This window comes from Oceanicaulis sp. (genome assembly GCA_040112665.1).
Lineage (GTDB): Bacteria > Pseudomonadota > Alphaproteobacteria > Caulobacterales > Maricaulaceae > Oceanicaulis.
Map to the genome: position 1 here is coordinate 2,720,065 of CP157796.1, position 111,452 is coordinate 2,831,516.

The window sequence follows — 111,452 nt, forward strand, 5'->3', positions numbered from 1 at the left end:
GCGAGGTCGAAACGCCCGACGACGCCGCGCTCGAAGCTTTCATCTCCGAGAACGCGCAGGTGTTCCAGCGGCCCGAGCTGCGGCGCTTCACGCTCGTCCGCGCGCGCCCCGACCTGTTCGAGCGCGATGTCGAGGTGTCCGAAGAGGACCTTCAGGCGCTTTACGACTTCCGGCGGGAGAACGGCGAGCTGAGCGATCCGCCGACCCGCACCTTCACGCAATGGCCCGCCCCTGACGCGGCCTCCGCCGAAGCCGCCGCCGCGCGGATCGCCGGTGGCGAGGACGCCGGCGCGGTCGCAGACGATCTCGGCCTTGGCGAACCTGCGCCCTTCACCGAGGTTCAGGCCTTCGAAGTGCCTGACAGTGCGATCGCAGACATGGTCTTCGACATGCAGCGCGGCGACGTCCGCGCGGTCGAAGGCCGGCTGGGCTGGCGCGTGGTGCGCATCGACGACGCGCTCGACCCCGTCGTGCCCTCATTTGAAGAAGTGCGAAGCGATCTGATCGAGGAACTCGCCGCAGGCGAAGCCGACGCCATGATGCTCGACGCGCTCGCCGAATTCGAAGAAGCGCGCGGCGCGGGAGCGACGCTCGAAGAAGCCGCTCGCGCCGCGAACCTGCCCGCCGAGCGCTTCGACTTCCTGAGCCGTTCAGGCCAGAGCGTGGAGGGGGCGACGGCGGTCACCCTCGTGGACGCGCCGGAAATCCTCGGCCAGGTCTTCGAGCTGCCGATCGGCTTCGCAGGCGACCTTAATCAGTACGGCGAGAACGGCTATTTCGTCGTGCGGGTCGATGAGGTCGAGGAGTCCCGCCTTCCGGCCGTGGACGAGGTGCGCGCGCAGGCCACCGCCTTCTACCGCGCGCGCACGGTCGACGACGCGCTCGGCGAGATCCTGCAAGGCGCGCTCGACCGCGTCGAGGCCGGTGAAAGCCTCGAGCAGGTCGCCGCATCGATCCCCGGCGCCAGGCTCGAGACAAGCACGCTCACCCGCGGCGAAACCGCCGGGCCGTTCAACCGCCAGCTCGTGCAGACCGCCTTCGCTGCGGCGCCCGGCGAGCCTTTCGAGGCGCGCGCCGGCGATCAGCGTACGCGCGCTGTGGCGATCGTCACGGACGTGACCGCGCCGACCGGCGATCCGATCCAGCCCGAGCGCATGCAGGCGCTGTCCGGCGAGCTCTCTGACGATCTCGCCCTGGCGCTTCAGAACGCGCTTCTGGCCACCTACGAGGTTCAGGCCGACCAGCGTCTGATCGACCTCGCGCTGGGCCGCACCGACCCGAACGCGCCGTAACATGCGCGACTTCGCGCCCGATCCGGAAGCGGCGGCCGAAACCCTCGCGAAGGGCCGGCCCGTGCTGTTGACCGCGCGCCGGGTCGACGATCTGGAAACCCCTGTTTCGGCCTATCTCAAGCTTGCGGCGGGCCAGACGAACACCTTCCTGCTGGAAAGCGTGGAGGGCGGCGCCTATCGGGGCCGGTATTCCGCGATCGGTCTCGATCCCGATCTCATCTGGCGGTGCCGCGGAGAGACCGCAGAGATCGCTCGCGCCCCAGGGCCGGGGATGGCGCCGGGCGCGTTCGAGCCCGCCGGGACCGATCCCCTAACCTCGCTTCGCGCGCTGCAGGCGGAAACCCGGCTCGACCTGCCCGCCGGGCTGGCGCCGCTGGCCGCCGGCCTGTTCGGCTATCTCGGCTACGACACGGTGCGCCTGTCCGAACGCCTGCCCGAGCAGGCTGCGCCCGACCCGCTGGGCACGCCTGACGGACTGCTCATCCGTCCGCGCGTGATGGTGATCTTCGACGCCTTGCGCCAGGAGATCGTCGCCGCAGCGCCGGTCCGCCCGGTTCCCGGCGCGGACCCCGCAGCGCTGGTCGACAACGCCCGGCGGCGCATCGAAGCGGTGTTCGCCCGGCTCGATTCCCCTGCTCCGATCCATGGGGTCGCAGAACCGCGCCCGCCGGAATCGCCGCAGTCGAACATGAGCGACGCGGATTACCGCGCGAAGGTCGAGGCTGCGCGCGCCTATATCCGCGCCGGCGACATCTTCCAGGTCGTCCCCTCGCAGCGCTTCTCCGCACCGTTTGCAGAGCCGCCGTTCGCGCTCTATCGCTCCTTGAGGCGGACCAACCCCTCGCCCTTCCTGTTCTTCTTCAACTTTCCCGGCTTCTCCATCTGCGGGTCGAGCCCGGAGATCCTGGTGCGCCTGCGCGGAAACACCGTCACGGTCCGTCCGATCGCCGGGACCCGGCCGCGCGGCCAGACGCCCGAGGCCGACGCCGCGTTCGAGGCCGATCTCATGGCCGACCCGAAGGAGCGTTCGGAGCATCTGATGCTGCTCGATCTGGGGCGCAACGACGTGGGCCGGGTGGCCAGGGCCGGAACCGTGCGCGTCACCGAGCGCGAGGTCATCGAGCGCTACAGCCACGTCATGCACATCGTCTCCAATGTCGAAGGCGAGCTGGCCGACGGCGAAGACGCGGTCAGCGCGCTCCTCGCCGGATTCCCGGCAGGCACGGTGTCCGGCGCGCCGAAGGTCCGGGCCATGGAGATCATCGACGAACTCGAACCCCATCGCCGCGGCATCTATGGCGGCGCGGTGGGCTATTTCGGCGCGCAGGGCGACATGGACGTGTGCATCGCGCTCAGGACCGCCGTGATCAAGGACGGGCGCATGCATGTGCAGGCCGGCGCCGGCGTGGTGCTCGATTCCGATCCCGAATCCGAGCGCATGGAGACGGTGAACAAGGCCCGCGCCCTCTTCCGCGCCGCCGCAGAGGCCTGGCGCTTCGCCTGAGCCTCAGCCGCAGCATCCCCTTCGCGCGCCGCTCGGAACGGGATAAGAACAAGCCTTCAGCGACTCATCAGGCGGCGCGGCATGACCCGACTCGGCGTTGATCTCGGCGGCACCAAGATCGAAGCGGCGATCCTCTCCGCAGACGGCGAGATCCTGACCCGGCGCCGCGCGCCGACCCCGCCCGACTATACAGGCAAGGTCCGCGCGGTGGCGGACCTCGCCGCCGCGGTCGAGGCCGAGACCGGGCTCTCCGCGCCCCATGTCGGGGTCGGCCATCCCGGCTCGATCAATCCGCGCACAGGCCTTGTGCGCAACGCGAACTCCACAGCCCTGAACGGCAAGCCGCTCGACCGCGATCTCGCCGAAGCCTGCGGAAGGCCGGTCGCGTGCGCGAACGACGCCAACTGCTTCGCCTTGTCCGAAGCGGTCGACGGCGCGGGCGCAGGCGCGGCGAGCGTGTTCGGCGTGATCACCGGAACAGGCGTCGGCGGCGGGTTCGTCCTGAACGGAGAGCTGGTCGAAGGCGCTGACGGGATTGCGGCGGAATGGGGACACACCGCCCTGCCCCGCCCCTCGCCTGAAGAAGTCCCCGGCCCGTTCTGCAAGTGCGGACGGGAAAGCTGCGTGGAGGCCTGGTGTTCAGGCCCCGCCGTCGCGGCGGACCATCAACGCAGGACGGGCGTGGCGATGACGGCGGCCGAGATCGCCGCCGGTGCGGCCGAGGGCGATCCCGAGTGCGTCCAGACCATCGCGCTCTGGGTCGACCGGCTGGCCCGGTCGATGGGCACGCTCGTCAACATCGTCGACCCCGAGGTGATCGTGCTCGGCGGCGGGCTTTCGAACATCGAGGGCGCGGCCGAACGCCTCGAAGCCGCGCTCGCCCCGCACTGCTTCACCGACGAGCCGCGCACGAAAGTGCGCCGCAACGTGCACGGCGACAGCTCCGGCGTCCGCGGCGCGGCCTGGCTCGAACCCAAGGCCCCCAGGTGAGCGCGCCGGGCTATTGCCGCAAATGCCTCGCGCCGGCCGGCGCAAACGATCCGGCCTGCCCGTCCTGCCGCAGCCGTCACGTCCTGCGCCACGCCGAGATCGGCGCGCTCGCCATCGCCCATATCGACTGCGACGCCTTCTTCGCCGCGATCGAGAAGCGCGACGATCCGAGCCTCGAGGACAAGCCGGTGATCATCGGCGGCGGGCGGCGCGGCGTGGTGGCCACCGCCTGCTATGTCGCCCGGCTCTACGGCGTGCGCTCGGCCATGCCGATGTTCAAGGCGCTCAAGGCCTGCCCTGACGCGGTCGTCGTCCGCCCGCGCATGGGCGTGTATTCCGCCGAAGGCCGCCGCATCCGGGCGATGATGGAGGACGTCACCCCGCTCGTCGAACCCCTCAGCGTGGACGAGGCGTTCCTCGATCTTTCCGGCACCGAACGCCTGCACGGCGCGCCGCCCGCGCTCACCCTGCTGAGGCTGCAGCGCCGGATCCGCGAGGAGGTCGGCGTGACGGTTTCGGTCGGGCTGAGCTTCAACAAGTTCCTCGCCAAGACCGCGTCCGATCTCGACAAGCCCAACGGCTTCGCCGTCATCGGCCGGGCCGACGCGCCGGGCTTTCTCGCCGCCATGAAGGTGGGGCAGGTCTACGGCGTGGGTCCGGTCTTCGCCAGGAAGCTTCAGGGCGACGGGCTGGCCACGCTCGCCGACGTGCTCAAGCGCAGCGAGAGCGATCTGGCGCGCCGTTACGGCGAATCCGGGCTGCGGCTGGCGCGCATCGCGCGCGGGATCGACACCCGCCCGGTGAACCCCGAACGCGAACGCAAATCGGTCTCCGCCGAGACCACGTTCGAGGACGACGTGTCAGACAAGAACGCGCTGAAAGACCGGCTCTGGCCGCTCTGCGTGAAGGTCGCCGACCGGATGAAGGCCGGTGCGGTGGCGGGCCGGGTCGTGACGCTGAAAATCAAGACCGACCGCTTCAAGACCGTCACGCGGCGGCGCACCCTCTCCCAGCCAGCCCAGCTCGCCGACACGCTGTTCCGCACCGCCGCGGAGCTTCTGGACCGGGAACCCGAGGGTGTGCGCTACCGGCTGATCGGCGCTGGCTATTCCGTGCTCGAACCGGCCGCCGGCGATGCGGGCGACCTGCTCGATCCGGTTGCGGAAAAGCGCGCGAAGGCCGAACGCGCCGCCGACGCCATGCGCGCGAAATTCGGCGACGCCGCCGTGATCAAGGGCCGGCAGCTCAGGCGGGACTGAGCCTACTCCGCCGCCATCCGGCGCTCGTCGAGCGCCAGCCAGCGGAAGACCTGCGGCCAGAACACGTCGGAGACCTTGCGCCGGAACAGTCCGTCATGGCCGATCGCGCCGCGGCCGAGCTGGTCGTGACGGACGATCTTCATCTCGCTGGGGGCGTTCTCATAGCGCTCGAGAAGCCACCGCACGCCGGCGGGGTTGGCGATCGGATCGTCGTCAGGGGTCCAGGCCTTGATCGGCGCTGTGAAGCGGGCGTAGCGGCCGGCGAGTCCGAGCTCTGCGAAGCGGTCCCGGAACCCGGCCGGATTGACCCCGAAATCGCGCCAGTCGCGCCAGACCCCGGCGGGCAGGTCCTCGCCCTTCCAGAAGGCGCCGCGCGGGATATAGCCGCGCGTGGCCAGCTGGAGCGGGCCGATCACGCGCCAGAACGCCCAGGCGAAGAACTTCAGCGGCGCGCTCTGCCGGCCCCAGTATCCCGACGAGGAGGACAGAAGCGCCAGCCGCCTCAGCGGCAGGTCGGAGGGCGTAAAGGCGGCGAACTGTCCGCCCACGGAATGACCGACCACGTCGAGAGGCAGGCCGGGATGCTCGGCGCAGGCGTGGCGCGCCGCAGCCGGGATGTCCTCAAGCGCCCAGTCCAGCATGGTCGCCGGATCACGGCGCGGATGGCGGTCGGAGGATTCTCCCTGCCCTCTGTAATCGTAAGTCAGAACCGCCCAGCCCTGCGTGGCGGCGGCCCCGGCGAAGCCCTGGTAGAAGCGGGCTGGATAGCCGGTGGCGGGGTTGATCACCATCACCGCGATCGGGGCGGGCGGGGCGATGATGCGGCCGCACAGCACGCGGCCGTCGCGGGTCGTGAACCGCGTGGACCGGCTTTGGATCGCCGCACCGAAATCGTCCTGCGCCATGTGCGCTTCCGTCGCCCGCGTGTTTCGCCCCCCGGCGTGGTGAACATGACTCTCCGGGGGCCAGGCTTCAACCCGCCGCCGGTCGCCAAAGCCGCCGCTATCGGATACTCAACGCCTGCCCGTCCAATCTGGAGACCGACAATGTCAGACGCCGAGACCCGCCTTCGCGAGCTTGGGATCACCCTGCCCGAGCCCGTCGCGCCCGTGGCCAATTACGTCCCCTTCCGCCAGGCGGGATCGCAAGTGCATGTTTCCGGACAGATTTCCCTGGGCCCGGACGGCCTGGTCGCGGGCCGGCTGGGCGCGGGGCTCGATCTCGACGCCGGTCAGGCGGCCGCGCGGCTTTGCGCGATCAATCTCATCGCCCAGTTCAAGGCGGCGTGCGGCGGCGATCTGTCGCGCGTGAAAAACGTGATCAAGCTGGGCGGGTTCGTAAACGCCGATCCGGGGTTCACCGACATCCCCAAGGTGATCAACGGCGCCTCCGACCTGATGGTGGCGGTGTTCGGCGATTCGGGCCGTCATGCGCGCTCGGCGGTCGGCGTGGCGGTGCTGCCGCTGGGCGCCGCGGTCGAGGTCGACGCGGTGATCGAGATCGGCTGACCCCTCGCCGCACCGATCGCGCGCGCCCATATCGCGGTCGAGCCCCGAGCGAGGCGGACCCATGAGCGAGATCACCATCAAGATGACAGGCGGCCTCGCTGAGACCGGGCGCGAGGCCTGGGACGCGGTCGCCAATCCCGACGGCGAGCCCTGGGATCCGTTCGTGAGCTGGGACTTCCTCGAAGCGCTCGAACGGTCAGGCTCGGCGGCGCCGGAAACCGGCTGGGGACCGCGCCATCTGATCGCCGAGGACGCCGGCGGCGGGATCGTCGGCGCGCTTCCGCTCTATCTCAAGGGCCATTCCTACGGGGAGTACGTGTTCGACCACGCCTGGGCGAACGCGCTCGAACGCGGCGGCGGACGGTACTATCCCAAGCTGCTCACCGCTGCGCCCTTCACCCCGGCGACCGGACGGCGCGTTCTGTCGCCCGACCCGGCGGTCAGGCGCGCCCTGATCGCCGGCGCCCGGCATGCGGCCCGCGAGATGGAGGTGTCGAGCTGGCACGTCCTTTTCCCCGACGCCGGTCAGGCGGGCGAGCTTGAAGACGAAGGCCTCCTGCCCCGCCACGACGTGCAGTTCGTGTTCGAAAACCGGGGCTATCGCGACTACGCCGATTTCCTCGACGCGCTGAGCTCGAGAAAGCGCAAGGCGCTGAAGAAGGAGCGCGCGGCGGCGCAGGCGGGGCTGGAGATCGAGCCGCTGACCGGCGATGCGATCACCGAAGCGCACTGGGACGTGTTCTTCGCGTGCTATCAGGACACCGGCGCGCGCAAATGGGGCACGCCCTATCTGACCCGCGAATTCTTCTCCCTCACCGGCGCGCGCATGGCCGACCGGATCCTTCTGGTCATGGCCAAACGCGAGGGCCGCTACATCGCGAGCGCGCTCAATTTCATCGGCTCGGACGCCCTGTTCGGGCGGTACTGGGGGTGCCTGGAGGACCAGGACAGCCTTCATTTCGAGCTGTGCTATCACCAGGCCGTCGACTTCGCTCTCGCGCACGGGCTGAAACGCGTCGAGGCGGGCGCTCAGGGCGCGCACAAGCTCGCGCGCGGCTACAGGCCGGTCATCGTGCGCTCGGCCCACGACATCGTGCACCCCGGCCTCAGGGCGGCGGTGGCGGAGTATCTCGATCGCGAACGCCCCGCCGTGGAAGCCGAACGCCTCGCGCTTGCAGCGGAAACCCCTTACAAATCAGAAGACGGCAGCAAAGACGGAGCGTCCGCCTCATGAGCCTTCACGGGACCTACGACCAGAGCAACATCTTCGCGAAGATCATCGCGGGCGAGGCGCCCTGCGTGAAGATCTTCGAGGACGAGCACGCCATTGCCTTCATGGACCTTTTCCCGCAGTCCGAGGGCCATTGCCTTGTGGTCCCCAAGGAGCCGGCCCGCAACCTGCTCGAACTGAGCGAAGACGCCTCGAAAGAAGCGATCCTGCGTGTGAAGAAACTCGCCCAGGCCGTTGAAAAGGCTTTGTCACCTGACGGCGTGATGGTCGCACAGTTCAACGGCGCGCCCGCCGGTCAGACCGTGTTTCACATCCATTTTCACGTGATCCCGCGCTATGAGGGCAGCGACATCGCGGGGCACGGCGCTGCGGGCAAGGCGGAGACCGATCAGCTCGAACGGCTCGCCGCCAGGATCCGCGACGCGCTCTAGATCTCGTCCTCGATCCGGGTCCAGACCTGGGTGCGGCAGATGAAGGCGACGCAGCCGCGCACTTCCAGCCGATCGGGGCCGGCCAGGCGCACATGGCCGTTGGTGATGCGGCGGCCCTCCTCGGGGTCGTAGAGCACGCCAGGCTCCCAGTCGCCGTCCTCGGACCGCTCGAACCCGTCTATGACGAGCACGCCGCGCAAGGGGCGCGACCGCTGTTCGGGGTCGGGATTGTTCGCGTCGGCGAGATCGGGATCGGCCCTGAGCGCGGCGGCGTCCACGAGTTCACCGCACAGCTCTTCAGGCGCATCCCCGCACGGTCCGATCCGGACCCGGCCGCCCTCCTCGCTCGTCGCCCATAGCCCGTGTACGGGCGCGGGCTGCGCCTCCGGCGGTGACGGCGCGTCCTGAGCGCCGCCGGAAGCCAGAAGAAAGATCAGTACGAACAGGCTGGTCATCATCGCTCTCCGCTCAGCATCGCGCCCCTCGACACCGGTGAAACGCACGAACGCCCCGATCCGGACCTCTCTGCGCTGCATCGCGTTATAAGGCGCATGCCTCTTTCATTTCCTGAAACTGCTCCGATCTGGCTGATCGCCGCCGTGCTCGGCGTCAGCGCCGTGGTCATCCTGTTCGCCGGCTCCAAGCTCGCGGGCAAAGGCGACGAGCTCGCCGACGCGACCGGTTGGGGCGAGGCGATCGTGGGCGCGGTTTTTCTGGGCGCCGCGACTTCGCTGCCCGGCATCGTGACGTCGGTGGCGACAGCCTGGGAGGGGTATTCCGAGCTTGCGATTTCGAACGCGGTGGGCGGCATCGCCGTGCAGACGCTGTTCTTGGCGGTCGCGGACATGACCTATCGCCGGGCCAATCTCGAACACGCCGCCGCATCTCTGGGCGGGCTGGCGCAGGCCTCGCTCTTGTGCGCCATGCTCAGCGTGCCGCTGATCGCCATGGCCGGGCCGGACATTACGGTGTTTCACATCCACCCGGCCACGCCGATCCTGCTGATCGGCTATGTCTACGGCCTCCACATCATCGGGAAAATGCGCCACGACCCGATGTGGAGCCCTCAGATCAACGAAGAGACCCAGACCGACGAGGTCGAGGACGGCGGCGAGGAAGGCCATTTCTCCGGCGCCGGCAAAGGGCTCTGGACCATTTTCATCCTGCTCGCCGTGCTCACAGGCGTCGCCGGCTATGCGGTCAGCCAGTCCGCCATCGCGCTCGCCGAACGCACGGGCCTCGCCCAGGCTGCGATCGGCGCGCTGATTACGGCGGTCATCACCTCCCTGCCCGAGCTCGTCACCACGATCGCGGCGGTCCGGCGCAAGGCGCTGACCCTGGCGGTCGGCGGGATCATCGGCGGCAACGTGTTCGACACGCTGTTCCTGGCCATCTCGGACACCGCCTACACCGAAGGCTCGCTCTATCACGCCATGACCGACAAGACGGTGATGGCGCTGTCCTCGACGCTTCTGATGACCGCCGTGCTGATCCTCGGCCTCTTACGCCGTCAGAAGAAAGGCATCGGGTTTGAAGGGATCACGATCGTGGGCGTCTACGCGCTCTACGCGGCGGTGGTGGTGTTTTAAACGGCCCCTACGCTTAGAGAAGCGAAACGAAAACGCCCCGGGCCTTTCAGCCCGGGGCGCTTCGTTTCGAACCTTGAGAACCGGCCCTAACGCACCGGTTCCTCTTTCTTTTTCGGCTGCCGCCTGGGCGGTTTCTTCAGCCGGTCGGCGGGGATGATCTCGAAGTCGAGGCGGGTTTCGTCCGCCGCGTCGACATCGACCTTCACCACGCCGCCCTTCTTGAGCTGGCCGAACAGGATCTCCTCGGCGAGCGGCTTCTTGACGTGCTCCTGGATCACGCGGCCCAGCGGACGCGCGCCGAAGTTTTCGTCATAGCCTTTCTCGGCGAGCCATTTGGTGGCCGCTTCGGTGAGCTCGAAGGTCACGCCGCGATCGGCGAGCTGGGCTTCGAGCTGCAGGACGAATTTCTCGACCACGCGGCCGACCACGTCGGACTTCAGGCCCGCAAAGCCGATGACGGCGTCCAGGCGGTTCCTGAACTCCGGCGTGAACAGCTTCTCGATCGCGGCCTGATCCTCGCCCTCGCGCTTGCCGCGGCCGAAGCCGATGGCTTCCTTGGCCGCATCGGCGGCGCCGGCGTTGGTGGTCATGATCAGGATCACGTTGCGGCAGTCGATCTTCTTGCCGTTCGCATCGGTGATCTGACCGTTGTCCATCACCTGCAGCAGGATGTTGAAGATGTCCGGATGGGCCTTCTCGATCTCGTCGAGCAGCAGGACCGCGTGCGGGTGCTGGTCGATCGCATCGGTCAGCTGACCGCCCTGATCGTAGCCGACATAGCCCGGTGGCGCGCCCAGAAGGCGGCTCACCGTGTGGCGCTCCATGTATTCGGACATATCGAAGCGCAGCAGCTCGACGCCCAGCGTGGAGGCGAGCTGGCGGGCGACCTCGGTCTTGCCGACGCCCGTGGGGCCGGAGAACAGGTACGAGCCGATCGGCTTGTTGGGTTCGCGCAGGCCCGCCCGCGCCAGCTTGATGGCGCTGGAGAGCTTGGCGATGGCGTCGTCCTGGCCGAACACCACGCGCTTGAGCGTGCCTTCGAGATCCTTGAGCACCGCCTCGTCGGACTTGGAGACCGATTTCGGCGGGATGCGGGCCATTTTCGCCAGCACCACCTCGACCTCTTTGACGCCGATCGTCTTCTTGCGCTTGGACTGCGGCAGGAGACGCATGGAGGCGCCCGCCTCGTCGATCACGTCGATCGCCTTGTCGGGCAGCTTGCGGTCGCCGAGATAGCGGTCGGACAGCTCCACGGCCGCTTTCAGAGCCTCGGCGGTGAAGCGGATGTCGTGGAAGTCCTCGAAATACGGTTTCAGGCCCTGCAGGATCTTTATGGAGTCCTCGACGGTGGGTTCGACCACGTCGATCTTCTGGAACCGGCGGGCGAGCGCGCGGTCCTTCTCGAAGTGCTGGCGGTATTCCTTGTAGGTCGTCGAGCCCATGCAGCGCAGCCCACCGCCCTGAAGCGCGGGCTTGAGCAGGTTCGACGCATCCATCGCGCCGCCGGAGGTGGCCCCCGCGCCGATCACGGTGTGGATCTCGTCGATGAACAGGATGGCGTGCGGCCGGGCTTCGAGCGCCTTGACCACCTGCTTGACCCGCTCCTCGAAGTCGCCGCGATACCGCGTACCGGCGAGCAGCGCGCCCATGTCGAGCGAGTAGATCACCGCGTTCTCGAGGATTTCGGGCACGTCGCCCTCGACGATCTTGCGCGCGAGGCCCTCGGCGATGGCGGTCTTGCCCACGCCGGGATCGCCCACCAGAAGCGGGTTGTTCTTGCGCCGGCGGCACAGCACCTGGATGCAGCGCTCCACCTCGTGGGCGCGGCCGATCAGCGGATCGACGCCGCCCTGGCGGGACTTGGCGTTCAGATCGACGCAATAGGCGTCGAGCACGTCGTCCTTGTCCTTCTCCTCGCCCGAGGCGATCGCCTCTTCGGCCTCGTCCTCGTCATCAGAGCCGCGCGGCGTGCGCGATTCCGAAGCGCCGGGCTTTTTCGCGATGCCGTGGGAGATGAAGTTCACCGCGTCGTAGCGCGTCATGTCGCGCTCGGCGAGGAAGTAGCAGGCGTGGCTTTCGCGCTCGGCGAAGAGCGCGACGAGCACGTTCGCGCCGGTCACTTCGTCACGGCCGGAATTCTGCACGTGAATGACCGCGCGCTGGATGACGCGCTGGAAACCGGCGGTCGGCTTGGCGTCCTCGCCGTCGTCGACGATCAGGCTCGCAAGCTCGTCGTCGACATATTCGAGCATCGTCTCCTTGAGCTCGTCTACGTCGACGTCGCAGGCGCGCATCACCGCGCTGGCGTCCTCGTCTTCGCAGAGCGCGAAGAGCAGGTGCTCCAGCGTGGCGTATTCGTGCTTGCGTTCGGTCGCCGCCGTCAGGGCGCGGTGCAAGCTTTTTTCGAGGGCGGGAGAGAAAGAGGGCAAGCGCCTAATCCTTTTCCATCGTGCACTGCAGAGGGTGCTGGGCTCGGCGCGCCGCGTCCATCACCTGGGCGACCTTGGTTTCGGCCACCTCGTATGTGAATACGCCGCACACTCCGACTCCATGTTGGTGCACATGGAGCATGATGCGAGTCGCGTCTTCCTGGCTCTTGTGGAAGATCCGGACCAGGACCTCGACGACGAACTCCATCGGCGTGTAGTCGTCGTTGAGCAGCAAGACCTTGTACATTGACGGGCGTTTAGTCCGCGTGCGCGGCTTCACCGCCACGCCTGTTCCGCGTCCAGGAAACTGTGGATTTTTCCGTTCGGTCATCCGCCGTCTCGCCGGAAGCCCGCCATAAGCGGGCCCGTCCGTCTGCCTCGCCTTAGATTAAATATGCATCCGCAGGCCCGGGGGAAGCCCCCGTCTCGCGCCGGACGCAGCCGAACCTGCCGGCGTGTCTTCAACGCACGGGGGCCCGCCCTGTTCTCCCCCGCCTGCCGCAGCGCCAAAAAAAAGGTCCGGCGCGAGGGCCGGACCAGTCAGGGAGGACACGGGGCCCGGCGCATCCGTTGCTGGCGCGCCGGGCGATCTTGTCGCGCTTAGCGCTGGGACTGCATCGCCTCGACGGCGGCGGCCATGCGGTCGTTGAGCGGCTTGAAGCCGTCCTTGACCAGGGCGCTCATGAGGTCGGTGTGCTTGTTCACTTCCGACAGGTAGGCGTCGAGGGACGACTTGGCGTAGTCGGCCTGGATCTCGATGAGTTCCTGGACCGATTTCGCGCCGGCCATCGTCTTGGCCGCGGCGACGCCGTCTTCCATCGACTTCTTAGCGTAAGCCATGGTCGCGGAGTTCATCTCCTCGATCGACTTCGAGGTCGCCGTCGCAGAGGCGATCACCGCATCGACGGTGTCTTTCTGGAAGGCGGAAAATTCGTTGATGGCGTTGAGCGACTTCTCGAAGCCTTCCTTGACCGCTTCGTTCGAAGCGGCGGTCATGGTTTCGAAGGTCTCTTTCGCGGCGTCTTTCTTGGCGGCGGCCATGGCGGAGTCTCCTGTGTATCTGCGCGGGGCGGAAGGCTTGCGGGGGCTCGACGGCTTTTTCGCCCGGGCTTTCGCCGATTTCGCCTTCGGCTCGGGTTTCGGTTCGGTCTTCGGCTTCTGGGCGGCCTTGCGAGCCGTCTGAAGTTTCGCTTGCTGAGCGTGGGCTTTCTCGCCGGCGGGTTTCGCGGTCGCGGCCGACTCGGCGGCCGGAGGGGTGACCGTTTCAGCGCCGTCAGGCGTGTTCTCGCTCGCCATCACATCGCTCCTTCGCACGCTGCGTTTCGCAGCTGCAGCAAATATCGCCATTTCGGGTCCGGGTTTCAAGTGATTTTTGTGCGGCGCACCATTTTTCACGCAAACCCTTGAGTTAACGTGGCGGAAAGGCAGTCCGGGCATGCTCACACCATGCTCCGTCTTCTGTTGACCGCGATCGCCTGTCTCTGGTTCGCCGCGCCGCACGCCGCCGCGCAGGACCGCTACGCCGCGTTCGTCGCCGACATGGACTCAGGCCAGGTGCTGCACGCGCGCCGCGCAGACGCGCAGCGCTATCCCGCCTCGCTGACCAAGATGATGACCCTGTACATGGTCTTCGAGGCGATCGAGGCGGGCGAACTCACCCTCGACACCGAGATGAGCGTATCCGCCGAAGCCGCCTCCCGCCCCGCCTCGAAGCTCGGCCTTCGCTCAGGCGGCGCGATAAGGGTCGAGGACGCCGTCCGCGCGCTCATCGTGCAAAGCGCGAACGACGTCGCCGTGGTCGTCGCCGAGCATCTGGGTGGGACAGAAAGCGCCTTCGCTACGACCATGACCGAGCGCGCGGCGCGGCTCGGGCTCACCGACACCGTGTTCCGCAACGCCTCGGGCCTGCCCGACCGCGCCCAGCACACCACCGCGCGCGACATGGCCCGCCTGGCCTATGCCCTTCAGCGCGATTTTCCGCAGTTCTTCCATTATTTCGGCGAGACGACCTTCCGCTGGAACGGCGTCACGCACCGCACGCACAACACGCTGGTGGGCCGCACGCCGGGCGTGAACGGGCTGAAGACCGGCTATATCCGCGCTTCGGGCTTCAATATCGCTGTGACCGCCGAGCGCGACGGCCGCCGGCTCGTCGCGGTCGTGATGGGCGGCGCCAGCCAGGGCGCGCGCGACGCCCACGCCCGCGAGCTTGTCGAGGCGAGCTACGTCACCCTCGCCGCCCGAGACGAGGCGCGCAGCTTCGCCTCGCTGGACATTCCGCGCATCAACCCGATCCGGGAGATGGAGATCCTCACCGCCGAGCTCGGCGGCGCCCCTGGGCCCACCGCGATGGGCTCGGCCGGCGGCGCAGCCCCGCCTGCGCGCGTGACCTTCGACGACGAACCCGCCGCGCCGGCGCGAGTGGCGATGAGCGGCGCGGCGTCGGTCCAGGTCGGCGCATACGGCAGCCGCGCAGCGGCCGCAGCGCGGCTCGAAACCGTGGCCGGGCTGGCATCGGCGCAGCTCGGAAACGCCCAGCCCGTCGCCGAACCGCTGGAGGCGGGCGGCCGCACGCTCTGGCGGGCCCGTTTCGCCGGGCTCAGCGCCGACGCCGCACGCAGCGCCTGCGCCACGCTGAGCGCGCGCGGAGAAGCCTGCTTCGTCGTCGCTTCGGGCGGCTAACGGCCCAGCAGCACGTCGCGCGCTTCCTGGACCCTGGCCGCCAGTGCGTCGGAACCGCCCGCGTCAGGGTGCACCTTCTTCATCATCTCGCGATAGGCGCGGCGCACTTCGGCCTCGTCGGCGGTTTCCGATACGCCCAGGACGGCGGCGGCTTCCTTGCGGCTCATCCTTGCGCTGCGCGACCGCCCGCCTCCGCCGGTCCGGTCATGCTCTGCGCCCGAGCGCGTCCCGGCGCCGGCGGCCTTGCGCGCGGCGACGCCCAGAAAACCGAGCGCGGCGGCGATCATCGGCCCGCCGATCACGGCGAACCCGCGGACGGTGAGCAGAACCCCGAGGATCAGCCCACCCAGCCCCAGCACCATGCGCACGCCCTGCGCGGCCGTCTCGGTCTTCGCCTGCGAGAACGCCCAGCCGATCGCGGCGAGCGCGCCGAGGACGGCGATGACGGCGAACAGCAGGCTCATCAGAACGGGATCCGGGCTCCTTCAAGACCGGGCAGTTTGAGAACGATCAGCAATTCGCGCAATTCCTGACGCGCCGCGACATGGCTCATCGTGAAGCCTGCGGTCGATCCTGATTCGGTGAGGTCGATGAGCGTCAGCCCTTTCGGGAACAGCTCGCGATAGATCACGCGCTCGGAAAAGCCCGGCGCCAGCCGGAACCCGATGCGCTCGGACAGCGCCTTCAGACCCTTGCCGACCCGGCGCTTGTTCTTGGCGTCCAGGGTGGAGACCCGGTTGCGCATCACCACCCAGTCCATCGACCGGCGGTCGGTCATCGCTTTGCGCTTGCGGCACTCCCAGACCATCTCGGCGTAGATGCTCGGACGGCCCACCTCGTAGGTGTCCGGATCGACGTCGGCGAGCAGGGCGAAATCGACGAAGCTGTCGTTGATCGGCGTGATCAGCGTGTCGGCGGCGGCGTGGGCGAGCCTGGCGTAGTGGGTGTCACCGCCCGGCGCGTCGATCACGATATAGTCGCAGCTCTCCTTGAGGCTCGCGAGCGCGGCCTCCCAGGCGGCCTTCTCCTCGGCCTCGCGCGCGTCCAGGCTCCGCTCTTCGGAGATCGGAAGGCGCGCCTCGGCAGGCGTGGGCAGCTTCAGCCCGCGCTTCTCAGACCAGGTCCGGCGATTGTCGAGATGCCTGGACAGGCTCGCCTGGCGGACGTCCAGATCGATCACGCCCACCGCCTTGCCCATACGCATCAGCGCGATGGCGAGATGGATGGCGACGGTGGACTTGCCCGCCCCGCCCTTTTCGTTGCCGACCACGATGACGTGCGCCGCCCCCGGCCCAGCCGGGGCCTGGCCTGCAGGTTTGACGATGTCGGCGCTGGCGAGCGGGCTCATGAATTCCGAATCCCCCGAATTGTGGCGGAAAGTCGGCATACACCAGTCATATGGGGTGGGCGAAGGGCCAGCGGTAGGGATGCTGCACGCCGGTCAGGGGTGTGGCTTTCCCGTCAGGGGTCAGAGCGGCTCGCCGGTGAAGTCGAGCACCTGGCACCATTCCCCGCTCGCCTCGATCGCTGCGCAGGCGCTGCGGGCCGACTCCGCGTCAGTAAACGGTCCGGCCTTGAGCCGCAGGAAAACGCCGCGATCGCCGAGATCGACGCGCTGCAGCCTGGGCCGGGTCTCTTGAAGCGCCGGGTGACGCGCGGTCAGCTCGGCCCAGCCGGAAACCGCGTGGCGGTGTTCGCGATAGCTCGCGACGTGAACCGCATGCATGAGGCTCTGCGCGCCCGCGAGCGCAGGCGGCGGCGCGAGCGGCGTCGGTTCGGCCTCGGCGACCGGTTCAGGCTCGGGCGCGGCGCGCAGCGCGCGTTCGAGCGCGGATAGTTCAGGTTCGGCCGAGGCCAGGCGCATCGGATCGGTGCGCTCGGTCTCCACCAGCAACGCAGCCAGCGCCTGCGCCCGGCTCTGCGGCGCAGGCTCGGGCGTGGTCGCGCAGGCGGCGAGCGCAAGGCAGCTGGCGGAGGCGAGCGTGCGGATCATGCAGCTTTCCTAGCGCGAGTCGCGCTCTTGCACCCCCTGTAGCCCGGCGATAGCGTCCGCGCGCCTTTTTGCGGAGCCGTCCATGCCTTCCTCCCTGCCCCTGCCCGCCGTTCACGACCCCGCAGCCCTGCGTGAGGAGATCGCGCGCTGGCGGGCGCAGGGCCTGCGGATCGGCTTCGTGCCGACCATGGGCGCGCTGCACGGCGGTCATATCGCGCTGGTCGAGCAGGCGCTCGAACTTGCCGACCGGGTCGTGGTCAGCATTTTCGTCAATCCCGCCCAGTTCGCGCCGGGCGAGGATTACGACGCCTATCCGCGCACGCTGGAAAGCGACGCCGAAAAGCTCACGAAGGCCGGCTGCCATCTTCTTTACGCGCCGAACGCTCCGGCCATGTATCCGGACGGCTTCGCGACGACCGTCAGCCTGAAAGGACCCGCGGAGGACCTTGAGAGCGCCGCCCGACCGCACTTCTTCGCCGGCGTCGCCACGGTGGTCACCAAGCTCCTCAACCAGGTTCGCCCCGACCTCGCCGTGTTTGGAGAGAAGGACTACCAGCAGCTTCTGGTGATCCGGCGCCTCGCCGCCGATCTCGATCTCGGCGTGGAGATCGTCGCAGGCGAAACCCGCCGCGATCCGGACGGGCTCGCCCTGTCCTCGCGCAACGCGTACCTGTCGGACGTAGACCGCAAGCGCGCCGCCGAACTCAACGTCATCCTCGCCGAATGCGCCGCCCGGCTCGAAGCCGGCGCGGACGTCGGTTCAGTCGAGGCCGCCGCGCTCGAACGCGCCGAAGCCGCCTTTGATTCCGTGGATTATCTGACGGTGCGCGACGCGCACACCCTCGCCCCGCTCGATCAGGACGCGCCGATCGAAGGCGAAGCCCGCGTGCTCGCCGCGGTGCGGTTGGGTCCCGTCAGGCTGATCGACAACATGGCGGCCGGGCCCGCGGGCTGAGCGGCGCTAGCGATCCCGGTTCAGGGGCCTTCGGCCGCACAAAGTCGGGTCGCGATTTTGTTCCGGAAATTGCGTATCCAGCCCTCGACGTCCGCAGGGTCGGACCTGCAAATATTACTCAGCTCGACCGCTGAATACCCGCACTTGTCCGCGACGACGAGTGCGAGCTGATGGTCCGTAACGACATCGTTCGGCAGGTCATTTTCGCTTCGAAGATCACCGATCGAGACGTCCGATTTCAAAGTCTCCTCGATAAAATCAAAGCCAGGCCGTTCGGCATGCGTGGCGCGGGACAATACGATCTCCATCGCCCGCGCGACGAAATGCTCTACGTCGGCCTTTGGCCCAAAATCGAGAGAAAACGCGTCTACGGTCCCGGGCGAGTTCACATACTCACGCGACGGTTGGTACTTCGGTATGCGATAGGACATTGAGCTACCCGTTCAGACAGATTTCGAGGTGTTTGCGGGCTACTGCGTTATCAAGAGGCCAAACTGCGTCCCAAGCGAGGGCGGCGCCTAGGCGCGTTTCCGCAAACCATTCGAGACCCAGTTCCCGCCCCCCAAAATTCCGATAAGACGACGCAGCACGCATCAGCAAAAGATCATTTGTCGATTTAACTAATGCCTGCGCCTCATCTCGCTCCTCAGAACTCCAGGCGCCCATGGCTTCGAGCCTTTCCGCCCTCCGCAACAACTCCGACCTCACGAGGCTGGGTGCTTTCGGAACGCCGCCACACCGCGCCCATGCAAACCCGCCGTACAACTCGTTAGCATAGGCTACTACAGTCTGGAGATTGATATCATATGAAATTGCGTAAAGGTCCCTCAGGAATTGTCTGGCGCGACCCTGGCGTTGCTTTTCTTCCGGCATGCGCAAGCACTTTGCGTCCACCAGCAAATAGTCGCTTTCGACAAAGACGAAATCGAGCGCGATGGCGGCCCGTATGGGATTCTTGTAGGCCTGCTCAAACGTCAACGTCTTCTTGCGCGGTGAGAGTATCCATTCGGGAGCGGAGTCGCACAGATCCCCGACAGCTCGCTCAAGGATACTGTGCAGCTGTCCGAAAGTGCGGTGGTCGAGCTGAAGAAAACGCCTCGCCTGCTCGAACGATCCGTCCTCGACTTTCACCACAACGCTTTAACGCCCCGCCGCCCCGATGCCTGAGGCCAGTGAATAGCCGCAACCAGGCATTATCGCAATACGCTCAGCTCGCCTGATTGGCGGAAATCACCAGGCGCCGATCTCGATCAGCTGCTGACGCAGATCGTCGGGCAGGTCCTCGCCGCCGGTGTGCACGGTGAGATCGGCGGGCGCGTCCTCGGCCTTGAGATAGCGCCAGCCCTGGAAGGGACGCTTGGGGCTGGGAGCGGTGCGGACGATCTCGGGGTCGAGCCAGATCGTGCAGCGCTTGACGCCGGCCTCGTCTGTAAATTCCTCAAGCTCGATCACCCGCTGGCGGCACTGGATGACGCGCTTGATCACCCAGTAGAGCGAACCGCCGTCGAGCAGCTCCTTCGCCCGCTTGGGCGTCATGCGGGTGGTGTGCGGCATGGGCCGGCCGCCGGGCGCGACCTTGTCGCGCCAGGCTTCGAGATCCTCGATCCCGTCCGCGCCGACGCAGAGTTTGACCAGATGAAGCGGCATGCCCCCTAGCTAGGGCGACTCAGCCCCTGCGCCAAGATCGGCGGACTGCGCCTCGCCGATCGGAGCCCAGTCGATGTGCAGCGTCTCCATCTTCATCGACTGCTCGAAGCGCTGAAACGCCGCCGAACCGCTGAGCGACATGGTCATGACGGAAGGGCGCGGGCCGCCCAGTTCAGGATCGTGAATGAAGCTCTGGCGAATCTCGAAATCGTCGATCCGCGCGGCGATGTTGGGCTTGAAGCTGTCTTCTGCAAAGAACCGGAAGAACGCCAGCGCGCCGGTCTCGGGATCGACCGCGACCTCGCCCGACAGCGCTTCGAGCATGGCTCTCGGCGTCTCGTCCGAACCGGGCAGACCGGCAGGCGTAAAGCCGAACACGTGCAGCCCGTCCTGAAGACCGAGCTCGCTCACCTGCGTTCCGATCACCCCGCGCAGGGCGGCCAATCCAGTGAGGCTGAGCGAGGCGCTTTCCTCCTCGGCGCCTTCCTCGGCCGCCTCATCCTCGTCAGGCGCGCGGGCGTCCTCCCAGATTTCGCGTTGCGCCTCGTTCAGCGCATCCTCGGCGGGTTCGAGCAAAGTATAGGTCGTGCCGCTGTCAGGCGCCGGGCGCGTCTCGAAGCGCACGGAGTCCTCGCCCTTGGTGATGCGCATCTCGATCCGCTCGACCTTCCGGGGCTCGGTCTCGATCGAAAGCGCGGCGTCGAGCATGGGCGGCAGCTGCGCCATGACAGCGGGCGTGAAGCCGATGACGATCGCGACGGCGAGGCAGAGACGGCGCATCGGGAGCGCTCCTTTCTGAAGACCTGTAAGAGCCTACAGCCCGGAGCGCCCCCGGCGAACTGAAATTCCCGAAAGGCTCAGGCCGGCGCGCGGTCGCGGTATCCGGTTTCGCTGGCCAGATCGACGTCGAAGGTGGATTCCGACTTCGGCAGCGGCCGGGCCGCGGCGCCGGTGACCTTCTCGGCGAATTTCCAGGTCTTCGACAGAGCCAGCTTGGCGTAGGCCGGCAGGCCGGTCGGCGCGGAGGATTTCGGCGTGAAGCCCATCTTCCGCAGCGCACCGTTGGCGTGCAGGACCGCGTTCTTCATCACGGACTGACGGGTCACCACCTCGCAGGTGATCGACACGTTCAGGCCTTCGAGGTTTTCCACCCGGTGCGGCGCGTGCAGCGGCCAGCTGACGAAATCGCCCGGCTCGAGATCGACCAGCGCCGCGTCCCTGTCCCAGGCCGGATCGAACGGGATGTCCTCGGTCTGGGTCTTGTGCAGCACCTGTTCCATGCTCTCGTCGGCGATCCAGGGTGCGCGCGGCGGATAGATGCGGAACCGCTTCCTGCCCTTCACGTGCAGCAGCAGCGTCTCGGACACGTCGGCGTGGTAGAAGACCTGGGCCTTGGGCGAGCTGATCAGGATGCCGCCATAGGCGCGGATCGGCGCATAGCCGGGGTTGAGGCGGCGCATCTGCGCAAACAGGCTTTCGAACAGCGGCTTGTAGACCGGGTCGGTGTTCATCGCCTCGCGCAGATTGATCCAGAGCTTGCCCTGGCGCACCGCCTCCAGAAGCGTGCGTCCATCGGCCTGGCCCGGATCGCCGGCGCGCCAGCTCTCTCGGTCGGCCGGGTCGTCGCCCATCGTGCAATAGTCGATCAGTTCGCGCGGATGGCGGTTCAAAAGCGCGGCGAGCGCGAGATCGGTGAACTCCGGCGCAAGGTGCAGCCTATGGCGGGCGCGGACCACGCCGTTGCGGAATTCGTCGCGTTTCTCGTCGTTCCAGTCGATCAGAACAGGCTCGGTCATGAGGGGCCTCCGTCGCGTTTCGGGACGAAAGGGGCGTCCCGCGACGAGCAGCAGCAAGCTGCGTGCCGGAACCCCTACTCGCCCAGCACCACCAGGACCGCGCCGTCGGCGACCTGGGCGCCTTCCCTGACCGGGACGTCCTCGACCACGCCGTCCGCGCCGGCGGTCAGGGCGTGCTCCATCTTCATCGCTTCGAGCACGACGAGGGTCTGGCCCTTCTTCACGCTGTCGCCGGGCTTCACCTTCAGCGCAAGAACCTTGCCGGGCATGGGGGCCTTGATCTGCCCGCCCGCGTCGAGCGCTTCGGCGAGCGCGGCCGGGTTATAGCGCTCGATCAGGTGGGTCTCCCCGAAGGCGTTGACCAGAACCGCCCTGCCCTGAGGCTCGTACCGTGCGCTGACCGCACGGCGGTCGATCCTCGCTTCAAAGAAGCCCTCTTCGAACGCCGGCGTGTCGAGAACCAGCACCGTGTCGCCCACCGCAGCCTCGAGCCGGTTCTTCGTGAACGTCAGCCGGACCGGGCGGCGTTCCCCGCCAGCATCCAGACCAACTTCAATGAACGGATCCGAATTCACCCGGAAGCCGTCGCGCAGGGCCCACGGGTCCTGCGCAGCGCCCGACAGCGGCCCGCCCTCGGCCATGACGAGCGCGGCGACCGCATAGCTGAGCGCCGGGGCGTCCTTCGGCGCCAGCTCGTCCAGCCGCGCGTCGATGAAGCGCGTATCGACGTTCCCCGCGCGGAAATCGGGATGGTCGAGCGCGCGGCGCAGGAAGCCGGCGTTCGTCTTCACCGGCCAGACGCTCAGGGCGCCGTCGACGAATTCGAGAAGGTTCTCGATCACCTGATCGCGGTCCGGGCCAGTTCCGATGATCTTCGCGATCATGGGGTCGTAATGGAGCGTCACCTCGCCGCCCTGCTGGACGCCGGAGTCCACCCGGACGCCGTAGTCGGGGATTCGCAGCCGCTCCAGCCTGCCGATGGAGGGCAGAAAGCCGCTGGCCGGATCCTCCGCGTACAGACGCAGCTCCATGGCCGCGCCGTGCAGTGAAATATTCTCCTGGGCCGGCAGCTCGCCGCCGGCGGCGACCTGAAGCTGAAGGTCCACCAGGTCGTAGCCGGTGACTTCTTCGGTTACGGGATGCTCGACCTGCAGACGGGTGTTCATTTCCATGAAATAGAACCCGTCCTTGCGAAGCGGGCCCGAGCCGTCGACGATGAACTCGACCGTGCCGGCCCCGACATAGTCGACCGCCTTGGCCGCGCGCACAGCCGCTTCGCACATCGCCGCGCGCACGTCTTCGGTCATGCCTGGCGCTGGGGCCTCCTCGATGACCTTCTGATGGCGGCGCTGCAGCGAGCAGTCGCGCTCGAAGAAATGCACGACGTTGCCGTGGGTGTCGCCGAACACCTGCACCTCGATATGGCGCGGGCTGGAAATGAACTTCTCGATCAGAACCCGGTCGTCGCCGAAGCTCGATGACGCCTCGCGCTTGCAGCTGTCCAGCGCTTCAAGGAAGCGGTCCGCCTCCTCGACCTTGCGCATGCCCTTGCCGCCGCCGCCGGCGACCGCCTTGATCAGGACCGGATAGCCGATCTTGTCGGCCTGCTCTTTAAGGTGGGCGGGGTCCTGCTCTTCGCCGTGATAGCCCGGCGTGACCGGCACGCCGGCGTCTTCCATCAGCTTCTTGGCGCGGTCCTTGAGACCCATCGCCTCGATGCTTTCAGGGCTCGGCCCCACGAACACGATCCCCGCCTTCGCGCAGGCCCGGGCGAAGCCCGCGTTCTCCGACAGAAAGCCGTAGCCGGGGTGGATGGCGTCCGCGCCGGTCTGCTTCGCCGCCTCGATGATCTTGTCGCCGAGCAGATAGCTCTCACGCGCCGGCGCGGGCCCCAGCCGCACCGCCTCGCCCGCCTCGCGCACATGGGGCGCCTCTGCGTCAGCGTCGGAATAGACCGCGACGGTCGCGATCCCTTCGCGATGGGCGGTGCGCATGATGCGGCGGGCGATCTCGCCGCGATTGGCGATGAGGAGCTTCTTGATCATCGGCGATCCGTAGGTCTGAAATCGGGCCGCGTTGTGCGTCATGCGCGGCTCATAGGCAAGCGCAGCGCCCCTCGCGCTCTCTGACGGCGGCGGCGAGCACGAAGCTGATCAGCATCAGCAGATACCAGCTGCCGAGCTTGGCGATGTGCACGGGGCGCCAGCTCAGCTCCTGTCCGGGATAGCTCCAGGCGCGTGCGAACGTGCCGATGTTTTCAGCAAACCAGATGAACAGCGCGACCAGCACCAGCCCCAGAAGAAGCGGCATCGGCCGATGTTTCTCGTCCGGCCGGAACCAGACCACGCAGGGCCCGTAGATCGCTGCGGAGGCCGCGAACAGAGCCCAGCGAACATCGACCGTGTAATGGTGGGTGAAGAAGTTCACATACGCCGCCACGGCCAGCAGCGCCTGCAGCCAGAGCGGCGGAAACCGGTCGAAGCGGAACTCGAAGATTCGCCAGACACGCGCCAGATAGCTGCCCACCGCGGCGTACATGAAGCCTGAAAACAGCGGCACGCCCATGATTTGCAGGACCGCCGCGTCGACCTCGGGATAGATCCAGCTGCCGGCATGGACCTTGAAGATCTCCATCACGGTGCCGACGAGGTGAAAGACCGCGATGACCCGCGCCTCGGCCAGGGTCTCCAGCCTGAGCGCCAGCATGCCGATCTGGATCGCCACTGCGCCGAGCGTGATCGCGTCGTAGCGCGCCAGCGGCGCGTTTTCGGGCCAGAACAGGAAGCTCGCCAGCAAGAGCGCCAGCATCAGCCCGCCGAACAGGCACGCCCAGGCCTGCTTGATCCCGAAGGCGACGAACTCGAACAGCACCCCTGTGACCGGCCCGCGCACGAAACGGTCGTGCAGCGCCGATCGGAAGGCGTGAAGCGCGCGCTCGGTGCGCGGCGAGAAGGCCAAGCGCCTCTACTCCGCCCAGCCCGGCTTGCGCTTTTCAAGGAAGGCGGCGAGGCCCTCGCGGCCCTCGGCGCTGACGCGCCGGTCCGCGATCTGGCGGGCGGTCTTGCGCATCAGGCCCTCGTCGATCTCCTCGCCGGCGACCATGTCGACGAGCTGTTTGGCGTCCGACACAGCGCCTGGCGCGGCGCTGAAGGCGAGCTTTGCGAGATGCTCCATCATCTCATCAAGGTCGTCGGCGCGGTCGACGACATACTGAGCGAGGCCGATCTGGTGGGCGAAGGCGCCGTCGAAGCCCTCGCCGGTGGCGAACAGCGCGCGGGCGTAGCGCGGACCGATCGCGCGGACCACGAAGGGCGAAATCGTCGCCGGGGTCAGGCCCAGGCGCACTTCGGAGAACCGGATCTTCGCGTCCTTGACCGCCACAGCCACGTCGCAGGCCGCCATCAGCCCCGCGCCGCCGCCCATGGCCGCGCCCTGAACGAGCGCCACGGTCAGCTGCGGCAGGTCGTAGAGCCGGTGCAGCATGCGCGCGAGACCCAGCGCGTCTTCGGTGTTGTCTTCATGGGTCCAGTCCGCAGCCGCCTTCATCCATTCAAGGTCGGCGCCGGCGGAGAAGCTCTTTCCCGCGCCGCGCAGAAAGACCACGCGCGCCTCGTCGGTGTTGGCGCGGAGCGTCTCGAAGATGTCGCTGAGCCGGGCGATGATGTCGGCGTTGAAGGCGTTGTGCTTGTCGGGGCGATTGAGCGTTACGATCGCCGCGCCGCCCGGCGTCACCTCCAGCAGAACCTCGTCCTCGATCGCCATGGCCGGTCTCCCTTCAATCGCTGTGTTTTGCGATGCATAGGCCGTCCGGCCCGGGCGGCCAAGTCCCTGAAACGCCGAAAGCCCGCCGCCCCGTTATGGAGCGGCGGGCGAACCCGGCGATACGTCCGTCACGCTTAGCGCGGAAGGACGATCGACTTGATGATGTAGAGCACCGTCAGGCCGACCAGATAGGCCAGCGCGCCGAAGGCCAGATATTGCCAATAGGCCATGTCGGTCACCGGCGGCATGGCGAAGCTCGCACCGTCACGCACCATCGGCAGAACCTGATCGACGACGACGTGCACGATCAGGCTCGCCACGGTGAAGATCAGGATCGCGCCGTAGGACGGCATGAGCAGCGCCATGACGAGCGCGATCACGCCCATCTGAACGCCCAGAAACAGCCAGTTGATCGTGCCGTCGGCAGATTGCGGCGCGAACGCGGCCACCCCTTCGACCAGCCAGGCCCAGACCGGGGCGAGATACGCCCAGATTTGATCGACGAATTCCATACCACTATCCCCTCGTTCGGCGGCTCTCGGCCGCTCACGATGCCGAAGCGTGCCCGAAAGTTAACAAAATGCAAGGAAAACAGCGTTCCGGACACAATTTTTCGCCTGCTCCGGCGCGAACCGTCGCAGAAATCACACGCTCGGGCCGCGTTAAGGTTAACGCTTAAAAATCAGCTTCCTGACGATCATCAGCAGCGCGATCACCACCAGATAGCCCGCGAGCAGGCTGGCGACGTAGCGCCAGAACCATCCTTCGAGCACGTCAGGAAGCTGAAGCGCCGCGCCGCTGGCCACCACCGGCAACAGCGTGTCGACCAGCACGTGGACCACCGTGGCGCCCAGCGTGAACGCGAAAAGCCGCTTCCAGTCGGGCATCAGGAACGCCGCGACCAGCGCGATGATCAGCCCCTGCACGGCGTTCACGCGATCAAAGCCGGCCTGGAAGAAGTCCAGCACCTGGTAAAGGAAATCCATATCGTCCCCCCTTCTCGGACAAGCCCGCCCGAGCGGCAGGGTGACCGTTAACCCTGCTCGCGGCAAGCCCTCACCGGCCCGCCGCGCCGAGCTTGCGGGCTTCGTCGAGCAGGGCCGCGCGGCGTTCCGGCCCCGCCTCGACCAGTCCGAACACGCTGTCTTTCACCGGCGAAAAGCCGGAGAGCTTGAGGATCCCGGCCTCCAGCCCCTTCACCGAGTGCGATCCGAAGAACAGCCGGTAGGCGAAGCCGGGCATGCCCATGGTGACGATGACCCGCGCGGACTTGCCGTTCATCTTCTGCGCCGGCCATTTCGAGCTGTCGTTTTGCGTGTCGAGAAAGAAATGCGCCCGGCCGAGATGTTCGAGGAAGGCCTTGGACTTCGCCGGAAGCGTCCCCAGCCACAGCGGATAGATGAAAACGAAATGGTCCGCCGCGCTCAGCGCCTCGCGGACGGCTTTGAACGCGTCAGGCGGAGCCGCGTCGAACGCCGCTGCGCTCTCTAGAAACCCGTAGTCCAGCGCGCCGGCGTCGAACCTGTCCACGGTGTGGCCGGCCTCTTCGGCGCCGGACTGGTAGGCGGCCGCCAGCGCGTGGCAGAAGCGCTCCGGCGCTGGATCGGGATGGGCGTTGACCAGGCAGATGCGCATGACGGGCTCCCTGTCTTGTGACGCCCGTTGAAAATCGATCGAAGCTGCCCGGCCCGTCGAGCCGACTGAAGGTCGCAGGGTCTTTCAACCCGGCAATTGCAGCGGCCGAGCCGAGCGGCGGGCATGGCGCACCGCCCTGCCCGCAGACCGCGCCTGAGCCCTGAAAATCAAGCGCGCCGCAGCGCGGCGGACGGCAAGCGCAGCCCAGCCCCCGGCGCCGCGTCTTCGAGGTGTCAGCGAACAGCAACCCTGTCCGGGGCTCGGCCTTTTCCGCCTTGGAACATCGGGCGATCGAGCCCGCCGCAGTCAACCCCGCAGACGCAGTGCAAGGAGTTCTTCATGACCCGCACATCCACCATCCTCGGCACGCTCCTCATGGGCGCCTCGGCCGCCGCCATCGGCGCCGGAGCCGCGACCGCGCAGACCGCCGGCTACATGGATTGCGACCGCCAGGCCCGCGAACTCGCCGTCTATCTCGAGAACGGCGATCTGAGCGTCCGCGACGCCGCGGCTTTCGCCGAAGCCATCGAAAACGCGCAAGGCTGGTCCGACGCCGGCGACGACGCCAATTGCGCGCTCTGGCTGGACGAAGCCCGCGCGCAGATCGACGGCGACGTCGATGTCGAGACTGCCGCGGCCATCGGCTATGAAGTCGAAGGCGCGATCGTCTCCGCCGAGCGCGACACAGACGTCGATTACGACGCCGACGCCGCGCTGTTCGCCGACGCCGACGCGACCGAGGTCGCCGTGCAGACCAATCCCGCCCAGGTCGAGGTGACCCCGCAGGAAGCCCAGGTCGACGTACGCACCGAAGCCACCGACGTGGCGGTCACCCAGCGTCCCGCCGACGTCATCGTCGAGCAGCCCCGCGCCAGCGTCGCGGTCGAGCAGGCCGAGACCGACGTGGCCGTGACCCAGCCCGAACCGCGGGTGAACGTGCAGGCCGCCGCCCCGCAGGTCGTGGTCGAACAGCCCGAGCCCGAAGTCACCGTTCAGCAGGCCCAGCCCGACATCCAGGTTCGCCAGAGCCAGCCTGAAGTGATGATCGAGCAGCCCCAGCCCGAAGTGACCATCCGGCAGCACCAGCCGATCGTGGAGATCGAGCAGCACCAGCCGCAGATCACGGTCAGCCAGCCCGAGCCGGAAGTGGAAGTCTACCAGCCCGAGCCTGAAGTCACCGTCGAGACCGCCGAACCGCAGGTCCGCGTGAGCCAGGCCGAGCCCGACGTGCGCGTCGAGACCCGCCGTCCGGACGTCAACGTGATCCAGCAGGAGCCGGACGTCACGGTGTCCACCGAACAGCCGAACGTCACGGTCACCGAGGCGCGGCCGGAAGTCTCGGTCAGCCAGGGCACGCCTGACGTGACCGTCAGCCAGGCCCGTCCGGACGTGTCGGTCAGCCAGGCCGCCCCTGAAGTCGCCGTGAGCCAGGAACGCGCCCGCGTCGACGTCACCACCGGCGAGCCCACCGTGGCCATCGAGGCCGAGGAAGGCGCGCTCGTGGACGCCCGGATGCAGACCCAGGCCGAGATCGACATTCGCCGCGAGACTGAAGCCTCCGTCGACGTCGATTACGCCGCCGGGACCGACTACGAGGTCGAAGCCCTGATCGTCGAGCCGGTCTATTACGATGTCCGCGCGATCGAACTCGACCCGGATTACGTCGCGGTGATCGACGAGACCGCAACCGCGCTTAACGGCGACGACGATCTCATCGTCACCCTGTCGGGCTATGGCGACCGCGCGATCTTCGACCAGCGCACCGCCTATATCGCCGACGAGCTCGCCGGCTACGGCGTAGGTTCGGACCAGATCGAAGTGGTCTACGACCCGGCCTATGACTACGGCGCGAACGCGCTCGAGCTTCAGGTGGTCCCTGCCGAGGCGTGGACGTACTAGTCCCCCTCCTGGAACGTCCAGCACATCGCAGGACCATCCCCGCGGCGGGGCCGGAAGGCCCCGCCGCTTGCTTATGCGCCTGTCTTGGAACCGATCGCCGATTGCAGGCATGCCCGAACGGAGCCGGAACGGCGGCGCACACAGGGCTTTATCAAGTCAACACCCCGATTGCAGCGCGCACCCGCGTCGATCCCTCGACGCCCGGAGGCGCCGCGCAGAGGAGGAGACGAACATGGCCCGGAACCGCACTTTACACGCCGCCGCACTTGTAAGCGCCGCCACCGGCGCGATCGCGCTGGCGAGCGCGCCTGCGTCCGCCCAGGCGTGCATGGAGCGCGTGGAGGCCCTGCGCATCACGGCCGAAAGGACCCCTGAGGCGATCACTGACCGCTCGGCCTTCCGCACCGCACTCGACCACGCTGCGGGCTGGAGCGAGCGCGGCGACGTGCAGAGCTGCATGGGCTGGGTCGACGAGGCCGAAAGCCTGATCCGGCCGCCCCAGGAAGAACCCGAGCCCGAGCCCGAGCCAGAACCCGAGCCAGAACCCGAGCCGCAGCCTGAACCCGAGGCCGATAATGAGGCTGAGGCGGCTCGCGAACGCGCCGAGGCGGAGCGAGAAGCCGCACGTGAGCGCGCTGAAGAAGAACGCGAGGCCGCCGGAGAGCGCGCCGAAGAGGAGCGTGAAGCTGCGCGCGAACGGGCGGAGGAAGCCCGCCGTCAGGCCGAAGCCACGCGCGAGGCCATGCAGGAACGTGCCGAGCGGCGTCAGGAAGAGGCTGAACGCCGCCGCGAGGAGGCCGCCGAGCGCGCTGAAGCGCGCCGCGAGGCCCGTCTGGAAGCCGAACGCGAGCGCCTGGACGCCGAGCAGGCTGAAGACGCCGAGCCCGATTTCGAAGCGCTTGAAGAACGCGCGCGAGACCGAGACGGCCGGATCAGCGAAGCGCGCCGCCGCGCGCTCGAAGCGCTCGGCCTGGGCGCCGAACGCAGCGAGAACGCTGACACCGATACGGAAAGCGACCGCGTCGAACCCGAGCCTGTCGAAGGCGCCGAAGACGAGCTCCAGCTCGCCGAACCTGTCGAGGGCTTCGACGCCGGCGGCAGCGACGAAGCGGTGACCCAGCAGCTCGCCGAGCGCTACGCCGATGCGAGCGCGCTTGAAAAGGCCGCCCGCCGCCGCCTGCTCGGCGCGCCGACCATGACGCTCGCCGAGCTTGAGCCCGAGCCTGAACGCAGCTGGTTCCGCAGCGCCTTTTCCGAGAGCGCGGAAACCGATTACGCCGACCGCTACGACCGGTATTTCGACCGCGACTGGCGCGCCGACGAAGACCGCGCCCGCGCCTTGAGGCCGGTGCGGTTCGCCGGGTCGCGCGTGGCGCTCGACTCAGACGCCGCAGCCGCCGTGCGCGAAGTGGCCGCCGAGTTCGCCGGTACGCCCGGTGAAGTCATCGCCGTGCGCGGCGACAGCTTCGACGCCCGCTTCGCCGACCGCGCGGGCGAGCTGGTCAGGGCGCTGGCCGAAGCCGGCGTCAGCCGCGGCGATATCGAGGTGATCTGGGGCCGCACCTACGGCGACAATCCCGACGCGCTTCAGCTCGCGGTGATCCCGCGCAGCACGATGGACTTCTAGTCGTCGTCGACCTCGCCCTGGCGCTTGAGCCAGTGGCGCACCAGGCGCACGCCGGCCAGGACGGTCAAGAACACCACCGGCGTCGCGATCCCTGCGACCAGATACGGATTGACGCCCCAGCCCGCCTCATCGAGCCCCTGCGCCACGTAATAGATCAGGCCGACCGCGTAATACGTGATCGCCACGGTGGAGAGCGCCTCCACCGTCTCCTGCAGCTTCAGCTGGGCGGCGGCGCGGCGGTTCATCGCGTCCAGAAGCTCGGCGTTCTGCTCTTCGACATCGACCTGCACGCGGGTGGCCAGAAGCTGCACGCCCCGGTCGACGCGCTCGGCCACGGCCTGCTGGCGCGTGGCGATCGCCTCACACGTTTTCAGGGCCGGCGCCAGACGGCGCTCGATGAACACTCCGACCCGTTCATGGCCTTCGATCCGCGCCTCGCGCAGACGCAGATTACGGTCCTGGACGATGTTGCCGTAGGCCTTCGCCGCCCCGAAGCGGAAGTCGCCGCGCGCGCGCAGCCGCTCGGCCTCGCCGGCGAGCCGGGTCAGCCTTTGCAGGATGTCGCGGTCCTTGGCCGCGTGCGGCCCCGCCGCAATGCGGTCGGACATGGTGTCCATCTCCGCTTCGAGCTTTTCCAGCAAGGGTCCCGCCTCGCGCGCCACCGGCAAAGCCAGCATCGCCGCCATCCGGTAGGCTTCGAGCTCGAAGATCCGCTGCACCATGCGTCCGCGCACCACGTCGCTGGGCGTTGAATCAAACACCAGAAACCGGATGAAGCCGTCCGCGTCGGGCCTGAAGTCCGACGCCAGCGCCGCGTCGCCGCCCCTTATATGGCTAGCGGCAAAGTCGGCGTGACCGAACACGCGCTCGGCCAGCTTCTCGTCCAGCGCGCCGTCGGTGCTTTTCTCAATATGGATGCGGATGGCCGACACCCGGCCGCCGGGCAGCCCCTCGAACGCGTCCGCCGGCGCCTTGGCGAGAATATCGGTCTCGAAGGCCGCGCCGGGCGAATCGTCGAACACGGTGTAGGAGACGAACTCGGTGTGCCGCTCGAACACGACCCGCAGTTCGCCTTCAGTGTAGACGTGATGGCGCGACCCGGTCTCGGGCAGCGGCTCACCCCTGCCCTGTAGCCGGTCGCGTAGCCGGCCGACATGACGGGCCGCCTCGCCGGGGGTGGTCTGAAGGTCGATCCGGGCCGCAGCCCCGGGCGCAGGCACCGCCGGCCGCGGCCGGGCGTGCAACTCGCCCAGCAGCCCCGCTCGCGCCTCGTGGTCGCGCCATTCTGTCATGCGCCCCGCCCTTCTTTCTGCATGAACGGTAGACGAGCCCGGCCCGTCTGCCCAGCGTTCCGGCGATCGACCGCCCTAGCCCGGCGCGATCTCGATCCAGATTTCGTTGCGCCTGAACGGTCCGGGGATCCAGGGAGGGTCATAGGCCGCATAGGTCGGCGCGGCGCGGGCCTCATGGCCGTGCTCGGCCAGAAAGGCCTGAAGTTCTTCGAGCTTGTCTTCGATCCGCCGCTCGCCCATCAGGCCGTTGAAGCGGATCACGGCCACGCGGCGCGCCGGGATTTCGCGCAGGCTCACGCGCGCGTCGTCGGGCACGGGCAGCGTGTCCATGCTCCACTCCGCCGGCATGATGAAGGCGACTGTCCAGCGCCCCTCGCCCGCCGGCGCGCTCGTCACAGGGGCGGTCATCGCGATCTCTTCGCCGCGCTCGCCGGAAGCCCGCGTGGAGGTCACCGGCGCGGTCATGGCGATCTCCTCGCGCGGCGCGTTGCCGCCGAAAATGTAGCCGGCCAGCGGCCGGAAGCCTCGATTTGTCGCCTCGCGCCGGTCGCCGGTCATCTCGACCTCGGCCAGGATCAGCGCGGGATAATCGCGGATCTCAACATCGCCGTGCGCGTCGACGCGCGTATAGGCCGGCTCCTCAGTCGCCATCGCGGAAGCGCCGAAGAGCGCGATCAGCGCGGTGAGAACAGCGAAAAGGCGCATGAGCGAGCTCCACGGTCATGGAGCGGTATACGAAGCCGGAGGCGGAGGAGTTCACCGTTCGTCAGGGAGCGGCTCGGCGAGCGCGGCTTCGAGGGCGGTGATCAGGGGCGGCAGGTCGTTGCGCACAGTGTGCACGATGACGATCGGATCCACCGTCGCGTAGCCATGAATGATACGGTGCCGCATCCCTATCGCTTCACGAAACGGAATATCCGGCAGCGCAGCCTGCACGCTGGGAGGCACGTTCGCCGCGGCTTCGCCGACGACTTCGAGCGCCCGCTGGACGGCGAGATATCGCATTTCATCGGCGACAAGTTCTTCCAGTTCATACCCGCCGCCATGTCTAAGTGCAGCCTGAGCATAATGCAGCATGTCCTTCAGAAAGGGTCTGCCTCGCTTCATAGCGCGACGGCCTCTTTCAGGATGTCCTCCTTGAGGCCCGGATGTATCGATCCTCGCGTCAACGTGTCGACCCTCACTCCGAGACGCTCGACCAGGAAATCATCGAGATCGCTCAGACCGAACAAGGTCGGCGTCCTTGCAAAGTCCAAAATGATGTCCAGATCGCTGTCCGGCCGCGCTTCGCCGCGCACCCGCGATCCAAACACCGCAAGCCCGGTCACGCCGAAGCGCTCGCGCAGTTCGGGCTTGAGGGCTCTGAGCTTTTCGATTGCCGGGTCCATGGGCGGCAGTATAGCGCCGCCGCGGGCGGGCGGTCATCCCTACATCCGGAACACGCCGAACTTCGTGTCCTCGATCGGCGCGTTCAGCGTCGCGCTCAGCGCCAGGCTGACCACGCGGCGGGTGTCTTCGGGCGCGATGACGCCGTCGTCCCAGAGCCGGGCGGTGGAGTAGTAGGGCGAGCCCTCCGCCTCGTATTTCTCCCGGATCGGGGCCTTGAACGCCTCTTCGTCTTCGGCCGGCCAGTCCTCGCCGCGGGCTTCCATGCCGTCGCGCTTGACGGTGGCGAGGACGCTCGCGGCCTGCTCGCCGCCCATCACCGAAATGCGCGCGTTCGGCCACATGAACAGGAAGCGCGGGCCGAAGGCGCGGCCGCACATGCCGTAATTTCCCGCCCCGTACGAGCCGCCGATGACGACCGTGATCTTCGGCACCTTCGCGGTGGAGACCGCCGTGACCAGCTTGGCGCCGTCCTTGGCGATGCCGCCGGCCTCATATTTCGAGCCCACCATGAAGCCGGTGATGTTCTGAAGGAAAAGAAGCGGGATCTTCCGCTGGCAGCACAGCTCGATGAAGTGCGCGCCCTTGAGCGCGCTTTCCGAGAACAGCACGCCGTTATTTGCGATGATCCCCACCGGCATGCCGTGAAGCCGCGCGAAGCCGGTGACCAGCGTCTCGCCGTAGAGCTTCTTGAACTCGTCGAACTCCGAGCCGTCGACCAAGCGCGCGATCACCTCGCGCACGTCATAGGGCTGGCGCACGTCGCTGGGGATCACCCCGCCCAGGGTGGCCGGGTCGATCGCCGGCTCGCGCGGGTCTTCCAGGAAGACCTGCTTCGGCTTGACGGTGTTCAGCCCCGCCACGATGTGGCGCGCGCGCTGCAGCGCGTGATCGTCGTCGGCGGCGTAGTGGTCCACCACGCCGGAGGTGCGCGCATGCACGTCCGCCCCGCCGAGGTCTTCGGCCGAGATCACCTCGCCGGTCGCCGCCTTCACCAGAGGCGGGCCGCCCAGGAAGATCGTGCCCTGGTTCCGGACGATGATGCTTTCATCGCTCATCGCCGGGACATAGGCGCCGCCCGCGGTGCAGCTGCCCATCACGACGGCGATTTGCGGAACGCCCTGAGCGGAGAGATTGGCCTGGTTGAAGAAGATGCGGCCGAAATGATCGCGATCGGGGAAGACCTCGGCCTGGTGAGGCAGGTTCGCGCCGCCGGAATCGACCAGATAGATGCACGGCAGCCGGTTTTCCTGCGCGATCTCCTGGGCGCGGAGATGCTTTTTCACCGTCATCGGATAATAGGTGCCGCCCTTCACCGTGGCGTCGTTGCACACGATGACGCATTCGCGGCCCGACACCCGGCCGATGCCGGTGATCATGCCCGCCCCGTGAACGTCGCCCTCGTACATGCCGTGCGCTGCCAGCGCGGACAGCTCCAGAAACGGCGAGCCGGGATCGAGCAGGCGCTGCACCCGGTCACGGGAGAGCAGCTTGCCGCGCTTGAGGTGTTTTTCCCGCGCCCGTTCGTTTCCGCCCAAAGCGGCCTCGGCGGTCTTCCCGCGCAGCTCGGCGACCAGCGCCTCCATGGCTTCGGCGTTGGCCTTGAAGCTGTCGGAGGCCGGATCAAGCTGGGTGGCGAGGCGGGTCATGGGCGGGCCTTTGCGAAAATCTTGTATGGCGCGGGGATTAGCCCGCTCCGCGGATTTTCTCAACGCCCGGTGCGGAACACTGCGTCCGGGCGCCGGGTTCGCATCGAAAGCACGCCGCCGACCGGAGCCGTCATGCCCCCTTCCCGCCTCGCCCGCCCGGCCTTCGTCCCGCTCGCCTGCGCCGCCGTCCTGACCGCCGCCTGCACTGACGCGAACGGCGGAACCCGGCCTGCACAGGAGGACGCACGAGCGACCCGATCGGAAGCGACGGCGTCTGATACGCAAGGAGGCTGCACCGCCTCCGTCTCCCGCGCGATAGAGTTTTCCGGCGCTGAAACGCCGGACACCATCCGCGCTTCCGTGGACTACGAGACCTGCCCTGAAGCGGCGGTCACGGTGACTGTCCGCGATCCCCGGGGCGGCCTTCTTTTCACCGACGCTTTCAAACTCGAGGCGCTCAAGCTGGCGCAGGACTGGGACGGCGCGCAGCCGCTGCTCGACCAGTTCATCGAGAACGTGTCACTGCGCGACGCCGATGCGCTGGAGCCCTTCGCCGAGGCGACGGCCGGGGCGCCGGAAAACCCGATCCCCATCCGCCCGGTCGCCACCGAAGCGATCTACGAACGCGCGCGATCGGCGGGCGGGACCGTGCTCTGCTTTCCGGTCCACTACGAGACCCGGTCGTGCATCTGGCATGACCGCGAGCGCGGCGGCACGTTCCATCTGTACTATTCCGGACCCTAGGCCGCAGCCTGGACCCCTTGAAGCGCAGCGCGCCCGCGTGGATGCTCGGCGAAAGCCGCCGCAGCGAGTCTCCCATGCCCGACCATCAAAGCTTCGCGCTCGACGCCTCAGGCCCGATCGCGCGCCTGACCCTCAACCGCCCCGACAAGCGCAACACCATGACCCCGGCCTTCTGGCGCGAGCTGCCCGAGGCGGTCATGGCGCTGTCGGACGCGGGGCAGACCCGGGTGCTGATTCTCGATGCGGAAGGCCCGGTCTTCTCCGCCGGCATGGACATCTCGGTGTTCACCGACCCGGCCGCACTGAAGACCGACAGCGCCAGCGCGCGCGAGGCCTTCATGACGGCGGCGACCGCCCTTCAGGACGCCTTCACCGCGTTCGAGCGCGCCCGCTTTCCGGTGATCGCGGCGGTGCAGGGTCCGTGCGTGGGCGGGGCGGTGGACATGATCACCGCCTGCGACATGCGCTTCGGGACGAAAGACGCCTGGCTGAGGATCGAGGAGACCAATATCGGCATGTTCGCCGACGTGGGCACACTGCAGCGCCTGCCCGGGCTGATCCCCGAGGGCGTCGCGCGCGAACTGGCCTACACCGGCGAGACGCTCGGCGCCGATCGCGCCGAAAAGCTCGGGCTTTACAACGCGGTGCTCGATGATGCCGAGGCGCTGCGCGAGCATGTCGACGCGGTCGCCGAGAAGATCGCGAGCAAGGCGCCGCTGACGATCTCGGGCACCAAGCGCTCTTTCCTCTACGCCCGCGACCACTCGCTCGCCGACAGTCTCGAACACGCCATGACGCTTCAGGCTTCGTTATGGAGTCCCGACGACATCATGGAGGCGATGGCCGCCCGGAGCGAAAAGCGGCAAGGCGCGTTCAAACCGCTCTCGCCGGTCAATCGCATGGGTCGGGAATGATCGACGGCGCCTGTCATTGCGGAGCCTTGCGTTGGCGCACGCCGGCGCCTCCAGCCTGGCTGACCGCCTGCACTTGCAGCTATTGCCGCAAGGCCGGCGCTCTGTGGGGTGAAGCGGACCCGTCGGAGACCCGATTGGAATGGGACGCCGAACCGCATCGCTACGTGCACGGCGACCGCACGCTGGAGTTCGTCTCCTGCCCGCGGTGCGCGATGCTGGGATGGTGGCGCAGCCTTCCAGGGGGCCCTGATCGAATGAAACTGAACTACCGTCTCGCCGATCCTGCACTCGTTGCGACCTTGCGGGTACGGACCTTCGACGGGGCGGACAGCTGGGACTTCCTCGACTGAGATGATCGACCTCAATCTCGGCTTCCTTCCCTTCCTCAACCGCGTTGAAAAAGCGGCGCTGAAGGCCGTCGAGAGCGAGGTGGAATGGTTCTGCCTGCCCGCCGGCGCGACCCTGTTCAGCGAGGGCGAGCCCGCCGACGCCTTCTATCTCGTCCGCTCCGGCGCGCTGGCCGCGTTCAGGACCGGCGCCGACGGCAGGCCTGAACTCGTCGGCCATATCCGCACCGGCGAACCGATCGGCGAGATGGCTCTGGTCGAGGAGCGCGCCCATTCCGCCAGCGTCTATGCGCTACGCGACTGCGAGCTCGTCCGGCTGCCCAAGCACGCCTTCCAGCGGCTAACACGCAAGCACGCATCCTTGATGCAAGAGCTTGCACGCATGATGCTTTTCCGGTTGCGGGGCGGCTCCCTGAACGCGCGCGCCGAGCCGAAGGTCTTCGCACTCGTCTCCACCTCGCCGACCATCGATCTCGATTTCCGCGCGGTGGAGCTGAAAGCCGCGCTCAAGGCGCTCGGGGTGAGCGCCGCGGTGCTGGGCTACGAGGTGCAGGACGAGACCAGCCGCAAGCTCGACGCCATCGAAGCCGAGCACGACATCGTCATCCTCACAGCGCGCCTCGCCGATGCGGACTGGGCGCGCCGGGCGATGGGCCGGGCGGACCGGATCTGGCTGATGGCGCGCGCCGACGCGCGTCCCTCCGTGCCGCTCATGCCCGACGATCCCTCCCCGGCGGCGCGGCTGAAGCTGATCGACGTGGTGATGGTTCATCATGGCGGCGACCGGCGCGCGGCCGGCCCGCAGGACTGGGTCGACGCCGCAGACGCCGCGCGCTGCTTTCACTGGCGGCAAGGCCGGCCCGAGGACGTGCGCCATCTCGCCCGCGCGATGAGCGGCCGGTCGGTCGGGCTGGTGCTGTCAGGCGGCGGCTCTCGCGCCTACGCCCATATCGGCGCGGTCCGCGCCTTCCGCGAGGCCGGCGTCGAGTTCGACTTCTTCTGCGGTGTCTCCATGGGCGGCATCATCGCCGCAGGCGCGGCGCTGGGCTGGAGCGACGACGAGCTCGAGACCCGCGTGCGTGAAGCCTTCGTGGACAGCAATCCGCTTTCGGACTGGTCGCTGCCCGTGGTCAGCCTGATGCGCGGCAAGCGCGTCGACAAGCGCCTGAAGGAACATTTCGGAGAGGTCGAGATCAACGCTCTGGCCCGGCCCTTTTTCTGCGTTTCCTCGAACCTGTCTGAAGGCAGCGTCCGGGTTCATCGCTCGGGCCTGCTGCGCGAAGCGCTGCGCGCCTCGATCGCCATTCCGGGCCTGTTGCCGCCGGTCGTCGACGGCGGCGATCTGCTGGTCGACGGGGCGGTGTTCAACAACTTCCCCGTCAAGGAACTCAAGGCCTTCCACCGCGGCGTCAATCTGGGCTGCGACGTCACCCGGACCAACGCGATCAACGCGGAAGATTTCGTCGATCCGCCGGGGTTTTTCGGCTGGGCCTTCAAGCACGGTCTCAGCGATCCCCCGCCCATCGCCTCGCTTCTGATGCGCGCGGCGACCGTCGGCGCGATGGAGCATCATGCGAGCTTCCGCGAGGCGGCCGACCTTCTCGTCCTGCCCGATCTCGACCTCGACCTGAGGGAATGGCGGCGCTTCGACGACGCGGTCACAGCCGGCTACGAAGCCGCCGTGCGCATGCTGCAGGACCCGCCCTCAGGCGTCGCCGAGCGGCTGGCCGCAGCGAAGGTGCAGGGCTGAGCCAGAAAAGGTCCGACACCAGAAGCTTCTGAAGCGCTTGCGCCGCCCCCATCTTAATCTAAGGTTAATTTCGCGACGTTCGAAGGGGAGGGCGACGTGGCGAAGAATGAGGGACGGGTCGATCCATCAAACAAGATCAACTTCGAGGTCTTGTGGGTGTTTCTCATTTCAGTACTCATCCTGTCGGCGGCCGGCTTTGCAAGTCCTTTGCTCGCAATGATAGGCTTGGCCGACGGCGAAGTAATACAAATATTTGAAACTATTACCTTTTTCACAGGGTTTTTTCTGACAGCCATTTGGGCTTGGGTGCGCCACCTTGAGCGCAGCGCAATGGAAGAAGAAGAGGAGGAGACACCGAAAGGCGAGTCAAGAAACAGGTCAATGCATGACCTGAAGAATCTCAACGCCGCTTTGACATTCAGTGTCTATTTCATAGGCCTTGTTTTCTTTGCATCCTCTGGCATTCATTTCTTCGATATATATCAGGTTGACTTTTTCGCCAGCGGCTCTTCGCAAGATTGCGACCCCACATTCGGTCAGGTCGACCGTTTGATGTTAATGCTCACAGGCGTTCTGACAGCGCGCGCAGGTACACCGATCGTCAGCATCGCCAGTAATTACGCAATTACACAAGCCGACGGCGCAACAAAAGTAGCAGGCAAAATCAACGACTTGAAAGGCGCGGTCGAACAACTTTCGGACCCACGTGTACAGCGGCTGCGCCGGGAAGCTTGGTCAGTCATCGACGCATCCGAACTGAGGTCGATGTTGCGTCCATTGGACGAAGTTTACGATCTTATCGACTGCACGACATCGCAGCCTACCAGCCCGAGCCCAGGCGGCGACGCGGCCAGACCTACATGTCCAAAACTCGTGATCTTGTCGCGACCGGAGCACCTTTCGGACTTTGCGCGTCAGATAGCAGACTGCGAGCCCCTTCGTACCGCCGACGAAGCCATTGTGATCGATTCCAAGGAAACTGCACGCCAGCGAGCACCTCTATGGTTCGACGCGCGCAACCATGACGTCCGGACTCCCGAAAAAGCGAAAGAACTGGCTAACCTGTTGTTCGAGGGCCCTCGGTCTGACGCCCAATCGGGGTTCTGGAACCTCGCCGAGCCGCATCATGAGGTCATGAGCGCTCTGGCTCGCATTCGAGGAGCCTCGAATAGGTCGCCGTACGCCCTGGTAGTCGTTCGCCACACATCTGAGCGACCGGAGTTCACCGCGATAAGCGCCGCAGACGCCCTTTTTCATTTGGCGAGCAACCATGGCGACCGCAGTCAGGGCACATGCTAGGCGACGACTTATTCGCCTCTATGCGCCGCACCTCTCGTGCCTGACCCTCACCAGTCCGGGTGCGGATGGTAGGTCTGCTGGCCTTTCAGCGTCTCCTCGTCGACGTTTCCGAAGCCGGGAAGCCCGCCAGCGTCCTTCAGCATGCGCGCGGTGTGCAGCAGGTTCCAGCTCATATAGATCGCGTTTTTCTGGGTGAAGGCGTGCTCGGGCCCGCCGCTGCCCTCGTCGGCGTAGCTGGGGCCGGGACCGATATCGCCCAGCCAGCCGGTCTCGCACTGGGGCGGGACCATGAAGCCCATATGGCTCAGCGCGTGCAGCACGGTCATGCACACATGCTTCACGCCGTCCTCGTTGCCGGTGACGACACAGCCGCCGGTCTTGCCGTAAAAGCCGTACTGGCCCTTCTCGTTGGTCTCGCCGAAATGAGCATAGAGCCGTTCGAGGAGCTTGCGGCACTCGCTGCTCTCCTCGCCGATCCAGATCGGGGTGCCGATGACCACGATGTCGGCGGCTTTCACCCGCTCGTAAATTTTCGGCCAGTCGTCGCGGTCCCAGCCCGCCTCTGTCATGTCGGGCTGCACGCCCGGCGCCACCTCATGATCGACCAGGCGCACCGTCTCCACCCCGGCGCCGGCCGCGCGCATGATCTGGCGGCACACCTCCATCAGGGCGTCGGTGTTGGACTGGGCCGGGCTGCGCTTGAGCGTGCAGTTGAAGAAGATCGCGTTGAGATCGTCATAGCGGGCGGGCGGGGACTGCTTGTCGGCCATGGAGCGCTCCTTTTCGGGTTCGCCCGGCCTAACGCAGCCCGCCGCCGCCCGTTTCCTGTCTCTCAGGCCGCCACGTCCCAGGCGGGCGCCCATTCGGGATCGACCAGGCGGTGATTTTCCTTCTTGAGCGCGGAGATGCGGCGCGTCTCCTCGTCGGAGAGCTCGAAATCGAAAATCTCGATATTGCTCTGAAGGTGCTCGTTCGAGCTCGAACGCGGGATGGCGCAGACGCCGTCCTGCTCGATCAGCCATCTCAGCGCGATCTGGGCGGCGGACTTGCCGTGCGCCTCGCCGATCTCCTTCAGAACGTCGTGCTCGAACACCTCGCCCTGGGCGATCGGGGAGTACGCCGTCAGCGCCATGCCGTAGCCGCGCACCGCGTCCAGAACCGGCTGCTGGTCGAGGAAGGGGTGATATTCGACCTGATTGCACACGATCGGCGCGGTGGAGGTCGCGACCGCCTCGCCCAGCCAGGTCGTGGTGAAGTTCGACACGCCGATATGCCTGGTCAGCCCGCCTTCGCGCGCGGCGTTCATCGCCCCGATCGTCTCGGCCAGCGGCACGTCCTCGTTGGGCCAGTGAAGGAGCACCAGATCGACCGCGTCCACGCGCAGCTTTGACAGGCTCTCCTTCAGGCTCGTCTCCAGATCGCCCGGCGCGAACCGCTCGCGCCAGATCTTGGTGGTCAGGAAGATCTCCTCGCGCGAGACCCCGCTCTCCTCGATGGCCCGGCCGACTTCGTCCTCGTTTTCATAGGCCTGGGCGGTGTCGATATGCCGGTAACCGGCCTCGAGCGCGGCTTTGACGCCGTCATAGGCGTCCCCGTCCTTCAGCTTCCAGGTGCCGAAGCCGATCTTCGGGATGGCCGCGCCGTGCGCGTCGACGGTGGTGGTGGGCGACAGGGTCATGGAAATGCTCGCGTGCTGCGTCTCTGAAACGTTTCAGAGGCAACGCACGCGGTGCGGCGGCGGGTTCCGGCCCCGACCGCCGGTCGCGGAAAACCGCTCGTCGCCCAAGGTTGCTTATCCGGGGCCTGGGCCGGCTTCAGGCGCTCGATCCTGAGAGAGGTCCCGGCCCTCCCCCCGGATCAGGTCCGGGGTTCGGCCGGGAGTTCAGTCACCGGCTCGCGTTGAACAGCTCGCGGCCGATCAGCATGCGGCGGATTTCGCTGGTGCCTGCGCCGATCTCGTAGAGCTTGGCGTCACGCAGCAGGCGGCCCGTGGGGTATTCGTTGATATACCCGTTGCCGCCCAGGATCTGGATGGCGTCGAGGGCGCACTGGGTGGCGGCTTCGGCGGCGAACAGGATCGCGCCGGCCGCGTCGTGGCGGGTCGTCTTGCCGGTGTCGCAGGCCTGGGCCACCGCGTAGACATAGGCGCGGCTGGCGTTCATGCGCGTGTACATGTCCGCGATCTTGGCCTGGATCAGCTGGAACTCGCCGATCGACTGGCCGAACTGCTTGCGCTCGTGAACATAGGGCATGACCACGTCCATGCAGGCCTGCATGATCCCGATGGGACCGGCGGCCAGCACGGCGCGCTCATAGTCGAGCCCGCTCATCAGCACGCGCACGCCGCCGCCGACCGCGCCCAGGATATTCTCCTCGGGAACTTCGCAGTCTTCAAACACCAGCTCGCCGGTTTCAGAACCGCGCATGCCGAGCTTGTCGAGCTTCTGGGCGACGGAGAAGCCGGCCATGCCCTTCTCGATGAGGAAGGCGGTGATGCCCTTGGAGCCGGCGCTCGGATCGGTCTTGGCGTAAACCACCAGCGTATCCGCGCTCGGCCCGTTGGTGATCCACATCTTCGAACCGTTCAGGACGTAACGGTCGCCCTTCTTCTCGGCCTTGAGCTTCATGGACACGACGTCCGAGCCCGCGCCGGGCTCGGACATGGCCAGCGCGCCGATATGCTCGCCGCTGATCAGCTTGGGCAGGTATTTCTCGCGCTGGGCGTCAGTGCCGTTGATGCGGATCTGATTGACGCACAGGTTGGAGTGCGCGCCGTAGCTCAGGCCCACCGAGGCGCTCGCCCGGGAGATCTCCTCCATGGCGATGCAGTGCTCGAGATAACCCAGGCCCGTGCCGCCGAGTTCTTCCTCGACGGTGATGCCCAGAAGGCCGAGCTCGCCGAGTTGCGGCCAGAGATCGGCCGGGAACTCGTCTTTCTGGTCGATGTCGGCCGCGCGCGGCGCGATTTTGTCGGAGGCGAAGGAGCGCACGGTGTCGCGCAGCATCTCCGCCGTATCGCCGAGGGGAAACTCGAGCGTGGGGTACTGGTTCGAGATCATGGCGCGCGAGATACCACGCCCGCCGGACCGGTCAAGCCGGACGGGGCGGCTTACTTCTTGCCGCGGGTGAGATGGCCGACCACGAACCAGCCCGAGGCGACCGACAGAAGCACGCCGGAGCCGAAGGCGACCGGGCCGAGCCAGGAATAGTCGAAGCCGGCGGCCATGTAGGCGTCCAGATTGGAGACGATCTCCCAGGCGCCGAAGCCGATCAGGCCGACCCCGACCAGAAGGTTGGCGGTGTAGACCCAGTCCCCGCGGCCTTCCACGGCGGCGGGCGGCGCCTCGTCGGCGACATAGGTGGCCTCCGCCCCCGCCACGATGGCGGGTTCGAGTTCGGCCTCTTCCTCATAGGTCTCCGCGGCGTGCTCGTCGTGCTCGCCGTGGTCGGGCCCTTCGCTTTCGCCCGACAGGCCGTCGGCCGGCGCGGGCGCCTCGGCGGGGTGCGGCGGGGCGGTTTCGGTCTTGCCGATCGGGCCGACCGCCACGGACGCATAGACCGGACCAGGCGCAGGCGCAGGCTTCGCCGGAGAGCCCGGCGCGCCGGGGCCTTCAGCCTCGGCGGGGATTTCGGTTTCGGCGGCCGGTTCGGTCTCGGCGCTCTCGGCAGGCGCTTCGGCTTCGGGCTCCGGTTCCGGATCAGCTTCAGGCTCGGCGCTCTCGACCGGCTCAGAGGCCGAAGCGGTGACGGGGGCGGTGACGGGGGCGGGAGCGGGCTCGACCTCGGCGTCATAGTCCCAGCCGATCACCTCGACGTCCAGGAAGCTGTAGCCCAGCTGCACGCCGGACAGATCGGCGCGGGGTCCGGCTTCCGGGGCGGCGGCGGGTTCGGGCTGGGGGCCTTCGGCGTCGGGCGCGCGCTGAGGCGCGTTCACCCCGGCGACGGAAACCGACCGGGCGATCTCGCCGGCCATCCGGCTCATCACCGACGCGATCGCGGCGTCCTGGGCAGCCTTGACCGCGCCGGCGTCGGCGACGGGTTCGGGCTGGACGTCAGATTCCTGCGCAGGCTCGGGCTGCACGTCCGCTTCGGCCGTTTCAGCCTCGGTTTCGGCTTCGGGCGCAGGCTCGGGATCGACCGCCTCGGCGGCGTCGTCGGCCACCGGCTCGGCGGGCGCTTCGGGATCGGCGTCGGCGGCGACCGGCTCGGCGTCAGACTCGGGCGCAGTCGCGATTTCAGGCTCGGCCTCGGGCTCCTCGAAAGACAGGTCGACGTCGATCAGCGGGCCCAGCGCGGGCTCTTCGGCCTGCGTGTCTTCAGTCTGCGCTTCTTCGAGCGGCGTCTCTTCAGGCTCGGGCGCCTGCGGCGCAGGTTCGGGCTGAGGCGCGGGCGCGGCTTCGGCGGGCGCGGCCCCCAGCGCCTGCAGATAAAGCGCCTTCTCGGCGGCACGGCGCTTTTGGAGGCGCTCGGAGGTGACCGAGCGGCCGTCCTTCTGAACGCGCACCCAGGTTTCCAGCGCGGCGGCGGCGGCCTCGTGCCGGCCGGATCTGGCCAGGCGCGCCACGTCTGAAACCTTGAAGGCGTTCACTCCGACCGAGGCGGCGAAGCTCACCAGCGCGTCGCGCATCGCGCCGGGCATGTCCTCGCCCAGCGCCGCGTGCACGGCCGTCTCAGCCTGGAGCACGTCGTAGATAAGAAGGAGCTCGGCGTCCTCGGGCTTGACCGTCACGCCGGGCTTGGCCGCGGCGGTATGGCCGTAGCCGACCACCCAGCGCTTGCCGCGGCGCACGGCCTCGCCATGGAAGGGCTCGTAGGCCTTGATCAGTTCGCGCGCGGCGCGCGTGGATTTCAAACGCGGTTTCATCGCTGTCCCGTTCCGAAACGGCCGGCCTCTAGGTCAGGCCCGGCGATGCAAGCGCGAGGCCGTCACTCCGCGGCGGGGCGAACCACGTCCACGGAGTTCACCGCCGTGAAGGGCGCGAAGAAGCCCGCCCCCGCGCCGCCGCCGATCAGCCAGATCTCGCCTTCGAGCGCGGCGGCCGCCGCTTCGGTGCGCGGATTGACCATGGCGGGCTTATCCGTCCAGGCGCCGTCGACCAGGGCCAGATGATCGGCCAGCGTGCGGCGCAGATCCGCGCTGCGCCCGCCGAAAATGTGGATCGCGCCGTCGATCACAGCGGCGGCGTGCCCGGCGCGCGGCGCGGGCAGATCGGGGCCGCGACGCCAGGCACCGGCTTCAGGATCGTAAACGTCGACCCGGGCGCTGGCCGCGCCCTCGGACGCGCCGCCGATCAGCCAGAACTCGCCGTCATGGGCCACCGCCGCAGCGCCGCGGCGCGCGGTCTCCGCCGGTGCGGGCAAGGCGCTCCAGCTCTGACCTTCGGGGTCGAACACGAACATGCCCGCCGCGCCGTCCTCGCCGCCCAGCGCGTAGAGCCGGTCGTCATGGCTTAGAAGCGCGAAACTCGCCTTGGGGCCGGGCAGCGCCGGCTCGCTCTGCCAGGCGCCCGCGTTCGGATCGAACGACCAGACCTGATCGGACGGCGCAGACCCGCCGCCTGCGGCGTAGCCGCCCGCGACCCAGATCCGGCCGCCCGCCGCAGTCATGCCGAAGCGTTCCAGGCCCACCGGCAGAGGTTCGCCAAGCCGCCAGATGCGGGCTTCGGGATCATAGACCTCGACCTCGGCGCGCGGATCGACCAGGCCCGACCCGCCTGCGGCGTAGATCCGGCCGTCGAGGACGGCTGCGGAGAGGCCGGAACGCGCCTGGGCCAGTTCCGGCCCGGTCCGCCAGGGTCCGCTGATCGTGTAGCCGGACGCGGCGGGGAGAACCTCGTCCTGCGCAGACGCCGCGCCCGCGCCGAAAACCGTCGCGGTCAGCGCGCCAGCGATGATCGTGGTGATGACCCGCATGCTCGATCCTCTTTGCTCAGGCCCCTCGCCTGTCAGAAAGCATCCCGATTAAAGCAGAACAAGGGCGCCGAGTCCGAGAAAGACGAAGAATCCCACCACGTCGGTGACAGTCGTCACGAAGACCGAGCTGGCCACCGCCGGGTCCGCGCCCATGCGCCGAAGGCCCAGCGGCACGAGGATTCCAGCCAGCCCCGCGCAGGCCAGCGTGATCACCATCGACACCGCGATGACCCAGCCCAGATTCCAGTCCTGGAACCACAGCGCGGCCACCACGCCCATCACGATCGCGAAGATGACGCCGTTCAGCGTGCCCGCTGCAAGCTCGCGGATCACCACCCGCATGGAGTTCGACATGGTTAGGTCCCGCGAGGCGATCGCGCGCACCGCGACAGCCAGCGACTGGGTGCCGGCGTTGCCGCCCATCGAGGCGACGATCGGCATCAGCACGGCGAGCGCGACGAGCTGGGCGATGGCCTCGTCGAAAAGCGCGATCACCGCCGAGGCGACGACCGCCGTGCCCAGATTGACCAGGAGCCAGGGCGCGCGCGCCTTCACAGACGTCCAGACCGTGTCGGCCTGACCGGCCTCGTTCACGCCGGCGAGCGCGAGCATGTCTTCCTTGTTCTCTTCCTGGATGACGTCGACCATGTCGTCGACGGTCAGCATCCCGGCGAGCCTGCCGGCGTCGTCGACCACAGGCGCGCTGATCAGGTGGTATTTTTCGAAGACGTAGGCGGCGTCCTCCTGATCGTCCTCGGGGCGGATGATGATCTTGGTGGGGACCATGATCTCGGCGAGCGGCGTTTCGCGCTGCGAGCGCATCAGCCGGCTGACCGGCACCGCGCCGATCGGCCGGAACTGCTCGTCGACGATGAACACCTCGAAGAACAGGTCTGGCAGCTCCTCGCCGGTGTTGCGCATATGGTCGATCGTGTGACCCACCGTCCAGAACAGCGGCGCGGCGACGAACTCGCGCTGCATCAGGCGGCCGGCGGTCTCCTCCTCGAAGGCGAGCGAGGATTCCAGGTATTGCCGGTCCTCGTCGGAGACCGCGGCGAGCACCGCGGCGCGCTTTTCCTCGTCGAGCTCCTCGACGACCAGCGTCTTGTCGTCTGAATCAAGCTCGGTCAGCGCCTCGGCGATATGGCCGGGCTCGAGCGCGTCGACGACGTCGCTGCGCGTGTCGAACGCCAGTTCGGACAGCACTTCGCCCGAGAACACGTCCGGCGCCATTTCCGCCAGCGCCTGCTGCTGCTCCCGGGTCAGCTGCTCGATCGCGTCGGCGATGTCGGCTGGGTGCATGTCCTCGAACAGCCCGCGCACGCCGGCGGGATCTTCGGCTCGAATCGCCTCGCCTACGGCGACGACGAGCTCGTACTCGGCGTCCGGATCGGCGGCTTTTTCCGCAGGGTCTTCGTAAAGGCCGGGCTCAGCCATGGGTCACCGTCCGAAACGCTCGAAAAACAACGCGGCCACGAGCATAGCGCGGCGCGGGGCGAAAGCGAGGCGGAGCGCGCAGACGCGCCCCCGGATTTCCGTCAGGGTCCATAAACGCGAAAAGCCCGCCCCGCGTTTCGGCGGGACGGGCTTTGGCGTACCTATGGTGCGGCCGAGAAGATTTGAACTTCCACGGGTTTTACCCCACAGCGACCTCAACGCTGCGCGTCTACCAATTCCGCCACGGCCGCGAAAGAGGAGGCAGGCTGGTACCAAGTCCCATGGGCTTTGTGAAGCCCTGATCTGCCGCCCATGCGCAGCGGACCGTCAGGCCGCCCAGTAATCGTGCACGTCGCAGGCTTCGGTGATCGACACCGCGACCCGATCGCCCTGGATCACGATCTCGCCGCGCGCGATCGGATGGTTGTTGGCCAGGATCCAGACCTCGTCATGCTCGGCGGCGTCGAGCGGAATCACCGCGCCGCGTCCCATGCGCAGGAACTGGTGGATCGGCAGTTGGGAGCGGCCGAGAAGCACGCTGATTTCGACCTGTACGGCGCCGAGCTGGCTCATGGACCCGATTAAACCCTCGAAGGCTGACACGCGGCGCTTGCCAGGCCGCGTTTCCGTCACGATGTTCCGCTCCGATTTCCAACCCGTTAAGGACCTGTTTTCCATGTCCGAGCATGCACAGCAGCTTCCGCCCGCCGGATGGGCCGTTTCGGCCGCCCGCGTTCCCTACCCCGAGGCGGTCGCTTTCATGGAAGCGCGCGCCGAACAGATCGCCCGCGGCGAAGCGGGCGAACTCGTCTGGCTGCTCGAACACGACCCGCTCTACACCGCAGGCACGAGCGCGCAGGAGACCGACCTGCGCGATCCGGGGCGGTTTCCCGTGTTCAAGACCGGCCGCGGCGGGGAGTACACCTATCACGGGCCGGGACAGCGGGTGGCCTATGTGATGCTCGATCTGACCAGACGCGGCCGCGACGCGCGCAAATTCGTCCGCGATCTGGAAGACTGGATCATCGGCGCGCTCGGCCGCTTCAATGTCGAGGGCGAGCGGCGCTGCGGCCGGGTCGGGGTGTGGGTGGACCGCACGCAGCCTGGAGGGATGGAGCGCGAGGACAAGATCGCCGCGATCGGGATCAGGCTGCGCCGATGGGTCAGCTTTCACGGGATCGCGCTCAACGTCGAACCCGATCTTTCCCATTTCGGCGGCATCACGCCCTGCGGCATCACCGATCCGCGCTACGGGGTGACCAGCCTGGTCGACCTGGGGCTTCCCGTGACCATGGAGGACGCCGACGACGCGCTGAAACAGAGCTTTCAGGCCGTGTTCGGCCCGGTGAAGGACGTCGCCGCGCCGTATTGACCACCGGGCGCAGGCTTAAGCATGCGCACAATTGCGACGTGGCCAGCTGGTTCTCCCTCCCTCCCCTCGAGGGGAGGGTCGGGGTGGGGTGGAGCCGCGCGCAACACGGATTGAAAGGACGCGCCCCCACCCCGGCCCTCCTCCGAGGGGGAGGGAGGGCTGAGATTAGACATCTCCGCTAAACAGAAGCGGAATCGACAAGCTGGAAAGGACTCAGATCAGCGCACCGCTTGCGGCCGGCTCGGCAGGCGGCGGAGCCGCCAGGCGAAGAGCGCGATGACGATCCAGAACGCCCACATCGAGGGCCAGGCGCCGGCGGAATATATCTCGCCCATCAGCTCGGGACTCGTCTGCAGGCGCTCCTGATAGGCCTGCTGCAGCGCCATGTCGGACGCGGCCGCCTGCACGGCGACCGGATCGCTCACGTCCACGCCGCGCTGCTCCATGAACCTCAGAAAATCCGGATAGAGCGCGGCCGTGATCGCGATGAAGGAGGCGACCGCCTTCGCCATTGCAGCCGAGCCTGCGGCCAGCACCGCCGCGCCGCCGCCCCGGCCTGCGTCGCGCGCGCGATTGATGAAGGCGCTGACGACGAAGAACATCACCAGAAGCCAGGTCAGAAGCCCGCCCACGGGCAATAGCGTCAGACGCACCGCGTCGATCGCCGCGATGATCCCCAGCGCGAGCAGAAAGGTGTCGGCGTCCGCCCGGCGGTTGGGCCAGAAGGCCGCGCCGGGATCGAATCCGGCCATGAGCTCGGTCTCCGTGGCTTCGAAAGAAAACGCGCGCGCCGGTATGATACGGCGCGCGCGTCGCGGCAAGCGTAACCGGGCCGGTTATTGCGGCGCCGGGCCGTACTTGTTCTCGCCGGCTTCGCTCTTCAGGAACGCGTTCAGGCCGAAGGCGAAGATCGCCGAGACGACCGCGTTCGCGATCGCGGTCGGCAGTGCGGTCTCGCGCGCGATCTCCTGGCTCATGGCCATGATCTCGGAGAAGTTGGTCGAGCCCTGCATGGCCGACATGTCGATCCCCGACATCAGGATCACCGCCTGGCCGACCGCGTAGTTCGCGATCATCCAGACGATCACGACCAGCACGGTCCACCAGCCCGACATGCCGCCCTGATGGAAGCGTTTGATCCAGAGCGCGACCCAGCAATAGGCCACGACGATCCCTAGGAGCGTCGTGATCCCGGTCGCCGCCGCCATGCTCATGAAGAGCGGGATGATCCCGCTGACGAAGCCGATCACGATCAGGATGATCGCGCCGGTGGCGAAGCCGCCCTTGGAGATGCGTCCGTTCGGGACGAAAAGCGCGTGTGCGATGCTCATGGGTGTTTCCCCTAGCCCTTGGTGGTGTCTTCAGCCGCCGGTGCGGCGGGTGCGGCGGCGCCTTCGATGACCGGCGCCGGTCCGTACTGGTTGGCGCCCGGATCGCCCTTCAGCACGCCGACCCAGATCGTGTAGGCGACCCAGACCAGAAAGCCGAGCGTCAGGACGAGGAACCCGCCGCCGCTGGCCGAGACCATGGCGATGATGTCCTGGTCGGACGGCTCGGCGCCGCCGGCGCTGTTCAGGATCAGGTTGAACAGGGCGCCGCCGATCATCACCAGCGCGATGATGAACAGAAGGATGTTGAGCGCCCACGGGACCGCGTGCAGCCAGGCGGTCTTGCCCGCGTCGTGCAGCCGCTTGCCGTAGACCGCGATACCGACCCAGATCAGGCCCAGAGAAATGATGAAACCCAGAAAGGGAATGAAGCCGGCGACGATGTTGCCGACCACGATGATCAGCACGCCGATCCAGAATTCCCGCTGACCGATCCGTCCGTTCGGATCGAAGAGCACCTTCGTCCAGTCCATGCGCGTCTCCTCCCAGCGCGACTCATAACGTTCGAGAGGGTCGGGGCGCCTGACGGCAGTGTCAAATGAAGGCTTGGAAAATTTGACCCTCGTCAGGGTGCGGGATCAGCCGCCGCTCCGCGCGGATCGGGGCCGAACCGGTTCGCGCCCGCCTCGCCCTCGAGTGCGAAGAAGATGAGAAGGATAAGCCCGCCGATGACGGGAATGAGCATGATCAGGAGCAGCCAGGCGGTCATGCCCCGGTCGTGCAGGCGCCGCGCGCCCACGGCCAGGTTGGGCAGCAGGTTGGCCAGCGCGAACAGACCCGTCAGCAGATCTTCCGCGCCGATCGCCTGACCGACGAGCGCGCAGGCCGCGAGGCCCAGAATGTAATAGAGGAACCACCACCAGTATTCGGCCCGGCCGGCCCGGCCGTTGAAATCGGCGTACTTGCCGTAGACCGTCTTGATCGCCTCGCCGAAGCCCATGGCGCGTCTCCCGTCCCGATTCCCTTGTCCTGAGCGTGACCGCCATGCGGCGCCTCAGTCAATCGCCTCTATTCGAACTCGATCAGCAGTTCGTCGGCGGCCACGCTCGCGCCGGGTTCGCAGGCGATGGTCTTGATCACCCCGTCCTTCTCCGCGCGCAGCACGTTCTCCATTTTCATCGCCTCGACGGTGACGAGCGGCTCTCCGGTCTTCACCTCCTGGCCGACCTCGACAGCGACGGAGACGACAAGGCCCGGCATCGGGCTGACCACCAGCTTGGCGGTGTCCACCGGCTCCTTTTCGGGCAGGCGGGCGTGCAGCTCGGCGGCGCGCGGCGTGCAGACCAGCACCGTCGCAGCGAACCCGCGATGGCGCAGCACATAGCCCTCGCGCCGGTCGGAAAGCTCGAGCGCGAAGTCCTCCTCGCCGAGCCGACCCTCGAACAGGTGCGCGCCGGGCTTCCATTCGGTGAGCAGTCGCTGCTTTTCGGCGTAGAGCGCCGGCGCCCAGATCTCAGCCCCGCCCTCGCCGTCCTGCACGAGGCGGATTTCGACGGGGAAGATCTGCCCGTCCAGGATCACCACGAACTCGTGGGTGGCGCCCGGCGCAGGCGCGGCGTCCAGCCGGCCCGTCACGCGAGCGGCGCGCTCGGTGAAGACGGTGTGCACATAAGCCGCCGCAGCCGTCATCCAGCGCAGCTGGTGCTCGGTCGGCGTGGTCCCGGTGAAGCCTTCGGGGAAATGCTCGTCGATATAGCCGGTATGGATGCGCCCGGCGCGGAAGTCCGGCTCGTCGAGCACGGCTGACAGGAAGGGCTTGTTGGACTGCAGCCCCTCGACATGCAGCCGGTCGAGGCTCATCGCCAGCGCCTCGATCGCCGCCTCGCGGTCCTTTCCGTAGCCGATCACCTTGGCGATCATCGGATCGTAGAACAACGAGATCTCGTCGCCCTCGCGGACGCCGGAATCGATGCGCAGGCTTCCCGGCCCGATCGGGCCCTCGGCGGGCTCGGTGTAGCGGCGCAGCCGGCCGATCGAGGGCAGGAAGCCGCGATACGGGTCCTCGGCGTAGAGCCGCGCTTCCACCGCCCAGCCCTTGATGCGCATGTCGGACTGCCGGTAGGCGAGCTTCTCGCCCGCCGCGACGCGGATCATCTGCTCCACCAGATCGATGTCGTGGGTGAGCTCGGTGACCGGGTGCTCGACCTGCAGCCGGGTGTTCATCTCGAGAAAATAGAAATTCCGTTCGGGGTCGACGATGAATTCCACCGTGCCGGCGCTGTCGTAATCGACCGCCTTGGCGAGCGCGACGGCCTGCTCGCCCATCTTCTTGCGGGTCTTCTCGTCAAGGAAGGGCGACGGCGCCTCTTCGAGCACCTTCTGGTTCCGGCGCTGCACCGAGCATTCGCGCTCGTTGAGATGGACGACGTTTCCGTGCTTGTCGCCGAGCACCTGGATCTCGATATGGCGCGGCCGCTCGACGAATTTCTCGATCAGGATGCGGTCGTCGCCGAAGCTCGATTTGGCTTCGTTGCGCGCCGCCTTGAACCCGTCGCGGACCTCCGCCTCGGAGCGGGCGATGCGCATGCCCTTGCCGCCCCCGCCGGCGGACGCCTTGATCATCACCGGATAGCCGATATCGGAGGCGACCTCGACGGCCTGCTGGTCGTCCTCGATCTCGCCCTTGAAGCCGGGGACCGTGTTCACGCCGGCTTCGGCGGCGAGCTTTTTCGATTCAAGCTTGTCGCCCATCGCTGCGATGGCGTGCGGGTTCGGCCCGATCCAGGCGATCTTCTTTTTCGCCAGCGCCTCGGGGAATTTCGCGTTCTCGCTGAGAAAGCCGAAGCCGGGATGCACCGCGTCCGCGCCGGTGTCCACGCAGGCCTGAATGATGCGGTCCATCTGCAGATAGGACTGCCCCGGCGCGGGCGGGCCGATGAACACCGCCTCGTCGGCCATCTCGACCGCCGGCGTGTCCGCGTCCGCTTCGGAGTAGACCGCCACGGTGGGGATGCCCATGCGCTTGCAGGTCTTGATGACCCGGACGGCGATCTCGCCGCGGTTGGCGATCAGGATTTTCTTGAACATCGGCGCGGCGAGCCCCCGGGTAATCGTGAGCGGAAAACACGTGTACTGAACTGGGCGACGGGTTTAGCCCGCGCCTCGCACCGGCTGCAAGCGGGCGGACTGGTTCAGCGTTTACGTCTGTCGAACAGCTCGGGCTCGGTGCGGCCTTCCAGCCAGTCCATCTCCACGCTGCGCATGCGCGAGAGCACCGAGATCAGGAACACCGTCGACCAGCCCAGCAGGAGAAAGCCGTTCGCGCTCTCGATCGCCGCGACGATGCGCCAGCGGCTTTCGATGACCACCTCCCCGTATCCCACCGTGGTGAAGGTCGAGGTGGAGAAATAGAGCGCCTCCTCGAAGGTCTGGAACTCCCCCAGCCAGAGATAGACCACCGCATAGAGCCAGATCTGGATCATGTGGGTGAAGAACAGTCCCAGCGCGACGAACAGAATCACCCCGCCCTGCTGGAGTACGTAGGCGAGCGAGACGATACGTTTCGCCCGCGCCTTCATGATCCAGATGAGCACCGCCGTGCCGACGATCTGAACGACGACGGTCAGGGCGACCAGCGCGGTGGCGAGCAAAAGCGGTGCGGCGAGCATCTGGAAATCCCGAAACGGCGTGATGCGGCGCGATGCTAGCCTCGGCGAGGCTCCGGCGCCATGCTCGCCGAGACCGGACGGGCCGCAGAGCCCGCAAGGCGAGGAGGAAAGCCATGCCAGGGATCACCGTCAGGCCTGCAGGCGCCGCACTGGGCGCCGAAGTCACGGGCGTCGATCTGACCGCGCCGCTGGATACCGAAACCGTCGCCCGTCTCAGGGGCGCCTGGCTGGATCATCTGGTGCTGGCCTTTCCCGACCAGAAAATGAGCCTCGATGATCTCGAACGCTTCACGCGGTGCTTCGGCGAGTTCGGCGAGGATCCCTTCATCACGCCCATGCCCGATCGCCCGCACGTCATCGAGGTGCGGCGCGAGGCCGATGAGAAGGCCAGCGTCTTCGCTGCGGCCTGGCATTCTGACTGGAGCTTTCAGGAAACCCCGCCCGCGGGCACGGTGCTTTTCGGAAAGGTGATCCCGCCGGTCGGCGGCGACACGCTGTTCTGCAACATGTACGCGGCCTATGACGCCCTGCCCGACGCCACGAAGGCCCGGATCGAGGGGCTGAAGGCGGTCCATTCCGCCGGGCTCGCCTATGCGCCCGACGGGGTTTACGGCGAGAACGACGGGCCGGACCGGTCGATGACCATCCGCCCCGATCCGCGTGCGCACGAAACCCGCGCCCACCCGATCGTGAAGACCCACCCCGAAACGGGCCGCAAGGCGCTGTTCGTCAATCCCGGCTATGTTCGGACGGTCGAGGGGCTCTCAGACGAGGAGGCCTTCTTCCTGCTGGTGGAGCTCTACGAGGCCTGCCATGCGGAGACGAACGTCTACCGCCATAAGTGGCGCTCCGACATGCTGGTGATGTGGGACAATCGCTGCACCCAGCACATGGCCACGGGCGGCTATGACGGCCACGCCCGGCTTCTGCACAGAACGACCATCGCGGGCCCCTAGGCGCCTGTGGGTAGCGTCGCAGAACTTTGTTTACCCTGACTGCGGGGAGCGCCGGATCGCGCCGCCTCCTCGCGTATACTTTTCGAACCCCCGGTCGAAGGGCGCGGATTCGAAAAGGGCGTGATCATGAAACGTGCGATGAGGCTCGGCGCGCTCGCGCTCGCCGGCGCGATGATCCTTGCTGGCTGCGACGGCGGATCACCCGACGCAGCGCCTCCCCCGCCCGCGGGTACGGCCTCGCCGACAGGTCCGTTCGCCACCGCCCAGGGCACGGCGCAGTTTCTGACCCAGGCGAGCTTCGGACCAACACCGTCCGACATCGACCGGTACGAGGGCCGGTCGGCGTCCGAATGGTTCGAAAACCAGCTCGTGCTTCAACCGACCTATCTCAGCGCGCAATTCGACCGGCACATGGATCTCGTCATCGACGGCGGGTATTCGGGCTTCAGGGTCGCCTCGCCGACCATCCTGTTCTGGAAGAACGCGGTGGGCGCGCCTGATCAGCTGCGCCAGCGCATGGCCTTCGCCCTGTCGCAGATCCTGGTGGTCTCGGCGAGCAGCGGGCAGCTGCGCAATAATCCCGAAGGGATGGTCTACTACCAGGACCTTCTGATCGAGCACGCTTTCGGCAATTACCGCGAGCTTCTCGAAGACGTCACCTACTCCCCCGCCATGGGGTATTACCTGACCTATATCGGCTCGAAGAAGGCCGATCCGGACACCGGCCGCATGCCGGACGAGAACTACGCCCGCGAGCTTCTCCAGCTCTTCACGATCGGGGTGGTCGACACCGACATGCAGGGCCGGGTGCTGACCGACGGGGCGGGCCGTCCGCGCGAGCTTTACGGCAACGAGGATATCGAGGGCCTCGCCAGGGTCTTCACAGGCTTCGAATTCTCCGGAGACCGCTCGACCCCGGAAGGCCGCCGCGCCGCCTGGCGCCGCCCGCTGGAGATCGACCCCCGCGACCATTCAGAGGTCGCCAAGACCTTCTTGGGCTACACGATCCCCGCAGGCACGAGCGGCGAGGCCAGCGTGGACATGGCGCTCGACCACATCATGGCTCAGCCCACCCTGCCGCCCTTCATCGCGCGCCAGCTGATCCAGCGCTTCGTCACCAGCGCCCCCTCGCCCGACTATGTCGGACGCGTCGCGCGCGCCTTCGACGAAGGCCGCTACCAGTTGCCCAACATGGTCACGGTCGGCGACGGCCGGCGGGGCGACCTCGCCGCCACCATCGCGGCGGTGCTGTTCGACGAGGAAGCCACCGACGTCGAAGCCTCCCGCGCCGATCCGCGCTTTGGAAAGATCCGCGAGCCGATCCTGCGGCTCGTGCACTGGGCGCGCGCCTTCGGCGTGGACGCGAACGACACCGAATGGGTGTTCGACATCTACGACACCCGATCGAGCGACAATCTCGCGCAGAACCCCTATCAGTCGCCGTCGGTCTTCAACTTCTACCGCCCCGGCTATATCGCGCCGGGCACCGAGACCGGCGCGGCCGACATGACCGTGCCGGAGCTGCAGCTGTTCACCACCGCGACCGCGCCGGGCTACGTCAACTTCCTCGACAACTTCGTGCTCGCCGATCCCAACGAGCGCGACGCGTCGCGGATCGCCGACAAGCTCTCGAACCTGCGCGTGAACCTGTCCGCGGGTCCCGGCGTGAACGCCTGGGTCGCCGATTACGCTCAGGAGATCGCGCTGGCCGGCGAGCCCGAGGCGCTGCTCGACCGGCTCGATCTGATCCTCACCGGCGGAACGCTCAGCGCCGAAACCCGCGCCATCGTGCGCGAACATCTCGAAGCGGACGCCGCCTCCGGCGACACCAGCGCCGAAGCCGTGCGCGACCGGGTGCAGTTCGCGGTTCTGATGATCATGACCTCCCCCGACTTCCTGGTGCAGCGATGAGGCGCGCGATGACCGATCCCACCCGACGGACCCTGCTCGCCGGGCTCGGCGCCGGCGCGGCGCTGCTGCCGAGCTTTGCGGGCGTCCGCGCCGAGGCCGCCCAGGTCGGCGGCTACAAGGCGCTGGTCTGCGTGTTCCTGTTCGGCGGGATGGACGGGCACGACGTGCTCATCCCCTACGACCAGCCGAGCTATGACAGCTTCGCGAACCTGCGCTCGGCCATCGCGCCGGAGGCGACACGAGGCCGGTCGGTGCTGCTGCCGCTCGCGCCGCGCAACGGCGCACAGTTCGGCGCCCGGCAGTTCGCGCTGCCCCCGGAACTGGGCGGGATCAAGCAGATGTTCGACACCGGCCGGGCCAGCGTGGTCGCAAACGTCGGCCCGCTCGTCAGGCCCACCGACCGCCGCCAGTATCAGGACCGGGCGGTCGATCTGCCCCCGCGCCTGTTCTCGCACAACGACCAGCAATCGGTCTGGCAGGCGAACGCGCCCGAGGGCGCGCGCTTCGGCTGGGGCGGGCTGTTCGCCGACGCCGCCCTCGCCTCGGGCGCCAATCCGGGCGCGAACGCCTTCACCACGGTCAGCACGAGCGGGGATTCGCTATTTCTGACAGGCGAACGCACCGCGCCGTTCAATCTGGGCAGCCGCGGGCCCACCCAGATCCGCGAACTGCGCGACGCCGAGCGCCGCCGCGACCGCAGCGATGCGAACGAACAGGCCTATCAGCGCCTGCGCCGGCATTTCTCTGCGGCGGACTATCGGGGGAACAATCTGATCGCGCGCGACGTGGCGGCGATCATGGGCACATCGCTTGAAAGCAACGAAGCCTTCCTCGAAGCGGTCGCCCAGCCGCCCGTTCTGGGGACCGACTTCCCGGCCTCGCGCCTGGGCGGCCAGCTGCGCGTGATCGCCGAGACGATCGCGATCCGTGCGCGCCTCGGCGTGGGCCGCCAGGTCTTCTTCGCGGCCACGGGCGGCTACGACACCCATTCAAACCAGGTCCAGTCCATGCCGGCGCTTCTGGCCGAGCTCGACGCCGCGATCACCGCCTTCCAGTCCTCGATGGAGTATCTGGGCGCGGACCGGGACGTGACGCTGTTCACCGGATCGGACTTCGGGCGCACCTTCGCGATCAACGGCGACGGCACCGACCACGGCTGGGGCGGCCATCACTTCGTCGTCGGCGGCGCGGTGAACGGCGGGAACATCTTCGGCGATCCGCCCCCGCCGGGCTTCGACCACGCCTGGGACGCAGGCCGCGGCCGGCTCATCCCCGGGCTCAGCGTGGATCAGTACGCCGCTTCGCTGGGAAGCTGGTTCGGCCTGTCCGGCCCGGAACTCGAAGCGGCCCTGCCGAACCTTCGAAACTTCGACGCTCCGCCGCCGATCATGGTCTGAACGAAAAAGCGCGCCGGCCCGGGGGCCGGCGCGCCTGGTTCATCGTCAGCCGTGAGCCTTACTCGGCCGGCTTGACGAATTTCAGCGTCATGCGGTCGCTTTCGCCGATCGACTGGGGCGGATCGACGTCTTCGCCTTCGCTGTCGCCGGCGTTGGACGGCGCCATGGCCCACACGCCGCTCTCGTGATCGGCGGTGTCGGCGGGATTGGCGTTGATCTCCGAGCTGGCTTCAAGAGTGAAGCCGGCGGCCTCGAACGCCGCGACGATGTCGGACTGTTTGACGTAACCGCGGGAGCCGGTGGTCATTTCCGCGTCCATGTCTTCGGGCGCGCGATGTTGGACCACGCCGACCACGCCTCCCGGCTTGAGGAAGTCGTAGACGTCCGCGAGCGCGGTCTGCAGATAGTCGGTCTCGAACTTCGTCATATGGTGCAGCGCGCGTACAAACAGCACCGCGTCGGCCTGACCGTTCTGGCTGTCGGGGATCGAACCGAGCATGTAGGCGTCGATGTCCTCTGCCGAGATCGGGCCGAACTCGGCGAGCGCGGCCGGCGCGGTTTCAGGCCATGTTCCGTATTCGGACGCCCGCTCCTCGGTCCATCGTTCGCCAAACATCTCTTCCCACTGGTCGAGCGAATAGTTCAGCGCGATATAGCGGCCTTCCTCGGCGACGTAGGGGATAAGAACCCGAGCGTACCAGCCGCCGCCGGGCAGCGCTTCAGCCACGGTGTCGCCGGGCTCGATACCGAAGAATTCGAGCGTCTCGGCGGGGTTGCGGAACTGATCGCGCGCGCGGTCGCTGTCGCGGCGGGTGTCGGCGAGCACGGCGGCGAGCGGGTCTTCGCCCTCGCCGGCCATGGCGGTCTCCCCGCCCATGTCCGACGCCCCGTCTTCCATCGCTTCGTCTTCCATGCCGCCGGCGTCCATGCCGCCGGCGTCTTCGCCCGCGTCCATGGTTTCGGTTTCGGCAGAGGTGGTCTCGTCGACGGCGTCCTCGCCCTCAGGCGCGCCGCAGGCGGCGAGCAGCAGGGCTGCGAGCGCAGTGGTGCTGAGCAGGTGTTTCATGGGGTCCTCCCGGATGAATGGCGTCCGGGACCATGTTCTAGCCCAAGCGAAGCGGTTTCGCCCGCCTTTTCGGCAAAAAATTTCGTGATCAGACCACGCGCGGCGCGAGATCGAGCACGCCGGCGAGCTGTTCGAACCGGTGCCGCGCACGCTCGACCACCAGCGCCTCGGCGCCCGACGTCACCCGCAGGACGAGCTCGTCCTTCGTGCGCTCGAGCCTGAACGCGTCGAGCACCTTCGCCGAGCGCCCCGACAGCGCCGCGCCGAGCCGCAGCGCGAGCCCCAGACGCAGGGCTGCGTCTTCCTGGGACTCGTCGAGCAGGCGGCGCGAGGGACAGTCCTCGCCGCGCTGTTTCTTGCCGGCGTAGCGGTGGTGGATCGCCAGCGCCAGAAAGGCCCGCTCGCGATGCGTCGCGCCGCCGAACGGGGCGAACAGCGTCTGAGTGCAGCTGAGATCGGCGCGGTGATCGGGATGCATGCGCGCGCCCATGTCCGCGAGCCGGGCGGCGGCCTGGCGCAGGGTGCGGTCGCGCGCATCCGAAAACACCGCCGGCGCGGTCTCGAAGGCCGGCGCGATCCAGTCGCCCAGAAGCCGCCCGAAGGCGGGCTCGGGCGCAGCGTTGCGCGCCAGCGCTTCGGCGCCGGACAACAACGGATCGCCCTCGGTCACGAGGCTGAGATCCTTTGCGCAAACAACGCCCTCCCGAAGCCCGTTCGCGCTGAACACGACCTTGGTGAACCCGCCTCGCCGAATGATCCGGCGCAAAAGCAGCGCAGCGTAGGGAAGCATCGCGGCGCGCTTGGAGGACACGCCGGGCACGCTCGCGAGCGAGGTCTCGCTCTGGCTGACGGCGAACTCGCTGGTGCGGGTGACCTGCTCGGCGCTCAGCTCGAACTGGTGCAAGAGGCGCAGAGGGTAATCGTTCAGCGCCATGGCGAGCTGGGCGAAGGCGCGCCAGGCGCCGCCCACGGCGTAGAACGTACTGCCGCTGGTCTCAAGCAGAGGCCCGGCGCGTTCGAGCGCGTTGTCCACCTCGGTCTTGAACACCCGCGCGTCGCCCGGCTCGCTCATCACCGCGAGCGGACCCAGCGGCAGGGTGATCGCCTCGCCCGCCTTTCGGCCGTCGAGCCGGGCGAGCTCCAGGCTCGATCCGCCCAGATCGCCCGCCAGCCCGTCCGCGTCGCCGACGCCGGCGAGCACGCCCAGCGCGGAACGCCGGCCTTCCTCTTCGCCGCTCAGCACCTCGATCTCGAGGCCGGTCTCCTCCTTCACCCGGGCGACGAATTCCGGCCCGTCCTCGCAATCGCGCACCGCGGCGGTGGCGACGGCGTAGCGGTCCTCGATGTTCTTGGCGTCCAAAAGGATGGCGAAGCGCCGAAGCGTTCTCAGCGCCGCCTCGACCCCGTCGGGATTGAGCCGTCCGGTCTCGCGCGCGCCGCGGCCGAGGCCGGCCATGGTCTTTTCATTGAACACCGGCCAGAGCGCCCGGTCCTCGATGCGGAAGAGCACGAGGCGGACCGAGTTCGAGCCGACGTCGATCACCGCCGCGTCGCGGCGCTCGACGGCGGAAGTCGTCCCGTCCCTCACGCGCGCGGGCCGGGATAGGGGAAGGCCGGCGGCTGGTCGTTCTTCAGCGCCTGACCGCGGCCCGAGAGCGAGGGGTTGGTCATGAAGTAGTCGTGCGCGCAGAACGGATCGTCCACGCCCTTCACCGGCACCCGCGTGTAGGAGCCGTCAGGGTTCATGTACCAGGACTGGGTCTCGTCGTTCAGATTCGCCACCATGATCTGGTCTAGAACCTGTCTGTGCACCGTCGGGTTCTCGATCGGACACAGCGTCTCGATCCGCCGGTCGAGATTGCGCGGCATCCAGTCGGCGCTGGAGATGTAAAGCTCCGCGCTCGGGCTGGGCATGGGCGCGCCGTTCGCAAAGCAGGCGATGCGCGAGTGCTCGAGGAAGCGTCCGACGATCGATTTGACCCGGATGTTCTCAGACAGTCCCGGCACGCCCGGCCTCAGGCAGCATATGCCGCGGATGATCAGCTCGATGCGCACCCCCGCCGCGCTCGCCTCGTAAAGCTTGTCGATGACGCGCGGATGGACCAGCGAGTTCATTTTCGCCCAGACCGCGGCGGGCTTGCCGGCGCGGGCGTTCTCGATCTCCCGGTCGATCTTTCCCAGGATGAATTCGAGCATGCCGATCGGGCTGATCACCAGCTTTTCGAGCCCCTGGGGCCGCGCATAGCCGGTGACGTAGTTGAAGATCCGGCCTGCGTCCCGGCCGAAGGCGGGATCAGCGGTGAACAGCGACAGGTCGGTGTAAATCTTCGCGGTGATCGGGTGGTAGTTGCCGGTCCCGAAATGGGCGTAGGTGCGCAGCTCCCCGCCCTCGCGGCGCACGGCCAGCGAGATCTTCGCGTGGGTCTTGTACTCGATGAAGCCGTAGACGACCTGCACCCCGGCGCGTTCGAGATCGCGCGCCCATTTCAGGTTCGCCTCCTCGTCGAAGCGGGCTTTCAGCTCCACCAGAGCGGTGACGTTCTTGCCGTTCTCGGCCGCCTCGATCAGCGCGGCGATGATCGGGCTGTCCTTACTGGTCCGGTAGAGCGTCTGCTTGATCGCGACGACGTCGGGATCGGCGGCGGCCTGACGGACGAACTCCACCACCACGTCGAAGCTTTCATAGGGGTGGTGGACGATCAGGTCCTTGGCGCGGATCGCGGCGAACACGTCCCCGCCATGGTCCTTGATGCGCTCGGGAAAGCGCGGCTCGTAGGGGGTGAATTTCAGCTCCGGCCGCTCGTCGGGGATCATCTGGGAGAGCTGGGCGAGGCCCAGTATCCCGTCGACCAGCATCACGTCCTGCTTTTCCGCGTGCAGCTGCTGGACGATGAAGCGGCGCAGCTCCTCGGGCATGCTCGCCTCGACCTTGAGCCGGACCAGCACGCCGCGCCGGCGCTGTTTCAGAAGCTGTTCGAACTCGCGGACGAGGTCTTCGGCCTCTTCCTCGATCTCGATATCGCTGTCGCGGATGATCCGGAACGCGCCCTTGCCCACCAGCTGATAGCCGGGAAACAGCGCGTCCACGAACAGGATCAGGATCGTTTCAAGCGCGATGAAGCGCTTGACCGGCCGGCCCTGCCGGTCCTTGCGCTTGGTCGGGATCTCCACGAAGCGCTTCACGCCTGCAGGAAGCGGCAGAAGCGCGTTCATGATCTTGGAATCGCTTTCGCGCTTGAGCTTGAGCACCAGCGCGAATCCCAGATTGGGGATGAACGGGAAGGGATGCGCGGGATCGATCGCCAGCGGCGTGATCACCGGCAGGGTGTGGGCCAGGAAGTCGTCGCGCAGCCAGGCCTTCTCCTCGCGCGACAGATCGTCCGCGCCGACCAGGTGCACGCCTTCCTTCTTCAGCGCGTCGCGCACCTGCCGCCAGCTTTCCTGCTGGGCGTCCATCAGCCGGGCGGCCTCGTCGTTGATACGGTCGAGCTGCTCGGCCGGCGAAAGCCCGTCCATGCCCGGCCGGTCCACGCCGTTCCTGAGCTGCGCCCTCAGGCCGGCCACGCGCACCATGTAGAACTCGTCGAGATTGCTCGCCGAGATCGACAGGAAGCGCAGCCGTTCGAGCGCCGGGTGAGACGTGTTCGCCGCCTCTTCGAGCACCCGCCAGTTGAACTGAAGCCAGCTCAGCTCGCGATTGAGGAAGCGCCCCGGCGAGGCGGTGAGATCGCCGGAAGGCTCGCCCTGCGGGGCGGAGGATGCGCCTGGCGCGAGATCGGTCAAGGCGGGCTCCTTCCGGTCATAAAGCTCACTCGGTGGATAGTGCGGCCAGACCCTCGCGCGCAAGGGCGCGCGTGACCGGACCCTTGCGCGCCAGCGCCTCTCGGTCGAGCCAGGCCACGAAGGTGCGCGCGAAATCGACCGAGCGCTCCATGCGCGGCAGCACGTATTCCAGAACCCCCGCGCCGATCGGCGTGCGCCGGTCGCGAAGAAGCTTCTCCATCACCTGACGCAACAACTCGTCGTCGGGCTCATGCAGCACCGCGCGCTCCGAGGCATTCAGGCGCGAGAGCAGGTCGGGCAGGCCGATCCCCCAGTCCTCCGGCGCGCCCGACCCGGTCATCAGAAGCGTCACCCCGCTGTCGCCGGCGGCGCGGTTGATCAGATGAAACAGCCCCGTCTCGTCCACGCCGCGATCGACGTCCTCGACCAGCACCGACGCGCCGCGTCCCACCGAAGCGAGCGCTGCGCCGATCTCCCCAGCCGGCAGCGTGGTCGCCCGGGCGCGCGTGGTCCAGATCTTCGCCAGATGCGTCTTGCCCGCCCCGCGCGGCCCGGTCAGCAGCAGATGGCCCTGACGCCAGCGCGGCCAGCGGGCGACGAGGGCGCGCGCGGACGCGTTCGCCGGGCTCACGGCGAAGCTCTCGGCGCGATAGTCCGGCGGAAGGGCGAGATCGAGGGCGAGCTGGCTCGCGGCCATCAGCGGCGGCGCACCGTCCAGCCGAGTTCGGGATCCTCGGCGAAGTCCGCTCCGCGGGCCGCCAGCTCGGCGCGCACCTGCTCGCGCGCGCCGCGATGGCTCAGCGTCATCACCGCGCCGGTCTTCGACAGCGCGTCGAGCCGGGCGTTCTGGATAAGCGAGGCGCCGGCGACGGCCGACTGCAGCGAGCGCCATTCGCGCAAGCTGTCGAACAGCACGGTGACCTGAAGCTCGGCGAGATCGCCGCCGCGCACGATGGCGTTGCGCTTCCACTGCTCTTCCTGGCGCTGGACGATCCGCTCGGCGGCGGCCTCGAAGCCCGGCGCGGCGACGGTGGCGATCGATTCGATCTGCTCACCGTCTTCGGCGAAGCGCACGATGTCGCCGGCGGCGCGCACGCCGCCCTCACCGCCGCGCGCGCGGATCACCGCGACCGCTTCCGCGCCGTAGGCGTCGGCCAGCGCCTGCAATGCGAACGGATCGAGCGAGAGCGCTTCGTCCGCGCTGATCGAGCGATCGTCGGCGCGCAGCGGGATCATCGGCGTCAGCGCGTGTTCGAACCCGCCTTCGGCCCAGGCTTCGTACCAGGGACCCCGGCGCACCGCGGGCCCCGCCTCGCCGTCGAGCACCGGCACCACGAGGATCGGCGCAGCGACGCTTTGCACGTAAGGCACGCCAAGCGTGGAGAAATAATTGCGCACCTCGCGGGGGTCGAACTGCACCGTGATGCGGGCGCGGTAACGGGTGGAGGAGCGCTGCTCGTCGGCGATCTGCAGACCTGCGATCAGCCCCGCCGCGGTCTCCGCGGTCATCGGGGCGAGCTGGGCCTCCATCCGGTCTTCGGGCAGCGTCAGCCGGTTCACCAGGATGTTCGCCGCCCGGGTCTGGCCCTCGGCGAGCGCGCGGCGCTGGGCCTCGAAGGCGGTGTTCGCTTCGGCGTCGATCGCGATGCCTGAAACGGTGAACTGCGCGGCGGCCATGGACGCGGCGGCGATGACGCCTGCGACAGCGGCGGCGGCGGTCCTGACGATACCCAGCAAAGCCATGACGTCCCTCGGTGTTGTACGCTTCAGTGCGGACTATACGGTTTCGCGCGCCGCGGTGAAGCCCGCCGGGCGCCGTGACAGGCTCGCATGCGCCCTCGTTTGGCGTTATGCAGCGCGGCTGTGACGAAAAATGATCGGAGGCGTGCGTGTCGGACGCGAAAAACCCTGAGGGCCTGACCTACGCTGCGGCCGGCGTCGACATCGACGCGGGCGACGCGCTGGTGGACGCGATCAAGCCCCTGGCGAAGTCCACCGCCCGGCCCGGCGCGGACGCCGATCTGGGCGGGTTCGGCGGCGCGTTCGACCTCAGGGCGGCCGGCTTCAGGGACCCGGTTCTGATCTCCGGCACGGACGGGGTGGGCACCAAGCTCAAGCTCGCCATCGCCACCGGAAAGCTCGACTCGGTCGGGATCGATCTGGTGGCGATGTGCGTGAACGACGTGCTGGCCCAGGGCGCCGAACCGCTCTTCTTCCTCGACTACTTCGCCACCGGAAAGCTCGACCCTGCGCGCGGCCGCGACATCGTCTCCGGCGTCGCCGAAGGCTGCCGTCAGGCCGGCTGCGCGCTGATCGGCGGGGAGACCGCCGAGATGCCGGGCATGTACGCAGGCGATGATTTCGACCTCGCAGGCTTCGTCGTCGGCGCGGCCGAGCGCGGCGCGCTTCTGCCCCGGCTCGACGCGATGAAGCCCGGCGACGCGCTGGTCGGAATCGCAAGCTCAGGCCCCCACTCGAACGGCTATTCGCTGATCCGCCGCCTGGCCGAGCGCTCGGGGCAGGGCTGGGACGCGCCCTCGCCCTTCGGAGACGGGACGCTGGGCGAAGCGCTGCTCACGCCGACGAAGATCTATGTGAAGGCGCTGCTGCCGCTGATCCGCGAAGGTCTCATCAAGGGCCTCGCCCACATCACCGGCGGCGGCATCACCGAGAACATGCCGCGCATGCTGCCTGATCATCTCGGCTTCGAAGTCGATTACGACAGCTTCCCGCGCCCGGCCGTGTTCGACTGGCTGAAAGAGGCCGGCGGGATCGAGGAGGCGGAGATGCGCCGCACCTTCAATTGCGGGATCGGCATGATCTGCGCGGTCGATGCGAAGGACGCCGGCGCCGTCGCCGCCCGGCTGAACGAAGCGGGCGAAGAGGCGTTCGTGATCGGTGCTTTGAAGGCGGTCTGACAGTCATGGCGAAGATGAAAGTCGCCGTGCTCATCTCCGGGCGCGGCTCGAACCTGCAGGCGCTGCTGGACGCGTGCGCGGCGGAGGACTTCCCCGCCGAGATCGTGCTGGTGCTGTCCAACAAGGCCGGCGCGCTGGGTCTGGAGCGTGCGCGCAAGGCCGGCGTGGCCGCGACCTTCATCGACCACACCCTGTTCGAGGAGCGCGAGGCGTTCGAAAAGGCGCTCGACGACAAGCTGCGCGAGACCGGCGTGCAGCTGATCGCGCTGGCGGGCTTCATGCGCATCCTGACCCCGTGGTTCGTGGATCGCTGGAAGGATCGGATGATCAACATCCACCCCTCCCTCCTGCCCGCCTTCCGCGGCGTCTCCACCCATGAACGCGCGCTCGAACAGGGCGTGCGCATTCACGGCGCGACGGTGCACTACGTCCGCGCGGACATGGATGACGGCCCGATCATCGGCCAGGCCGCCGTGCCCGTCCTGCCCGGCGACGACGCGGACACGCTGGCCGCCCGCGTGCTCGAAGCTGAGCACCGGCTCTACCCCGCCTGCCTGCGCCTGGTGGCCGACGGCAAGGCGCGGGTCACCGCCGAACGGGTGAAGATCGACAAGGACGCGGCGGCGGACGGCGGCGGGCTGCTTTTAAACCCCGATCGCTGAGCGAAGGACCCTCGATGCGCGTCAATGACGAGATCACCATCGAGGAAGGCCTGATCGAGGAGCGCTACACCCGCGCCTCCGGCCCGGGCGGCCAGCACGTCAACACGTCCGAGACCGCCGTCCAGTTGCGCTTCGACATGGCGCGCAGCGACCTGCCCGGCCCGATGAAGGAGCGGCTGAGGCGGCTGGCCGGGTCGCGCCTGACCAAGGACGGGGTCGTGATCATCCATGTCGAGGACGAACGCTCCCGGGAACGCAATCGCGAGATCGCCCGCGCGCGCCTGAAGGGCCTGCTCGACAAGGCAAGCAAGAAACCCAAGCCCCGCAAGAAGACCCGCCCCTCGCTCAGCTCGGTCAAACGCCAGAAGAAAAAGAAGGCCGAACACGCCGAGAAGAAGGCGCTGAGGAAACCGCCGAAGATCGACTAGTCGCACCCCCGCCCGGCCCGGCGCTCCAGCTCGGCGCACAGAGCATCCGCGCCCGCCCGGTCGCCGCCGTCTCTCAGAAGGCCGGCGAGCCGGCTTGCGGCGTCGACATTGACCGGGTCGATCGCGAGCACCCTGCGGAACCAGAGTTCGGCCCGCTCGTCCGCGCCGGCGTCCAGATGGGCGTTCGCCACCCACAGGCCGATCTCGCTCTGCCAGGTCCGGATCGCCACAGGGTCTTCGGCGAAGCCGCGCTCCATCGCCTCGAAGGCGCGAGACATGTAGGCGAGCGCCTCGGCGTCGCGGCCGGTCAGCTGGGCGAGATCGGCGAGGTTCACCAGCGCGCCCCAGTCGTCCGGCGCGATGACCAGCGCCCGCTCATGCGCACGCCGGCCCGCCTCGAAATCGCGGCGGGCGGACTCTGCGAGCCCAAGCGCTCGCCAGGCCCGCGCATGGCCGGGAGCGATCTCGGTCGCCGCCTTCGCCAGCGCCGCGGCGCGGTCGATCGAGGCGCGCGCCTCTTCGGTGTCGAGCCAGCCCGAGGCGAGCGCTTCGCCCAAAGAGCCGCGCTCGGCCGTCAGCCCGTCCGGACCGCCGAATCGGATCGCCCGCTGGGTGAGCGCGTTCGCAAGGCCGGCCATCGCCGCCGCGTTCGCCGGATCCTCGGCGAGCGCCTGTTCGTAGAGCGCGAGCGCCGCCTCGTTGTCGGCCCGGGTGAACTGCATGTAGAAGCCGTCCGCCCGCGCGAGGAGCGCTTCTGTCCCCGCTGCGGACGCCGTCTCGGCGCTTTCCACGATGGAGGGCTGCCGGGTGAAGCTGTAGACCCCCACGGCGACGATGATCCCGACGAAGATCACGCCCGCGAGCAGCGTGAAACCGCGCCTGGGGGATAGATCGACGCGGGGAAATCCGACCGGGTCCGGCGGTGTCTCCTCGGTGTTCTGTCCCCGCTCGACCGCCGCGACGAGCCGCACCCCGCGCTTGGGAATCGTCTCGACATAGCGCGGCGCCTTCGCATCGTCGCCGAGCGCCTTTCTGAGCTTGAAGATCGTGCGCGAGAGCGCATCCTCGTTGACGATCACGCCCGGCCAGAGCGCCTCGGCGAGGGTCTCACGGCTGATCGTCTCGCCCGGCCGGCTCGCCAGAAAGACCAGCAGATCCATGACTTTGGGCTCGACGGACACGACCGCTTCGCCGCGCGTCAGCTGGTTTCTCGACGGCGTGACGTCGAAGTCGCCGACTGTGAAATTCGAAGCGCTCATCGCCGCTCCGCCATGGGCCGGGAGGAAAAGGTCAGGGCGTCAGGACCCTGCGGTCATGGCGTTTTTCGCCTCAACGCGCTTGCTGGGCAAGGCCGCGGCGCCGCCTCGCGCCGCCCTTTGACGGAGACCGAGATGAAAACCGCCATCGCCGCCCTCGCCGCCGGCCTCGCCCTCGCCGCGCCGGCGAAAGCTCAGGACCACTTCACCGCCGAGCAGGCCCGAGCCGAGCTCGACGCGCTCTATTCGGGTTTGAAATCAGCCCATTACGACCTGTTCGAAACAACGCCCCGCCGCGTCTTCGACCAGCGCTTCGACGAGCTCGGCCGCAGCTTCGAGACGCCCGTCAGCGCGGCCGATCTTCACGCCGGGCTGCAGCGCTTCACCGCGCTGGCCGGCCACGGTCACGCCCGGATCGAAGACCCCAACCCGGGCTGGCCGGCCTTCGCCGAAACCGGCCGCGTCTTCCCGCTCACCTTGGCCGTTCATGACGGCGAGGTGATCGTCGAAAGCGCGCCGGAGGGCTCGGCCGTCAGGCCCGGAGAGCGGATCGTCGCGCTCGAGGGCGAACCCAACCCGATCTGGCTCAACCGCCTGACCCGGAACATCTCTGCGGAGACGCCCGAACTCGCCTACACCCTGCTGACGGGGCGCCTGCCGCTTTATGTCTGGCTGGAGTACGGCGCACCGGAGAGCTTCGGTGTGACCGTCGAGCGTGACGGCGGCCTCAGCGAGGTTCGTGTGGACGCGGTCGATCTCGACACCTGGCGCGACACCGCCCCACCCGAGCCCGGCTTCACGCTGGACGGCCGCGAGGCGCGCATGATCGAGCCCGGCGTGGCCTATCTCAGGCCCGGCCCTTTCTACAATATCGAAGCGACCACCGAGGCCGAGGTCTTCGCGCCTGCAGCCCTTCAGCGTTTTCAGGCCTTTATCGATGAAAGCTTCACCGGTTTCATCGAGGCGGGCGCTCGGACCCTGATTCTCGATCTGCGCGACAATCCAGGCGGCGACTCCTCGTTCTCCGATCCGGTGGTGGCCTGGTTCGCCGACGAGCCGTTCAGCTTCACCTCCGATTTCCGGATCAAGGTGAGCCCGGAGACGACCGCAAGCAACAACCGAAGACTGGAAGGCCGCACGCCGGAAGAGGCTGGCGTGTCAGGGCGTTACGCGGAACTCTTCGCAAACGCGGAGAACGGCGAGATCGTCCGGTTCGACTTCCCTGTCGTTCCGCCGAGAGACGGCCTCAGGTTCGACGGGGAGGTTCTGGTCCTGGTTAACCGGCACACCTATTCGAACGCGGTGACCACCGCCGCCCTGATACAGGACTATCGCTTCGGCACGCTGATCGGCGAGCCGACCACCGACATGGCCACAGCCCTGGGCGCGATGGAACGGTTCACCCTGCCGCTGACCGGCTGGACGGTGGGTTACCCCAAGGCGCACATCATCCGCCCGAGCGGACGGGAAGACCTGCACGCCCTGACGCCCGACATCGAGATCGACATCCCGGCCGTTCGCGGGTCACGAGATCTAGCGCTGGAGGCGGCGCTGGAGCGGGCCCGGCGCTGAGAACTCGATTACTCCTCCCCCTCGATGGGGGAGGTGTCCTGAAGCGAAGCGTAAGGACGCAGGGGGTCGCGGCGCGAAGCCGTTTACGCGTGGCGCACGCGGCTTCACCCCACCCGATCCGGAGCTTCGCTCCGGCCCACCCTCCCCATCAAGGGGAGGGCGTAGAGACGGCGGCCCCATAGACCGTGACGGCGAACGAAAAACCCCGGCGCGAGGCTTCGCGCCGGGGTTTCACGTTCAGGCGCAAGCGCCGGATTTAGCCGACGATTTCGTCGTCGCTGAAGAAGAACTTGATCTCTTCGGCGGCGGTTTCCGGGGCGTCCGAGCCGTGCACGGAGTTGGCCTCGATGGATTCCGCGAAGGTCTTGCGGATCGTGCCTTCGTCGGCGTTCTCGGGGTTGGTCGCGCCCATGACCTTGCGGTAGTTCGCGATCGCGTCCTCGCCTTCGAGCACCTGCACCACGACCGGGCCGGAGATCATGAAGTTCACCAGGTCGCCGAAGAAGGGACGCTCCTTGTGAACCGCGTAGAAGCCTTCGGCCTGGGCCTTGGACATGTGGATGCGCTTCTGCGCGATGATGCGCAGGCCGGCGTCTTCGATCATCGCGTTGATCTTGCCGGTGATGTTGCGCGCGGTCGCGTCGGGCTTGATGATCGAGAAGGTGCGCTGCAGGGCCATCGGTAGAATTCCTTGAAACGGTGACGGGGAGGATGTCGCGGCGGCTTATAGCGGCGCTTCCTGCAGCTGTGAAGCCGTGCTAGGCGCGGGCGATCATGCTGCACGTCAACGACCTCACCCACCGCATCGAAGGCCGCGTCCTGTTCGACAAGGCCACGCTCTTCGTGCCCGCGAAGACCCGCATAGGGCTGGTCGGCCGCAACGGCACGGGCAAGTCCACCCTGTTCCGCCTGATCTTGGGCGACGCCAGCCCCGACGACGGCGAGGTGCGGGTGCAGCCCGGCGCCCGCGTCGGCACGATCGAGCAGGAAGCGCCCGCCGGCCCGACGCTGGTGATGGATTACGTGCTGGCCGCCGATAAAGAGCGCGCCGCCCTGCTGGCCGAGGCGGAAACCGCGACCGATCCGCATCGCATCGCAGAGATCCAGACCCGGCTGGCCGACATCGACGCGCATTCGGCTGAAGCGCGCGCCGGCGCGATCCTGCACGGGCTGGGCTTCTCCACCGCCGAGCAGGCGCGCCCCTGCGCGGAGTTCTCGGGCGGCTGGCGCATGCGCGTGGCGATGGCCGCGACCCTGTTTGCAAGCCCGGACCTTCTGCTGCTCGATGAGCCGACGAACTATCTCGACCTTGAAGGCGCGGTCTGGCTCGAGAACCACCTTCAGAAATTTCCCGGCGCGGCGCTGATCATCTCTCACGACCGCGAGCTTCTGAACGCCTCGGTGCACGCCATCGCGCACCTGAAGGACAGAAAACTCAGCGTCTGGGAGGGCGGCTACGACCAGTTCCAGCGCCAGCTCGCCGAGCGCCAGCGCCTTCAGATGAAGCTGATCGAACGCCAGGAGGACGAGAAGCGCCGGCTTCAGGCCTTCGTGGACCGGTTCAAGGCCAAGGCGAGCAAGGCGAAACAGGCCCAGAGCCGGGTCAAGCGGCTCGAGAAGATGCAGCCCATCGCCACGGTCGTCGAAGATCCCGTCGCGCCCTTCGAGTTTCCCGGCGCCGAGCGGCGCATGGGCAATCCGCTGGTGCGCTTCGACGAGGCGGCCACCGGGTACAGCGAGGACAAGCCGATCCTTACAAAGCTCGACCTCAGGATCGACACTGACGACCGGATCGGGCTTCTGGGCCGCAACGGGGCGGGCAAGTCCACCTTCGCCAAGCTGCTGACCGGCGCCCTGCCCGTCACCGCCGGCCGCATGGGCATGCACAAGAAGGCGGTGGTCGCTCACTTCGCCCAGCACCAGATCGACGCGCTCAGCCCCAAGCACTCCGCCTACGCCCACGTGCTCGAACGCATGGAGGACAACACCGAGGCCGAGCGCCGCGCGCGCCTGGCCCGCTTCGGCCTGCCCGCCGACCGTCAGGAGACGCCCGCCGAGAAGCTTTCGGGCGGCGAGAAGGCGCGGCTTCTGATGAACCTCATCACGTTCGACGGCGCGCATCTTCTGATCCTCGACGAGCCGACGAACCATCTCGACATGGACAGCCGGGCCGCGCTCATCGACGCGATTAACGCCTTCTCCGGCGCGGTGATCGTCATCTCCCACGACCGCAGCCTGATCGAGTCCTGCGTGGACCGGCTCTGGATCGCAGAAGGCGGCACGGTGCGGCCCTATGAGGGCGATCTCGACGACTACCGCCGGGAGATCCTGGCCGGCGAACCCAAACTGAAGAAAAAGGGCGAGGCAGCCGGCGGGCAGAAGACCGAAGCGCGCCGCAGCGCCGCCGCCGCTCGCGAAAAGCTCAAGCCCTTGAAGGCCGAAGCGGCGAAACAGGAAAAAGAGATCGAACGCCTCAAGGGCGTCCTTGAGAAGATCGACGCCGGCCTCGCCGTGCCCGGCCTCTGGGAGAAAGACCCCGCCCTCGCCGCGGAACTCACCAAGAAGCGCGCCCGCTGCGTGGAGATGATCGAGGCGGCGGAGAATGCGTGGCTGGAGGCTGAAGAGGCCTATGAAAGCGCGAAGGCTGAGGCGGGGGTTTAGCGGTACGGCTCCGTAAATGAATTCCCGGACAAGGCCGCAGGCCGCTGATCCGGGACCTTTTCGAGAATCTGGCGCCTCATCGGGCCGAGGTCCCGGCTCTGCGCCCGGATCGGGTCCGGGCTTCGGCCGGGAATTCATGGTGGGAGAGCGGGAAAGTCCGCTACCCGCACTTCACCTCGATCACCGCGCCGTCATCGCCGGTCACGACGTTCAGCCGCTCGGGCCGGTAGTCCATGGTGATCATGTCGCTGCGGCCGTAGACGCGATGCGGGCTGGGCAGGCTTTCAGTGTGGATCTCTCCGATCCGCTGGCCCACCAGCACCTGATAGGCGGCCGCCGGGCAGCTGGGCGAGCCGTCTTCGATCATGGGGCCGTCGCCAACGTCCGGGCCGCGCTCGCCGGCGATGACCGGCTCGCCGGACACGTCCGAAGCCGGCGGCGGCAGCGTCTGGCAGCCTGCGAGCAGAGCGGCGAGCACCATGGCGGCGAGACAACGCGTCATGCCTGTTTCTCCCAACGTCCGACGTCGTTCTGACGCCAGTAGCTGACGACGGTATCGGTTTTCTTCTGCGCCGCCCAGAGCGCGCGGGCGCGGGCGATCGCGGTCTCGTCGGAGGCTTCGAACATCACCACAACCCGCTCCCAGGGCTCGACGGGCCCCGGATCGGCGCCGTCGAGGCAAAAGAGCATGGTGGCGCCGTTGATGTTCTGAGGCGCGGGTGCGAGCAGGACGGGCTGGTCTGCGTCATGCGGCCCGCCCGCCTGGCCGTGCGGTAGGAAGCTGTCCTCGGCGAAGGTCCAGAGCGACTGATCAAGGCTCGCCAGGCGGGTGTCCTCGGGGCTGACCACCAGCGCCCGCCCGCCGCGCGCGAGCAGCTTGGACAGAAGCGCAGGCAGCGCCTCGTCCACGCTCTGGCGTTCGAGATGGTAGAACCAAAGCTCGGCCATTCCTGCCCCTTTTTCCTCCCCCGTTCACGGGGGAGGTGGACGGCGCGAAGCGCCGGACGGAGGGGGGAAGCGGCCTCCCCCCTCAGTCACCCCGGCGGGGGCCGGGGCGACAGCTCCCCCGCAGGCGGGGGAGCAAAGGCGCCGGCGGGTCTTACGCCTCGTAGTAATCGCGCACGAGCCGGTCGAGCAGGCGCACGCCGTAGCCGGTGCCGAAGGACGGGCAGCGCGGGTCTTTCGAGCTCGCGTTCATGCCCACGCCCGCGATGTCGATATGACACCAGGGCTTGTCGTTGACGAAGCGCTTGAGGAACTGCGCTGCGGTGATGGAGCCCGCGTTGCGGCCCTCGCCCAGATTCTTCATGTCCGCGACGGGGCTGTCGATCTGGCGGTCGTATTCAGGCCCGATCGGCAGGCGCCAGACGGTCTCGTCACACGCCTTGCCGGCCTTGAAGATGTTGTCGGCCAGCGTGTCGTCGTTGGAGAAGATGCCCGCATGCTCCTGACCCAGCGAGATCAGGATCGCGCCGGTCAGCGTGGCGAGATCGACGATGAATTTCGGGTCGAACTCCTGCTGGCAGTACCACAGGCAGTCGGCCAGAACGAGGCGGCCTTCGGCGTCGGTGTTCAGGATCTCGATGGTCTGACCGCTCATCGAGGTGACGATGTCGCCCGGGCGCTGGGCCTTGCCGTCGGGCATGTTCTCGACCAGCCCGATGATGCCGATCGCGTTGACCTTCGCCTTGCGGCCCGCGAGCGCGCTCATCGCGCCGACCACGGCGGCCGATCCGCCCATGTCGCCTTTCATCTCGTCCATGCCCTGGCCGGGCTTCAGGGAGATGCCGCCGGTGTCGAAGGTGACGCCCTTGCCCACGAAGGCGACCGGCTTGTCGCCGGACTTGCCGCCGTTCCACTTCATGACGACCATCTGGGACTCCTGAGCGGAGCCCTGCCCGACGCCGAGAAGCGCGTGCATGCCGAGCTTCTTCATCTCCTTCTCGCCGAGCACCTCGATCTCGAGGCCGAGCTTGTCGAGCTTCTGGACGCGGCGCGCGTACTCTTCCGGGCCGAGCACGTTGGGCGCTTCCATGACGAGGTCGCGGGCGAGCTGCACGCCTTCGGCGACGGCCTCCCAGTCCTTCCAGGTCTTCTTGGCGGCCTTGGAATCGTCGACGACGATCTCGACCTCGGTCAGCGAGGGCTTCTTGTCGTCGGAGAGCTTGGTCCGGTACTTGTCGAAGCGGTAGGCGCCCAGCGTGGCGCCCAAGCCCGCCCGCGCCGCGCCTTCGAGGTCGGCCGCGCCGTCCAGGCGGATCGACAGGCTTTTAACCCCCGAGGTCAGCAGCGATTTAACGATGCCGGCGGCGGCCTTTTCGAGCGCGTTGCCGTCCACGTCCTTTTTCTCACCGAGGCCGAACAGCACGATGCGGGCCGCATCCACGCCCGACGGGGCGGCGATCTCGAGCGTCTGACCAGACGCGCCGGTGAAGCGGGAGGCTTCGATGGCGCGGGTCAGCGCGCCCGAGGCGTCCGAATCGAGGCCCTTGGCGGCTTCGGACAGCGTCGTGCCGGCGTAGACCGGAACGGCCACGGCCTGGCCCGAAGCGGAATCGGCGAACTTGATCTTCATGTCGGTCCTTTCGATGGATGCGGGCGCGTGCCCGGAGGATTTCCGATCCGGACGCGCCGCGAGAATTCGGTCGGCGGCAAGAGTGGTATCGCATCGAAACCCGCGTTAGAAGACGGCGCGTCACACTTCGCCGTCCGCCCGTACACGGGCAGATTTCCGGGGCCCGCCGATGAACCTGTTCCAGCGCTACGTCTTCAGACAGGCGCTCTGGCCGTTCCTGGCGGCGATCGCGGCGCTGACCGGCCTGGCGGTGCTGACCCAGTCGCTGTCCAATCTCGACCTGATCGTCGAGGACGGCGGCGCGGCGCTGGCGTTTTTCGGCATCACGCTTCTGGCCATGCCGCAGGTGATCGCGCTGATGACGCCGATCGCTCTGTTTCTGGCCTGCGCGATCGCGTTCAACCGGCTTACCGGCGATTCCGAACTCACCGTCGGCGCTGCGGCGGGGATGAGCCGGCGTCAGCGGCTGTCGCCCTTCATCCGGCTCGCGGTCTACGTCACCCTCGCCAATCTCGTCGTGAACCTGTTCGTGCAGCCCGCCAGCTTCCGGCAGATGCGCGAGCTGCTCTACGAGATCCGTACCGACGTCGCGGCGAGCTTCATGCGCGAGGGCGAGTTCGTCAGTCTGGGACAGAACGTCACCTTCTACACACGCGAGATCGGCGACGGCGCGATCATGTACGACGTCTTCATCGAGGACGGGCGCGGGGCGCAATCGGTGGCCTATTCCGCCCGGCGCGGCGCGGTGGCGCGATCGGACAGAGGCCCGGTGATGCTGCTCGAAGACGGCGTGCGCACCGAGCTCGACGCTCAGGGCGCGCTGTCCAGCCTCACGTTCGAAAGTTCGGAATTCGACCTGTCGGTCTTCATCGACTCCACGGCGCAGTTCGCGTTCAAGGAAAGCGACAAATACCTCCCTGAACTGCTCGATCCCACGCCCGCGGACATCGCCCGGTCGGGCTCCAAGGACGACCTTTACGCCGAGGGCCATTACCGGCTCTCCGCCCCGCTCTACAATCTCGCCTTCGCGCTGATCGCCGCCGCCGCCTTCATGGCGCCGCAGCATCGCCGCACCGGGTATACGAAATACCTCATCGCTGCGGGCGCGACCGCCCTCATCCTGCGCCTGATCGGGTTCGCAGTTCAGGCCGCCGCGTCATCCGACAGCGGCCTGAACGCCCTGCAGTACGCCGTTCCGGTCGCAGGCGGGCTGGGCGGGATCTACATGATCGCCCGGCGGGGCCTGCGCGACAGGCTGATGCGCCGGCTTCCCCTCAGGCGGGCGCGCCCGGCATGACGCGGCTGTTCCGATACGTCTTCCTGCAATCGCTGATCGGCGTGCTCGGCGCCGCGGCGGTGATCCTCGCGGTGATCGTGCTCGTCGACTTCGTCGAGACCTCGCGCGACATCGCCACCCGCGCGGAGATCAGCCCGTTCCAGGCGCTCGAGCTCACCTTGCTCAAATCGCCCCTGCTCGTGCAGGAGACGCTGCCTTTCATCGTGCTGTTCGGCGTTCTTTTCACCTTCTTCAGGCTCAGCCGGCGCAGCGAGCTGATCGTGATGCGCGCCTCGGGCGTCTCGGCCTGGCGCATTCTCGCACCGGCCGCCCTGCTCGCGATCGCGCTCGGCGTGTTCAGCGCCGGCGCGCTCAACCCGCTCGGCGCGACGGCGAACGCGCGGTTCGAAGCGCTGCGCGACGAACTCATGCAGGGCCGCACCGGCGCGCCGCGCGGCGAAGCGGGGGAGATCTGGCTGAGGGAAACCCGGCCGCAGGGCTTCGTGATCATCACCGCCGCTTCGGTGGACGCTGATGCGGCGCGCCTGATGGCGCCGATCTTCCGCGAGTATGTCCGCAACGAGACCGGCGCCCCGCGGCTCGAACGCCGCGTCAGCGCCGACAGCGCCACCCTGCGCGGCGGCTTCTGGGTGATGGAGAACGCCGTCGAGGTCGAACCGGGCGGACGCACCGAAGCGCTCGGCGAAGTCGCCGAACCGACCGACACCCGCCGCCAGGCGCTGTTCGAACGTGTGCGCACCCCCGGCGCGACGTCGTTCTGGGCGCTGCCCGGCGTGATCGCCTCGGCGCAAGCGGCCGGGCTGTCGAGCCGGCCCTATGAACTAAGACTGCACGGGCTCATGGCTCAGCCCCTGATGCTGCTGGCGGCGGGCCTGCTGGCGGTCGCGGCCACCTTCCGCATGCATCGTCAGGGCGGGGCGGCGGCCTTCGCCGCGATCGGCGCGCTCGCCGGTTTCGTGCTCTACTTCGTGCAGGAGCTCCTGCTGGGCCTCGGCGCTTCGGGCGCGCTCGACCCCGTCACGGCGGCCTGGAGCGCGCCTGCATTGTTCGCCCTGTCCGGGCTTTTATTCGTGTCGGCGACCGAAGACGGCTGACATCACAACCCCTCTCGCGGCGCCGCGTCGTTGCGTCTGCGGCGCGGTTCGGTATCTTTCGCCGCAGCATCAGGAATTCTAGAGACCCTATGGCCTTCCGAAACGCGCTGATCCTTCTGGCTGCGACGCTCGCGCTCGCAGCCGCGCCGAACGCCCGGGCCCAACAGGTCGAGGGCATCGCCGCTGTTGTGAACGACGAGCCGATCACCACGCTCGACGTTCGCGATCGCATGCGGCTGATCATTTCAGCCGCCGGGGTGCAACCGACCGAGGAAATGCTGCCTCGCATCGAAGAGCAGGCGATCCGCGCCCTCATCGAGGAAAGCCTGCAGCTCCAGCAGGCCCGCGAATTCGAGGTCGACATTTCCGAAGCCGAAGTGGACAACGCGCTCGCCGACAACGCGGCGCGCAACGGCACGACGGTCGAGCAGATCGAGGCCGACCTCGCCGCCAGCGGCATCGCCGTGGAGACCCTGCGCCGGCAGATTCGCGCCGAGATCGCCTGGCAGATCCTGGTCTCCGGACGTTTCCGGTCGCGGATCCGCATCTCCGACCAGCAGATCGAGACCGCGCTGGAGCGGCAGGCCGCGGCCGCCGCCCAGACCCAGTACCGGCTCGCCGAAATCCTGGTCGAAGTGCGCGGATCGGAAGGCGGCGAGCAGGCCGCCCTTCAGGAAGTCGAACAGATTTACGGCCTGATCCGCCAGGGCGTGCCCTTCCCGCAGATCGCCGAGCAGCTGTCTGATTCGCCGAGCGCAGCGAATGGCGGCTTCCTCGGGTGGGTGCCCGAGCCCGCGCTGGAAGAGAATGTGCGTAACATTCTCGTCCAGGTGCCGGTCGGCAATCTCACCACCCCGATCCGCGTTCCGGGCGGGTTTCAGATCATCGCCCTGATCGACAAGCGCGAAGGCCAGGTGTCCGAGCAGCTCGGTCTGACCCAGATCACGCTTCCCACCGCACAGGTGAACGACAGCGCTCGCCGCAACCTCGCCCGCGCCGCCGAGCGTTCGCGCGGCTGCGACTCGGTCGAGCGCGATTTCGGCGGCGTCGACGGCGCGGTGATCACCCCTCTGGGCACGCTCGGCGCCAACGCCCTCGTGCCCCAGATCCAGGCCGCGCTCAGCGACCTGGAGCCGGGCTCGGCCACCACGGTGCTCGAAACCGGCGCGGGGCTTCAGGTGTTCGTTCTCTGCTCGCGCGAATACGCCGGTCCCGGCGTGCCCAGCACCGATGAAATCGAGGACCAGCTGATCGGCCAGCAGCTTTCCCTGCTCGCCCGCCGCTGGCTGCGCGATCTGCGCCGCGAAGCGACCGTCGAGATCCGGTGAGCGGCGATCGGGCTTCACCGGTTCTCGCACTGACACCGGGCGATCCTGACGGGATCGGTCCGGAAATCGCCCTGAAAGCCTGGACGGCCCTGCGCGACACGCCGGTGCGCTTCGTGATGTTCGCCGATCCTGCGCGCCTGCAGCCCGCCTGCACGCTGCTCGACCTGCCCAGGCCCGAACCTGTCGGCTCGGCGGCGGAAGCGGCGGCCGTCTTCGCTGACGCACCCCCAGTGATCGCCCTGCCTCCCAGCGCATCGGCGCCTGCCGCTGCGCTGGCCTCGATCGAGGCGGCGGTGGCGGCGGCGCTCTCAGGACAGGCTGCGGGCGTGGTGACCTGCCCGATCTCGAAATCGCGTCTCTACGACGAGGGCTTCGCGTTTCCGGGCCACACCGAGTTTCTCGATCATCTCACGCGCGACGCCCGCATGGACGGCGCGCGAGGCCCGGTCATGATGCTGGCCGGCGGCGGGCTCAGAACGGTGCTTGCGACCATCCACGTCGGCCTCGTCGACGCGATCGGCCGGCTCAGCGCCGAGCTCATCGAGCACACCGCACGCGTGACAGCCGAAGCGCTGTCGCGCGATTTCGGGATCGACCGTCCCCGGCTCGCCGTGGCGGGCCTGAACCCGCACGCGGGCGAGAACGGCGCGCTCGGCCGCGAGGAGATCGAGATCGTCCGGCCCGCCATCGACCGGCTGAAGGCCGCCGGGATCGACGCCACCGGCCCCTGGCCGCCCGACACGCTGTTTCACGCCGAGGCCCGTGCGAATTACGACGCAGCCGTCTGTCTTTATCACGATCAGGGCCTGATCCCGGTCAAGACGCTGGACTTCCACGGCGGGGTGAACGTCACGCTCGGCCTGCCCATCGTGCGCACCTCGCCCGATCACGGCACCGCGTTCGACATCGCTGGAAAGGGCGTCGCCCGGCCCGACAGCCTGATCGCGGCGCTGCGCCTGGCCGCAGACCTCGCCGCCAATCGCGCCCGCGCGAGGGCGGCGGCGTGAGCGTCTCCGATCTGCCGCCCCTGCGCGAGGTGATCGCGCGGCATTCGCTGGGCGCGGACAAGCGCTTCGGCCAGCACTTCCTGCTCGATCTGAACCTCACCGGAAAGATCGCCCGGCTCTGCGGCGACATGAGCGAGGCGAGCGTGTTCGAGGTCGGCCCAGGCCCCGGCGGGCTGACCCGCGCGCTCATTGAGCACGGCGCTGGCGAGGTGATCGCGATTGAAAAGGATCGCCGCTTCTTGCCCGCGCTCGAAGAGATCGGCGAGGCCTCCGGCGGCGGGCTGAGCGTGGTCGAGGCCGATGCGCTGGAGGTGGACGAGACAGCGGTGCAGACGCGGTTTTCCACCCGGATGCTCGCTTCGAACCTGCCCTATAACGTCGGCACGGCGCTGCTGATCAAATGGCTGCAGGCCGACCCCGCCTGGTGGTCGCGGCTCGTCCTGATGTTTCAGAAGGAAGTCGCCGAACGTGTCGTGGCGCGCGCAGGCGAAAGCCAGTACGGCCGGCTCGCGATCCTGACTGCAGCCGTCGCGAGCCCGCGCTACGCCTTCACCGTGCCCGCCCGCGCCTTCACCCCGCCGCCCAAGGTCGACAGCGCCGTGGTGGTGCTCGAGCCCCTGCCCGCGGAGGCGCGCTTTTCCGATCTCGACGCGCTGTCCATCGTCACCGAAAGCGCCTTCGGCCAGCGCCGCAAGACCCTGCGCAAATCGCTGGGCCAGGCGGCAGGCAAGGCCGGCGCGAGCAGCGAAGCGCTGCTGGACGCCGCAGGGCTCGATCCCGGCGCACGAGCCGAGACGATCCCGCCTGAAGGCTTCTTCGCGCTGGCCCGCGCCTGGCGCGCGGCGAAGGGCTGACGCGCGCCGCCTGTCATCGGCTCTTTTCCCCAGCAGACTTTCGACTCCGCGTCACAGACCGCGATACCATGGAGGCGATTCGAATCGCCTGGACGCGTGGAGCCCAGACATGACCGAGCGCCGCCTCACCCGCCCTGACGCCGATCCGGCGGCCGATCTGAGGTTCGAGGCGCGCGAGGTCCTGCCCGCCGATCCCGATCTGATCGAACCCGGCGAGGCGAGCGCGCGCGTGCCCGAAAGCTGGTCGGCCCGCGCCACGGCCGCCTTCGCAGCGCTGACCGGCGCCGATTTCGATGCTGAACTCGACGCCGAAACCGCCCTGCGCACTCTCGCCGTCACGCTCGGCGGCGACGACGCGATCGCGCAGGACGAACTCTTCGCGTCCATGCTGGCCCGCGAGGCCTGTCCCGCGCCGGCGATCTGGCGGGGCGAAGCGCTGTTCCCCGCCCCGCCCCGGCCCGTCGCGAACGCCGGGGATCTGCGCGAGGTGCTGGACACGCTGAACGCCCGCACGATGGGCGAGGCGGCCGCGACCGTCGGCGCGCGCGTGCTGGCCGAGCGGCTGGAAGCGGTCGCGCTCGCCTGTGTGAACTGCGACGGCTCGACCGAGGAATGCTTCGACCCCAGGCGCAACCGCGCGCTCGCCCGCGCCGTACGGGCCGCGCGCCGCGACGGCGCGCCGGACGGCATGATCGAGCGCGCCATCGCCCGCGCGCGCCAGGGCGTCACCACGCCCGAAGCCGGCCTCGGCGCCGCGCCCGACCCGGTCGAGACCCCGCCCGTGCGCCTGGGCGCTGACTTCTTCGACCTGGCTGAAGCCGACGGCGCGCTCGAGACCGGCGAGCCGGTCCGCGCGCTCTTCACCGACCTGTCCGAAGCGCTGTGGACCCATGGCGCGCCCGCGCTGATTTTCGGCGAGGAGGAAAGCCCCGCGCCGATCGCCGCCGTGCTTGACCTCGCTGCGTTCGTCACGGAGGGCACGCTGGACGAGGCCGCGCTGAGCCACGCCGCGGCCCTGTGGGGCGGAGCGGCCGAGCGCTGCGAAGGCGCGCTGACGCTGACCGGGCTCGGCGCGATGCTGACCGCGTGCGCTCTGGCCTATGACAGCGACGCCGCGCGCGATCTCGCCGCCAGGGCGGCCGGAATCTGCGTCGAGGCGAGCCCCGCCCCGGTCCGCATGGGCCGGCCGGCGGAGCTGGCGCTCGCCTTTCTCGACGCCGCCTCGATCGGCGTGCACCCGCCCGCAGCCCTCGACGCGCCGGGCGGGGCGGACTTCGCCCCGTGCGTGGCGGCGGCGCTGTCCGATCTCGACGAGGAGGCCCGCGAAGCCGCCCGGCTTCACGCGCTCGGCCGGCGCTCGCTCACCGGCCTCGGCGCGGACTGGGTCGGCCAGCTCGCCGAGGCGGGCGTGGACGAAGCCGCCTTCGCCCGCATCGACGCGGCGCTGGCCGACGGCGTGCCGCTGCGCTTCGCGGTCAATCGCTGGAGCCTGGGAGAAACGATCCTGCGCCGCTGCGGCCTGACTGCCGACAAGTTCGAGAAAGCCGGTCCCCGCCTGCTCGAAGCGCTGGGCGTCGATCCGCTCGACATCGCCGCGGCCGAGCGCTGGGCCCACGGCGCCGGGCGTCTTGATGATTGCGACGCGCTGAGCCCCGAGCTGCGCGCCGTCTTCACAGATCCCTCGCCCGAGGCGCGCCTGGCCATGGCCGAAGCGGTGGAAGCCTCCCTCGGCGCATCCTGCGGTCTCGAAATCGCTCTGCCCGGAACCGCCGGCATAGAGGAGGCCGGCGCGATCGCCGCGTCTGCCGCACGGCGCGGGATCCACGCGATCACCGTCCGGCGCGAGGGCGAAGCGCTTTACGATCTGCTCAACACGATCGAGTTCGAGGGCGGCGATTACGGCCGGCGCGAATTCGTCGCCGAGGAGCGAATCGTCGAGCGTGTCGTGGAACGCGTCGTCGAGCGCGCCGCCCATCGCCGCAAGCTGCCCGACCGCCGCAAGGGCTACATCCAGAAGGCCACGGTGGGCGGTCACAAGGTCTATCTGCACACCGGCGAGTTCGAGGACGGCGAGCTCGGCGAGATCTTCATCGACATGCACAAGGAAGGCGCGGCCTTCCGCTCGCTGATGAACAATTTCGCGATCTCGATCTCCATCGGCCTGCAATACGGCGTGCCGCTGGAAGAATATGTCGACGCCTATCTGTTCACCCGGTTCGAGCCCGCCGGCGACGTCGCCGGGAACGAGGCGATCAAGCACGCCAGCTCGATCCTGGACTATGTCTTCCGCGAGCTGGCGGTGAGCTATCTCGACCGCGAGGACCTCGCCCACACAGCGCCCTCGCGCCACGATCCCTCCGGCATCGGCCAGGGCGTCGCCAAGGAGAAGTTCACCGCCGAGACCGACGCGGCGAGCCTCATCTCCAAGGGCTTTTCGCGCGGCCAGCTGCCCGACAACGTGGTGATGCTCGGCGCGCGTCCGCCGAAGAGCGGCTCGGGCGCGGCGCGCGGCGGGGCGGAGCCGAGCCCCAAGCGGGACTATCACGGCGAGCCCTGCCCCGAATGCGGGCACTTCACGCTCATCGAGACCGGCGCGGAGCTCGATTGCGACGCCTGCGGCTGGTCCGGCCCGCCGCCGGGCGGCTGACGCCCTCCCTCTGCGACCAAGCGCAGCAGGAACAGGCGGGCGGGCGCGCCCGTTTCCCTGTTCCATGCACGCTGACGGAGCGGGGTCGATGGCCCGAGAACGCGACGACGACCGCGAGGAGAAACCCGGTCAGGCACGGCCGGACGCGCCGGAAGCGACGCCTGCGCGCCCTGAAAACGCGCCGCTCGACGCCGCGGACGCCGGGCCTGACGCTGAAACTCCGCGCGGGCCGACCTCCAGGCTGAAAGCGCAGATCGAGACCGGTGCCTCGGGCGACAAGGTCGCCTATCCCGATCCCGGCGCCAGCCCGCTGGGCACCGATGACGAGGCCGCCGGCCGTCCCCCGGAGCCCGAGCGCGTCGAGATGTCGATGAAGGCGGAGCACCGCGCCGATCCGGCCGGTCATCCGCCGCGCCAGACCGCGCCGCGTCCGGGCCCTGTGGAAGACGGCGCCCCGCCGCGGGTGGAGACCTCGGCCAAGTTCAAGCTCGGCGTGGCTGCGGCCGCCGCCTTGGTGATCGTGATCGCGTTGGTCGTAGCGCTCAGCTGACCGCCCGCCCCCGCTCAGGCCCGCGGCTTGCAGCGAGGCCCCAGCGCGAAGAAAGAGGGCGTGCCATGTTGAAACAGTTCCTGACCGCGATTGCCGTGCTGCTCGCCGCCGCCGGCGCCGCCGCAGCGCAGAACGCCTCGGAAATCGCGCGCCTGCAGGCCGGGCGCGACTGCCCGAACTGCAATCTCTTCCAGGCCGACCTGACCTACCGCGACCTGCCCGGCGTGAACCTCGCCGGCTCGCGGCTGCGCCAGGCCGATCTCAGCCTTGCGACGATGAACGGCGCGCGGTTCGACCGCGCGGACATGTCGGTGGCGAACCTGTTCGGCGCGCGTTTCACCGGCGCGAGTTTCCGAAACACGAATCTCAGGCGCGCCAATCTCGTGGGCGCCCATTTCGGCGGCGCGGACATGAGCGGTGCGGCGCTGGACGGGGCGATCCTGTCCGGCGCGGAGCTTCAGACCGCTCGCGGTCTGACCCAGGCCCAGCTCGACGCCGCCTGCGGCGACGCGCGCACCCGGCTGCCGGCCGGCCTGCGCATCCTGTCTTGCAGCTGACCGTCCGCTTACCGCGATTTAAGTCGCGTTCTGCAGCCGGGTTTACTAGGTTCGCGAGCATGGCCTTGCGCACCCTTTTCCTCTCCGCCTGCCTCGCCGCGCTCGCCGCCGGCCAGGCCGACGCCTACGATCCGCACCGCCGGCTCGTGATCGGCGGAGACTGCCCGGCCTGCGATTTCGCGGACGCCAATCTCGCCGGCGCGCAGTTTCTGGGCGGCGACTTTTCAGGCGCGGATTTCTCCCATGCCGAGCTTCTGGGCGCGCGCCTGGCGGACCTGACGCTCGACGGCGCGAACCTGTCGCACGCCTCGCTGACCGAGGCGCGGCTGGCGAACGTCTCGCTCGAAGACGCGGACCTTGAACATGTCGGCTTCGGCCGCGCGCGCCTGCACCGGGTGCGCTTCGGCGGCGCGCGGCTCGAACGCGCCCAGCTCGACGGCGCGGTCTTTCTGCTCGCTGATTTCACCTCCGCCGATCTCGGCCAGGCCGAAGCCCGCGACGCGGTCTTCCGCCAGGCCGACTTCCAGAGCGCGGACATGCGCGGCGCGAAGATGGGCCAGGCCCACTTCTTCGGCGCGCGTCTGACGGCGGCCGATCTTCGCGGCGCAGAGCTCGATCAGGCGATCTTCGAGAACGCCGATCTGTCCAACGCCGACTTCCGGAACGCACGGCTCGACGGCGCGCGCTTCGTCGCAGTGAACCTCACGGGCGCGGATTTCCGCGGCGCGTCGGGTCTGGTCGCGGAAACCTTCCGGCATGTCTGCGGGGCCGAAGCGCGCGGTCTTCCCGACGGGCTCGCTGTGGCGGCCTGCGACGGCGCGACGGCCACGCGCACGACCGTTTCGGTGAACCCCGAACGCATCGCCCAGCGCCGCGCACAGATGGAACAGGCGCGCGCCGCGTTCGAACGCGCCATCGCCGAGGTCGAGCAGTCCATCGACATGCGGTCCGAAGCGCACGGCGAAGCCCTGGCCGCGGCTCATCAGGCGCTCGAAGGCGCCCTGCGCGCGCTGGAAGAACAGGGCGCCGCAAAGGCCGGATACGAGCAGAGCTTCAGCTTCGAGATCCGCAGCGCCGAACTCGGCGAGCCGATCCGAGTGATCCTGCAAAGCGCCGGAGAGCCGCCGCGCCCGCCGCTCGCCCCGCTGCCGCCCGATGTCGAGCTCGAAGGCGGACCGGGCGAACTCGCCGCGGCGATGGCCCGGATCGAACGCGAGCGCGAACGCGCGGAGGCCGAGGCTGAACGCCACGCGCAGGCTGAGGAACGCCGGCGCGAGCGCGAAGCCGAGCGCCAACAGCGGCGCAACGAAAACGAAAACGATACTGGCGGCGGGCCACGCTGACCGGCGGGCTCTGGCCGCCTCGGTCCTGATCCGGCACGATGGGACGATCTGACCGGAGACGTCCATGACCGCAGAGACCGAAGCCTCCTCCCCAGCCCTGGACATCGCGCGCGACGCGCCTGTGATGGTCACCGGCGCCACCGGTTATGTCGCCGGCCGGCTGATCGAGCGCCTGCTCGAGCTGGGGCTGACCGTGCACGCCACGGTGCGCGACCCGGCGAACGAAGAAAAGCGCGCCGCGCTCGACGCGCTCGCTGCACGCAGCGCCGGCGAGATCCGCTATTTCAAGGCCGATCTCGAAAACCCCGAGGACTTCGACGCGCCGATGGCGGGCTGCCGGGTGGTGTTCCACACCGCCTCGCCCTTCCGGCTCGACATCAAGGACGCAAAGCGCGACCTGGTCGATCCGGCGGTGAACGGCGCGCGCAACGCACTCGGCGCGGCGAACCGCACCCAGAGCGTGGAGCGGGTGGTGCTGACCTCCTCCTGTGCGGCGATCTACGGCGACAACGCCGATCTCGCCGACGCGCCGGGCGGGGTGCTGACCGAGGATGTCTGGAACACCTCCTCGACGCTCGGCCACCAGCCCTATTCCTTCTCAAAGACCGAGGCCGAACGCGAAGCCTGGCGCATCGCGGACGCCCAGGATCGCTGGCGGCTCGTGGCGGTCAATCCCAGCTTCGTGATCGGTCCGGCGATCGATCCCGGCGCCGGCTCTGAATCGCTGTCGCTGATCAGCCGGATCGGAAACGGCGCGCTGAAGACCGGCGTGCCGCATCTCGAGATCGGCGCGGTGGACGTGCGCGACGTCGCCGAAGCGCATATCCGCGCGGGCTTCCTGCCCGGCGCGGAAGGCCGGCATATCGTCTCGGCGCGGACGACGCGGCTTATGGAAATCGCGGAGATATTGCGCGCGCGCTTCGGCGGCGATTATCCGCTGCCAAAGGCCGAGCTTCCCAAATGGATGGTCTGGCTGGTGGGGCCGATGGCCGACCCCACGCTCACCCGCCGCATGGTCTCGCGCAATGTCGGCTGGCCGTTCAGGGCGGACAACACGAAGTCACGCGCATCGCTCGGTATGGAATACCGCGCGATCGAGCCGGGCCTTGAAGAGATGTTCGCCCAGCTGATCGAGGCCGGGCGCATCAAGCAGCGCTAGGCGGTCTCGCCTGAGAGGCGCTTTTTCGCGGTCTCCGACCCGATGAGCGGCAGGATCGCGGCCATTTCCGGCCCCCGCTCCTGCCCCGTCAGCGCCAGGCGCAGCGGCATGAAGAGCTGTTTGCCCTTCCGGCCGGTCTTTTCTTTCAGCGCGCTCGTCCACTCCCCCCAGGTGTCCGGCCCCAGCGGATCGTCGGGCAGCAGGGCGGCGGCCTCGGCGGCGAAGTCCGCGTCATCGATGATCGGCTCGACCGGGCCTTCGACCAGGCTCTGCCATTCGGCCACCTCGCGCACCCGCTCGAGATTGGGCCGCACGGTCGTCCAGAACGCCTCTCCGCGGTCCGCGCCGAGTTCCGACAGCCGGTCCTTCACCGCCTCATAAGAAAGGCCGTGCACGAGCCTGGCGTTCAGGCGCGCGAGATCGGCCGGGTCGAACTTCGCCGGGGTGCGGGAGATCTTGGCGAAATCGAACTCCGCGGCCAGCGCGTCGACGCTGTCGCGGATCTCCACCGGGTCGGACGTACCGATCTTGGCGAGCAGGGAGAGCACGGCCATCGGCTCGAACCCTTCCACCGTACGCAGATCGGCGATGGCGAGCGAACCCAGGCGCTTGGAGAGCTTTTCCCCGTCCGGGCCGACCAGAAGCGGAAAATGGCCCATGCGCGGCGCTGCGCCCTTTCCGCCCAGCGCTTCGAAAATCTCGATCTGGGCGGCGGAGTTGGTGACGTGGTCCTCGCCGCGGATGATGTCGGTGATCCCCGCCTCGATGTCGTCCACCACGCTGGGCAGGGTGTAGAGATAGCTGCCGTCGGCGCGGATCAGGATCGGGTCGGAGACCGAGCTGGTCTCGATATGGCTCGGCCCGCGCACGAGATCGGTCCACTCGATCCGGCCGCCCGAGAGCTTGAAGCGCCAGTGCGGCGTGCGGCCCTCGGCCTCGAGCGCGGCGCGCTCTTCACTGGAAAGCTTTAGCGCGGCGCGATCATAGACCGGCGGCTTGCCCTGGGCGCGCTGGATCTTGCGCTTTCTGTCGAGCTCGTCCTCGGTCTCGTAGCACGGATAAAGCAGGCCCTTTCCGATGAGGTCGGCCTTGGCCGCCTCATAGCGGTCGAAGCGGGCGGACTGGTTGAAGGTCTCGTCCCAGTCGAGCCCGAGCCAGCTCAGATCGTCCTTGATCTGCTGCTCGTATTCGGCGGTCGAGCGTTCGAGATCGGTGTCGTCGATCCGCAGCAGCACCTGCCCGGAATGCGCGCGCGCATAGAGCACGTTCATCAGCGCGGTGCGCACGTTGCCCACGTGCAGGCGGCCCGTCGGGCTCGGGGCGAAGCGGACTTTGACGGTCATGAACGGCTCTTTTCAAGGCGCGCCGACGGGGCTGTCGCGCGGATGCGGGCTCTACCCGAGACCGGGCCTGAAATCAAACGCGTGAGCGCGATCCGGCGGCCTCGTCGATGCGCAGAGCGGTCTCGAGCGCGAGCAGTCCCGCCGCGCCGTCCGCCGCAGGGCCGTTCGTTCCGCCGCGCGCAGCCTTCACGAAGGCCGCAACGTTTGCGCCCAGGCTGTCCTTCGCGTCGGGCTTGTCGGCGAAGTCGGGGTCGAGATCGAGGCGATCGGGATTGTCGAAGCTCTTGGCGATGAAGTCGACCGAAACGCTCGCCCCGTTCTCGTACTCGATCGCCATGACCCGGTCGCGGCCCGCCGCCACGCGACTTGATTCCAGCGTGCAGACCACCCCGCCGGGGAAGTGAAGCTCGGCGCGGACATGGTCGGCGAGCTCGGCGCGGTTCTCGATCATCTCCGCTTCGACACGGTCGGGGCGGCCGCCGGCCAGAGCCAGCGCCAGATCGATATCGTGGATCATCAGATCCAGCGTCACCGAGACGTCGAGATTGCGCACGCCCGGCGGGCCCATGCGCCGCGCGCTGAGGCTTCTGATCCGCGGCAGATCGCCGAACAGGCCCATGGCGGCGAAGACGAACCGCTCCTGATGGCCGACGCGCAACGCCACCTTGTTGAGTTCGGCGAGCTGAACGAGTTCGCGCGCTTCTTCGAGCGTCGCCGCGATGGGTTTCTCCACGAGCACAGGGCGGGACTGGATCAGCGCCCGGCGCGCCGCGTCATGGTGAAACACCGCCGGACTCGCCACCGTGATCACGTCGCACGCCTCGATCAGCCCGGCGAGGCTGTCGAAATGCCGGCCGCCATGCGCCCCGCAAAGCTTTTCGGCGTGATCGGAGACCGGGTCGAACACGCCCACGAACGCGACATCGTCGAGCCCGGCGTATTTCGATGCGTGATAGCCCCCGAAGACGCCCGCGCCTACGACCCCGGCGCGCAAGGGTTTTTCGCTCTTCGTCATGGCGCGTGACTGTGCACGCCAAGCCCGCCCGCGCAAGCGGTGCGCCCTGTCACGTTTGGTTTCGAAGTCTTGCGCCGGGGCGAGGCTGGGGCATGATGCGTATGCGTTCTGCGGGGAGGCGGACATGACCGAGAAGTCGCGCAAGTCGCCGGCCGGCCCGGCGGGGCCCAGCCTGTCGGAAATCGCCGAGGCGGCGGGCGTCGGCATCGAACGACGCATCTTCCGCACCCTCGTGGACACGCTGCTGTTCCCCGGCAAGGCGGCGCGCGCCGCGTTCGACCGGGCCGACACCCACATCTCCCAGCTCAAGCTGTTCGCCGTGCTCGCCGGGTTGTTCTTCAGCGCCGGCGCCTTTTTCGAAGCTCCGCTCACTTTGAGCATCGGCTCACTGGTCCCGCCTGGTCAGGTGGACGCCGCCTACGCGTCGATCCAGGCGCAGGGCGCCGATCCGGCCCGCGTGGACGCCGCGCTGGCGCGTTGGGGCGGGGTGTTCACCTGGCCGATCACGCTGATCGCCTCGGCGATCTTCATCGTGATCCTGAAGCTGGTGAAGCCGTCGGTGACATGGTTCGGGCATGTGCTGATCTATCTCATTGCGACCAATGCGATGACGCTGGTCGCGATACCGCTCATGGCCGGCCGGCTGATCAGTCTCGAGGTGTTTTTCATCCTCCAGCTGTCGACCTTCCTGATCTTTTTCATTCAGATCATCAGGCTCGGTTCCAGCGCCCTTCAATTGAGCGCGGGGCGTCTGATCCTGCTCACACTTCTGGTCGTCCTGGCGCTCTTCCCGAGCTTACTGATCGTCGGCGTTCTGCAATTCGGCGCCGCCTGGGCGGTTCTGGAGTTCAACGGCGTCTCCATGCTTGAAATGATGCAGGCCACCAGCGCCGCCCCATCCGCAACCGGAGTTCCTTGACGTGAAAAGCCGCGAAATCCGCCTGACCCAGCACTTCATCGGACCGGTGAAGCCCGAATATTTCGAGCTCGCCGAGGTCGACCTGCCCGATCCGGGCGAGGGCGAGATCCAGGTGAAAAACGCCTGGCTCAGCGTCGACCCGTACATGCGCGGCCGGATGACGGGCATCAAGACCTATATCGATCCCTTCCAGATCGGCGCGGCCATGGAAGGCGGCGCGGTCGGTCAGGTGGTGAAGTCCAGCCATCCTGACTACGCCGAGGGCGACTGGGTGATGAGCATGATGGGCTGGCGCGAGGGCTGGACCGGACCGGCCGGCGCGGTGATGTCCAAGGTCGATCCCGATCTCCTGCCGCCCGAAGCCTATCTGGGGATCGCCGGGCTGACCGGCATGACCGCCTATGTCGGCATCAAGCGCTGCATCGATCTGAAAGAAGGCGAGACGCTGTGGATGAGCGCGGGCGCAGGCGCGGTCGGCTCTGCGGGCATCCAGTTCGCCAAGGCGATGGGCGCGAACGTGATCGCGACGGCGGGCGGGCCTGAAAAGACCGCGTTCTGCGAGGAGATCGGCGCTGACGCGGCGGTCGACTACAAGGCCGCCGGCGATCTCGCCAAGGCCGTGCGCGAGGCGGGCAAGCCTTTCGGCGGGATCGACGCCTATTTCGAAAACGTCGGCGGCGATCACCTTCAGGCCGCCTTCGACGTGCTGAAACCGCACGCCCGGATCGCCGCCTGCGGGATGATCGCGCGCTATAACGACGACACGCCCCTGCCCGGCCCGACGAACATGACCCAGATCGTCGCCAAGAAGCTGATGATCCAGGGCTTCATCGTGTCCGATCATTTCGACCTGCAGGGCCAGTTCATCCAGGACCTGTCGAGCTGGATGATGGCGGGCAAGGTGAAGACGCGCGACACCGTCTATGAGGGCATCGAGAAGACGCCCGAAGCCTTCCAGGGCCTCTTCGAGGGCAAGAATATCGGCAAGATGCTGGTGAAGCTGTGACCGGCGCGGGCGCCCCCGAGCCGCGCAAGGACGGCGGCGAAGATCGTGGCGGCCTGCTTGAGGACACGCTGGGCTTCAATCTGCGCAGCCTGCGCACGCTCGTCGATCTCTGGGTCCGGCCGCGCCGGGTGATGGAGACGATCGCGGCGCGAGACCGGGACAGCTACACCCCGCCGGTCCGGCTGTTTCTCGCCCTGATCGGCCTGCAGGTGGCGATCTCGTTTGTCTGGGGCGGATATGGCGGCATCCTCGAGCGGTCGCTGGCGGAGATCCCGGAGGAGCAGGCGGAAACCTTCGCCATGGTCATCGGGGACGATCCGCAAGCGTTCTTCTCGACCTACGGCAACATCGCCGCGGTCCTGCATGCTCCCATAGTGGGGCTGTTCACTGCGCTCAGCGTGTTCGTGCTGGGGCGGTTCGGCGCGCGCCGGCCGTTCGCGGTCAATCTCAATCTGATCTTTGCGGCCCTGACCGCGGGCAGCGTCGTGGGCATCGCGTTCACAGGCTTTCTTTTCGCCGGATCGAACCCGCCGACATGGTCGGTGTTCGCGATCACGGCGGCCTATTTCATCACGCTGGCGCGCGGGCTGCCCGAGGACGTCGCCCGCACGGGCGCTGGACGCGTGATCAAGGCGGCGGTGATCGCCCTGACCATGCTGGTCCTGGTCATGATCGGCGCGGCCGTCATGCAGGCGGTCGCGATCATCGCCGCGGCGATGCTGGCCTAGCGCGTCTGCGCCTGGCGGGAGGCGCGGGTCAGCTTGCCCAGCGTGAAGCCGCCGAGCACCGCGCCGACCAGGCACGCCAGAAGGTCCTGGCCGAAGAGATGCATGAAGCCCGCATAGCCCATCACGGTCACGGCGACCGCAAGGCCGGTGTTGGCGATTCTGTTCAGAAATGGTGCGCTTGTCCGGGTCATGGTTTCCCAAACGCAAACAACAGGCCGCTTAAGCTAGGTTTTGTTTACCATATTTCGCAAACGCCCGCGCCCCCTGCCGCCAAAATCAGCCGTTTCGCCTGTATAGCCTTGCATTCCGCCTACAGAATCGCGCTTCATGGCGCAGTCTGACGACGACGCGGCCGGACCGAAGCGGGATCGGGCGCGCCCAAAAACCCAAAAAGGGGGGATCCCTCGATGAACAAGTCCGAACTCGCCAAAGCCATCTCAGACAAAGCCGGCATTACCCGCGCCCAGGCCGGCGACGCGATCGACGCCCTGGTCGACGCGGTCGTGGCGGCGGCCAAGACGGACGACTCCGTCCAGCTGGCCGGCTTCGGCACCTTCCACGCCAAGCACCGCGAAGCGCGCGAAGTGCGCAACCCGCGCACCGGCGAGAAGATGATGTCGAAGGCCAAGACCCAGCTGGCCTTCCGTCCGGCTTCGGCCCTGAAGGACATCTAAGCCTTCCACCGCCTGTCAGAGCGGTGAAACCGCCGTCCGGGAGACCGGGCGGCGGTTTTGTTTTTGCCGAGGGGCGGGCGCTCGCCCCCTCCGTCCGCCTCGCGTACACCTCCCCCGTGAACGGGGGAGGAGATACCTACTCCGCCGCCGTCCGCATGCCTTGCGCAGGCTTGAGCGCGTCGGCGATCTGGAAGGCCATTTCCAGCGCCTGATCGGCGTTCAGGCGCGGGTCGCAATGGGTGTGGTAGCGGCTCGACAGATCGGCTTCGGACAGGTGTCCAGCGCCGCCGACACACTCGGTGACGTCCTGGCCGGTCATCTCGAAATGCACCCCGCCCGGCTCGGCGCCTTCGGCGCGGACGATCTCGATGAAGGTCTTGAGCTCTTTGAGCACCTTGTCGAAATCGCGCGTCTTGTAGCCGTTGGAGGTCTTCTGCGTGTTGCCGTGCATCGGATCGCACGCCCAGACCACGGTGCGGCCGGCCGCCTTCACCTTGCGCACCAGCGGCGGAAGGCCCTGGGCGACCTTGTCCGCGCCCATGCGGACGTAGAGCACCAGCCGGCCGGGCTCGTCACGCGGATTGAGCACGTCGATGAGGCGGATCAGCTCGTCGGGATCGAGCGACGGCCCGCATTTCAGGCCCACCGGGTTTTCGATCCCGCGCATGAATTCGACGTGCGCGCCCTCGGGCTGGCGCGTGCGGTCGCCGATCCAGCTGAGGTGCGCGCTGGTCGCGTACCAGCGCCCGGTCTGGCGATCCATGCGCGTCATCGCCTCCTCGAACGGCAGGTGCAGCGCCTCGTGGGAGGTGAAGAAGTCCACGCCCTCGAGCGAGGGCGCGCCGTCCGGCGTCACCCCGCAGGCGCGCATGAAGGCCAGCGCCTCGGAAATCCGGTCGGCGTATTCCTGATAACGCGCGCCCGCCGGGCTGCCCGCCAGAAAATCGAGCGTCCATTGATGGACGTTGTGAAGGTCGGCATAGCCGCCCGAGGCCAGCGCCCGCAGAAGATTGAGCGTCGAGGCGGACTGGTCGTAGGCGCGGATCAGCCGCTCTGGATCGGGCACGCGCGCCTCGGACGTGAAGGCCATGTCGTTAATCGAGTCGCCGCGATAGCTCGGCAACTCCACCCCGTCGATCGTCTCGGTCGGCGCCGAGCGCGGCTTGGCGAACTGCCCGGCGATACGGCCGACCTTCACGATCGGCTTGGCGCTCGCGAAGGTCATCACCACCGCCATTTGCAGCAGCACCCGGAAGGTGTCGCGCACGGTCTCGGCGGAAAACTCCTTGAAGCTCTCCGCGCAATCGCCGCCCTGCAGAAGGAAGGCCTGACCAGCTGCGACATTGGCGAGCTGGCGCTTCAATCGCTTGACCTCGCCGGCGAAGACCAGCGGCGGGCGGCGCGCGAGTTCGGCCTCGACACGCTTCAGCGCGTCGGCGTCGGGATAGTCGGGCAGCTGCAGCGCCGGCTTGCTGCGCCAGCTGTCAGGGCTCCAGGCGGTCATGTCGCACGTCCTCATCGTCCGGTCGTTTCCGGCTCTCATGCAAAGATAGCGCCGAACCGCGCGCACGGAACCCCGCGGCGGCAGAGGGTCGCGGCGGGGCCCGCAGGACCGTAGAGCGCCATCCTCTGCAGACGCTGGCGCTCCCCCACCCGACCCGGACCTTCGGTCCGGCCCACCCTCCCCACAGAGGGGGAGGGAGTAAGACGCCGCACTCTTGGAAACGTCAGAGCATGAAGCTCAACCGCAACTCCCTCCCCTTGATGGGGAGGGTGTCCGCGTAGCGGACGGGTGGGGTGGGGATCGTAGAGCGCCAGACCTTGCAGGCCCTGGCGCTCCCCTTCCCGGCAGAGGGGGAGGGTTTCCCGACAGACGCCCCTACTCCGCCGCGGCGAGCTCGGGCGGGACCCATTTTTCGCGCAGGGTGACGAGTTCCTCGGCGACGGTGGGGTGCACTGCGCAGGTGGCGTCGAACTGGTCCTTGGTCAGGCCCGCCTTCACCGCGATGCCGACCGCCTGGATGATCTCCGGCGCGTCGTCGCCGACCATGTGCACCCCCAGCACGACCTGATCGGACTGGCGCACCACGAGCTTGATCGTCATCCAGTCCGGGCTGTCGGTGATCATGCCCTTCATGGGCCGGAACTTGGTCTTGTAGACGTCCACCGCCCCGCCGTACGCGTGACGGGCCTCGGTTTCGGTCAGACCGGCCGTGCCCACCGGCGGCTGGGTGAAGACCGCGCTGGGGATGAGGTCGTGGTCATAGGCGGTGGGCTTGCCGCCGAACACGGTCTCGGCGAAGGCCGCGCCTTCGCGGATCGCCACGGGGGTGAGGTTCACCCGGTTGGTCACGTCGCCGACCGCGTAGATGTGGTCGACGCTGGTCTTTGAATACGCGTCCACCTTGATCGCGCCGATCTCATCGATCTCGACCCCGGCGTTCTCAAGGCCCAACCCCTCGGTGTAGGGCTTGCGGCCGATCGCGAAGACGATCTGGTCGGCCTCGATCTCGTCGCCGTTGGCCAGGGTGAGCTTTTTCCAGCCCTCGCGATCCTCGATCGGCTCGATCTTTTCAAACACGGTGTGCGTGATCACGCGCACGCCCGACGCTTTCAGGCCTTCATGCACGAAGGTGCGCACGTCCTCGTCAAAGCCGCGCAGCACCGTGTCGCGCCGGTAGACAAGGCACGTCTTCACGCCCAGGCCGGCGAAGATCTGCGCGAATTCGCACGCGATATAGCCGCCGCCCGCTATGACGATGTGCTCTGGCAGTTTCTTGAGGTGGAACAGCTCGTTGGAGCTGATCGTGTGCTCGACCCCGGGCAGGTCCCAGTCCTTGCTCGGGACCCCGCCCGTGGCGATCAGGATGTGTTTCGCCGTCACCACGCGGTCCGAGGCGCACAGCCGCACCTCGTGCGGTCCGATGATCTCGGCGCGCTCCTCGACCAAATCAACGCCGGTGTTCTTGAGGTTCCTCGCGTAAATGCCCGACAGCCGGTCGACCTCGGCGTTCATCGCGTCGCGAAAGCGCGGCCAGTCGAAGGCGGGCTTTTCAGGCAGGTCCCAGCCGTAATCGCGCGCCTGCTTGACCTGCTTGCGGTAGCCCGAGGCGTAGACCATGAACTTTTTCGGCACGCAGCCGCGGATCACGCAGGTGCCGCCGGGCCGGTGCTCCTCGGCGATCATGACCTTCGCGCCCTTGATCGCGCTCATGCGCGCGGCGCGGACCCCGCCGGAGCCCGCCCCGATCACGAACAGGTCGTACTCGTATTCCGCCATGCGTCTCTCCCCGGCGCTTCGCTAAAGCTCGCGCCAGAGATGCGGGGTCCGGGCCGAAAGGTCAAACGCCGCGCTGCCTGCGGCTACTCCTCGGTCTCGAGCCCCATGGCGCCGAAAATCTCTGCGCCGCGCTGTTCAAAGATGTCCAGCGCGATCCGTTCACCGACTGCGGAGGACTCCGTCATGATCGTCGGCGTGACCGCAACCATGCGCTGGCCGGCTTCGGTGCGGTAGAACGCATTGACCGCACGCAGGTCCTCGGCGCTGAGATTGCGTGCGTAGACTGCTGCGAGTTCGGTTTCCATCATCCCGCGGCGCTCGCGGAAGCCCTCCATGACGATCGCCATGGCGGCGTCGAGCTGGGCGTCGGTGGAGTTCGGCGAGGCCTGAGCGAACTGGGCGCGCATGGTTGGCGCCATGGTGTCCAGCGTGGCGAAGACCAGATCGGTGGCGCCGGTCAGCTCGACGGTTTCGAGCGCCAGGCGCTCGCGCTCGGTGAAATCGGCGTCCTGAGCGAAGGCGGACGCGGACAGCACCGCAGCAGCGGCGGCGGCGAAAAGCATGCGGATCATTGTGAAGGCCCCTCGGGTGTTGCGTAAGGTGAGCCTAGCAAAGCTGGCGCGAGATTGCGCGGCAGGTGAGGCATATTCGTATAAAACGGGGCGTCGGGATGCGTCGCCTAGCTCTTCGGAAACAAGCGGCGTCAGTCTCAACCGGCGCGGGATCGGGCTCTCCCGGCCGCCTTCACCGCTTCAGGATCGAAATCGACAAGGCGGCCTGAAGCTTCCTCGGCGAGGCCTTCGGCGATGAAGGCTTTCAGATCGTCAGGCTGGGCGCGCGCACGGCGCTTTTCGGTCCAGTCGCGCAACGCCTCTCGCACCACGTCGCCGGAGGAGGCGTACTCGCCGTCCCCGACCGCTTGGTTCACCGCGTCGGCCACGTCTCGGCTGACGGTGACGTTGATGCGCTTGTGCTCGCTCATGAGCCGATCATAGCACAGCCCGCCCCCGCCTACACCTCCAGCACCTTCACCCCGGCGTCCTCGCCGACGATGACGGTGCGGGCGAGGCCGATGAACAGGCCGTTCTCGACCACGCCCGGCACGGCGTTGAGGAAGGCCGCGGCGGCTTCGGGATCGGGGATGGCGGCGCAGGCGCAGTCGAGGATGTAGTGCCCGCCGTCGGTGATCAGCGGTTCGCCGCTGTCGGCCTTGCGGCGCAGGGAGACGTCGGGGCGCTTCACCCCGGCCGCGCGCAGGGCGTCGAACACCTTCTTCGCCGTGATGGTGAAGCCGAACGGGTCGACCTCCACCGGCAGCGGAAAGGCGCCGAGCGTCTCGACCAGCTTGGTCTCGTCGACGATCACCACCATGCGGTCGGAAGCATGCGCGACGATCTTCTCGCGCAACAGGCACGCCCCGCCGCCCTTGATGAGGCGGAACCGGCCGTCGACCTCGTCCGCGCCGTCCACGGTCAGGTCGATGCGCACGACGTGATCGACGTCGATCAGCGGCACGCCGGCCTTTTCGGCGGCCTGGGCGGTGCCGGAACTCGTGGCGACGCCGCGCACGCTCTCGAGATCGCCCGAGGCGAGCTTTTCGCCCAGCAGACCGACGAAGAGTTCCGCCGTCGAGCCCGAGCCCAGGCCCAGCGTCATGCCGCTTTCGACAAGCTCCAGCGCCGCGGCCGCGGCGAAGGCTTTCTGCCGGCTCGCCCCGCTCACGTGTCCACTCCGCCGAGCAGGACGAATTTGAGTTCGGTGAACTCCTCCACGCCCCATTTGCCGCCCTCGCGGCCGATGCCGGATTCCTTCACCCCGCCGAACGGCGTGGCGGGCGAGCCGACCATGGGCGCGTTCACACCGATCATGCCGAAATCGAGCCCTTCGGAGAGCCGGTGCACCCGGTTCACGTCGCGGGTGTAGACATAGGCGGCCAGCCCATAGGGCGTGTCGTTGGCGAGCCGGATCATCTCCGCCTCGTCCTTGGCGCGGTAGACCGAGGCGACGGGGCCGAAAATCTCGTTTCTGAACAGCTCGAGTTCGAAATCCTCTCCGCCCTCGATCAGAGTCGGCGCATAGAACGCCCCGCCCAGCTCGTCGGCCAGCGGCGTGCCGCCCAGATGGACCTTCGCGCCCTTGGACTTGGCGTCCTTGACCAGTTCGTCGACGCGGGCGACAGCCTCGTCATGGATGAGGGGGCCGAAATTCACCCCGTCCTCGAAGCCCGAACCGACCTTGAGCTTTTCCATGCGGGCCTTGATCGCCTCGATCAGCTTATCGGCGATTCCGCCTTGCGCGATGATGCGGTTCGCGCTGACGCAGGTCTGGCCGGCCGCGCGGAACTTGCTGGCGATCACGCCGTCGGCGGCCGCGTCGAGATCGGCGTCGTCCATGATCAGGAAAGGCGCGTTGCCGCCGAGCTCGAGGCTGACCCGTTTCACGCCGTCCGCCGCCTGACGCATCAGCAGCTTGCCCACTTCAGTGGAGCCGGTGAAACCGACCATGCGGACCACGTCGGACCCGGTCAGGACCGGCCCGATCTCGGAGGCTTCGCCGCAGACCACGTTGAACACGCCGTCAGGGATCCCGGCGCGCCTGGCCAGCTCGGCCAGGGCCAGCGCGGAGAGCGGGGTTTCGGGGGCGGGCTTGACCACCACCGTGCAGCCCGCCGCCATGGCCGGGGCGCATTTGCGGGTGATCATCGCAGACGGGAAATTCCACGGCGTGATGCAGGCGACCACGCCCACCGGCTGGCGGATCGTCCAGCCGCGCGAACCCGGGAACGGGGTCTGCAGCGTCTCGCCGTGGATGCGCTTGGCTTCCTCGGCCGACCAGGCCACGAAGCCCGCGCCATAGGCCACCTCGCCGCGCGCCTCGACCAGGGGCTTTCCCATCTCCGCGGTGATGATCGTGCCCAGATCGGCGACGTTCTCCAGGATCAGGTCATGCCAGCGCTGCACGATCCGCGCGCGCTCGTAGACCGAGGTCTTCTTCCAGGTCTCGAAGGCTTTCGCGGCGGCCTCGACCGCCTTCATCGCGCCGGCCCGGCCGACATCGGCCACCTCGGCGACCCGCGAGCGGTCCGCCGGGCTATTCACGGCGAAGCGTTTCTCGCCGCCGACCCAGCCGCCGGCGATGAAGCTGTCGGTCTTCAGAAGGGCCTTGTCGGAAAGGCGGTCCTCGAGCGTCGTCAGTCCGTCCTTCATGCGCCTAACCTTTCTTCTGTGCGTCTTTTTTCTTTTTCATCGCGGTGCGGAAGCGCTTCGCCCAGCCTTCCTTGGTGGTCTGGCCGGCGCGCGCCAGCGCCAGGGCGTCGTCCGGCACGTTATCCGTCACCACAGAGCCCGAGCCGACCATCGCGCCCGCACCTATGGTGACCGGCGCGACGAGCGAGCTGTTGGAGCCCACGAACGCGCCCTCGCCCACGATCGTGCGGTTTTTGAAAAAGCCGTCGTAATTGCAGAAGATCGTCCCGGCCCCGATATTCGCGCCCGCGCCGACCTCACCGTCGCCCAGATAGGCCAGATGGTTCGCCTTGGCGCCCGCGCCGAGCCGGGTTTTCTTCACCTCGACGAAATTGCCCACCTTGGCGCCTTCTTCGAGCACCGCGCCGGGACGCAGCCGGGCGTAAGGGCCGACTTCGCAGCCGCCGGCGACCTCGCAGCCTTCGAGATGGGAGAAGGCGCGGATGATCGCGCCCGAGCGGATCGTCACCTCTGGGCCGAAAACGACATTGGGCTCGATCACGACGTCGTTCTCCACCACCGTGTCATGGCTGAAGACCACGGTCTCCGGTACGATCAGGGTCGCGCCCGCTTGCATCGCCTCACGGCGGCGGCGGGCCTGCCAGGCGGCCTCTGCGACCGACAGATCGACCCGTGAGTTCACGCCCAGAACCTCTTCCTCGTCAGCCCGCACCGCCTTGGCCTTGAGCCCGCGCTTGCGCGCCAGCGCCACGACGTCGGTGAGATAGTATTCGCCCTTGGCGTTGTCGTTGGTCACCTCGCCCAGAAGCTCGAAAAGAAGCTTGCCGTCGCACGCCAGGACGCCGGAATTGCACAGCCGGACCTGGAGCTGTTCGGGGCTGGCCTCCTTGGCCTCCACGATGGCGTCGAGATCACCCTCGGCGGTCTCGATCAGACGGCCGTACTGGCCCGGATCTTCAGGCTCGAAACCCAGAACCGACACCGCCGCGCCCGCTTCCAGCGCGGCGAACACCGCCTCGACCGTCTCAGGCCGGATCAGCGGCGTGTCGGCGTAGAGCACGATCACGTCGCCGTCGAAATCTGAAAGCGCCTCGGCGGCCTGCTTGACCGCGTCGCCCGTACCCTGGGGCGGGTCCTGCAGCGCGGTGGCCGCGCCCGCAGCCTCGGCGCGCTCCTTGACGGCCGGAGAGTGCGCGCCCCAGACCACCACGGTGCGTCCGGCGCTCGATTTCGCGGCCAGATCCAGCGACCAGTCCAGCATGGACCGGCCCGCGACCGGGTGCAGCGGCTTGGCCAATGCGGACTTCATCCGCGTGCCGTGTCCGGCGGCGAGGACGACGGCGGCGCGCGGTCGGGTGCTCATGAAACGCTCCTGAATTTAGCGTGCGGCGGGGCTCGCAAACGCCGCTGGCGCGGCTATAGCCTATCAAAACGCCCGGCGCGAGGCGTCCGCTACGAGGAATTCCGATGAAGCCTGATTTCGACGTGTTCAGGGGCGCCCGCATCGCCTTCGATCTGGACGGCACGCTGGTGGACACCGCGCCCGACCTCGTGCGCGCGCTGAACGCCTGCACCAGATCTGAGGGCTTCGACCCCGTCCCCGTCGCCGCCGTACGCGCCATGGTCGGCCGCGGCGCCCGCGCGCTGATCCGCCGCGCCTATGAGCGCGCCGGAGCGCCCGAGCCCGACGAAGCGACGGTGGAGCGGCGCCTCGACGTGTTCATGGACACCTACAGGTCGGAAATCGCGATCGAATCGCGCCCATTCGAAGGCGTCATCGACGCGCTCGATCTCTTCGCCGCGCACGGCGCTGAGCTGTCGGTGTGCACCAACAAGCCGACCAGCCTCGCCGTGGCCCTGCTCAACGAGCTCGGCATGGCGGATCGGTTCGTGCGGATCATCGGACCCGAGGACGCGCCGGCGAAAAAGCCTGATCCGCGCCATCTCGAAGTTGCGATCGGCGGGCCGGCGGATGCAAAGACCGCGCTGGTCGGCGATTCCGAGCCGGACGCCCTGTCGGCCAGGGCCGCAGGCGCGCGGTCGGTGCTTTTCTCGGGGGGCTATAGCGAAAAGCCGGCCCGCACGCTGGGTGCGGACCGGCTCTTCAGTCACTGGAACGAAGCTCCGGCGCTGCTGGCCGGAGTGTTTGCAGAATCGGGAGCTTAGGCGCTACGGCGCTCGGCCCCGCGGTCGTTCGCAGGCTTGGGCATGCCGTTGACCATGTTGGACCGCACGTCGGTGCGTGCAGACCGCATGGCGGGCATGAAGCCGGCTTCGTGCAGCTCGATGTTCACATCGTAGCCACGCTCTTTCCAGTAGGCTTCGATCCGTTCTTTGAGACGAAGCGCGCCTTCACGGGTGCAGAAGTCGTTGCTGGCCATGGGGAGAACCTCCTTCGCTTCACGCGTCGCCAGTGCGCGTGCGCGGGGTGTGTGGTTATGAGCTGGAAACGGACGCCCGTCCCTCAAAGTTCCGAGCGTTGCGTGCCTCATAGATGGAATCTGTCTTTGACGAAAGTGTGACGTGGCCCCGATCACGATAAAATTATGCCACGCGGTGTACGGGTATTAAATTCGTCCTCGAAACAAAGCGAAGCGGCGCCCGCCACACGGGCGCCCGGCATGCTTGACCGGGCCGGTCCCGGCGGGTAAGTCACGCGTCCTCTTTCGGGCGGCTAGCTCAGCGGTAGAGCACTTCGTTCACACCGAAGGGGTCACAAGTTCGATCCTTGTGCCGCCCACCATTTTCCCGCTCACGCGGCGAATAGCCCGGACCCTGCGGCCGGGCTTTTTCGTTTCAGCCCACGACCGGTTTGCTGCGGCGATAAAGCGCGATCAGCGCCCAGCCTGCGAACATGACGGCGAAGCCGGCCGCGCCGACGAGCCCGTTCCAGGGCCAGCCGGTCTCAGGCGTGAACAGGATTCCGACCGCTGCGGTCGCGTTCATCGCGCCGTGAAGCGCGCCGGCGGGCACGACATGGCCCGAGCGCTCGCGCACGAGCGTGTAATAGGGGGAGACCAGCGTGGTGAAGACCACCATCAGCCCGACCCCGGTCCAGCCCATGCCCGGGTAGTTGTGTCCCATCAGGATGATCGGCGCGTGCCACAGCCCCCAGATCACCCCGATCACGATGGAGACGGGCCAGAAGCCCAGCCGCTTCAGCCTGGGCTGCAGCCAGCCGCGCCAGCCCAGCTCCTCGTTCGCGGTGATGAGGATCGTATTGATGACGATTCCGATCGGCACGTTGACCAGGATCGTGAGCCAGAGCAGCGCTTCAGCGCTCATCGGCAGCTCCACGCCCTGCGCCTGCACCTGTTCGGCCAGGCGCGCCGCAGCGTCGGCGGGCGGCTGGCCCAGAACTAGAAGCGTCACGCCGAGCGCAGCGATCACCAGAACGATCGCGATCGCCCAGCCCAGCAGCACCCAGACGATCACCGCCTTCCAGCGGATCGGCCTGAGGCTCAGCGCCTGCAGAAAGCGGTCCCGATCAAACAGGCCTGCAGCCACGAGCGCGCCGATCGCCGGGCCGAACATGAAAGCGAGGAACCACAGCGCCGTCATCGCGCCGGCGGCTTCAGGGCCGCCCGTGGCCTGCAGCCCCCAGGCGATCGCCCAGCTCGACCCGAACGCGACGATGAGAAAAACCGCGATCGCCATGACCAGTCTCCTCTGCCCTGACCGGCACGCTAAACACCCCCTCACCCTCCCGCCATCGCGAAATTCGCCGAACCGTGGCGGAGCGCCGCACTTGCGAAGAGTTCGCAAAAGTGGCACGCAGGCCCGCACAATGCTTTCGCGCCGTCTTGCGCCGCACCCACCGGGAGCCGTCATGAAGATCACCGCCGCCGTATCCAGAGCCGCCCTGCTCGCCTCCGCCGCCCTGATCGCGGCCTGTTCGGACGGCGGGACCACCGCCGAGGGCGGGAACGCCGGGGCGCAGGACGCCGGCGTGGTGAACATCTTTTCCGCCCGGCATTACAGTTCGGACGACGCGGTCTACGCCGCCTTCACCGAAGAGACCGGCATCGAGGTGAACGTGGTCGAGGCGGGCGGCGATCTGCTGATCGAGCGCATCCGCGCAGACGGCGAGCGCAGCCCGGCGGACGTGGTGATCACGGTGGACGCGGGCCGGCTCTGGCGCGCCGAGCAGGCCGGGCTGTTCCAGCCTGCGCCCGAGCTCGAGGACGCGCTTTCCGAAGTGCCGACAAATCTCGTCCACCCCGAGAACGACTGGTTCGGCTTCGCCACCCGGGTGCGCGGGATCGCCTATGCGCCTGATCGTGTCGAGGCGTCGGAAGTCTCCGATTTCACTGCGCTCGCCGATCCCAAATGGCGCGGCCGGATCTGTGCGCGTTCGTCAGGCAACGTCTACAACCAGTCCCTCCTTGCGGGCCTGATCGAGGCCGAAGGGCCTGACGCCGCCGAGGCCTGGGCCGCCGCGGTGACCGCCAATCTCGCCCGCCCGCCCCAGGGCGGCGACACCGATCAGGTTCGCGCGGTCGCGGCCGGTCAGTGCGACGTGGCGATCGTGAACCACTATTACGTGGCCCGGCTCGAGCGCTCCGAAGACGCCGCCGATCGCGAGGTCGCTGACGCGGTCGACTTCGTGGTCGCCGATCTCGCGGGACAGGGCGCGCATGTGAACGTGTCCGGCGCAGGGCTCGCGGTCGGCGCGCCCAACCGGGACAGCGCCATCGCCTTCCTGCAATTTTTGCTGACCGACGAGGCGCAGCGCGCCTTCGCCGAGCTGACCAACGAGTACCCGGCCGTCGAAAACGCACGCTACGACAACCCGGTCATCACCGGCTACGGGCCGATCGACGCCGATCCGGTCAATGTCGACCGGCTGGGCGAGAACGCGGCCGAGGCCCAGCGCATCTTTGATCGCGTCGGCTGGCCGTGATCGCGCGCCCGCGCTTCAACCCGGTCTGGCCGGCCGCGATCGCGGCCCTGATCTGCGCCGCACCGCTTCTGGCGGTCGCGGCGCTCGCCGTTTTCGGGCCCTGGACCGACTACATGGCCCATATCGCGACGACGCGCCTGCCCGCCTATCTGGGCCATAGCGCCGCGGTGATGGTGATCGCGGCGGGCCTCGCCGCGCTCATCGGCGCGCCGCTGGCCTGGCTGGTCTCGCGCTATGTCTTCCCCGGCCGCGCGGTCTTCGAATGGCTTCTGGCCCTGCCGCTGGCCATGCCCGCCTATGCGGCGGCCTATGCCTGGTACGACCTCACACAGGCCGCAGGGCCGCTCGGGTTCCTTCCGACCGTGCGCGGGCCTGTCGGCGCGGGCCTGATGTTCGCGCTGACGCTCTACCCGTATGTCTACCTCCTCGCCCGTGAGGCCTTCGCCGGGCAGAGCGCGGACGCCTATGAAGCCGCCCGCACGCTGGGCGACCAGCCCCGCTCGGCCTTCCTGCGCGCCGCCCTGCCGCTGGCGCGTCCGGCCATCGCCGCGGGTCTTGCGCTGGTGGTGATGGAGAGCCTCGCGGATTACGGCGCGGTCGTGCATCTGGGCGCCCCCACCCTGTCTGTCGGCGTGATACGCGCCTGGGCGGGGGAAGGCGCGACCGCCGACGCCGCGCGGCTCGCCATGATCCTCGTGGTGATCGCCTTCGCCCTCTTCGCCGTCGAACGCGGCCAGCGCCGCCGCGCGCGTCAGAGCGCGCCGTCAGGCAAGCGCCGGCCGCCGCGCCGGGTCCGGCTTTCGGGCATGGGCGCGTGGCTGGCGGCCCTCGCCTGCGCCGCGCCGATCGCGCTCGGGCTCGTCGTCCCGATGCTGCGCCTCGGCGCGCTGGCGCTCGACGCGCCTGTGGCGCGCGGGCTGATCGACGCGGCGGGCAACTCGCTTTTCCTCGCCGCGATCTCGGGTCTCGTCGCCGCCGTGCTCGGCTTCGCCGCCGCCTATGCGCTCAGAAGCGGGCGCAAGCGCGGGATCTTCGCCGCCAGGCTCGCAGGCCTCGGCTACGCCGTGCCGGGCTCCGTCGCGGCGCTGGGCGTGCTGGCGATGTTCGGCGCGATGCAGACCGGGCTCGACGCGGCCTGGCGCTCGGCCTTCGGCTCGGTCTTCCCCGCGCTTCTGACCGGCTCGGTCCTGGCGCTGATCTTCGCCTATCAGTCCCGCTTCGCCGCTGCGGCCATCTCACCCGCGGAAAGCGCGCTCGCCCGGGTCACCCCGACGCTGGACATGGCCGCCAGAACGCTCGGCGCCGGACCGGCCGCGACCGCTTGGCGCGTGCACCGGCCGCTGGTCAGCTCAGGCGCCATGCTGGCGGGGCTTCTTGTGTTCGTGGAGGTTCTGAAAGAACTTCCCGCGACCATGATCCTGCGCCCGTTCAATTTCGAGACCCTCGCGGTCGCCGCCCACAACTACGCCAGCGACGAGCGTCTGGGTCAGGCCGCCCTGCCCGCGCTGCTGATCGCACTGATCGCGCTGCCGCCGATGATCTGGATCGCCCGGCGCATCACCGGGCAGGAGGCGACCCGGTGAAGCCGCTCGCGCTCGACGACCGCCGCCTGGCGGTGGACGGCGCGGTGGTGCGCTTCGCGCCGGGCCGGCCGGCCGTGGACGGGGTGGACCTCACCCTGAAATGCGGCCGCGTGACCGCCCTGCTCGGCCCGTCGGGCTCGGGCAAGTCCACCCTGCTGCGCGCTATCTCCGGACTCGAAAAGCTCGACGGCGGGGCCATCGCCTTCGCCGGCCGGGCCTGGTCGGGCGAAGGCGTCCATGTCGCCCCCGAGGAACGCCGCTGCGGGGTGGTGTTTCAGGACTACGCCCTGTTTCCTCACCTCACCGCGCTCGGCAATGTCGCCTTCGGGCTCAAGGGTGCGCGCAAGGACCGGCATGCCGACGCGCTCGCGCGGCTCGAAGCGGTCGAACTCGGCCACCGCGCGAAAGCCTATCCGCACGAGCTGTCCGGCGGCGAGCAGCAGCGCGTCGCACTCGCCCGCGCGCTCGCCACGAAGCCTGACGTCATGTTGCTCGACGAGCCCTTTTCAGGACTCGACCGGCGCCTGCGCGGGTCCTTGCGCGAAACCACGGCCCAGGCCCTGCGAGACAGCGAAGCGGCCACCCTCATCGTCACCCACGACGCCGAGGAGGCGCTGGCCCTCGCCGACCATGTCGCGCTGATGAGCGAAGGCCGGATCATCCAGAACGGCCGGCCTGACCGGCTTTATCTCAAGCCCTCCAGCCTCGCCGCGGCGCGCCTGCTCGGCGAAGTCGAGGTGTTCGAGACCCGCGTCTCCGGCGGCCGCGCCGAGACGCCGCTGGGACGCCTCGACGCCGACGGCGCCGCAGACGGCCCGGCGCTCGTGCTGCTGCGGCCCGAGGGCGTGACGCTTGGGAACGCCGACGCCGAGGGCGCGCTCGCCACGGTGACCGAACGGCGCGCGGCGGCTGGCTATGCGCGAGTGTTCTGCCGGCTGGAGACCGGCCGCGTGATCGAAGCGCGCGCCTCGCTCGCCCAGTCCTGGCGGACCGGCGACGCCGCCCGCCTCAGCCTCGACCCGCATTTTGCGAGCGTGGTGGCGGAGTAACGCGGCTCAAGGCGCATCGGCGCGCACCGGCTGAAGATGGTCAGGCCACTCAAAGCCGACCTCGACCGTACGCATCGGCCAGTCGGAGGTGTCCACCTCCCGAAAACCTGACGCGTCACGGATCGCCAAGAAAGGGGGGCCGTAATCGCGATCTCGCGGGCGTGACCGGCGTGTCTCCCGCACGGCGATCATGACGAAACGATCCCGGATTGAGTCGTACCGCGCGCTTCCTGAAATGCCGACCCGTTCAGGATAGGGAGGCGCGCGCATGGCGTCGCTCTCGATGATCGCCGGCGGCTCGCCGGGCGACGCCGCCCAAAGCGACCAGGGCGGCAGGTCTTGATCCACGACGCCGTAAGCGGTCATCTGGCGCGTGAAACCGCTGACACCGAGCATGACCTGGCCGTAGGCGCGGCCGTCCGCGCCGATGTTTGTAATCGTAGAGTCCTTCCACGGGGTCACTGGCTCCGACCAGGTCGGCAGAGGGTCGCCGAAACGCCACCAGGTGTGAAAGAAGGACGGTCGATCCGGCGCCGGTCGATCAGCCAGGGAAGGCGGGTAGTCTAGAACTCCGACGACGCTTCCGTCAGGCAGTTCGGGTCTCCAGTAACGCAACCACACGCCCGATCCGTCCTCAGCGAAATAGATTTCGCGTATCCGTTCAAAGCCCTGATCGCTCAGTCGCGTGAACGCGCCGGTTTCAAGGTCATAGGCATAGGGATGCTTCGGAATGGACCGGGACCCGACGCTGAAGTCTGCGACCCCGAACACGAGCGCCGACCCGTCCCAGGACAGGCCGGGCGGACCATGATACCGCCCGGGAGCGGATAAGAGCGCTTCGACCTGACCGTCGACGCCGACCACCATCAGGGCGTTCTGGTCCGAAAACACGTCCGCGGCGCGCCGCCCTGCAGCCGGAACGAGCTGGAAAGCCAACCTTGTCCCGTCCGCACTGATCGCCAGATCGCCGACCTTGCCCACGCCCGGTCCCAGATCGAGGCGCAGAATCTCGCGCGCCTCGAGATCAAAGACCTTGACATATCGAACCGGCTCGCCGCTGACAGCGGCGGCGTAATACCGTCCGTCAGGTGTCAGGGCCGTGCCATGAGTGTTCGTGTGATGCGGCTCCCACGCCGCCCCCGTCGCCTGCGGAGCCAACAAGATCGCCAACGCCAACGCGAAAATTCCGACGATGACCCGCATGCACAGCCCTCCACGCCGCTAATCAGTAAATCAAAGCATGCTGAAATCGCCTTAGGTAAGCAAATCTCTACCGCTTAACGGTGTGACCCAATCCGCCGGAGATTGCAATCGATGCGAAAAAGCCCGCACCTTTCGGCGCGGGCTTCTTCATTCAGGGATCAAGCGAGGCTTACGCCGCCGCTTTTTTCTGGTTCGCCGCTTCGGCGATGCGCTGGCGGGCCAGCTCGTCGGCGACGAGGTTGGCGGGCCGGCCTTCGTTTTCAGCGGTGTCCAGGATCTCGCCCAGCGTGCGCTTGAGGGTGACGAGCTTGCCTTCGACCCATTTCGCGTCGAAGCGCGGGTCGATCTCGCCCATCACGTTGATGATGCCGCCCGCGTTGATGACGTAGTCGGGCGCATAGAGGATGCCGCGCTTGCGCAGCGCTTCACCCATGTCGCGGGTGAGCAGCTGGTTGTTCGCCGCGCCGGCGACGATCTTCACCTTCAGCCGGTCGATCGTGTCGGGGTTGATGACCGCACCCAGCGCGCACGGGGTGAACACGTCCGCGTCGACGTCGTAGATCTCGTCGGTCGGCACGATGGTCGCGCCGGTCTTTTCCGCCAGCGCCTTCAGCTCGGGCTCGCGGATGTCGGCGAGGAAGAGCTCCGCGCCGGCCTCGGCGAGATGGCCCACGAGGTACGAGCCGACATGGCCCGTGGCGCCCTGCACGGCGATCTTCACGCCTGAGAGGTCCGAGCGCGACAGGCCGCGCTCGACGCAGGCCTGGATGCCCAGGAACACGCCCTTGGCGGTGACGGGGCTGGGATCGCCGGTGCCGTCGGGCAGGCCGACGACGTGGCGGGTCGTGCGGCGCGCGGCGACCATGTCGTCCGGCGACACGCCCACGTCTTCGGCCGAGATGTACTTGCCGCCCAGCGCTTCCAGCGCACGGCCGAACGCCTCAAACAGCGCCTGGCGGTCGAAATCGCCTTCAGGGCGCATGATCACGGACTTGCCGCCGCCGATCGGCAGGTCGGCCATCACGTTCTTGTAGCTCATGCCCTGGCTGAGGCGCAGCACGTCGGTCAGCGCTTCGGCCGAGCTTGCGTATTTCCACATCCGGCAGCCGCCGACGGCCGGGCCGCGCGCGGTGGAGTGCACCGCCAGGATCGCCTTGAGGCCCGTGGCCGGATCGCTGGCGAAAAGAATGTTCTCGTGGTCGTCGAACGCTTGCTGTTCGAACACGCTCATGGGCGGGGAGTCCTCTGATGCGAGCTATGTCTCAGGCCTGTCCTTCGCGGAGCGCCGCCTTATCGGGCGGTCGTCGTCTTACGCGAGGGAGCGCGTTCCGTTCGAACGCGGGGGCGGTCTACCCTCGCGCCGGGCCTCAGGCAAGTGTAAGTATTTGTTTGAATTTTGTCCGGTCAAATCTCGCCCGCGAGGATGCTGCGGATGCGGCGGCGCAGCTCCGGCAAAACATCGTTCTCAAACCACGGGTTACGTTTGAGCCATGCATTATTGCGCCAGCTCGGATGCGGCAGCGCAGCATGATCAGGCCAGAAATCTCGCCAGCGCAAAACGGTCTTTGTGAGGGTCTTTTCAGCCTTGTCTCCCAGATGCCAGCGCTGCGCGTAGGCGCCGATCAGCAAGGTGAGTCTGACGTTGGGGAGCGCGGCGTCGGCCCGGTCCTGCCATAGCGGCGCGCACTCCTTGCGCGGCGGCCGGTCCCCGCCCTTGGCGTCGAGCCCGGGAAAGCAGAAGCCCATCGGCGTGATCGCCACCGTGTCCTCGTCGTAGAACTCCGCCTCGCTCATCCCCAGCCAGTCGCGCAGCCGCACGCCGGACGGGTCCATGAAGGGCGTGTCCTTGCCGTGTGCGCGCGTGCCGGGCGCCTGGCTTATGATGCGGATGCGGCTCTTAGTGGTCCCGCGCACGATCGGGCGCACCGGGTGACCCAGATAGGGCGCGCAGACCCGGCAGGCCCGCGCTGCGGTCTTGAACGCGTCGAAGCTCTCAGCCATCGCTCGTGTCAGGGCTCGCATCTGTCCGCGGCAGCGACAGACGGTAAACGCCCTTGAAGCTTTCGGGATCGACCGGCTTGCCTTTTCTCAGGATCGAGATGCGTCCCTGACGGGCGAGATGGACCGCCGCGCTGCGCACATGGCGCATGTGCTGGTTCCAGTTCTCGCCGAACGCTTCGCGCGCGGCTTCGGAGGGGCAGATCGACTTGTCCGCCCCTCGCGCTTCGACCAGCGACAGAATCGCGGCTTCGATACGGTCTTCGCTCATGAGCCGACGAGATACGCCCTTCCATGCGCCGTGACCACCGCCCGTACTGGATGCACGCCGCCTGGGAGCGGTTCGAAAACGTTTGGGCGCAGCGATTCCTCGCGCCGCATTTTGAGACCCTCGGGCCCCACGCGAAGATCGTGCGGCCCTGGAATGTCGAGGTGTTCGGCCCGAACGTGCATGCCGGAAAGGCGATCCACGTCGTCAGCCGGCGCGACCAGCCGGTCAGCTTCACCGTCTGGTCGCCCAAGGACGCGCCGGGAGAAATCCGCATCGGCAATTGCTGCTTCTTTGCAGGCGGGGTGCGCATCCTGGCCGCGAAGTCGATCACGATCGGCGACGGCGCGCTGCTGGCGAAATCGGTGACCATCACCGATTCCGACTGGCACGGACTTTACGACCGGATCGATCCCCGGCCCGAAGCCAGACCCGTCGTCATCGGCCGAAACGTCTGGCTCGGCGACGGCGCCTTCGTCTCCAAGGGCGTCACGATCGGCGACAACGCGGTGATCGGCGCGCGCAGCGTGGTCACCAAGGACATCCCCGCCAACACCGTCGCCGCCGGCGCCCCCGCCCGTCCGGTCAAGGCGCTCGATCCCGACGGCCCCTTCAAGACGCGCATGGAGATGATGGGCGACCCCGAGGGCCTGGACGCCTTCATGGAAGCCGCCTACGCCGAGGCGCTCGAAGGCAACTCCACACTGGGCTGGCTAAGGACCAAGCTCTTTCCGCGGCGGACGGATTAGCTTTTTGAATTCCCGGACAAGGCCGGACTTGATCCGGCTGCATATCCGGGACCTTGTTCAGGTGGCGGCGCCTTGACCGGGTGAAGGTCCCGGCCCTCCCCCCGGATCAGGTCCGGGGTCCGGCCGGGAATTCACGGTGCGCTTCAGCCAAACAGCGCGTCGATGCCCGCCTGCGCAGCGGCCTGATCGTCGACGTCCTCGCCTTCGATCCGGCCGTTCACTGCGGCCCGGGCCGCGGCGAGCAGCGGTTCGATCTCTGCGCCCGCCATCGCGGCCGCTTCGGCGTGGCGGCCCTCGCGGACGAGGTCCTGCGCCTCGGTCATGGCCTGATCGAGCGCTGCGACGACCGTCTCGAAATGCGCTTTCAGCGCGCGGGGCGCGGCGGCGTAGGCGGCGATCACCACCTCGCGGCCCGCGTAGTTCGTCCGCTCGAAATGCTCGGCGTAGCCGGCCGGGCGCCAGGCGAGCACGTCCTCGGCCATGTCGGGCATGGCCTCGAGCATTTCGAGCGCCATCACCGCTTCGTTGAAATGGTTGAGGTAATCGGTCGCAAGCCCGGATTCGGGGTGCACGTTGGCCCGCGCCAACGCTTCGGCGCAGAGCGCGCCCTCGCCCAAAGTGTCGCCGGTCACGATCATCGCGCCTGTCTTCAAAGCTGCAACCGCCATTGATGGCGGCTCAGGCTTTACGAAGCGCTAACTGTTCTCCGGCGCGCCGCCGAAGCGTTCGGTCCATTCGGCGACCTGATCGTCCTCGATCTTCTTGAACAGGACGTCGGGCACCGAAAATTCGAGCCCGCGCGGCAGGGCGTCGAGCAGGACGTTCGCCGGACCGGACGGCCAGGCGCGCTTGTCGACAGGCACGCCCACCGCGTCGAGGATCTTCGCTGCGGTCTCGGGAATGACGGGCTGGGCGACGATCGCCGCGATCACGGCGAGATTGATCCCGACGCGGACACCAAGGGCGGCGGCTTCGGGGTCGGTCTTGAACTTCGTCCAGGGTTCGGCGCGAGTGAGATATTCGTTGCCCGCCGCCCAGAGCGCGCGGGTCTCCGCACCGGCCTTCCTGAACTCCATCGCCTCGTAGTGTTCGGCGATCGCTTTCAGGCGCGTTTCGAGTTCGGCCTCCAGCCAGGCTTCAGCCTCGCCGGGCTCGCCGCCGTCGGGGATTTTCCCCTCG

110 protein-coding genes and 2 tRNA genes (2 of these 112 only partly in view) are annotated in these 111,452 nt (G+C 68.0%); 46 read left to right on the forward strand and 66 right to left on the reverse strand.

What is annotated here, in order from left to right; translation table 11 throughout:
• The 4 genes from ABL308_13425 to ABL308_13440 form a co-directional block, all read left to right on the forward strand.
• Positions 1–1,292 carry the 3' portion of a SurA N-terminal domain-containing protein gene (locus tag ABL308_13425; protein XBQ15944.1) on the forward strand. It extends 616 nt beyond the left edge of the window, so 1,292 of the gene's 1,908 nt are visible here — the last part of the coding sequence; its start codon lies off the left edge, out of view; it ends in the stop codon at positions 1,290–1,292.
• Position 1,293: 1 nt separating this feature from the next.
• Positions 1,294–2,796 (forward strand): anthranilate synthase component I, encoded by a 1,503-nt coding sequence (gene trpE / locus ABL308_13430; GenBank protein ID XBQ15945.1) that lies wholly within the window; start codon positions 1,294–1,296, stop codon positions 2,794–2,796.
• Between the two features lie 81 nt (positions 2,797–2,877).
• Positions 2,878–3,786: an ROK family protein gene (locus ABL308_13435; protein XBQ15946.1), complete on the forward strand. Its 909-nt coding sequence runs from the start codon at positions 2,878–2,880 to the stop codon at positions 3,784–3,786.
• Complete coding sequence (locus ABL308_13440; GenBank protein ID XBQ15947.1) at positions 3,783–5,045, forward strand: DNA polymerase IV; 1,263 nt, start codon at positions 3,783–3,785, stop codon at positions 5,043–5,045. The genes ABL308_13435 and ABL308_13440 overlap by 4 nt, the downstream gene beginning before the upstream one ends.
• Positions 5,046–5,047: 2 nt before the next feature.
• Here the strand turns inward: ABL308_13440 and ABL308_13445 are convergent, their stop codons facing one another.
• Complete coding sequence (locus tag ABL308_13445) at positions 5,048–5,950, reverse strand: alpha/beta fold hydrolase (GenBank protein XBQ15948.1); 903 nt, start codon at positions 5,948–5,950, stop codon at positions 5,048–5,050.
• Positions 5,951–6,091: 141 nt separating this feature from the next.
• Between ABL308_13445 and ABL308_13450 the strand changes: the two genes are divergently transcribed.
• The 3 genes from ABL308_13450 (at position 6,092) to ABL308_13460 (ending at position 8,215) form a co-directional block, all read left to right on the forward strand.
• Positions 6,092–6,553, forward strand: a complete 462-nt coding sequence (locus ABL308_13450; protein ID XBQ15949.1) for a RidA family protein — start codon at positions 6,092–6,094, stop codon at positions 6,551–6,553.
• Positions 6,554–6,614: 61 nt separating this feature from the next.
• Positions 6,615–7,787, forward strand: coding sequence for a GNAT family N-acetyltransferase (locus tag ABL308_13455; GenBank protein ID XBQ15950.1), 1,173 nt, complete (start codon positions 6,615–6,617; stop codon positions 7,785–7,787).
• Positions 7,784–8,215 (forward strand): HIT family protein, encoded by a 432-nt coding sequence (locus tag ABL308_13460; protein ID XBQ15951.1) that lies wholly within the window; start codon positions 7,784–7,786, stop codon positions 8,213–8,215. The genes ABL308_13455 and ABL308_13460 overlap by 4 nt, the downstream gene beginning before the upstream one ends.
• Here ABL308_13460 and ABL308_13465 read toward each other — a convergent pair.
• On the reverse strand, positions 8,212–8,670 hold the full coding sequence (locus tag ABL308_13465) for a DUF2147 domain-containing protein (GenBank protein XBQ15952.1): 459 nt from the start codon (positions 8,668–8,670) through the stop codon (positions 8,212–8,214). The two genes, ABL308_13460 and ABL308_13465, sit on opposite strands and share 4 nt — an antisense overlap.
• 96 nt (positions 8,671–8,766) lie before the next feature.
• Here ABL308_13465 and ABL308_13470 point away from each other — a divergent pair, with 96 nt between their 5' ends.
• Positions 8,767–9,804, forward strand: a complete 1,038-nt coding sequence (locus tag ABL308_13470; protein ID XBQ15953.1) for a sodium:calcium antiporter — start codon at positions 8,767–8,769, stop codon at positions 9,802–9,804.
• 86 nt (positions 9,805–9,890) lie between these two features.
• Here ABL308_13470 and clpA read toward each other — a convergent pair whose 3' ends face one another.
• The 3 genes from clpA to phaP all read right to left on the reverse strand — a co-directional run bounded on the left by clpA (position 9,891) and on the right by phaP (position 13,274).
• Complete coding sequence (gene clpA / locus ABL308_13475) at positions 9,891–12,233, reverse strand: ATP-dependent Clp protease ATP-binding subunit ClpA (GenBank protein XBQ15954.1); 2,343 nt, start codon at positions 12,231–12,233, stop codon at positions 9,891–9,893.
• A gap of 4 nt (positions 12,234–12,237) precedes the next feature.
• A complete protein-coding gene (gene clpS / locus ABL308_13480) occupies positions 12,238–12,564 on the reverse strand; it encodes an ATP-dependent Clp protease adapter ClpS (GenBank protein ID XBQ15955.1) in 327 nt (108 codons plus the stop codon).
• A gap of 269 nt (positions 12,565–12,833) precedes the next feature.
• Entirely contained in the window at positions 12,834–13,274 is a 441-nt protein-coding gene (phaP, locus tag ABL308_13485; protein ID XBQ15956.1) for a TIGR01841 family phasin, read from the reverse strand.
• Here phaP and ABL308_13490 point away from each other — a divergent pair.
• Both ABL308_13490 and ABL308_13495 read left to right on the forward strand, forming a co-directional pair.
• On the forward strand, positions 13,273–13,416 hold the full coding sequence (locus tag ABL308_13490; GenBank protein ID XBQ15957.1) for a hypothetical protein: 144 nt from the start codon (positions 13,273–13,275) through the stop codon (positions 13,414–13,416). The genes phaP and ABL308_13490 overlap by 2 nt on opposite strands.
• A 263-nt stretch (positions 13,417–13,679) precedes the next feature.
• On the forward strand, positions 13,680–14,915 hold the full coding sequence (locus ABL308_13495; protein XBQ15958.1) for a D-alanyl-D-alanine carboxypeptidase family protein: 1,236 nt from the start codon (positions 13,680–13,682) through the stop codon (positions 14,913–14,915).
• On the opposite strand, the gene ABL308_13500 is transcribed toward ABL308_13495, so the two are convergent.
• The 3 genes from ABL308_13500 to ABL308_13510 all read right to left on the reverse strand — a co-directional run bounded on the left by ABL308_13500 (position 14,912) and on the right by ABL308_13510 (position 16,908).
• Entirely contained in the window at positions 14,912–15,379 is a 468-nt protein-coding gene (locus ABL308_13500) for a DnaJ domain-containing protein (GenBank protein XBQ15959.1), read from the reverse strand. The genes ABL308_13495 and ABL308_13500 overlap by 4 nt on opposite strands.
• Positions 15,379–16,263, reverse strand: coding sequence for a division plane positioning ATPase MipZ (locus ABL308_13505; GenBank protein ID XBQ15960.1), 885 nt, complete (start codon positions 16,261–16,263; stop codon positions 15,379–15,381). The genes ABL308_13500 and ABL308_13505 overlap by 1 nt, the downstream gene beginning before the upstream one ends.
• Before the next feature lie 120 nt (positions 16,264–16,383).
• A complete protein-coding gene (locus ABL308_13510; GenBank protein ID XBQ15961.1) occupies positions 16,384–16,908 on the reverse strand; it encodes a hypothetical protein in 525 nt (174 codons plus the stop codon).
• A gap of 82 nt (positions 16,909–16,990) precedes the next feature.
• Here ABL308_13510 and panC point away from each other — a divergent pair, with 82 nt between their 5' ends.
• Entirely contained in the window at positions 16,991–17,863 is an 873-nt protein-coding gene (panC, locus tag ABL308_13515; protein ID XBQ15962.1) for a pantoate--beta-alanine ligase, read from the forward strand.
• A gap of 20 nt (positions 17,864–17,883) precedes the next feature.
• On the opposite strand, the gene ABL308_13520 is transcribed toward panC, so the two are convergent.
• The 11 genes from ABL308_13520 to ABL308_13570 all read right to left on the reverse strand — a co-directional run bounded on the left by ABL308_13520 (position 17,884) and on the right by ABL308_13570 (position 26,703).
• Entirely contained in the window at positions 17,884–18,294 is a 411-nt protein-coding gene (locus ABL308_13520; GenBank protein ID XBQ15963.1) for a hypothetical protein, read from the reverse strand.
• A gap of 4 nt (positions 18,295–18,298) precedes the next feature.
• On the reverse strand, positions 18,299–18,994 hold the full coding sequence (locus ABL308_13525) for a hypothetical protein (GenBank protein ID XBQ15964.1): 696 nt from the start codon (positions 18,992–18,994) through the stop codon (positions 18,299–18,301).
• 99 nt (positions 18,995–19,093) lie between these two features.
• Complete coding sequence (locus tag ABL308_13530; protein ID XBQ15965.1) at positions 19,094–19,510, reverse strand: DUF1489 domain-containing protein; 417 nt, start codon at positions 19,508–19,510, stop codon at positions 19,094–19,096.
• A 9-nt stretch (positions 19,511–19,519) separates the two neighbouring features.
• The gene (locus ABL308_13535; GenBank protein XBQ15966.1) at positions 19,520–20,290 is read right to left on the reverse strand and encodes a hypothetical protein; all 771 of its coding nucleotides are present in this window, start codon (positions 20,288–20,290) and stop codon (positions 19,520–19,522) included.
• Between the two features lie 77 nt (positions 20,291–20,367).
• A complete protein-coding gene (locus tag ABL308_13540) occupies positions 20,368–21,306 on the reverse strand; it encodes a cupin-like domain-containing protein (GenBank protein ID XBQ15967.1) in 939 nt (312 codons plus the stop codon).
• 74 nt (positions 21,307–21,380) lie between these two features.
• Positions 21,381–23,351, reverse strand: a complete 1,971-nt coding sequence (locus tag ABL308_13545; GenBank protein ID XBQ15968.1) for an acetyl/propionyl/methylcrotonyl-CoA carboxylase subunit alpha — start codon at positions 23,349–23,351, stop codon at positions 21,381–21,383.
• A gap of 49 nt (positions 23,352–23,400) precedes the next feature.
• Positions 23,401–24,198 carry a DUF817 domain-containing protein gene (locus ABL308_13550; protein ID XBQ17743.1) on the reverse strand — a complete coding sequence of 266 codons (798 nt, stop codon included), beginning with the start codon at positions 24,196–24,198 and terminating at the stop codon, positions 23,401–23,403.
• Positions 24,199–24,270: 72 nt separating this feature from the next.
• On the reverse strand, positions 24,271–25,068 hold the full coding sequence (locus ABL308_13555) for an enoyl-CoA hydratase-related protein (GenBank protein XBQ15969.1): 798 nt from the start codon (positions 25,066–25,068) through the stop codon (positions 24,271–24,273).
• 134 nt (positions 25,069–25,202) lie between these two features.
• Entirely contained in the window at positions 25,203–25,580 is a 378-nt protein-coding gene (locus ABL308_13560; protein ID XBQ15970.1) for a hypothetical protein, read from the reverse strand.
• Positions 25,581–25,736: 156 nt separating this feature from the next.
• Positions 25,737–26,054: a hypothetical protein gene (locus ABL308_13565; GenBank protein ID XBQ15971.1), complete on the reverse strand. Its 318-nt coding sequence runs from the start codon at positions 26,052–26,054 to the stop codon at positions 25,737–25,739.
• A 70-nt stretch (positions 26,055–26,124) separates the two neighbouring features.
• On the reverse strand, positions 26,125–26,703 hold the full coding sequence (locus tag ABL308_13570; protein XBQ15972.1) for an NAD(P)H-dependent oxidoreductase: 579 nt from the start codon (positions 26,701–26,703) through the stop codon (positions 26,125–26,127).
• Positions 26,704–27,042: 339 nt separating this feature from the next.
• Here ABL308_13570 and ABL308_13575 point away from each other — a divergent pair, with 339 nt between their 5' ends.
• Positions 27,043–28,602 (forward strand): hypothetical protein, encoded by a 1,560-nt coding sequence (locus ABL308_13575; GenBank protein ID XBQ15973.1) that lies wholly within the window; start codon positions 27,043–27,045, stop codon positions 28,600–28,602.
• A gap of 232 nt (positions 28,603–28,834) precedes the next feature.
• Complete coding sequence (locus ABL308_13580; GenBank protein XBQ15974.1) at positions 28,835–30,229, forward strand: hypothetical protein; 1,395 nt, start codon at positions 28,835–28,837, stop codon at positions 30,227–30,229.
• On the opposite strand, the gene ABL308_13585 is transcribed toward ABL308_13580, so the two are convergent.
• The 5 genes from ABL308_13585 to ABL308_13605 all read right to left on the reverse strand — a co-directional run bounded on the left by ABL308_13585 (position 30,226) and on the right by ABL308_13605 (position 34,556).
• On the reverse strand, positions 30,226–31,521 hold the full coding sequence (locus tag ABL308_13585) for a DUF3422 domain-containing protein (protein XBQ15975.1): 1,296 nt from the start codon (positions 31,519–31,521) through the stop codon (positions 30,226–30,228). The genes ABL308_13580 and ABL308_13585 overlap by 4 nt on opposite strands.
• A gap of 75 nt (positions 31,522–31,596) precedes the next feature.
• A complete protein-coding gene (locus ABL308_13590) occupies positions 31,597–32,226 on the reverse strand; it encodes a heme-binding protein (protein XBQ15976.1) in 630 nt (209 codons plus the stop codon).
• 51 nt (positions 32,227–32,277) lie between these two features.
• Positions 32,278–32,598, reverse strand: a complete 321-nt coding sequence (locus tag ABL308_13595; protein XBQ15977.1) for a HepT-like ribonuclease domain-containing protein — start codon at positions 32,596–32,598, stop codon at positions 32,278–32,280.
• A gap of 26 nt (positions 32,599–32,624) precedes the next feature.
• A complete protein-coding gene (locus ABL308_13600; protein XBQ15978.1) occupies positions 32,625–32,909 on the reverse strand; it encodes a nucleotidyltransferase family protein in 285 nt (94 codons plus the stop codon).
• A 39-nt stretch (positions 32,910–32,948) separates the two neighbouring features.
• Positions 32,949–34,556 carry a carboxyl transferase domain-containing protein gene (locus ABL308_13605; protein XBQ15979.1) on the reverse strand — a complete coding sequence of 536 codons (1,608 nt, stop codon included), beginning with the start codon at positions 34,554–34,556 and terminating at the stop codon, positions 32,949–32,951.
• A gap of 132 nt (positions 34,557–34,688) precedes the next feature.
• On the opposite strand from ABL308_13605, the gene ABL308_13610 reads away from it, so the two are divergent.
• The 4 genes from ABL308_13610 to ABL308_13625 all read left to right on the forward strand — a co-directional run bounded on the left by ABL308_13610 (position 34,689) and on the right by ABL308_13625 (position 39,610).
• Positions 34,689–35,300 carry a hypothetical protein gene (locus ABL308_13610; GenBank protein XBQ15980.1) on the forward strand — a complete coding sequence of 204 codons (612 nt, stop codon included), beginning with the start codon at positions 34,689–34,691 and terminating at the stop codon, positions 35,298–35,300.
• A gap of 74 nt (positions 35,301–35,374) precedes the next feature.
• On the forward strand, positions 35,375–36,214 hold the full coding sequence (locus ABL308_13615) for an enoyl-CoA hydratase-related protein (protein ID XBQ15981.1): 840 nt from the start codon (positions 35,375–35,377) through the stop codon (positions 36,212–36,214).
• Between the two features lie 351 nt (positions 36,215–36,565).
• On the forward strand, positions 36,566–38,311 hold the full coding sequence (locus tag ABL308_13620; GenBank protein XBQ15982.1) for a patatin-like phospholipase family protein: 1,746 nt from the start codon (positions 36,566–36,568) through the stop codon (positions 38,309–38,311).
• A gap of 96 nt (positions 38,312–38,407) precedes the next feature.
• Positions 38,408–39,610, forward strand: coding sequence for a hypothetical protein (locus ABL308_13625; protein XBQ15983.1), 1,203 nt, complete (start codon positions 38,408–38,410; stop codon positions 39,608–39,610).
• 47 nt (positions 39,611–39,657) lie between these two features.
• Here the strand turns inward: ABL308_13625 and ABL308_13630 are convergent, their stop codons facing one another.
• The 8 genes from ABL308_13630 to ABL308_13665 form a co-directional block, all read right to left on the reverse strand.
• Complete coding sequence (locus tag ABL308_13630; protein ID XBQ15984.1) at positions 39,658–40,380, reverse strand: flavodoxin family protein; 723 nt, start codon at positions 40,378–40,380, stop codon at positions 39,658–39,660.
• A gap of 62 nt (positions 40,381–40,442) precedes the next feature.
• The gene (locus tag ABL308_13635; GenBank protein XBQ15985.1) at positions 40,443–41,288 is read right to left on the reverse strand and encodes an aldo/keto reductase; all 846 of its coding nucleotides are present in this window, start codon (positions 41,286–41,288) and stop codon (positions 40,443–40,445) included.
• Between the two features lie 208 nt (positions 41,289–41,496).
• Positions 41,497–42,669, reverse strand: a complete 1,173-nt coding sequence (locus ABL308_13640) for an isovaleryl-CoA dehydrogenase (GenBank protein XBQ15986.1) — start codon at positions 42,667–42,669, stop codon at positions 41,497–41,499.
• 50 nt (positions 42,670–42,719) lie between these two features.
• Entirely contained in the window at positions 42,720–44,474 is a 1,755-nt protein-coding gene (locus ABL308_13645) for a glycoside hydrolase family protein (protein XBQ15987.1), read from the reverse strand.
• 62 nt (positions 44,475–44,536) lie between these two features.
• Complete coding sequence (locus ABL308_13650; GenBank protein XBQ15988.1) at positions 44,537–45,523, reverse strand: kelch repeat-containing protein; 987 nt, start codon at positions 45,521–45,523, stop codon at positions 44,537–44,539.
• Between the two features lie 48 nt (positions 45,524–45,571).
• Entirely contained in the window at positions 45,572–46,960 is a 1,389-nt protein-coding gene (mgtE, locus tag ABL308_13655; GenBank protein ID XBQ15989.1) for a magnesium transporter, read from the reverse strand.
• Positions 46,961–47,124: 164 nt separating this feature from the next.
• Positions 47,125–47,211 (reverse strand) — tRNA-Leu (locus ABL308_13660).
• Between the two features lie 76 nt (positions 47,212–47,287).
• Positions 47,288–47,533 (reverse strand): FliM/FliN family flagellar motor switch protein, encoded by a 246-nt coding sequence (locus ABL308_13665; GenBank protein ID XBQ15990.1) that lies wholly within the window; start codon positions 47,531–47,533, stop codon positions 47,288–47,290.
• A gap of 103 nt (positions 47,534–47,636) precedes the next feature.
• Between ABL308_13665 and lipB the strand changes: the two genes are divergently transcribed.
• The gene (gene lipB / locus ABL308_13670) at positions 47,637–48,332 is read left to right on the forward strand and encodes a lipoyl(octanoyl) transferase LipB (protein XBQ15991.1); all 696 of its coding nucleotides are present in this window, start codon (positions 47,637–47,639) and stop codon (positions 48,330–48,332) included.
• Between the two features lie 218 nt (positions 48,333–48,550).
• Here lipB and ABL308_13675 read toward each other — a convergent pair whose 3' ends face one another.
• The 6 genes from ABL308_13675 to ABL308_13700 form a co-directional block, all read right to left on the reverse strand.
• Positions 48,551–49,084 (reverse strand): hypothetical protein, encoded by a 534-nt coding sequence (locus tag ABL308_13675; protein ID XBQ15992.1) that lies wholly within the window; start codon positions 49,082–49,084, stop codon positions 48,551–48,553.
• An 84-nt stretch (positions 49,085–49,168) separates the two neighbouring features.
• Positions 49,169–49,663: a DUF805 domain-containing protein gene (locus tag ABL308_13680; GenBank protein XBQ15993.1), complete on the reverse strand. Its 495-nt coding sequence runs from the start codon at positions 49,661–49,663 to the stop codon at positions 49,169–49,171.
• A gap of 11 nt (positions 49,664–49,674) precedes the next feature.
• Entirely contained in the window at positions 49,675–50,193 is a 519-nt protein-coding gene (locus ABL308_13685) for a DUF805 domain-containing protein (protein ID XBQ15994.1), read from the reverse strand.
• Between the two features lie 92 nt (positions 50,194–50,285).
• Complete coding sequence (locus ABL308_13690; protein ID XBQ15995.1) at positions 50,286–50,660, reverse strand: DUF805 domain-containing protein; 375 nt, start codon at positions 50,658–50,660, stop codon at positions 50,286–50,288.
• A gap of 68 nt (positions 50,661–50,728) precedes the next feature.
• Positions 50,729–52,747, reverse strand: coding sequence for an acetyl/propionyl/methylcrotonyl-CoA carboxylase subunit alpha (locus ABL308_13695; protein XBQ15996.1), 2,019 nt, complete (start codon positions 52,745–52,747; stop codon positions 50,729–50,731).
• Positions 52,748–52,851: 104 nt separating this feature from the next.
• A complete protein-coding gene (locus tag ABL308_13700) occupies positions 52,852–53,328 on the reverse strand; it encodes a potassium channel family protein (GenBank protein ID XBQ15997.1) in 477 nt (158 codons plus the stop codon).
• Between the two features lie 113 nt (positions 53,329–53,441).
• On the opposite strand from ABL308_13700, the gene ABL308_13705 reads away from it, so the two are divergent.
• The 3 genes from ABL308_13705 to ABL308_13715 all read left to right on the forward strand — a co-directional run bounded on the left by ABL308_13705 (position 53,442) and on the right by ABL308_13715 (position 57,592).
• Positions 53,442–54,284 (forward strand): TauD/TfdA family dioxygenase, encoded by an 843-nt coding sequence (locus tag ABL308_13705; protein ID XBQ15998.1) that lies wholly within the window; start codon positions 53,442–53,444, stop codon positions 54,282–54,284.
• A gap of 126 nt (positions 54,285–54,410) precedes the next feature.
• On the forward strand, positions 54,411–56,195 hold the full coding sequence (locus ABL308_13710; GenBank protein XBQ15999.1) for a DUF1800 domain-containing protein: 1,785 nt from the start codon (positions 54,411–54,413) through the stop codon (positions 56,193–56,195).
• Between the two features lie 8 nt (positions 56,196–56,203).
• The gene (locus ABL308_13715; GenBank protein XBQ16000.1) at positions 56,204–57,592 is read left to right on the forward strand and encodes a DUF1501 domain-containing protein; all 1,389 of its coding nucleotides are present in this window, start codon (positions 56,204–56,206) and stop codon (positions 57,590–57,592) included.
• Between the two features lie 58 nt (positions 57,593–57,650).
• Here the strand turns inward: ABL308_13715 and ABL308_13720 are convergent, their stop codons facing one another.
• From ABL308_13720 to ABL308_13740, 5 genes are all read right to left on the reverse strand, one after another.
• Entirely contained in the window at positions 57,651–58,658 is a 1,008-nt protein-coding gene (locus ABL308_13720; protein XBQ16001.1) for a methyltransferase, read from the reverse strand.
• A gap of 88 nt (positions 58,659–58,746) precedes the next feature.
• Complete coding sequence (locus tag ABL308_13725; GenBank protein XBQ16002.1) at positions 58,747–60,246, reverse strand: Ppx/GppA family phosphatase; 1,500 nt, start codon at positions 60,244–60,246, stop codon at positions 58,747–58,749.
• Positions 60,243–62,441 (reverse strand): RNA degradosome polyphosphate kinase, encoded by a 2,199-nt coding sequence (locus tag ABL308_13730; GenBank protein XBQ16003.1) that lies wholly within the window; start codon positions 62,439–62,441, stop codon positions 60,243–60,245. The genes ABL308_13725 and ABL308_13730 overlap by 4 nt, the downstream gene beginning before the upstream one ends.
• A gap of 25 nt (positions 62,442–62,466) precedes the next feature.
• On the reverse strand, positions 62,467–63,138 hold the full coding sequence (locus ABL308_13735; protein XBQ16004.1) for a hypothetical protein: 672 nt from the start codon (positions 63,136–63,138) through the stop codon (positions 62,467–62,469).
• Positions 63,138–64,184, reverse strand: a complete 1,047-nt coding sequence (locus ABL308_13740) for a DUF2066 domain-containing protein (GenBank protein XBQ16005.1) — start codon at positions 64,182–64,184, stop codon at positions 63,138–63,140. Before ABL308_13740 ends, ABL308_13735 begins: the two co-directional genes overlap by 1 nt.
• Before the next feature lie 146 nt (positions 64,185–64,330).
• Here ABL308_13740 and purM point away from each other — a divergent pair, with 146 nt between their 5' ends.
• From purM to arfB, 3 genes are read left to right on the forward strand one after another with little or no spacing between them, the layout of a single operon-like run.
• Entirely contained in the window at positions 64,331–65,359 is a 1,029-nt protein-coding gene (gene purM, locus ABL308_13745; protein XBQ16006.1) for a phosphoribosylformylglycinamidine cyclo-ligase, read from the forward strand.
• Between the two features lie 5 nt (positions 65,360–65,364).
• The gene (purN, locus tag ABL308_13750; protein XBQ16007.1) at positions 65,365–66,021 is read left to right on the forward strand and encodes a phosphoribosylglycinamide formyltransferase; all 657 of its coding nucleotides are present in this window, start codon (positions 65,365–65,367) and stop codon (positions 66,019–66,021) included.
• 14 nt (positions 66,022–66,035) lie between these two features.
• On the forward strand, positions 66,036–66,449 hold the full coding sequence (gene arfB, locus ABL308_13755; protein ID XBQ16008.1) for an alternative ribosome rescue aminoacyl-tRNA hydrolase ArfB: 414 nt from the start codon (positions 66,036–66,038) through the stop codon (positions 66,447–66,449).
• On the opposite strand, the gene ABL308_13760 is transcribed toward arfB, so the two are convergent.
• The gene (locus ABL308_13760; GenBank protein XBQ16009.1) at positions 66,446–67,708 is read right to left on the reverse strand and encodes a winged helix-turn-helix domain-containing protein; all 1,263 of its coding nucleotides are present in this window, start codon (positions 67,706–67,708) and stop codon (positions 66,446–66,448) included. The two genes, arfB and ABL308_13760, sit on opposite strands and share 4 nt — an antisense overlap.
• 132 nt (positions 67,709–67,840) lie before the next feature.
• On the opposite strand from ABL308_13760, the gene ABL308_13765 reads away from it, so the two are divergent.
• Entirely contained in the window at positions 67,841–69,277 is a 1,437-nt protein-coding gene (locus ABL308_13765; protein XBQ16010.1) for a S41 family peptidase, read from the forward strand.
• A gap of 256 nt (positions 69,278–69,533) precedes the next feature.
• Here the strand turns inward: ABL308_13765 and ndk are convergent, their stop codons facing one another.
• Positions 69,534–69,956 carry a nucleoside-diphosphate kinase gene (gene ndk / locus ABL308_13770; GenBank protein XBQ16011.1) on the reverse strand — a complete coding sequence of 141 codons (423 nt, stop codon included), beginning with the start codon at positions 69,954–69,956 and terminating at the stop codon, positions 69,534–69,536.
• 95 nt (positions 69,957–70,051) lie between these two features.
• On the opposite strand from ndk, the gene ABL308_13775 reads away from it, so the two are divergent.
• Complete coding sequence (locus ABL308_13775) at positions 70,052–71,938, forward strand: ABC-F family ATP-binding cassette domain-containing protein (GenBank protein ID XBQ16012.1); 1,887 nt, start codon at positions 70,052–70,054, stop codon at positions 71,936–71,938.
• 160 nt (positions 71,939–72,098) lie between these two features.
• Here the strand turns inward: ABL308_13775 and ABL308_13780 are convergent, their stop codons facing one another.
• The 3 genes from ABL308_13780 to ABL308_13790 all read right to left on the reverse strand — a co-directional run bounded on the left by ABL308_13780 (position 72,099) and on the right by ABL308_13790 (position 74,513).
• Entirely contained in the window at positions 72,099–72,440 is a 342-nt protein-coding gene (locus tag ABL308_13780) for an I78 family peptidase inhibitor (protein XBQ16013.1), read from the reverse strand.
• The gene (locus tag ABL308_13785) at positions 72,437–72,886 is read right to left on the reverse strand and encodes a DNA polymerase III subunit chi (GenBank protein XBQ16014.1); all 450 of its coding nucleotides are present in this window, start codon (positions 72,884–72,886) and stop codon (positions 72,437–72,439) included. Before ABL308_13785 ends, ABL308_13780 begins: the two co-directional genes overlap by 4 nt.
• Before the next feature lie 151 nt (positions 72,887–73,037).
• Positions 73,038–74,513, reverse strand: a complete 1,476-nt coding sequence (locus tag ABL308_13790) for a leucyl aminopeptidase (protein XBQ16015.1) — start codon at positions 74,511–74,513, stop codon at positions 73,038–73,040.
• A gap of 169 nt (positions 74,514–74,682) precedes the next feature.
• Between ABL308_13790 and lptF the strand changes: the two genes are divergently transcribed.
• The 10 genes from lptF (at position 74,683) to ABL308_13840 (ending at position 86,349) form a co-directional block, all read left to right on the forward strand.
• Positions 74,683–75,810, forward strand: coding sequence for an LPS export ABC transporter permease LptF (lptF, locus tag ABL308_13795; protein XBQ16016.1), 1,128 nt, complete (start codon positions 74,683–74,685; stop codon positions 75,808–75,810).
• Positions 75,807–76,904: an LptF/LptG family permease gene (locus tag ABL308_13800; protein XBQ16017.1), complete on the forward strand. Its 1,098-nt coding sequence runs from the start codon at positions 75,807–75,809 to the stop codon at positions 76,902–76,904. The genes lptF and ABL308_13800 overlap by 4 nt, the downstream gene beginning before the upstream one ends.
• Before the next feature lie 68 nt (positions 76,905–76,972).
• Positions 76,973–78,232 carry a peptidylprolyl isomerase gene (locus ABL308_13805; protein ID XBQ17744.1) on the forward strand — a complete coding sequence of 420 codons (1,260 nt, stop codon included), beginning with the start codon at positions 76,973–76,975 and terminating at the stop codon, positions 78,230–78,232.
• Positions 78,229–79,239 carry a 4-hydroxythreonine-4-phosphate dehydrogenase PdxA gene (gene pdxA, locus ABL308_13810; protein XBQ16018.1) on the forward strand — a complete coding sequence of 337 codons (1,011 nt, stop codon included), beginning with the start codon at positions 78,229–78,231 and terminating at the stop codon, positions 79,237–79,239. Before ABL308_13805 ends, pdxA begins: the two co-directional genes overlap by 4 nt.
• Positions 79,236–80,093, forward strand: coding sequence for a 16S rRNA (adenine(1518)-N(6)/adenine(1519)-N(6))-dimethyltransferase RsmA (rsmA, locus tag ABL308_13815; protein XBQ16019.1), 858 nt, complete (start codon positions 79,236–79,238; stop codon positions 80,091–80,093). Before pdxA ends, rsmA begins: the two co-directional genes overlap by 4 nt.
• A gap of 109 nt (positions 80,094–80,202) precedes the next feature.
• The gene (locus tag ABL308_13820; protein ID XBQ16020.1) at positions 80,203–82,740 is read left to right on the forward strand and encodes a hypothetical protein; all 2,538 of its coding nucleotides are present in this window, start codon (positions 80,203–80,205) and stop codon (positions 82,738–82,740) included.
• Between the two features lie 88 nt (positions 82,741–82,828).
• On the forward strand, positions 82,829–83,290 hold the full coding sequence (locus tag ABL308_13825) for a hypothetical protein (protein XBQ16021.1): 462 nt from the start codon (positions 82,829–82,831) through the stop codon (positions 83,288–83,290).
• 65 nt (positions 83,291–83,355) lie between these two features.
• Positions 83,356–83,847 carry a pentapeptide repeat-containing protein gene (locus ABL308_13830; protein ID XBQ16022.1) on the forward strand — a complete coding sequence of 164 codons (492 nt, stop codon included), beginning with the start codon at positions 83,356–83,358 and terminating at the stop codon, positions 83,845–83,847.
• 65 nt (positions 83,848–83,912) lie between these two features.
• Positions 83,913–85,190, forward strand: coding sequence for a pentapeptide repeat-containing protein (locus ABL308_13835; GenBank protein ID XBQ16023.1), 1,278 nt, complete (start codon positions 83,913–83,915; stop codon positions 85,188–85,190).
• 64 nt (positions 85,191–85,254) lie between these two features.
• Positions 85,255–86,349, forward strand: coding sequence for an NAD-dependent epimerase/dehydratase family protein (locus tag ABL308_13840; GenBank protein ID XBQ16024.1), 1,095 nt, complete (start codon positions 85,255–85,257; stop codon positions 86,347–86,349).
• Here ABL308_13840 and gltX read toward each other — a convergent pair.
• Positions 86,346–87,692 (reverse strand): glutamate--tRNA ligase, encoded by a 1,347-nt coding sequence (gene gltX / locus ABL308_13845; GenBank protein XBQ16025.1) that lies wholly within the window; start codon positions 87,690–87,692, stop codon positions 86,346–86,348. The genes ABL308_13840 and gltX overlap by 4 nt on opposite strands.
• Positions 87,693–87,765: 73 nt before the next feature.
• Positions 87,766–88,707 carry a Gfo/Idh/MocA family oxidoreductase gene (locus tag ABL308_13850; GenBank protein ID XBQ16026.1) on the reverse strand — a complete coding sequence of 314 codons (942 nt, stop codon included), beginning with the start codon at positions 88,705–88,707 and terminating at the stop codon, positions 87,766–87,768.
• 124 nt (positions 88,708–88,831) lie between these two features.
• On the opposite strand from ABL308_13850, the gene ABL308_13855 reads away from it, so the two are divergent.
• From ABL308_13855 to ABL308_13865, 3 genes are read left to right on the forward strand one after another with little or no spacing between them, the layout of a single operon-like run.
• Positions 88,832–89,626: a hypothetical protein gene (locus ABL308_13855; GenBank protein ID XBQ16027.1), complete on the forward strand. Its 795-nt coding sequence runs from the start codon at positions 88,832–88,834 to the stop codon at positions 89,624–89,626.
• Position 89,627: 1 nt separating this feature from the next.
• Complete coding sequence (locus tag ABL308_13860) at positions 89,628–90,632, forward strand: NADP-dependent oxidoreductase (protein ID XBQ16028.1); 1,005 nt, start codon at positions 89,628–89,630, stop codon at positions 90,630–90,632.
• Positions 90,629–91,360, forward strand: coding sequence for a hypothetical protein (locus ABL308_13865; GenBank protein ID XBQ16029.1), 732 nt, complete (start codon positions 90,629–90,631; stop codon positions 91,358–91,360). Before ABL308_13860 ends, ABL308_13865 begins: the two co-directional genes overlap by 4 nt.
• Here ABL308_13865 and ABL308_13870 read toward each other — a convergent pair.
• Positions 91,357–91,551 (reverse strand): hypothetical protein, encoded by a 195-nt coding sequence (locus ABL308_13870; GenBank protein XBQ16030.1) that lies wholly within the window; start codon positions 91,549–91,551, stop codon positions 91,357–91,359. The two genes, ABL308_13865 and ABL308_13870, sit on opposite strands and share 4 nt — an antisense overlap.
• Before the next feature lie 216 nt (positions 91,552–91,767).
• Here ABL308_13870 and ABL308_13875 point away from each other — a divergent pair, with 216 nt between their 5' ends.
• A complete protein-coding gene (locus ABL308_13875) occupies positions 91,768–92,034 on the forward strand; it encodes an HU family DNA-binding protein (GenBank protein XBQ16031.1) in 267 nt (88 codons plus the stop codon).
• A 136-nt stretch (positions 92,035–92,170) separates the two neighbouring features.
• Here ABL308_13875 and ABL308_13880 read toward each other — a convergent pair whose 3' ends face one another.
• The 7 genes from ABL308_13880 to glmU form a co-directional block, all read right to left on the reverse strand.
• Positions 92,171–93,538 (reverse strand): 3-deoxy-7-phosphoheptulonate synthase class II, encoded by a 1,368-nt coding sequence (locus ABL308_13880; protein ID XBQ16032.1) that lies wholly within the window; start codon positions 93,536–93,538, stop codon positions 92,171–92,173.
• Positions 93,539–93,913: 375 nt separating this feature from the next.
• Positions 93,914–95,314 (reverse strand): glutathione-disulfide reductase, encoded by a 1,401-nt coding sequence (gor, locus tag ABL308_13885; protein ID XBQ16033.1) that lies wholly within the window; start codon positions 95,312–95,314, stop codon positions 93,914–93,916.
• A gap of 83 nt (positions 95,315–95,397) precedes the next feature.
• A complete protein-coding gene (locus ABL308_13890; protein ID XBQ16034.1) occupies positions 95,398–95,886 on the reverse strand; it encodes a DUF2059 domain-containing protein in 489 nt (162 codons plus the stop codon).
• Between the two features lie 137 nt (positions 95,887–96,023).
• A complete protein-coding gene (locus tag ABL308_13895; protein XBQ16035.1) occupies positions 96,024–96,296 on the reverse strand; it encodes a ribbon-helix-helix protein, CopG family in 273 nt (90 codons plus the stop codon).
• Positions 96,297–96,325: 29 nt separating this feature from the next.
• Positions 96,326–97,036 (reverse strand): ribose-5-phosphate isomerase RpiA, encoded by a 711-nt coding sequence (gene rpiA, locus ABL308_13900; protein XBQ16036.1) that lies wholly within the window; start codon positions 97,034–97,036, stop codon positions 96,326–96,328.
• Positions 97,033–98,520, reverse strand: coding sequence for an NAD-dependent succinate-semialdehyde dehydrogenase (locus tag ABL308_13905; protein XBQ16037.1), 1,488 nt, complete (start codon positions 98,518–98,520; stop codon positions 97,033–97,035). The genes rpiA and ABL308_13905 overlap by 4 nt, the downstream gene beginning before the upstream one ends.
• Positions 98,521–98,524: 4 nt before the next feature.
• Entirely contained in the window at positions 98,525–99,883 is a 1,359-nt protein-coding gene (gene glmU, locus ABL308_13910; protein XBQ16038.1) for a bifunctional UDP-N-acetylglucosamine diphosphorylase/glucosamine-1-phosphate N-acetyltransferase GlmU, read from the reverse strand.
• Between the two features lie 104 nt (positions 99,884–99,987).
• Between glmU and ABL308_13915 the strand changes: the two genes are divergently transcribed.
• Complete coding sequence (locus tag ABL308_13915) at positions 99,988–100,686, forward strand: HAD hydrolase-like protein (GenBank protein XBQ16039.1); 699 nt, start codon at positions 99,988–99,990, stop codon at positions 100,684–100,686.
• Here the strand turns inward: ABL308_13915 and ABL308_13920 are convergent.
• Positions 100,683–100,901, reverse strand: a complete 219-nt coding sequence (locus tag ABL308_13920) for a phosphoglycolate phosphatase (protein XBQ16040.1) — start codon at positions 100,899–100,901, stop codon at positions 100,683–100,685. The two genes, ABL308_13915 and ABL308_13920, sit on opposite strands and share 4 nt — an antisense overlap.
• Positions 100,902–101,188: 287 nt before the next feature.
• On the opposite strand from ABL308_13920, the gene ABL308_13925 reads away from it, so the two are divergent.
• A tRNA-Val gene (locus ABL308_13925) sits at positions 101,189–101,263 on the forward strand.
• 53 nt (positions 101,264–101,316) lie between these two features.
• On the opposite strand, the gene ABL308_13930 is transcribed toward ABL308_13925, so the two are convergent.
• On the reverse strand, positions 101,317–102,177 hold the full coding sequence (locus ABL308_13930; protein XBQ16041.1) for a CPBP family intramembrane glutamic endopeptidase: 861 nt from the start codon (positions 102,175–102,177) through the stop codon (positions 101,317–101,319).
• A gap of 172 nt (positions 102,178–102,349) precedes the next feature.
• Between ABL308_13930 and ABL308_13935 the strand changes: the two genes are divergently transcribed.
• The 3 genes from ABL308_13935 to ABL308_13945 are packed head-to-tail and all read left to right on the forward strand — an operon-like array spanning position 102,350 to position 106,055.
• Positions 102,350–103,423, forward strand: a complete 1,074-nt coding sequence (locus ABL308_13935) for an extracellular solute-binding protein (GenBank protein ID XBQ16042.1) — start codon at positions 102,350–102,352, stop codon at positions 103,421–103,423.
• Positions 103,420–105,006, forward strand: a complete 1,587-nt coding sequence (locus ABL308_13940; protein ID XBQ16043.1) for an iron ABC transporter permease — start codon at positions 103,420–103,422, stop codon at positions 105,004–105,006. The genes ABL308_13935 and ABL308_13940 overlap by 4 nt, the downstream gene beginning before the upstream one ends.
• Entirely contained in the window at positions 105,003–106,055 is a 1,053-nt protein-coding gene (locus tag ABL308_13945; protein ID XBQ16044.1) for an ABC transporter ATP-binding protein, read from the forward strand. Before ABL308_13940 ends, ABL308_13945 begins: the two co-directional genes overlap by 4 nt.
• Positions 106,056–106,061: 6 nt before the next feature.
• On the opposite strand, the gene ABL308_13950 is transcribed toward ABL308_13945, so the two are convergent.
• From ABL308_13950 to ABL308_13965, 4 genes are all read right to left on the reverse strand, one after another.
• The gene (locus tag ABL308_13950) at positions 106,062–107,258 is read right to left on the reverse strand and encodes a hypothetical protein (protein XBQ16045.1); all 1,197 of its coding nucleotides are present in this window, start codon (positions 107,256–107,258) and stop codon (positions 106,062–106,064) included.
• A 169-nt stretch (positions 107,259–107,427) separates the two neighbouring features.
• Positions 107,428–108,489, reverse strand: a complete 1,062-nt coding sequence (locus ABL308_13955; protein ID XBQ16046.1) for a Glu/Leu/Phe/Val dehydrogenase dimerization domain-containing protein — start codon at positions 108,487–108,489, stop codon at positions 107,428–107,430.
• 173 nt (positions 108,490–108,662) lie between these two features.
• Positions 108,663–109,259 carry a uracil-DNA glycosylase family protein gene (locus ABL308_13960; GenBank protein XBQ16047.1) on the reverse strand — a complete coding sequence of 199 codons (597 nt, stop codon included), beginning with the start codon at positions 109,257–109,259 and terminating at the stop codon, positions 108,663–108,665.
• Complete coding sequence (locus ABL308_13965) at positions 109,252–109,527, reverse strand: DUF3253 domain-containing protein (protein ID XBQ16048.1); 276 nt, start codon at positions 109,525–109,527, stop codon at positions 109,252–109,254. Before ABL308_13965 ends, ABL308_13960 begins: the two co-directional genes overlap by 8 nt.
• Before the next feature lie 23 nt (positions 109,528–109,550).
• On the opposite strand from ABL308_13965, the gene ABL308_13970 reads away from it, so the two are divergent.
• Positions 109,551–110,273, forward strand: a complete 723-nt coding sequence (locus tag ABL308_13970; protein ID XBQ16049.1) for an acyltransferase — start codon at positions 109,551–109,553, stop codon at positions 110,271–110,273.
• A 143-nt stretch (positions 110,274–110,416) separates the two neighbouring features.
• On the opposite strand, the gene ABL308_13975 is transcribed toward ABL308_13970, so the two are convergent.
• Positions 110,417–110,941: a hypothetical protein gene (locus ABL308_13975; protein XBQ16050.1), complete on the reverse strand. Its 525-nt coding sequence runs from the start codon at positions 110,939–110,941 to the stop codon at positions 110,417–110,419.
• Positions 110,942–110,968: 27 nt separating this feature from the next.
• Positions 110,969–111,452, reverse strand: the final stretch of a protein-coding gene (gene metG, locus ABL308_13980; protein ID XBQ16051.1) for a methionine--tRNA ligase. Its footprint extends 1,235 nt past the window's final position; only the last 484 of its 1,719 coding nucleotides appear in the window; its start codon lies off the right edge, out of view; the stop codon is at positions 110,969–110,971.

Bases quoted from the DNA above. Each gene is read 5' to 3' on its own strand.
- gor (XBQ16033.1), bottom strand. From the start codon at position 95,314: ATGGCGGAATACGAGTACGACCTGTTCGTGATCGGGGCGGGCTCCGGC.
- mgtE (XBQ15989.1), bottom strand. From the start codon at position 46,960: ATGGCTGAGCCCGGCCTTTACGAAGACCCTGCGGAAAAAGCCGCCGAT.
- ABL308_13555 (XBQ15969.1), bottom strand. From the start codon at position 25,068: ATGGCGATCGAGGACGAGGTTCTGCTGGAGGTGACGCCGGGCGGCGCG.
- gltX (XBQ16025.1), bottom strand. From the start codon at position 87,692: ATGACCGTCAAAGTCCGCTTCGCCCCGAGCCCGACGGGCCGCCTGCAC.
- ABL308_13465 (XBQ15952.1), bottom strand. From the start codon at position 8,670: ATGACCAGCCTGTTCGTACTGATCTTTCTTCTGGCTTCCGGCGGCGCT.
- ABL308_13445 (XBQ15948.1), bottom strand. From the start codon at position 5,950: ATGGCGCAGGACGATTTCGGTGCGGCGATCCAAAGCCGGTCCACGCGG.
- ABL308_13785 (XBQ16014.1), bottom strand. From the start codon at position 72,886: ATGGCCGAGCTTTGGTTCTACCATCTCGAACGCCAGAGCGTGGACGAG.
- ABL308_13680 (XBQ15993.1), bottom strand. From the start codon at position 49,663: ATGAGCATCGCACACGCGCTTTTCGTCCCGAACGGACGCATCTCCAAG.
- ABL308_13580 (XBQ15974.1), top strand. From the start codon at position 28,835: ATGGCCCGGAACCGCACTTTACACGCCGCCGCACTTGTAAGCGCCGCC.
- ABL308_13685 (XBQ15994.1), bottom strand. From the start codon at position 50,193: ATGGACTGGACGAAGGTGCTCTTCGATCCGAACGGACGGATCGGTCAG.
- ABL308_13880 (XBQ16032.1), bottom strand. From the start codon at position 93,538: ATGACCGCCTGGAGCCCTGACAGCTGGCGCAGCAAGCCGGCGCTGCAG.
- ABL308_13765 (XBQ16010.1), top strand. From the start codon at position 67,841: ATGAAAACCGCCATCGCCGCCCTCGCCGCCGGCCTCGCCCTCGCCGCG.
- ABL308_13740 (XBQ16005.1), bottom strand. From the start codon at position 64,184: ATGGCTTTGCTGGGTATCGTCAGGACCGCCGCCGCCGCTGTCGCAGGC.
- ABL308_13895 (XBQ16035.1), bottom strand. From the start codon at position 96,296: ATGAGCGAGCACAAGCGCATCAACGTCACCGTCAGCCGAGACGTGGCC.
- ABL308_13905 (XBQ16037.1), bottom strand. From the start codon at position 98,520: ATGAAGGACGGACTGACGACGCTCGAGGACCGCCTTTCCGACAAGGCC.
- ABL308_13715 (XBQ16000.1), top strand. From the start codon at position 56,204: ATGACCGATCCCACCCGACGGACCCTGCTCGCCGGGCTCGGCGCCGGC.
- ABL308_13640 (XBQ15986.1), bottom strand. From the start codon at position 42,669: ATGATCTCGAACCAGTACCCCACGCTCGAGTTTCCCCTCGGCGATACG.
- lptF (XBQ16016.1), top strand. From the start codon at position 74,683: ATGAACCTGTTCCAGCGCTACGTCTTCAGACAGGCGCTCTGGCCGTTC.
- ABL308_13495 (XBQ15958.1), top strand. From the start codon at position 13,680: ATGCTCCGTCTTCTGTTGACCGCGATCGCCTGTCTCTGGTTCGCCGCG.
- ABL308_13720 (XBQ16001.1), bottom strand. From the start codon at position 58,658: ATGAAACACCTGCTCAGCACCACTGCGCTCGCAGCCCTGCTGCTCGCC.
- ABL308_13470 (XBQ15953.1), top strand. From the start codon at position 8,767: ATGCCTCTTTCATTTCCTGAAACTGCTCCGATCTGGCTGATCGCCGCC.
- phaP (XBQ15956.1), bottom strand. From the start codon at position 13,274: ATGGCCGCCGCCAAGAAAGACGCCGCGAAAGAGACCTTCGAAACCATG.
- ABL308_13975 (XBQ16050.1), bottom strand. From the start codon at position 110,941: ATGGCGGTTGCAGCTTTGAAGACAGGCGCGATGATCGTGACCGGCGAC.
- ABL308_13850 (XBQ16026.1), bottom strand. From the start codon at position 88,707: ATGACGAAGAGCGAAAAACCCTTGCGCGCCGGGGTCGTAGGCGCGGGC.
- ABL308_13915 (XBQ16039.1), top strand. From the start codon at position 99,988: ATGAAGCCTGATTTCGACGTGTTCAGGGGCGCCCGCATCGCCTTCGAT.
- ABL308_13595 (XBQ15977.1), bottom strand. From the start codon at position 32,598: ATGCTGCATTATGCTCAGGCTGCACTTAGACATGGCGGCGGGTATGAA.
- ABL308_13520 (XBQ15963.1), bottom strand. From the start codon at position 18,294: ATGTCCTATCGCATACCGAAGTACCAACCGTCGCGTGAGTATGTGAAC.
- ABL308_13635 (XBQ15985.1), bottom strand. From the start codon at position 41,288: ATGACCCTGTCGCCCACCACCACCGTCGACGCGCACGGCGCGGCCATC.
- ABL308_13970 (XBQ16049.1), top strand. From the start codon at position 109,551: ATGCGCCGTGACCACCGCCCGTACTGGATGCACGCCGCCTGGGAGCGG.
- ABL308_13435 (XBQ15946.1), top strand. From the start codon at position 2,878: ATGACCCGACTCGGCGTTGATCTCGGCGGCACCAAGATCGAAGCGGCG.
- ABL308_13960 (XBQ16047.1), bottom strand. From the start codon at position 109,259: ATGGCTGAGAGCTTCGACGCGTTCAAGACCGCAGCGCGGGCCTGCCGG.
- arfB (XBQ16008.1), top strand. From the start codon at position 66,036: ATGCGCGTCAATGACGAGATCACCATCGAGGAAGGCCTGATCGAGGAG.
- ABL308_13610 (XBQ15980.1), top strand. From the start codon at position 34,689: ATGCCCCCTTCCCGCCTCGCCCGCCCGGCCTTCGTCCCGCTCGCCTGC.
- ABL308_13645 (XBQ15987.1), bottom strand. From the start codon at position 44,474: ATGAAACCGCGTTTGAAATCCACGCGCGCCGCGCGCGAACTGATCAAG.
- ABL308_13930 (XBQ16041.1), bottom strand. From the start codon at position 102,177: ATGGCGATCGCGGTTTTTCTCATCGTCGCGTTCGGGTCGAGCTGGGCG.
- ABL308_13775 (XBQ16012.1), top strand. From the start codon at position 70,052: ATGCTGCACGTCAACGACCTCACCCACCGCATCGAAGGCCGCGTCCTG.
- ABL308_13545 (XBQ15968.1), bottom strand. From the start codon at position 23,351: ATGATCAAGAAGCTCCTCATCGCCAATCGCGGCGAGATCGCCCGCCGC.
- ndk (XBQ16011.1), bottom strand. From the start codon at position 69,956: ATGGCCCTGCAGCGCACCTTCTCGATCATCAAGCCCGACGCGACCGCG.
- ABL308_13840 (XBQ16024.1), top strand. From the start codon at position 85,255: ATGACCGCAGAGACCGAAGCCTCCTCCCCAGCCCTGGACATCGCGCGC.
- ABL308_13560 (XBQ15970.1), bottom strand. From the start codon at position 25,580: ATGGAATTCGTCGATCAAATCTGGGCGTATCTCGCCCCGGTCTGGGCC.
- ABL308_13735 (XBQ16004.1), bottom strand. From the start codon at position 63,138: ATGGCCGCGAGCCAGCTCGCCCTCGATCTCGCCCTTCCGCCGGACTAT.
- ABL308_13695 (XBQ15996.1), bottom strand. From the start codon at position 52,747: ATGTTCAAGAAAATCCTGATCGCCAACCGCGGCGAGATCGCCGTCCGG.
- ABL308_13615 (XBQ15981.1), top strand. From the start codon at position 35,375: ATGCCCGACCATCAAAGCTTCGCGCTCGACGCCTCAGGCCCGATCGCG.
- ABL308_13705 (XBQ15998.1), top strand. From the start codon at position 53,442: ATGCCAGGGATCACCGTCAGGCCTGCAGGCGCCGCACTGGGCGCCGAA.
- ABL308_13600 (XBQ15978.1), bottom strand. From the start codon at position 32,909: ATGGACCCGGCAATCGAAAAGCTCAGAGCCCTCAAGCCCGAACTGCGC.
- ABL308_13710 (XBQ15999.1), top strand. From the start codon at position 54,411: ATGAAACGTGCGATGAGGCTCGGCGCGCTCGCGCTCGCCGGCGCGATG.
- ABL308_13530 (XBQ15965.1), bottom strand. From the start codon at position 19,510: ATGCCGCTTCATCTGGTCAAACTCTGCGTCGGCGCGGACGGGATCGAG.
- ABL308_13535 (XBQ15966.1), bottom strand. From the start codon at position 20,290: ATGCGCCGTCTCTGCCTCGCCGTCGCGATCGTCATCGGCTTCACGCCC.
- ABL308_13565 (XBQ15971.1), bottom strand. From the start codon at position 26,054: ATGGATTTCCTTTACCAGGTGCTGGACTTCTTCCAGGCCGGCTTTGAT.
- ABL308_13700 (XBQ15997.1), bottom strand. From the start codon at position 53,328: ATGCTCGCCGCACCGCTTTTGCTCGCCACCGCGCTGGTCGCCCTGACC.
- ABL308_13855 (XBQ16027.1), top strand. From the start codon at position 88,832: ATGACCGAGAAGTCGCGCAAGTCGCCGGCCGGCCCGGCGGGGCCCAGC.
- ABL308_13780 (XBQ16013.1), bottom strand. From the start codon at position 72,440: ATGACGCGTTGTCTCGCCGCCATGGTGCTCGCCGCTCTGCTCGCAGGC.
- ABL308_13510 (XBQ15961.1), bottom strand. From the start codon at position 16,908: ATGATCCGCACGCTCGCCTCCGCCAGCTGCCTTGCGCTCGCCGCCTGC.
- ABL308_13455 (XBQ15950.1), top strand. From the start codon at position 6,615: ATGAGCGAGATCACCATCAAGATGACAGGCGGCCTCGCTGAGACCGGG.
- ABL308_13585 (XBQ15975.1), bottom strand. From the start codon at position 31,521: ATGACAGAATGGCGCGACCACGAGGCGCGAGCGGGGCTGCTGGGCGAG.
- ABL308_13825 (XBQ16021.1), top strand. From the start codon at position 82,829: ATGGCCCGAGAACGCGACGACGACCGCGAGGAGAAACCCGGTCAGGCA.
- ABL308_13540 (XBQ15967.1), bottom strand. From the start codon at position 21,306: ATGACCGAGCCTGTTCTGATCGACTGGAACGACGAGAAACGCGACGAA.
- glmU (XBQ16038.1), bottom strand. From the start codon at position 99,883: ATGAGCACCCGACCGCGCGCCGCCGTCGTCCTCGCCGCCGGACACGGC.
- ABL308_13505 (XBQ15960.1), bottom strand. From the start codon at position 16,263: ATGAGCCCGCTCGCCAGCGCCGACATCGTCAAACCTGCAGGCCAGGCC.
- ABL308_13800 (XBQ16017.1), top strand. From the start codon at position 75,807: ATGACGCGGCTGTTCCGATACGTCTTCCTGCAATCGCTGATCGGCGTG.
- purN (XBQ16007.1), top strand. From the start codon at position 65,365: ATGGCGAAGATGAAAGTCGCCGTGCTCATCTCCGGGCGCGGCTCGAAC.
- ABL308_13870 (XBQ16030.1), bottom strand. From the start codon at position 91,551: ATGACCCGGACAAGCGCACCATTTCTGAACAGAATCGCCAACACCGGC.
- ABL308_13605 (XBQ15979.1), bottom strand. From the start codon at position 34,556: ATGACCCGCCTCGCCACCCAGCTTGATCCGGCCTCCGACAGCTTCAAG.
- ABL308_13965 (XBQ16048.1), bottom strand. From the start codon at position 109,527: ATGAGCGAAGACCGTATCGAAGCCGCGATTCTGTCGCTGGTCGAAGCG.
- ABL308_13690 (XBQ15995.1), bottom strand. From the start codon at position 50,660: ATGGGCTTCGGCGAGGCGATCAAGACGGTCTACGGCAAGTACGCCGAT.
- ABL308_13955 (XBQ16046.1), bottom strand. From the start codon at position 108,489: ATGAGCGTGTTCGAACAGCAAGCGTTCGACGACCACGAGAACATTCTT.
- ABL308_13590 (XBQ15976.1), bottom strand. From the start codon at position 32,226: ATGCGCCTTTTCGCTGTTCTCACCGCGCTGATCGCGCTCTTCGGCGCT.
- ABL308_13490 (XBQ15957.1), top strand. From the start codon at position 13,273: ATGGCGGAGTCTCCTGTGTATCTGCGCGGGGCGGAAGGCTTGCGGGGG.
- lipB (XBQ15991.1), top strand. From the start codon at position 47,637: ATGTCCGAGCATGCACAGCAGCTTCCGCCCGCCGGATGGGCCGTTTCG.
- panC (XBQ15962.1), top strand. From the start codon at position 16,991: ATGCCTTCCTCCCTGCCCCTGCCCGCCGTTCACGACCCCGCAGCCCTG.
- ABL308_13460 (XBQ15951.1), top strand. From the start codon at position 7,784: ATGAGCCTTCACGGGACCTACGACCAGAGCAACATCTTCGCGAAGATC.
- ABL308_13500 (XBQ15959.1), bottom strand. From the start codon at position 15,379: ATGAGCCTGCTGTTCGCCGTCATCGCCGTCCTCGGCGCGCTCGCCGCG.
- ABL308_13575 (XBQ15973.1), top strand. From the start codon at position 27,043: ATGACCCGCACATCCACCATCCTCGGCACGCTCCTCATGGGCGCCTCG.
- ABL308_13450 (XBQ15949.1), top strand. From the start codon at position 6,092: ATGTCAGACGCCGAGACCCGCCTTCGCGAGCTTGGGATCACCCTGCCC.
- ABL308_13620 (XBQ15982.1), top strand. From the start codon at position 36,566: ATGATCGACCTCAATCTCGGCTTCCTTCCCTTCCTCAACCGCGTTGAA.
- ABL308_13935 (XBQ16042.1), top strand. From the start codon at position 102,350: ATGAAGATCACCGCCGCCGTATCCAGAGCCGCCCTGCTCGCCTCCGCC.
- ABL308_13950 (XBQ16045.1), bottom strand. From the start codon at position 107,258: ATGCGGGTCATCGTCGGAATTTTCGCGTTGGCGTTGGCGATCTTGTTG.
- ABL308_13760 (XBQ16009.1), bottom strand. From the start codon at position 67,708: ATGAGCGCTTCGAATTTCACAGTCGGCGACTTCGACGTCACGCCGTCG.
- ABL308_13890 (XBQ16034.1), bottom strand. From the start codon at position 95,886: ATGATCCGCATGCTTTTCGCCGCCGCCGCTGCTGCGGTGCTGTCCGCG.
- ABL308_13570 (XBQ15972.1), bottom strand. From the start codon at position 26,703: ATGCGCATCTGCCTGGTCAACGCCCATCCCGATCCAGCGCCGGAGCGC.
- ABL308_13650 (XBQ15988.1), bottom strand. From the start codon at position 45,523: ATGCGGGTCATCACCACGATCATCGCTGGCGCGCTGACCGCGACGGTT.
- ABL308_13675 (XBQ15992.1), bottom strand. From the start codon at position 49,084: ATGGCCGGATTCGATCCCGGCGCGGCCTTCTGGCCCAACCGCCGGGCG.
- ABL308_13665 (XBQ15990.1), bottom strand. From the start codon at position 47,533: ATGAGCCAGCTCGGCGCCGTACAGGTCGAAATCAGCGTGCTTCTCGGC.
- ABL308_13630 (XBQ15984.1), bottom strand. From the start codon at position 40,380: ATGGCCGACAAGCAGTCCCCGCCCGCCCGCTATGACGATCTCAACGCG.
- ABL308_13830 (XBQ16022.1), top strand. From the start codon at position 83,356: ATGTTGAAACAGTTCCTGACCGCGATTGCCGTGCTGCTCGCCGCCGCC.
- ABL308_13920 (XBQ16040.1), bottom strand. From the start codon at position 100,901: ATGGCCAGCAACGACTTCTGCACCCGTGAAGGCGCGCTTCGTCTCAAA.
- ABL308_13820 (XBQ16020.1), top strand. From the start codon at position 80,203: ATGACCGAGCGCCGCCTCACCCGCCCTGACGCCGATCCGGCGGCCGAT.
- ABL308_13875 (XBQ16031.1), top strand. From the start codon at position 91,768: ATGAACAAGTCCGAACTCGCCAAAGCCATCTCAGACAAAGCCGGCATT.
- clpS (XBQ15955.1), bottom strand. From the start codon at position 12,564: ATGACCGAACGGAAAAATCCACAGTTTCCTGGACGCGGAACAGGCGTG.
- ABL308_13790 (XBQ16015.1), bottom strand. From the start codon at position 74,513: ATGAAGATCAAGTTCGCCGATTCCGCTTCGGGCCAGGCCGTGGCCGTT.
- trpE (XBQ15945.1), top strand. From the start codon at position 1,294: ATGCGCGACTTCGCGCCCGATCCGGAAGCGGCGGCCGAAACCCTCGCG.